This window comes from Streptomyces sp. NPDC028289 (assembly GCF_055565975.1).
This window is the reverse complement of record NZ_JBVHTI010000005.1, coordinates 271,580-385,602: the sequence shown is the minus strand read 5'-3', so window position 1 is coordinate 385,602 and position 114,023 is coordinate 271,580. Positions and strand designations below refer to the sequence as shown.

General features: G+C 70.9%; 100 protein-coding genes, 2 tRNA genes and 4 pseudogenes (1 of these 106 cut by a window edge). 50 read left to right on the top strand and 56 right to left on the bottom strand.

All coding sequences use genetic code 11. From position 1 onward, the window contains the following. The 3 genes from ACZ4UV_RS26530 to ACZ4UV_RS26520 all read left to right on the top strand — a co-directional run. On the top strand, positions 1–281 hold the 3' portion of the coding sequence (locus ACZ4UV_RS26530; RefSeq protein WP_451022683.1) for a hypothetical protein. The gene continues 160 nt to the left of window position 1, outside the view; 281 of the gene's 441 nt are visible here — the last part of the coding sequence; the start codon falls outside the window, past its left edge; its stop codon occupies positions 279–281. A gap of 374 nt (positions 282–655) precedes the next feature. Beyond that, a complete protein-coding gene (locus tag ACZ4UV_RS26525) occupies positions 656–1,567 on the top strand; it encodes a hypothetical protein (protein ID WP_451022682.1) in 912 nt (303 codons plus the stop codon). A gap of 114 nt (positions 1,568–1,681) precedes the next feature. Further along, positions 1,682–2,278: an HAD family acid phosphatase gene (locus tag ACZ4UV_RS26520; RefSeq protein ID WP_467841144.1), complete on the top strand. Its 597-nt coding sequence runs from the start codon at positions 1,682–1,684 to the stop codon at positions 2,276–2,278. Here the strand turns inward: ACZ4UV_RS26520 and ACZ4UV_RS26515 are convergent. Beyond that, a complete protein-coding gene (locus tag ACZ4UV_RS26515) occupies positions 2,257–3,624 on the bottom strand; it encodes an aminotransferase-like domain-containing protein (protein WP_467841141.1) in 1,368 nt (455 codons plus the stop codon). The genes ACZ4UV_RS26520 and ACZ4UV_RS26515 overlap by 22 nt on opposite strands. Before the next feature lie 76 nt (positions 3,625–3,700). On the opposite strand from ACZ4UV_RS26515, the gene ACZ4UV_RS26510 reads away from it, so the two are divergent. From ACZ4UV_RS26510 to ACZ4UV_RS26500, 3 genes are all read left to right on the top strand, one after another. Then, positions 3,701–4,513 carry an alpha/beta fold hydrolase gene (locus ACZ4UV_RS26510; protein WP_467841138.1) on the top strand — a complete coding sequence of 271 codons (813 nt, stop codon included), beginning with the start codon at positions 3,701–3,703 and terminating at the stop codon, positions 4,511–4,513. A gap of 120 nt (positions 4,514–4,633) precedes the next feature. Next, positions 4,634–4,810, top strand: a complete 177-nt coding sequence (locus ACZ4UV_RS26505) for a hypothetical protein (protein WP_467841135.1) — start codon at positions 4,634–4,636, stop codon at positions 4,808–4,810. 10 nt (positions 4,811–4,820) lie between these two features. Next, positions 4,821–6,809 carry an FUSC family protein gene (locus tag ACZ4UV_RS26500; protein ID WP_467841132.1) on the top strand — a complete coding sequence of 663 codons (1,989 nt, stop codon included), beginning with the start codon at positions 4,821–4,823 and terminating at the stop codon, positions 6,807–6,809. A 10-nt stretch (positions 6,810–6,819) separates the two neighbouring features. Here the strand turns inward: ACZ4UV_RS26500 and ACZ4UV_RS26495 are convergent, their stop codons facing one another. After that, positions 6,820–7,056 carry a hypothetical protein gene (locus tag ACZ4UV_RS26495; protein ID WP_451023053.1) on the bottom strand — a complete coding sequence of 79 codons (237 nt, stop codon included), beginning with the start codon at positions 7,054–7,056 and terminating at the stop codon, positions 6,820–6,822. Between the two features lie 242 nt (positions 7,057–7,298). Here ACZ4UV_RS26495 and ACZ4UV_RS26490 point away from each other — a divergent pair, with 242 nt between their 5' ends. From ACZ4UV_RS26490 to ACZ4UV_RS26470, 5 genes are all read left to right on the top strand, one after another. Next, positions 7,299–8,891, top strand: a complete 1,593-nt coding sequence (locus ACZ4UV_RS26490) for a VWA domain-containing protein (protein WP_451023052.1) — start codon at positions 7,299–7,301, stop codon at positions 8,889–8,891. 106 nt (positions 8,892–8,997) lie between these two features. Next, positions 8,998–10,614 (top strand): methionine--tRNA ligase, encoded by a 1,617-nt coding sequence (gene metG / locus ACZ4UV_RS26485; protein WP_451017755.1) that lies wholly within the window; start codon positions 8,998–9,000, stop codon positions 10,612–10,614. 158 nt (positions 10,615–10,772) lie between these two features. Continuing rightward, entirely contained in the window at positions 10,773–12,074 is a 1,302-nt protein-coding gene (locus tag ACZ4UV_RS26480; protein WP_467841129.1) for an RNA-guided endonuclease InsQ/TnpB family protein, read from the top strand. Positions 12,075–12,084: 10 nt separating this feature from the next. Continuing rightward, complete coding sequence (locus ACZ4UV_RS26475) at positions 12,085–12,228, top strand: hypothetical protein (protein WP_451017776.1); 144 nt, start codon at positions 12,085–12,087, stop codon at positions 12,226–12,228. Between the two features lie 161 nt (positions 12,229–12,389). After that, complete coding sequence (locus ACZ4UV_RS26470; RefSeq protein WP_467841126.1) at positions 12,390–13,880, top strand: polysaccharide pyruvyl transferase family protein; 1,491 nt, start codon at positions 12,390–12,392, stop codon at positions 13,878–13,880. A gap of 73 nt (positions 13,881–13,953) precedes the next feature. On the opposite strand, the gene ACZ4UV_RS26465 is transcribed toward ACZ4UV_RS26470, so the two are convergent. Beyond that, a complete protein-coding gene (locus ACZ4UV_RS26465; protein ID WP_467841123.1) occupies positions 13,954–15,306 on the bottom strand; it encodes a pectate lyase family protein in 1,353 nt (450 codons plus the stop codon). 189 nt (positions 15,307–15,495) lie between these two features. On the opposite strand from ACZ4UV_RS26465, the gene ACZ4UV_RS26460 reads away from it, so the two are divergent. Continuing rightward, positions 15,496–15,972, top strand: coding sequence for a hypothetical protein (locus ACZ4UV_RS26460; protein WP_451017759.1), 477 nt, complete (start codon positions 15,496–15,498; stop codon positions 15,970–15,972). Between the two features lie 129 nt (positions 15,973–16,101). Beyond that, positions 16,102–17,511, top strand: a complete 1,410-nt coding sequence (locus ACZ4UV_RS26455) for a VCBS repeat-containing protein (RefSeq protein ID WP_451017760.1) — start codon at positions 16,102–16,104, stop codon at positions 17,509–17,511. A gap of 67 nt (positions 17,512–17,578) precedes the next feature. Here the strand turns inward: ACZ4UV_RS26455 and ACZ4UV_RS26450 are convergent, their stop codons facing one another. Beyond that, a complete protein-coding gene (locus tag ACZ4UV_RS26450) occupies positions 17,579–18,496 on the bottom strand; it encodes an intradiol ring-cleavage dioxygenase (RefSeq protein WP_467841118.1) in 918 nt (305 codons plus the stop codon). A 141-nt stretch (positions 18,497–18,637) separates the two neighbouring features. Then, positions 18,638–20,401 carry an aspartate--tRNA ligase gene (gene aspS / locus ACZ4UV_RS26445; RefSeq protein WP_451017762.1) on the bottom strand — a complete coding sequence of 588 codons (1,764 nt, stop codon included), beginning with the start codon at positions 20,399–20,401 and terminating at the stop codon, positions 18,638–18,640. A gap of 170 nt (positions 20,402–20,571) precedes the next feature. Here aspS and ACZ4UV_RS26440 point away from each other — a divergent pair, with 170 nt between their 5' ends. Then, entirely contained in the window at positions 20,572–22,695 is a 2,124-nt protein-coding gene (locus ACZ4UV_RS26440; protein WP_451017763.1) for a SpoIIE family protein phosphatase, read from the top strand. Here ACZ4UV_RS26440 and ACZ4UV_RS26435 read toward each other — a convergent pair. The 4 genes from ACZ4UV_RS26435 to ACZ4UV_RS26420 form a co-directional block, all read right to left on the bottom strand. Then, positions 22,692–23,723, bottom strand: coding sequence for an AI-2E family transporter (locus ACZ4UV_RS26435; RefSeq protein ID WP_467841114.1), 1,032 nt, complete (start codon positions 23,721–23,723; stop codon positions 22,692–22,694). The genes ACZ4UV_RS26440 and ACZ4UV_RS26435 overlap by 4 nt on opposite strands. A gap of 465 nt (positions 23,724–24,188) precedes the next feature. Continuing rightward, on the bottom strand, positions 24,189–25,166 hold the full coding sequence (locus ACZ4UV_RS26430; RefSeq protein WP_390045623.1) for a pirin family protein: 978 nt from the start codon (positions 25,164–25,166) through the stop codon (positions 24,189–24,191). Positions 25,167–25,279: 113 nt separating this feature from the next. Beyond that, positions 25,280–27,235 carry an NHL repeat-containing protein gene (locus ACZ4UV_RS26425; protein ID WP_451017765.1) on the bottom strand — a complete coding sequence of 652 codons (1,956 nt, stop codon included), beginning with the start codon at positions 27,233–27,235 and terminating at the stop codon, positions 25,280–25,282. 290 nt (positions 27,236–27,525) lie between these two features. After that, positions 27,526–28,008 carry an SseB family protein gene (locus tag ACZ4UV_RS26420; RefSeq protein WP_351486434.1) on the bottom strand — a complete coding sequence of 161 codons (483 nt, stop codon included), beginning with the start codon at positions 28,006–28,008 and terminating at the stop codon, positions 27,526–27,528. Positions 28,009–28,184: 176 nt separating this feature from the next. Here ACZ4UV_RS26420 and ACZ4UV_RS26415 point away from each other — a divergent pair, with 176 nt between their 5' ends. From ACZ4UV_RS26415 to ACZ4UV_RS26395, 5 genes are all read left to right on the top strand, one after another. After that, the gene (locus tag ACZ4UV_RS26415; protein ID WP_451017766.1) at positions 28,185–30,011 is read left to right on the top strand and encodes an acyl-CoA dehydrogenase; all 1,827 of its coding nucleotides are present in this window, start codon (positions 28,185–28,187) and stop codon (positions 30,009–30,011) included. 82 nt (positions 30,012–30,093) lie between these two features. Next, positions 30,094–31,392 carry a M18 family aminopeptidase gene (locus tag ACZ4UV_RS26410; protein WP_467841108.1) on the top strand — a complete coding sequence of 433 codons (1,299 nt, stop codon included), beginning with the start codon at positions 30,094–30,096 and terminating at the stop codon, positions 31,390–31,392. 74 nt (positions 31,393–31,466) lie between these two features. After that, positions 31,467–31,718 carry a DUF6458 family protein gene (locus ACZ4UV_RS26405; protein ID WP_294008175.1) on the top strand — a complete coding sequence of 84 codons (252 nt, stop codon included), beginning with the start codon at positions 31,467–31,469 and terminating at the stop codon, positions 31,716–31,718. 166 nt (positions 31,719–31,884) lie between these two features. Then, on the top strand, positions 31,885–32,991 hold the full coding sequence (locus ACZ4UV_RS26400; protein ID WP_451017769.1) for a glycosyltransferase family 2 protein: 1,107 nt from the start codon (positions 31,885–31,887) through the stop codon (positions 32,989–32,991). A gap of 30 nt (positions 32,992–33,021) precedes the next feature. Further along, on the top strand, positions 33,022–33,180 hold the full coding sequence (locus ACZ4UV_RS26395; protein WP_294008171.1) for a hypothetical protein: 159 nt from the start codon (positions 33,022–33,024) through the stop codon (positions 33,178–33,180). A gap of 97 nt (positions 33,181–33,277) precedes the next feature. On the opposite strand, the gene ACZ4UV_RS26390 is transcribed toward ACZ4UV_RS26395, so the two are convergent. The 3 genes from ACZ4UV_RS26390 to ACZ4UV_RS26380 all read right to left on the bottom strand — a co-directional run bounded on the left by ACZ4UV_RS26390 (position 33,278) and on the right by ACZ4UV_RS26380 (position 37,216). Then, the gene (locus ACZ4UV_RS26390; protein WP_467841104.1) at positions 33,278–35,086 is read right to left on the bottom strand and encodes an NHL domain-containing thioredoxin family protein; all 1,809 of its coding nucleotides are present in this window, start codon (positions 35,084–35,086) and stop codon (positions 33,278–33,280) included. A 731-nt stretch (positions 35,087–35,817) separates the two neighbouring features. Continuing rightward, positions 35,818–36,678 (bottom strand): calcium-binding protein, encoded by an 861-nt coding sequence (locus tag ACZ4UV_RS26385; RefSeq protein ID WP_451017772.1) that lies wholly within the window; start codon positions 36,676–36,678, stop codon positions 35,818–35,820. A gap of 145 nt (positions 36,679–36,823) precedes the next feature. Beyond that, positions 36,824–37,216 (bottom strand): cupin domain-containing protein, encoded by a 393-nt coding sequence (locus ACZ4UV_RS26380; RefSeq protein ID WP_451017773.1) that lies wholly within the window; start codon positions 37,214–37,216, stop codon positions 36,824–36,826. A 53-nt stretch (positions 37,217–37,269) separates the two neighbouring features. Here ACZ4UV_RS26380 and ACZ4UV_RS26375 point away from each other — a divergent pair, with 53 nt between their 5' ends. Both ACZ4UV_RS26375 and ACZ4UV_RS26370 read left to right on the top strand, forming a co-directional pair. After that, positions 37,270–38,277, top strand: coding sequence for a GlxA family transcriptional regulator (locus ACZ4UV_RS26375; protein WP_467841101.1), 1,008 nt, complete (start codon positions 37,270–37,272; stop codon positions 38,275–38,277). Next, entirely contained in the window at positions 38,274–38,768 is a 495-nt protein-coding gene (locus ACZ4UV_RS26370; RefSeq protein WP_351486425.1) for an LURP-one-related/scramblase family protein, read from the top strand. The genes ACZ4UV_RS26375 and ACZ4UV_RS26370 overlap by 4 nt, the downstream gene beginning before the upstream one ends. A gap of 6 nt (positions 38,769–38,774) precedes the next feature. On the opposite strand, the gene ACZ4UV_RS26365 is transcribed toward ACZ4UV_RS26370, so the two are convergent. Further along, complete coding sequence (locus tag ACZ4UV_RS26365) at positions 38,775–39,572, bottom strand: carbon-nitrogen family hydrolase (RefSeq protein WP_451017775.1); 798 nt, start codon at positions 39,570–39,572, stop codon at positions 38,775–38,777. Between the two features lie 182 nt (positions 39,573–39,754). On the opposite strand from ACZ4UV_RS26365, the gene ACZ4UV_RS26360 reads away from it, so the two are divergent. Next, a complete protein-coding gene (locus ACZ4UV_RS26360) occupies positions 39,755–40,579 on the top strand; it encodes a maleylpyruvate isomerase family mycothiol-dependent enzyme (RefSeq protein WP_390045606.1) in 825 nt (274 codons plus the stop codon). Positions 40,580–40,658: 79 nt separating this feature from the next. After that, positions 40,659–41,423, top strand: coding sequence for an SAM-dependent methyltransferase (locus tag ACZ4UV_RS26355; RefSeq protein ID WP_451022911.1), 765 nt, complete (start codon positions 40,659–40,661; stop codon positions 41,421–41,423). Positions 41,424–41,451: 28 nt separating this feature from the next. On the opposite strand, the gene ACZ4UV_RS26350 is transcribed toward ACZ4UV_RS26355, so the two are convergent. Beyond that, on the bottom strand, positions 41,452–42,753 hold the full coding sequence (locus tag ACZ4UV_RS26350) for an MFS transporter (protein WP_451022912.1): 1,302 nt from the start codon (positions 42,751–42,753) through the stop codon (positions 41,452–41,454). Continuing rightward, positions 42,750–43,400, bottom strand: a complete 651-nt coding sequence (locus ACZ4UV_RS26345; RefSeq protein ID WP_451022913.1) for a GntR family transcriptional regulator — start codon at positions 43,398–43,400, stop codon at positions 42,750–42,752. Before ACZ4UV_RS26345 ends, ACZ4UV_RS26350 begins: the two co-directional genes overlap by 4 nt. 197 nt (positions 43,401–43,597) lie before the next feature. Here ACZ4UV_RS26345 and ACZ4UV_RS26340 point away from each other — a divergent pair, with 197 nt between their 5' ends. Further along, positions 43,598–44,497 carry a D-alanyl-D-alanine carboxypeptidase family protein gene (locus ACZ4UV_RS26340; protein ID WP_451022914.1) on the top strand — a complete coding sequence of 300 codons (900 nt, stop codon included), beginning with the start codon at positions 43,598–43,600 and terminating at the stop codon, positions 44,495–44,497. Positions 44,498–44,628: 131 nt separating this feature from the next. Next, positions 44,629–44,730 (top strand): annotated as a pseudogene (locus ACZ4UV_RS26335) (DNA-binding protein); the annotation flags it as partial. Between the two features lie 49 nt (positions 44,731–44,779). Here the strand turns inward: ACZ4UV_RS26335 and ACZ4UV_RS26330 are convergent. Genes ACZ4UV_RS26330 through pdhA (ACZ4UV_RS26320) form a run of 3 tightly spaced genes read right to left on the bottom strand, consistent with a single transcriptional unit; the run spans position 44,780 to position 48,403 of the window. Then, entirely contained in the window at positions 44,780–46,207 is a 1,428-nt protein-coding gene (locus ACZ4UV_RS26330) for a dihydrolipoamide acetyltransferase family protein (RefSeq protein ID WP_467841094.1), read from the bottom strand. Between the two features lie 10 nt (positions 46,208–46,217). After that, the gene (locus ACZ4UV_RS26325; protein ID WP_351486408.1) at positions 46,218–47,198 is read right to left on the bottom strand and encodes an alpha-ketoacid dehydrogenase subunit beta; all 981 of its coding nucleotides are present in this window, start codon (positions 47,196–47,198) and stop codon (positions 46,218–46,220) included. A 2-nt stretch (positions 47,199–47,200) separates the two neighbouring features. Further along, the gene (pdhA, locus tag ACZ4UV_RS26320; protein ID WP_390045589.1) at positions 47,201–48,403 is read right to left on the bottom strand and encodes a pyruvate dehydrogenase (acetyl-transferring) E1 component subunit alpha; all 1,203 of its coding nucleotides are present in this window, start codon (positions 48,401–48,403) and stop codon (positions 47,201–47,203) included. A 529-nt stretch (positions 48,404–48,932) separates the two neighbouring features. On the opposite strand from pdhA (ACZ4UV_RS26320), the gene ACZ4UV_RS26315 reads away from it, so the two are divergent. Continuing rightward, positions 48,933–49,976, top strand: a complete 1,044-nt coding sequence (locus tag ACZ4UV_RS26315) for a phosphotransferase (RefSeq protein ID WP_467841089.1) — start codon at positions 48,933–48,935, stop codon at positions 49,974–49,976. A gap of 45 nt (positions 49,977–50,021) precedes the next feature. Here ACZ4UV_RS26315 and ACZ4UV_RS26310 read toward each other — a convergent pair whose 3' ends face one another. Further along, positions 50,022–51,611, bottom strand: coding sequence for a protein kinase domain-containing protein (locus ACZ4UV_RS26310; RefSeq protein ID WP_351486403.1), 1,590 nt, complete (start codon positions 51,609–51,611; stop codon positions 50,022–50,024). Positions 51,612–51,929: 318 nt separating this feature from the next. Here ACZ4UV_RS26310 and ACZ4UV_RS26305 point away from each other — a divergent pair, with 318 nt between their 5' ends. After that, positions 51,930–53,576 (top strand): protein kinase domain-containing protein, encoded by a 1,647-nt coding sequence (locus ACZ4UV_RS26305; RefSeq protein ID WP_451021170.1) that lies wholly within the window; start codon positions 51,930–51,932, stop codon positions 53,574–53,576. 124 nt (positions 53,577–53,700) lie between these two features. Here ACZ4UV_RS26305 and ACZ4UV_RS26300 read toward each other — a convergent pair whose 3' ends face one another. Continuing rightward, positions 53,701–54,240 carry a bacterial proteasome activator family protein gene (locus ACZ4UV_RS26300; RefSeq protein ID WP_351486401.1) on the bottom strand — a complete coding sequence of 180 codons (540 nt, stop codon included), beginning with the start codon at positions 54,238–54,240 and terminating at the stop codon, positions 53,701–53,703. 188 nt (positions 54,241–54,428) lie between these two features. Here ACZ4UV_RS26300 and ACZ4UV_RS26295 point away from each other — a divergent pair, with 188 nt between their 5' ends. Further along, positions 54,429–55,043 (top strand): hypothetical protein, encoded by a 615-nt coding sequence (locus tag ACZ4UV_RS26295; protein WP_467841084.1) that lies wholly within the window; start codon positions 54,429–54,431, stop codon positions 55,041–55,043. Positions 55,044–55,127: 84 nt separating this feature from the next. Here ACZ4UV_RS26295 and ACZ4UV_RS26290 read toward each other — a convergent pair whose 3' ends face one another. Together ACZ4UV_RS26290 and ACZ4UV_RS26285 are read right to left on the bottom strand one after the other, a co-directional pair. Then, on the bottom strand, positions 55,128–56,108 hold the full coding sequence (locus ACZ4UV_RS26290) for an NAD(P)H-quinone oxidoreductase (RefSeq protein ID WP_390045580.1): 981 nt from the start codon (positions 56,106–56,108) through the stop codon (positions 55,128–55,130). A 63-nt stretch (positions 56,109–56,171) separates the two neighbouring features. Beyond that, positions 56,172–56,867: pseudogene (locus ACZ4UV_RS26285) on the bottom strand (potassium channel family protein); the annotation flags it as partial. A 406-nt stretch (positions 56,868–57,273) separates the two neighbouring features. On the opposite strand from ACZ4UV_RS26285, the gene ACZ4UV_RS26280 reads away from it, so the two are divergent. Beyond that, the gene (locus ACZ4UV_RS26280) at positions 57,274–57,663 is read left to right on the top strand and encodes a recombinase family protein (RefSeq protein WP_467841082.1); all 390 of its coding nucleotides are present in this window, start codon (positions 57,274–57,276) and stop codon (positions 57,661–57,663) included. Between the two features lie 680 nt (positions 57,664–58,343). Beyond that, positions 58,344–59,435 carry a hypothetical protein gene (locus ACZ4UV_RS26275; protein ID WP_467841079.1) on the top strand — a complete coding sequence of 364 codons (1,092 nt, stop codon included), beginning with the start codon at positions 58,344–58,346 and terminating at the stop codon, positions 59,433–59,435. Positions 59,436–59,499: 64 nt separating this feature from the next. Here ACZ4UV_RS26275 and ACZ4UV_RS26270 read toward each other — a convergent pair. The 7 genes and pseudogenes from ACZ4UV_RS26270 to pdhA (ACZ4UV_RS26240) form a co-directional block, all read right to left on the bottom strand. Continuing rightward, a pseudogene (locus ACZ4UV_RS26270) lies at positions 59,500–59,641 on the bottom strand (IS630 family transposase); the annotation flags it as partial. A gap of 26 nt (positions 59,642–59,667) precedes the next feature. Beyond that, a pseudogene (locus ACZ4UV_RS26265) lies at positions 59,668–60,092 on the bottom strand (potassium channel family protein); the annotation flags it as partial. Then, a complete protein-coding gene (locus tag ACZ4UV_RS26260; RefSeq protein WP_451023004.1) occupies positions 60,089–61,477 on the bottom strand; it encodes a molybdopterin molybdotransferase MoeA in 1,389 nt (462 codons plus the stop codon). The gene ACZ4UV_RS26260 and the pseudogene ACZ4UV_RS26265, both read right to left, overlap by 4 nt. Next, positions 61,474–62,403, bottom strand: a complete 930-nt coding sequence (locus tag ACZ4UV_RS26255; RefSeq protein WP_451023003.1) for an NTP transferase domain-containing protein — start codon at positions 62,401–62,403, stop codon at positions 61,474–61,476. Before ACZ4UV_RS26255 ends, ACZ4UV_RS26260 begins: the two co-directional genes overlap by 4 nt. Before the next feature lie 193 nt (positions 62,404–62,596). Continuing rightward, a complete protein-coding gene (locus ACZ4UV_RS26250; protein ID WP_467841076.1) occupies positions 62,597–63,943 on the bottom strand; it encodes a dihydrolipoamide acetyltransferase family protein in 1,347 nt (448 codons plus the stop codon). Beyond that, on the bottom strand, positions 63,943–64,947 hold the full coding sequence (locus tag ACZ4UV_RS26245; RefSeq protein ID WP_294004403.1) for an alpha-ketoacid dehydrogenase subunit beta: 1,005 nt from the start codon (positions 64,945–64,947) through the stop codon (positions 63,943–63,945). Before ACZ4UV_RS26245 ends, ACZ4UV_RS26250 begins: the two co-directional genes overlap by 1 nt. After that, positions 64,944–66,089, bottom strand: a complete 1,146-nt coding sequence (gene pdhA / locus ACZ4UV_RS26240; RefSeq protein ID WP_390045571.1) for a pyruvate dehydrogenase (acetyl-transferring) E1 component subunit alpha — start codon at positions 66,087–66,089, stop codon at positions 64,944–64,946. Before pdhA (ACZ4UV_RS26240) ends, ACZ4UV_RS26245 begins: the two co-directional genes overlap by 4 nt. Before the next feature lie 175 nt (positions 66,090–66,264). Here pdhA (ACZ4UV_RS26240) and ACZ4UV_RS26235 point away from each other — a divergent pair, with 175 nt between their 5' ends. After that, positions 66,265–66,768, top strand: coding sequence for an Lrp/AsnC family transcriptional regulator (locus tag ACZ4UV_RS26235; protein WP_390045569.1), 504 nt, complete (start codon positions 66,265–66,267; stop codon positions 66,766–66,768). Between the two features lie 12 nt (positions 66,769–66,780). On the opposite strand, the gene ACZ4UV_RS26230 is transcribed toward ACZ4UV_RS26235, so the two are convergent. Both ACZ4UV_RS26230 and ACZ4UV_RS26225 read right to left on the bottom strand, forming a co-directional pair. Then, positions 66,781–67,368, bottom strand: a complete 588-nt coding sequence (locus ACZ4UV_RS26230) for a TetR/AcrR family transcriptional regulator (RefSeq protein ID WP_390045567.1) — start codon at positions 67,366–67,368, stop codon at positions 66,781–66,783. Then, positions 67,365–68,879: a 3-hydroxyacyl-CoA dehydrogenase gene (locus ACZ4UV_RS26225; RefSeq protein WP_390045565.1), complete on the bottom strand. Its 1,515-nt coding sequence runs from the start codon at positions 68,877–68,879 to the stop codon at positions 67,365–67,367. Before ACZ4UV_RS26225 ends, ACZ4UV_RS26230 begins: the two co-directional genes overlap by 4 nt. Before the next feature lie 149 nt (positions 68,880–69,028). On the opposite strand from ACZ4UV_RS26225, the gene paaN reads away from it, so the two are divergent. Further along, entirely contained in the window at positions 69,029–70,720 is a 1,692-nt protein-coding gene (gene paaN / locus ACZ4UV_RS26220; RefSeq protein WP_467841070.1) for a phenylacetic acid degradation protein PaaN, read from the top strand. 276 nt (positions 70,721–70,996) lie between these two features. Here the strand turns inward: paaN and ACZ4UV_RS26215 are convergent, their stop codons facing one another. From ACZ4UV_RS26215 to pepN, 4 genes are all read right to left on the bottom strand, one after another. Continuing rightward, positions 70,997–71,731: a TrmH family RNA methyltransferase gene (locus tag ACZ4UV_RS26215; RefSeq protein WP_451019211.1), complete on the bottom strand. Its 735-nt coding sequence runs from the start codon at positions 71,729–71,731 to the stop codon at positions 70,997–70,999. After that, positions 71,728–72,939 (bottom strand): HTTM domain-containing protein, encoded by a 1,212-nt coding sequence (locus ACZ4UV_RS26210; RefSeq protein WP_467841067.1) that lies wholly within the window; start codon positions 72,937–72,939, stop codon positions 71,728–71,730. The genes ACZ4UV_RS26215 and ACZ4UV_RS26210 overlap by 4 nt, the downstream gene beginning before the upstream one ends. After that, the gene (locus tag ACZ4UV_RS26205) at positions 72,936–73,745 is read right to left on the bottom strand and encodes a DUF5819 family protein (RefSeq protein WP_467841065.1); all 810 of its coding nucleotides are present in this window, start codon (positions 73,743–73,745) and stop codon (positions 72,936–72,938) included. Before ACZ4UV_RS26205 ends, ACZ4UV_RS26210 begins: the two co-directional genes overlap by 4 nt. A gap of 391 nt (positions 73,746–74,136) precedes the next feature. Next, positions 74,137–76,572, bottom strand: a complete 2,436-nt coding sequence (gene pepN / locus ACZ4UV_RS26200) for an aminopeptidase N (RefSeq protein ID WP_451019213.1) — start codon at positions 76,570–76,572, stop codon at positions 74,137–74,139. A gap of 161 nt (positions 76,573–76,733) precedes the next feature. On the opposite strand from pepN, the gene ACZ4UV_RS26195 reads away from it, so the two are divergent. Continuing rightward, positions 76,734–77,891 (top strand): acyl-CoA dehydrogenase family protein, encoded by a 1,158-nt coding sequence (locus tag ACZ4UV_RS26195; protein WP_467841061.1) that lies wholly within the window; start codon positions 76,734–76,736, stop codon positions 77,889–77,891. A 130-nt stretch (positions 77,892–78,021) separates the two neighbouring features. Here ACZ4UV_RS26195 and ACZ4UV_RS26190 read toward each other — a convergent pair whose 3' ends face one another. The 6 genes from ACZ4UV_RS26190 to ACZ4UV_RS26165 form a co-directional block, all read right to left on the bottom strand. Continuing rightward, a complete protein-coding gene (locus ACZ4UV_RS26190) occupies positions 78,022–78,351 on the bottom strand; it encodes a rhodanese-like domain-containing protein (protein WP_390045930.1) in 330 nt (109 codons plus the stop codon). Between the two features lie 49 nt (positions 78,352–78,400). Beyond that, positions 78,401–79,213 (bottom strand): hypothetical protein, encoded by an 813-nt coding sequence (locus ACZ4UV_RS26185; protein WP_390045551.1) that lies wholly within the window; start codon positions 79,211–79,213, stop codon positions 78,401–78,403. A gap of 9 nt (positions 79,214–79,222) precedes the next feature. After that, positions 79,223–79,702, bottom strand: coding sequence for a hypothetical protein (locus tag ACZ4UV_RS26180; RefSeq protein ID WP_451023133.1), 480 nt, complete (start codon positions 79,700–79,702; stop codon positions 79,223–79,225). A gap of 70 nt (positions 79,703–79,772) precedes the next feature. Next, the gene (locus ACZ4UV_RS26175) at positions 79,773–81,191 is read right to left on the bottom strand and encodes a DUF2252 domain-containing protein (RefSeq protein ID WP_451023134.1); all 1,419 of its coding nucleotides are present in this window, start codon (positions 81,189–81,191) and stop codon (positions 79,773–79,775) included. A 293-nt stretch (positions 81,192–81,484) separates the two neighbouring features. Continuing rightward, a complete protein-coding gene (locus tag ACZ4UV_RS26170) occupies positions 81,485–82,144 on the bottom strand; it encodes a response regulator transcription factor (RefSeq protein WP_390045545.1) in 660 nt (219 codons plus the stop codon). After that, entirely contained in the window at positions 82,117–83,412 is a 1,296-nt protein-coding gene (locus ACZ4UV_RS26165; protein WP_451023046.1) for a sensor histidine kinase, read from the bottom strand. The genes ACZ4UV_RS26170 and ACZ4UV_RS26165 overlap by 28 nt, the downstream gene beginning before the upstream one ends. Positions 83,413–83,577: 165 nt before the next feature. Between ACZ4UV_RS26165 and ACZ4UV_RS26160 the strand changes: the two genes are divergently transcribed. Together ACZ4UV_RS26160 and ACZ4UV_RS26155 are read left to right on the top strand one after the other, a co-directional pair. After that, complete coding sequence (locus ACZ4UV_RS26160) at positions 83,578–84,435, top strand: ABC transporter ATP-binding protein (protein WP_467841055.1); 858 nt, start codon at positions 83,578–83,580, stop codon at positions 84,433–84,435. After that, positions 84,429–86,873, top strand: coding sequence for an ABC transporter permease (locus ACZ4UV_RS26155; protein WP_467841052.1), 2,445 nt, complete (start codon positions 84,429–84,431; stop codon positions 86,871–86,873). The genes ACZ4UV_RS26160 and ACZ4UV_RS26155 overlap by 7 nt, the downstream gene beginning before the upstream one ends. Before the next feature lie 152 nt (positions 86,874–87,025). Here ACZ4UV_RS26155 and ACZ4UV_RS26150 read toward each other — a convergent pair. Continuing rightward, a tRNA-Leu gene (locus ACZ4UV_RS26150) sits at positions 87,026–87,109 on the bottom strand. A 409-nt stretch (positions 87,110–87,518) separates the two neighbouring features. Here ACZ4UV_RS26150 and ACZ4UV_RS26145 point away from each other — a divergent pair. The 8 genes from ACZ4UV_RS26145 to ACZ4UV_RS26110 all read left to right on the top strand — a co-directional run bounded on the left by ACZ4UV_RS26145 (position 87,519) and on the right by ACZ4UV_RS26110 (position 96,991). Continuing rightward, the gene (locus ACZ4UV_RS26145; protein ID WP_451022469.1) at positions 87,519–88,388 is read left to right on the top strand and encodes an FhaA domain-containing protein; all 870 of its coding nucleotides are present in this window, start codon (positions 87,519–87,521) and stop codon (positions 88,386–88,388) included. 10 nt (positions 88,389–88,398) lie between these two features. Beyond that, on the top strand, positions 88,399–88,923 hold the full coding sequence (locus ACZ4UV_RS26140) for an FHA domain-containing protein FhaB/FipA (protein ID WP_351498541.1): 525 nt from the start codon (positions 88,399–88,401) through the stop codon (positions 88,921–88,923). A 98-nt stretch (positions 88,924–89,021) separates the two neighbouring features. After that, positions 89,022–90,581 carry a Stp1/IreP family PP2C-type Ser/Thr phosphatase gene (locus tag ACZ4UV_RS26135; RefSeq protein WP_351498592.1) on the top strand — a complete coding sequence of 520 codons (1,560 nt, stop codon included), beginning with the start codon at positions 89,022–89,024 and terminating at the stop codon, positions 90,579–90,581. Positions 90,582–90,608: 27 nt separating this feature from the next. Further along, a complete protein-coding gene (locus tag ACZ4UV_RS26130) occupies positions 90,609–92,048 on the top strand; it encodes an FtsW/RodA/SpoVE family cell cycle protein (protein ID WP_351498543.1) in 1,440 nt (479 codons plus the stop codon). Beyond that, positions 92,045–93,529 (top strand): peptidoglycan D,D-transpeptidase FtsI family protein, encoded by a 1,485-nt coding sequence (locus tag ACZ4UV_RS26125; protein ID WP_467841047.1) that lies wholly within the window; start codon positions 92,045–92,047, stop codon positions 93,527–93,529. Before ACZ4UV_RS26130 ends, ACZ4UV_RS26125 begins: the two co-directional genes overlap by 4 nt. A gap of 169 nt (positions 93,530–93,698) precedes the next feature. After that, positions 93,699–95,687 (top strand): Stk1 family PASTA domain-containing Ser/Thr kinase, encoded by a 1,989-nt coding sequence (pknB, locus tag ACZ4UV_RS26120; protein WP_467841044.1) that lies wholly within the window; start codon positions 93,699–93,701, stop codon positions 95,685–95,687. Between the two features lie 259 nt (positions 95,688–95,946). Beyond that, complete coding sequence (locus ACZ4UV_RS26115) at positions 95,947–96,180, top strand: hypothetical protein (RefSeq protein ID WP_467841041.1); 234 nt, start codon at positions 95,947–95,949, stop codon at positions 96,178–96,180. A 25-nt stretch (positions 96,181–96,205) separates the two neighbouring features. Continuing rightward, positions 96,206–96,991 carry a restriction endonuclease gene (locus ACZ4UV_RS26110; protein ID WP_467841038.1) on the top strand — a complete coding sequence of 262 codons (786 nt, stop codon included), beginning with the start codon at positions 96,206–96,208 and terminating at the stop codon, positions 96,989–96,991. 96 nt (positions 96,992–97,087) lie between these two features. On the opposite strand, the gene ACZ4UV_RS26105 is transcribed toward ACZ4UV_RS26110, so the two are convergent. The 6 genes from ACZ4UV_RS26105 to ACZ4UV_RS26080 are packed head-to-tail and all read right to left on the bottom strand — an operon-like array spanning position 97,088 to position 101,275. Then, the gene (locus ACZ4UV_RS26105) at positions 97,088–97,837 is read right to left on the bottom strand and encodes a class E sortase (protein ID WP_451019251.1); all 750 of its coding nucleotides are present in this window, start codon (positions 97,835–97,837) and stop codon (positions 97,088–97,090) included. Positions 97,838–97,850: 13 nt separating this feature from the next. Then, the gene (locus tag ACZ4UV_RS26100; protein WP_451019250.1) at positions 97,851–98,894 is read right to left on the bottom strand and encodes a class E sortase; all 1,044 of its coding nucleotides are present in this window, start codon (positions 98,892–98,894) and stop codon (positions 97,851–97,853) included. Further along, positions 98,891–99,529, bottom strand: a complete 639-nt coding sequence (locus tag ACZ4UV_RS26095; RefSeq protein ID WP_361285337.1) for an aminodeoxychorismate/anthranilate synthase component II — start codon at positions 99,527–99,529, stop codon at positions 98,891–98,893. Before ACZ4UV_RS26095 ends, ACZ4UV_RS26100 begins: the two co-directional genes overlap by 4 nt. Then, positions 99,526–99,687: a hypothetical protein gene (locus ACZ4UV_RS26090; RefSeq protein ID WP_099930115.1), complete on the bottom strand. Its 162-nt coding sequence runs from the start codon at positions 99,685–99,687 to the stop codon at positions 99,526–99,528. The genes ACZ4UV_RS26095 and ACZ4UV_RS26090 overlap by 4 nt, the downstream gene beginning before the upstream one ends. A 52-nt stretch (positions 99,688–99,739) precedes the next feature. Beyond that, entirely contained in the window at positions 99,740–100,423 is a 684-nt protein-coding gene (locus ACZ4UV_RS26085; protein ID WP_451019249.1) for a class E sortase, read from the bottom strand. A gap of 27 nt (positions 100,424–100,450) precedes the next feature. Then, the gene (locus tag ACZ4UV_RS26080; protein WP_451019248.1) at positions 100,451–101,275 is read right to left on the bottom strand and encodes a DUF881 domain-containing protein; all 825 of its coding nucleotides are present in this window, start codon (positions 101,273–101,275) and stop codon (positions 100,451–100,453) included. A 152-nt stretch (positions 101,276–101,427) separates the two neighbouring features. Between ACZ4UV_RS26080 and crgA the strand changes: the two genes are divergently transcribed. Beyond that, complete coding sequence (gene crgA / locus ACZ4UV_RS26075) at positions 101,428–101,682, top strand: cell division protein CrgA (protein WP_046727637.1); 255 nt, start codon at positions 101,428–101,430, stop codon at positions 101,680–101,682. A 280-nt stretch (positions 101,683–101,962) separates the two neighbouring features. Here the strand turns inward: crgA and ACZ4UV_RS26070 are convergent, their stop codons facing one another. Both ACZ4UV_RS26070 and ACZ4UV_RS26065 read right to left on the bottom strand, forming a co-directional pair. Beyond that, complete coding sequence (locus ACZ4UV_RS26070) at positions 101,963–102,859, bottom strand: rhomboid family intramembrane serine protease (protein ID WP_451019247.1); 897 nt, start codon at positions 102,857–102,859, stop codon at positions 101,963–101,965. A gap of 122 nt (positions 102,860–102,981) precedes the next feature. Further along, positions 102,982–103,515 (bottom strand): peptidylprolyl isomerase, encoded by a 534-nt coding sequence (locus ACZ4UV_RS26065; protein WP_351498562.1) that lies wholly within the window; start codon positions 103,513–103,515, stop codon positions 102,982–102,984. Positions 103,516–103,804: 289 nt separating this feature from the next. Here ACZ4UV_RS26065 and ACZ4UV_RS26060 point away from each other — a divergent pair, with 289 nt between their 5' ends. Beyond that, a complete protein-coding gene (locus ACZ4UV_RS26060) occupies positions 103,805–104,506 on the top strand; it encodes a DUF5324 family protein (protein WP_451019246.1) in 702 nt (233 codons plus the stop codon). Between the two features lie 127 nt (positions 104,507–104,633). Here the strand turns inward: ACZ4UV_RS26060 and ACZ4UV_RS26055 are convergent. Then, positions 104,634–104,706: transfer RNA gene (locus ACZ4UV_RS26055), tRNA-Ala, on the bottom strand. A 185-nt stretch (positions 104,707–104,891) separates the two neighbouring features. Between ACZ4UV_RS26055 and ACZ4UV_RS26050 the strand changes: the two genes are divergently transcribed. Then, entirely contained in the window at positions 104,892–105,440 is a 549-nt protein-coding gene (locus ACZ4UV_RS26050) for a helix-turn-helix domain-containing protein (protein ID WP_093500792.1), read from the top strand. 164 nt (positions 105,441–105,604) lie between these two features. Beyond that, positions 105,605–107,278: a serine/threonine-protein kinase gene (locus tag ACZ4UV_RS26045; protein WP_467841030.1), complete on the top strand. Its 1,674-nt coding sequence runs from the start codon at positions 105,605–105,607 to the stop codon at positions 107,276–107,278. Here the strand turns inward: ACZ4UV_RS26045 and ACZ4UV_RS26040 are convergent. Both ACZ4UV_RS26040 and ACZ4UV_RS26035 read right to left on the bottom strand, forming a co-directional pair. After that, positions 107,242–108,498, bottom strand: coding sequence for a hypothetical protein (locus ACZ4UV_RS26040; RefSeq protein ID WP_467841027.1), 1,257 nt, complete (start codon positions 108,496–108,498; stop codon positions 107,242–107,244). The genes ACZ4UV_RS26045 and ACZ4UV_RS26040 overlap by 37 nt on opposite strands. Before the next feature lie 298 nt (positions 108,499–108,796). Further along, complete coding sequence (locus tag ACZ4UV_RS26035) at positions 108,797–108,925, bottom strand: DLW-39 family protein (protein WP_003999697.1); 129 nt, start codon at positions 108,923–108,925, stop codon at positions 108,797–108,799. 351 nt (positions 108,926–109,276) lie between these two features. On the opposite strand from ACZ4UV_RS26035, the gene ACZ4UV_RS26030 reads away from it, so the two are divergent. From ACZ4UV_RS26030 to ACZ4UV_RS26020, 3 genes are all read left to right on the top strand, one after another. Then, positions 109,277–109,618 carry a DUF6344 domain-containing protein gene (locus ACZ4UV_RS26030; RefSeq protein WP_390043943.1) on the top strand — a complete coding sequence of 114 codons (342 nt, stop codon included), beginning with the start codon at positions 109,277–109,279 and terminating at the stop codon, positions 109,616–109,618. A gap of 261 nt (positions 109,619–109,879) precedes the next feature. Further along, a complete protein-coding gene (locus ACZ4UV_RS26025) occupies positions 109,880–110,668 on the top strand; it encodes a GntR family transcriptional regulator (RefSeq protein WP_451019243.1) in 789 nt (262 codons plus the stop codon). Beyond that, complete coding sequence (locus tag ACZ4UV_RS26020; protein WP_451019242.1) at positions 110,665–111,426, top strand: glycosyltransferase family 2 protein; 762 nt, start codon at positions 110,665–110,667, stop codon at positions 111,424–111,426. The genes ACZ4UV_RS26025 and ACZ4UV_RS26020 overlap by 4 nt, the downstream gene beginning before the upstream one ends. 43 nt (positions 111,427–111,469) lie before the next feature. Here the strand turns inward: ACZ4UV_RS26020 and ACZ4UV_RS26015 are convergent, their stop codons facing one another. Genes ACZ4UV_RS26015 through ACZ4UV_RS26005 form a run of 3 tightly spaced genes read right to left on the bottom strand, consistent with a single transcriptional unit; the run spans position 111,470 to position 113,856 of the window. Next, on the bottom strand, positions 111,470–112,396 hold the full coding sequence (locus ACZ4UV_RS26015) for an FkbM family methyltransferase (RefSeq protein WP_451019241.1): 927 nt from the start codon (positions 112,394–112,396) through the stop codon (positions 111,470–111,472). 3 nt (positions 112,397–112,399) lie between these two features. After that, entirely contained in the window at positions 112,400–112,606 is a 207-nt protein-coding gene (locus tag ACZ4UV_RS26010) for a ferredoxin (RefSeq protein WP_451019240.1), read from the bottom strand. Positions 112,607–112,644: 38 nt separating this feature from the next. After that, the gene (locus ACZ4UV_RS26005; RefSeq protein ID WP_390043935.1) at positions 112,645–113,856 is read right to left on the bottom strand and encodes an amidohydrolase family protein; all 1,212 of its coding nucleotides are present in this window, start codon (positions 113,854–113,856) and stop codon (positions 112,645–112,647) included. Positions 113,857–114,023 lie beyond the last annotated feature (167 nt).

Sequence of the window (114,023 nt, the reverse complement as noted above, 5' to 3'; positions counted from 1 at the left end):
CCATCACCGGCGGGAACCTGCTGTTCGGCTTCCTGACCGCGCTCGTCTTCGCGGTGGTGCTGTTCGGCGTGCTGACCATTGCCCCACGGCTGCGGCGGGAGCTGCACGCGGTGGTGTGGACGGCGTTCATGGGCGTCGCCTTCGGCTTCCTGTACAGCCAGAGCGGCGACTCGATCCTCCGGTGCATCGCCATGGCGCTCGCGGTCGCGGCGGTGACGTTCATCGTGATGTTCTACCGGTTCTACACGCACGAGGACGCGGCCGGACACCGCATCCGGTAGCCGGCATCCGCTGGCCGCGTACCCGGTGACAGCGCGTCACCGGCCCGCGCGTGGGCCCCGGCCCCCACGGCCGGGGCCCACGTGTTTCCCCTTTTTCCCCTCACCAGTCGCCGGGACGCCGCGGGCGCTCGGCGACGCCTCCAAACCAGGAAACACCCGTTCGGGTCAACCCTCCACCGGAGCGCGGCGCCCCAAGGGTTTCCGGGCGCCGGCACCGCCGTACCGCCCGTTCGGACCGGCCCGAGCCCCGCGATCCCCCGAATGCAGTCACCCCGCTCGCCTGACCGGCCCTCAGGGGCTTGCCTGGAAGCGTGCCCTCCGTGCCCCCGGGGTCCCCCTGGCCCACGCCGCCCTCAGCAGGTCTCCGGCGTGCCGTGTCGGCCCTGCTGATCGTGCTGGGCTGCCTGCTGCTGCCGTTCGGCGCGCTCGCGGCCTGGGCGGCGTACGGGCTGGCGGACACCGGACAGTACGTCAGCACGATGGCACCGCTGGCCGACGACCCGGATGTCCGGGACGCCGTGGCGGACACCGTCGGCGACGGCATCATGCGCGAGGTGGACGTCGGCCGGCCGATGCGGGGCACGGTCGCGCCGTTCGTACGCGAGGCGGTCCGTTCCTTCACCCAGACCCGGGCGTTCCGGCTGGCCTGGGACGCCGGCAACCGGGCCACCCACGACGCGGTGCTGCGCGCGCTCCAGGACGAGCGCGAGGAGCCCGTGACCGTCGACCTCGCGCCGGTCACCGCCCAGGTCAAGGACCAGCTCACCCAGGACCATGTGCCGCTCGCGGCCCGTATCCCGGTCCAGCACACGGCCGTCGCGGTACTCCCGGCGGCCGAACTGGACCGGCTCCGGAAGGGGTTCCACGTGCTCGAGGTCGCCGGCTTCTGGCTGCCCGTCGCGGCCGTCGTCTTCGCGGTCGGCGGCATCGCGCTCGCCGTCCGCCGCCGCCGCGCCGTCACGGCCACCGCGCTGGGCACGGCCCTGGGCGGCGCCCTGCTCGGCCTCGCCCTCGTCATCGGCCGTCGGCTCACCCTGGCCGACCTGCCGCCGGATGTCTCGCACCCGGCCGCGGCGGCCGTCTACGACGCCCTGACCGCCACCCTCCGCACGGTCTCCTGGCTGCTCCTGGCCCTCGGCCTGACGGTGGCCGCGCTGGCCTGGGTCGGCGGACACCTGCGCCGGTCCAGGACGCGGGAGAGGCGGCAACCGGCCGCCGGCCCAGCCGATTCCGCGTCCCTCAGCGCCGATTCACAGGCTCCTGACCAGAACATGCCAGTCATGTAACCGGTTGCTCCTCCCGGAGTCACCCGGCGGGCGCACCGGCCGACCACCGTGGCGCAACGACGGCCACCGGTACGGAACACCGGCGGCCGACGTGAGCTGAGGAGCCCCCACCCGATGAACCGTCTCACCGCGCGCCGCGCCGCTGTTGCCGTGACGGCCGGCCTCGCCCTGCCGTTCGCCGCCGCCCTGCCCGCGCAGGCCGCCGACTCGACCGTCACCGAGGCCCAGTGGCTGTCCGACGTCGCCGCCGTCACCGGCCCCGCGCAGAGCTACATCGACGGCCGCGTCGCCGCCGACACCTCCGGCGCCAAGCCGGCGATCGTCCTCGACATCGACAACACGTCGCTGGAGACCTACTTCGAGGGCGCCGGCACCAGCACCCCCGCCACCCCGCCGGTGCTCGCTCTCGCCCAGGACGCGCACGCCAAGGGGGTGAGCGTGTTCTTCGTCAGCGCCCGCAGCAACCTGTTCAACGCGGTGACCAGGTCCAACCTGACGTCGGTCGGTTACCCGGTCGACGGCCTCTACGCGCGGACCGTCGCCCAGCTGCTGACCGAGTCCGTCGCGGACTTCAAGACCTCGCAGCGCAAGGCGATCGAGGCGAACGGCTACGACGTCATCGCCGACATCGGCAACAACACGACGGACCTGACCGGCGGTTACGCCGACACCACCTACAAGCTGCCGGACTACGACGGCCTGCTGGACTGATCGTCCGCCGGGGGGTGCCGCGGACCGCGCGCCGCGAGGGCGGCCAGCGTCCGCAGCGCCCCCGCCAGCTCCGGCTCCGCGGCCGACGCGAGCCCGAGCCGTACCGCGTCCGGCGTCCGCTTCGGGTCGACGCGGAAGGCGGTACCGGGCGTGACGGCGATCCCGCGGGCGGCCGCGGCCGCCGTGAAACCGTCCGCCCGCCACGGCTCGGGCAGCTCCCACCAGGCGAAGTACCCGTGCGGATCGGCCCGTACGGCGAACCCGGCCAGCGCCTCGCGGACGAGCCGCTGCCGCCGTGCGGCCTGCTCCCGCTTGGCCGCCACGAGCCGCGCCACGGTCCCGTCCCCGATCCACCGCACAGCCGCCTCCAGTGCGAACGCCCCCGCGCTCCATCCGCCGGACCGCACGGCCGCCGCCACCGCGTCCACCCGGCCCTCCGGCACGACGGCGAACCCGGCGGTGAGACCGGGCGCGACCCGCTTGGAGAGTCCGTCGACGAGATGGACGAGCCGCGGCGCGAGGGCGGCGAGCGGCAGCGGCTCGGGGTCGCGGTGCAGGAACGACCAGATGCGGTCCTCCACGACCGGAAGCCCCAGGTCGTCCACCGCCCGCGCCAGTCGGAGCCGGCGCTCGGCCGGGACGGTCACCGACGTCGGGTTGTGCAGGGTCGGCTGGAGGTAGAGCGCGGACAGCGGCGCGGACCGGTGCACGGCGAGCACGGACTCGACGAGGGGCCCGTCCTCGTCGGCCCGCACCGGGACGAGCGTGACGCCGAGCCGCCCGGCGACCTCCTTGACCAGCGGATACGTCAACGGCTCCACCCCTACCCGGGCGCCCGGCCGTACCAGGGACCCCAGGGTGGCGGCGATCGCCTGCCGGGCGTTGCCGGTGAAGACGATGCGGCCGGGGTCGGGCCGCCAGTCGCCGGTGGCGAGCAGCCCGGCAGCGGCCTCCCGGGCGTGCGGGGTGCCGTCGGCGGCGGCCGGCCGCAGGGCGTCGGTGAGTGCGTCGGGCCGCAGCAGCGGAGCGAGGGCCGGGGCCAGCAGTTCCGACTGCCCCGGTACGGAGGGGTAGTTGAGCTCCAGGTTGACGCGGGCGGCACCGTCCTCGACCAGCGCCCGTCCCTGCGGCACGGCCTGCGCGGCCCGCACGAACGTCCCCCGCCCGACCTCGCCCACCACCAGCCCGCGCCGCACGAGTTCGGCGTACACGCGCCCGGCGGTCGAGGCGGCGATCCCGTGCCGCCGCGCGAACGCCCGCTGCGGAGGCAGCCGTTGCCCGGCCCGCAGCCGCCCCCGCGCGATGTCCAGCGCGATCCGGTCGGCGATCCCCCGGAAGTCGTCCACGGTCCCCCCTCTCCCATTGCACCGAGAGCAAAGATTTTATTGCACCGAGGAGTTGTGGATCCCTAGGGTCGTGCACATGCCCCCCTTCCTCGCATACGACGACAGCGGCCTGCAAAATCCGCAAAACTCGCACACCCCTCTCCTCCTCATCCACGGTCACCCCTTCGACCGCACGATGTGGCACCCCCAGGTGGCCGCCCTCGCCCCGGCCCGCCGGGTCGTCGCCCCCGACCTGCGCGGCTACGGCGCCTCCCCGGTCACCCCCGGCAGCACCCCGCTCTCCCGCTTCGCGGCGGACATCGAGGAACTCCTCGACACACTGGGCGTGCGGAGCTGCGTGCTCGCCGGCCTGTCGATGGGCGGCCAGATCGCGATGGAGTGCTACGGCCGCCTAGGCCCCGCACGCGTCCGGGGCCTGGTCCTGGCCGACACCTTCCCCGACCCGGAGACCCCGGAGGGCAGAGAGGCCCGGAACGCCATGGCCGACCGCCTCCTGAGGGAGGGCATGCGCGACTACGCCGACGAGGTCCTGGAGAAGATGGTCGCCCCGGACGCCCACCCCGACGTGAAGACCCACGTCCACCGCATGATGACGGCCACGAACCCCGAGGGCGCCGCGGCAGCCCTGCGCGGCCGCGCCGAACGCCCCGACTACCGCCCCCTGCTCTCCAGGGCGACGGTCCCCGCCCTGATCGTGGTCGGCGCGGACGACGAGTACACCCCCGTCTCCGACGCCGAGGCCATGCACGCCCTCCTCCCCGACGCCACACTCCGCGTCATCGACAAGGCGTCCCACATGCCCAACCTGGAACAGCCGGAGGACTTCAACCGGGCGTTGGGAGAGTTCCTGGCACGGGTCGACGAACAGTTCGCCATCCCGGACGAGTGACGCAGCGCCTCTGTCAGCCCGCCCGGCACCCGAACCCGAAAACCGGACAGCACCCCCCTCAGCCCGTCCGACACCCAAACCCGAAAACCGGACAGCACCCCCCCTCAGCCCGTCCGGCGTTTGAGGACGAGGCCGTTCAGGCCGAAGCGGGGGCCCGGGGGCGGCAGCCCCCGAAACGGCGACCGGCGACCGGCGACCGACGCCCGCACCCGCACCCGCACCCGCCCCCTGCGCCTGGCCGATACCGACCACCGCGCCCTCGTCGAGGACCTCACCCTCCACCGGCACAAGCACTGATAATGGGCGCATGTCCCGCGAGTTCCCCATCGGCCTGACCCCTCCCGACTGGCTGGTAAGGAACCTCCGGCCCCAGCAGGCCGCCCCCCTCAACTGGGCCGCCCTCGCCCGCGCCGCGCTCGCCATGAGCCTCCCGCTCGCCGCCGGGCTCGCGGTCGGACAGCCCGCGTACGGGGCGCTCGCCTCGATGGGCGCCCTGTCCGGGGTCATCGGCGACACCGCCGACGCCTACCGGATGCGGATCCTCAACATCGCGGTCCCGCAGCTCTTCGGCGCCGTCGGCGTCACCGTCGGCTCGCTGGTCTACGGCCAGGGCTGGCTCACGGTCGCCGTCGTCACCGGCATCGCGCTGCTCTCCGGGATGATCTCGACGATCGGCGCGGTCTCCTCCGTCTCCGGCCTCCTGCTCCTGCTCAACTCCGTCATCGGCGCGGGCCTGCCGCTGCCCGGCGCCTGGTGGCTCACCCCGGTGCTGATGACCGGCGGCGGCCTGCTCGTCCTCCTCCTCGCCCTGCTGGCCTGGCCGCTGCGCTCGGGCGTACCGGAACGCGCGGCGGTCGCCGCCGCCTACCGCACCGTCGCCGACCTGCTGTCCGTCAGCGACGGCGACGACGAGGCGTACGACCACGCCCGGCACACCGTCACCCAGTCGCTGAACCAGGCGTACGACCTGATCCTGGCCCGGCGCGCCCGGTACCACGGCCGCAGCCGCGAACTCACCCGCATGCTCGCCCAGTTGAACGCGATCACCCCGGTGGTGGAGGCCGCCCCGGCCGTCCGGCTCGCCCTCCGCGCCGGCAAGCCGCTGCCGCCCGAGGTCCCGGCGGCGGTCCTGCACATCGCCGACGCCGTCGAGACGGGCTACACCGGCCCGATAGGGCTGCGCCTGCCCGAGCCCGGCAACGAGACCGGCCGCGCCGTCGACCACGCCCTGCGGCACGTGGCCGAGGTCGCCACCAGCCCCGCGTCGACCCTCCCCCACTCTCGGCTCCGCTCGAGCGGGAGGGACCCCCAGGCCATCGACGACCGCCTGGGCCGCCCCGCCGCCCTCGGCATCCGCACCGCCCGCGCCGCCCGCAACGTCGTCCTCTCCGCCAACTCCTGGCGCTACGGCATCCGACTCGCCCTGTGCATCGGCATCGCGCAGGCCCTGGTCTCCCTCGTCCCGGTCCCGCGCTCCTACTGGGTCGCCCTCACCATCACCTTCGTCCTCAAGCCCGACTTCGGCTCGGTCTTCTCCCGGGCGCTGCTGCGCGCGCTCGGCACGGTGGCGGGCCTGGTGGTGGCGGCGACGGTGCTCACCGTCGTACCGCGCGGCTGGTGGGACGTGCCGGTGATGATGGTCCTGGCGCCTCTGGTCCCGGCCCTGACCCCCCGGGGCTACGGCTTCCAGACCGCCGCCATCACCCCGGTCATCCTGCTCCTCTCCGACAACCTGAACCACCAGGGCACGGCACTGCTCCTGCCCCGTCTCCTGGACTCCCTGATGGGGTGCGCGATCGCGCTGATCGCCGGGTACCTGCTGTGGCCGGAGAGCTGGCGCACCCGGGTCGGCGACCGGCTGGCCGACGCGGTGGCGGACACGGCGGCCTACGTCGAGCTGGCCTTCAAGGCGGACGCGGAGCCCGCCGCCCGCGCCCGGCTGCGGCGCCGCCTCTACCGCGACCTTTCCGTCGTCCGCACCGAGTTCCAGCGCGCCCTGACCGAGCCGCCGCCCACCGGCCGCCGGGCGGCCGCCTGGTGGCCCCTCGTCGTCGCGGTGGAACGCATCGTCGACGCGACGACGGCGGCCCGGGTCCGGGTACGGCACGGGGCGCCGCCCCCGGACCGGGCCGAGGTCGACCAGGTGACCCTGCAACTGCGCGAGCTGGCGGAGGGCGTCCGCCGCTCGGAGACCCTGGTCGCGGTCCGCACGGACCTCACGGGCCCGCCGGACAGCGTCCTGGAACCGCTGCGCCAGGAGGTGGCGGCGGCCAGGGCGATCGCCTCCCCCCACTGACGTCCCCGTCTCACACGCCGATGTCGCACCCGTCCTTGCACCACACGGCGACGACGGCGGGCCGCACGATCTTCCCGGGCCCGTCGGGCCGGCCGCTCGCGGGGTTCTCCACACTCGCGCCCTTGATCTCACCGGGATGCTGCACGGCGACCAGCAACAACCGATCGCGCTTGGCGGGAATCGGACCGACCGGCGTGAGGACCTTCACATCCGCCGCAGTCAGATCCTTCAGTCGGTCTGCAGGCAACACTCCGACAATTGCCTTAACTCACCCCATAGAGTGACATACCGCTCAATCATCATCAAAATCTGAACCCGATATGAACCTAAAGGAAATGAGAGGGAGTTGAGAACAGACTGGGACTCGACCGCCGTACGCCCGACAGGAGTCACCGACCCTCCCCAAGATCGCAACCTGGGGCCGCTAACCTTACGTGTCCGTCCTGGCCAGCGGTTGACGGGTATCAACTCACGCGAAGGGTTGCGCACATGGGCATTCTCACTCTCCTGCGGAACGCATTCGGCAGGTCGCGAAAGCCGCGCCCTGCCGAGGCAGAGGGTGCGGACCAGCTCCCTTCGCAGTCCGCGCCGACTCCGGCGGCCCCGCAGAGGACCCCGGAACCGGAAACCCCGGCCGCGGTCCCGGAGCCCCGTCCGGCAACGACCGACGAACACGATCTGGTCTCAGCGGCGTTCGACAACGTAACGGTCCCGAAGCAGGCAACCCGCCTGATCGAGCCAGAGGTGGAAGTGCAGCCGGAGCCCGGCCCGTCGACGGAGGCCACGGCCGAGCCGGCGGCAGCCGAGACCGAGGCTGAGCCGGCTGAGGTCGAGACGCCGGAGCCGGTTGCCGAGGTGGCACCGACAGGGGAGTCGGCGATCAAGATCGAGGCCGAGGCCCCGGCGGAGCCGGTGGCGGAAGCCAAGGCTGAGGCTGAGGCGGCTGTCGAGCCGGAGCCGACAGCGGAGGTGACCGAGGAGACGGCGCCGGAGTCGGCCGCAGAGCCCGAGCCTGTGGCTGAAGCGGCCCCGGGGCCGGTGACCGAGTCCGCCCCGGTCGCGAAGTCCGTCACCGAGCCGGAGCCGGAGCCGGTCGCCGAAGCGGCAGCCGAGCCCACGCCCGAACCTGCGGCCGAGACCGAGCCCGAGCCCGAGCTGACGTCGGAGCCGGTGGCCGAGGCCGAGCTGACGTCGGAGCCGGTGGCCGAAGCGACTGCCGAGCCGGAGGCCCAAGCGGCCGCGACGCCCGAGCCCGAGCCGGTAGCCGAGACCGCCCCGGAACCCACCCCCGAACCGGCCCCCGAAGCAGTCGAGGCGCCAGCCGAGACCGCCGCCCCGGAACCCGCCGCGGCCGCCGACGGCGAACCCGCCCCCCAGGGGCCACCCGCACCCGACGACGAAACCGTCACGGGTGGTGCGGGCGGGAACACGAAGGCCGAAGGCGAAGCCGAGGCCACGGCCCCCGGCGACGCCGCAACCACCGCCCTCGCCAAGGCCAACCTCACCGGCACCCGCGCCGCCACCTACCTCGTTCTCGACCGCTCCGCGAGCATGCGCGCGTACTACAAGGACGGCTCCGCCGCGGCCCTCGCCGACCAGACCCTCGCCCTCGCCACCCGCCTCACCCCGGACGGCGAGACCCCCTCCGTCCACGTCGTCTTCTTCTCCACCGAGGTCGACGGCACCACCGACCTCACCCCCGCCTCCCCCGAGAACGCGATCGACGACGCGCACGCCGGCCTCGGCCGCATGGGCCGTACCAGCTACCACGCGGCCGTGGAAGCCGTCCTCGCGCACTACGACGCGAACGCCACCCCCGGCTCCCCCGCCCTCGTCGTCTTCCAGACCGACGGCGCCCCGGACGCGAAGACCCCGGCCACCCAGTCCCTCACGGACGCCGCAAAGTCCCACCCCTCCGTCTTCTTCTCCTTCGTCGCGTTCGGCGAGCACGAGAACAAGGCCTTCGACTACCTCCGCAAGCTGAAGACCGACAACACGGCCTTCTTCCACGCGGGCCCGACCCCCCTGGAGCTCACGGACGCGGAGCTCTACGACGGCCTCCTGATCGACTGGCGCCCGTAAGGGCCGCAGCGGCACGCAATGCCCCGGGGGGTGGACCGGAAGCTGCCGGCCCACCCCCCGAAACGCGTGTGAGTCGATCTTCTCGGGCCAAGTAGGATTTCGACTTATGGCGGCCACTGGATCCGAGAAGCAGGGTGGAAAGGCGTACTACGTCACCACCCCCATTTATTACGTCAACGACGCTCCTCACCTGGGCCACGCCTACACGACCGTCGCAGGCGACGTGCTCTCCCGCTGGCACCGTCAGCGCGGCGAGAAGGTGTGGTTCCTCACCGGCACGGACGAGCACGGTCAGAAGATCATGCGCACGGCCGAGACCAACGGGGTCACCCCGCAGGCCTGGGCCGACAAGCTCGTCACGGAGGCCTGGAAGCCCCTGTGGGAGCACCTGGAGATCGCGAACGACGATTTCATCCGCACCACGCAGAAGCGGCACACCGACCGTGTCCAGGAATTCGTGCAGGACCTGTACGACAAGGACGAGATCTACAAGGGCGGCTACGAAGGGCCGTACTGCGTCGGCTGCGAGGAGTACAAGCTCCCCGGCGAGCTTCTCGACGGCGAAGGTGACTTCGCAGGTCAGAAGCTGTGTCCGATCCACAAGACGCCTGTAGAGATCCTCAGCGAGGAGAACTACTTCTTTAAGCTGAGCGAGTACGGCGAGAAGCTCCTTGCCCACTACGAGGCGAACCCGGACTTCATCCAGCCCGAGTCCGCGCGCAACGAGGTCGTCAACTTCGTCCGCCAGGGCCTGCAGGACCTCTCCATCTCCCGCTCAACGTTCGACTGGGGCATCCCGATCCCCTGGGACGACAAGCACGTGATCTACGTGTGGGTCGACGCGCTGCTGAACTACGCCACGGCGGTCGGTTACAACGAGAACCAGACGAAGTTCGAGGACACCTTCCCAGCCGATGTGCACCTCGTCGGCAAGGACATCCTCCGCTTCCACGCGGTGATCTGGCCCGCCATGCTGATGGCCCAGGGCCTCCCGCTGCCCGGCAGGATCGCCGCGAACGGCTGGCTGATGGTGGGCGGCGAGAAGATGTCGAAGTCGAACCTGACCGGCATCAAGCCGCAGGACCTGACCTCGCACTTCGGCGTGGACGCATACCGCTGGTACTTCCTGCGCGCGATCGCATTCGGCCAGGACGGCTCGTTCTCCTGGGAGGATTTCTCCGCCCGCTACACCAGCGAGCTGGCGAACGACTACGGCAACCTCGCCTCCCGGGTGGCGGCCATGGTCGGCAAGTACTTCGGCGGCGAACTTCCGGCAGCCACGGCCGACGGCGAGGCAGAGAAGGCCGTCCACGACGGTCTGGCAAAGGCCGTCACCGAAGCGGATCGCCGTATCGGAGACGAGCTGAACTTCCAGGGCGGCATCCTGGCCATCTTCGACTTCGTCAAGCAGGTCAACGGCTACCTCACGGAGCAGGAGCCGTGGAAGGTGGCCAAGGACGACTCCGCCGAGGGCCGGGCCCGTCTCGCGACGATCCTCTACACCGCCGCGGAATCCCTGCGCTCGGTCGCGGTGCTTCTGAACCCGATCATGCCGGACACCTCGCAGAAGCTCTGGGACTCCCTCGGCGCGGAGTCGGCCCTCGGCGCTCTTGCGGACCAGCGGGTCCAGGAGGCCGGTACCTGGGGCAAGCTGCCGTCCGGTTCGTTCGTCACCAAGGGAGCAGTTCTCTTCCCGCGCCTGGAAGAGAAGCCGACCGCCTAGTTTTCAGGGCCCGGGTGAACCGTTGAGTAGGGCAGGGAATGCCGGATCGCCATCAGGGCGATCCGGCATTGTCGTCCTGGTGAGGTGCGGCCACTCGTACAGGTGATGGTGATCGATGGTGCGCGCGGTCGGGGAACGTGTCGTCTAGGTTCACAGGCATGGCGCGTTTTCGGATGTATCCGACGGGCGAGCAGAAGCGGCAGATGCTGCTGCACTGCGCGCACGCGAGATATGTCTGGAACCTCGCGGTCGAGCAGCAAGCGCATTGGAAGCCCGGCCGCAAGCCCGCGCCCGGGTTCGCCGAGCAGTGCCGCCAGCTCACCGAGGCTCGACGGGAGAACGAGTGGCTGGCCGCCGGGAACGCTGATGTGCAGCAGCAGGCGCTCAAGGACTTCGCCACGGCCAGGGTCGCACGGTTCACCTCGGGGTTCGGCGAGCCGAACTGGCGCAAGAAATATCGGCACGAGGGCTTCCGCGTCATCGGCACCGAACGAGTGCCCGAATACCACGAGAACGGCTCGGCGAAGCTGAATGCGAAGACCGGCAGGCAGGTCTTGGGCCGGTCGGTGGTGCTGCAACGGCTGAACCGGCGGTGGGCGCAGGTGAAGGTGCCCGGTTGCGGCTGGGTTCGTTTCCGGCTCAGCGCCAGCGGCAAGGGCGCCCGGCTCCCCACGGCGAAGACGTTCCGGGTCACCTACCGCAACAACCAGTGGCACATCGCGTTCGCCGTTGTTCCCGAGCCGATCTCCGCGCCAGGCACAGCGGAGATCATCGGCATCGACCGGGGTGTGATCATCACTGCCGCCCTCTCCGACGGCCGGAAACTGAACTGCCCCCAGCTCACCACCAGGGAACGCGCCCAGATCCGCAGACACCAGCGGCGAGCAGCCCGGGCCCCCAGGGACAGCGAGCGCAAAGCGACCGAGTACGCCAAGGCCGCCCGGCTCAAAGCTCGCGAGGCGAACCGGCGCAAGGACTGGTGTGAGAAAACCTCTACGATGCTCGCCCGCACCTACGACCTAGTGCGGTTCGAGAAGCTGAACATCAAGAACATGACCCGTTCGGCCAAGGGGACGGCCGAGCGGCCCGGCACGAGGGTCCGGCAGAAGGCCGGGCTGAACCGGTCGATCCTCGCCCAGGGCTGGGGCCTGCTGCGCCGACGGACCGAGGACAAGGCGCCCGGCCGGGTCGAGGACGTCCCGGCTCCTTTTACGTCTCTGCGGTGCAGCGCCTGCGGATGGATCGACAAGAACTCGCGCAAGAGCCAAGCCGAGTTCGTCTGCTCCTTCTGCGGCTTCACCTGCAACGCCGACGAGAACGCAGCGAACAACGTCGCGGCAGGACAGGGCGGGATCCCCCGCCCCCGGCGATCAGCCGGTGCCGGAGGGGTGACAGCGGCCACCAGCCGTTCGAACACCCGTGAACCTCAACCCGCACGGGTTGGAATCTCCCTCTTTTGAGAGGGAGAGGATGTCAACTCTACGCGGTGGTCTCGGAACTGACCGCCGTGCCGACCGGCACCCCCTTCACCGTGCCCCGGTCCTGTTCGCGAAGCTCACGGACGAGGACCTGGAGACGTACAAGACCCGCTTCGGCGGCGAGACCGCCGCGTAGGCACGCCGCACGCACCACCCGCGACCCACCACCGAAGGGCCGGCAGGAGGACCCCCTCCCGCCGGCCCTTCGGTATACGTGAGGTAAATCCCAGACAAGAGACCGATCAGTCTCTTACTTCTCCTTCACTATGCATTTACCTCCGGGATAGTGTGCCGTTCGTGAAACGAATCCTGATCCGCTCCGGGAAGAGCCCGTTCCGTGTCGCCACTCCGGCGGAGTTCATCCACCAGGACCTGATCGGGACCAACACCGGGAACCTGATCTTCAGCGACTCGGCGCACAAGATGCTGACCACCCCGGACACCGAGGTGACGTCCAACGGCATCCGCACCGACCCCTCCGCCCGCCGCGCCGCGGAGATCAACGAGCAGTACGACGTGTTCGTCGTCCCGCTCGCCAACGCCTTCCGCCCCACCTTCCAGGCCTCCCTGGACCGGCTGACCACGCTGATCGAGCAGCTCACCATCCCGGTCGTGGTGTTCGGTGTCGGCGCCCAGGCCCCCGCGGACTACGACACCGCGTGGCTGAACCCGATGGCGGACTCGGTCCGCCGCTTCGCCCGCGCGGTCCTGGACCGCTCCGCCTCCATCGGCGTACGCGGCGAGCTGACCTCGGACTACCTCAAGGGCCTCGGCTTCCACGACGTCGACATCATCGGCTGCCCGTCGATGTTCCTGTACGGCGACACCTTCCCGGAGATCCGGGCCACGGAGCTGACCGCCGGCTCACGCATCGCCCTGAACCTCTCCCCGGACGCGATACCCGTCGGCGACATATCGGGCATCGCCCGGCACGCCTGGGAGCGCTACCCCCACCTCACCTACTACGCGCAGAACACCGTCGACGCGGAACTGCTGCTGTGGGGCGACACCTCCCCGGAGTCCGGGCACACCGACCCCTTCCCGCTCCAGCTCAGCCACGCCCTGCTCCAGGAGAACAAGGTCCGCATGCCGCTGGACCCGGCCACCTGGATCGACGAACTGCGCGGCTACGACTTCGCGTACGGCACCCGGATCCACGGCAACGTCGCCGCCCTGCTGGCCGGAACCCCGAGCGTCGTCCTCACCCACGACTCGCGCACCCTCGAACTGTGCCGCTACTTCGACATCCCGCACCGTTCGCTCACCGAACTGGACGCCGGCACCGACCCTCGTGACCTGTACGAGGACGCCGACTTCTCCGCCATGATCAAGGGACACGGTGAGCGCTTCGAGCGCATCATCGCCTTCCTCGACCGCAACGACCTGCAGAACACCTACACCCACGGCGACGGCGGCGCCGCCTTCGACGCCCGGCTGGCCGCCCTCGACCTGCCCGCGTCGATGCCGGTCTGGGACGGCGGCGACGACGGCCAGATGCGCTACCGGTTCAGCCGGCTCCGCGAGCGGATCACCGCGGCGGACGCCAAGGCCGCCCGGCACGCCAAGGAGAACAAGGAGCTGCGCACCCGGCTGACCACCGCCGAGAAGCGCGCCACCGAGACGACCCGCCAGCTCGACGCCCTCCGCAAGGAACTCAAGGCCGCCACCAAACAGCTGTCCGTGGTGGAGCGCCGCGTCACCGGCATCGACAAACGCCTCCTGGTCCGCCTGGGCCCGGCCCTGCGCCGCCGCGTCCGCCGCTCGAAGCCCGCGACCCCGCAGAGCTGAGCCCCGGCACCAGCTCCCACCGGGGCCACGGTGATCGTGGCCCCGGTGCAGCAGACGGCGGCCGGTGCGGGGGTCAGCTCGCGGTCAGCACCCCCGCCCCCGCCGTCTTCGCCAGCTCGGCCGGCAGGTTCTTCGCGCTGCTCTCCAGGCCCGCCGTCAGGGTCGGCGTCCAGTTCACCGTCGTCTTGATCTTCTTGGAGTTCGCGGCGTTGTAGGCGGCGACGAGGTCGGTCGTCGTGCCGTTGACGAGGTTGCCGCTGCCGGCGACCGAGCCGGTGCCGTCGCCGCTGAGCAGCTTGGAGACCTTGACGGAGCCGGGCACGGTCCAGAAGTTGTTCTGGGCCACGACCTGGGCCCTGGCGCGCGAGTTGATGCTGTACTGCAGGGTGTAGCCGTTGAGCGGCGTGACGGCGTAGACGTTGTTGTAGAGGTGCACCTGGCCGACGCGGGTCAGCGGGGCGCGCTGGACGACGCCCTTCCAGACGTTGTGGTGGAGGGTGACGCGCAGCTTGCCGCTCGGCTCGCTGTCGCTGCTGCCGATCAGCATCGTCTTGTCGTGGCTGGTGAACTGGTTGTGCTCGACGGTCACCAGGTCCGAGCTCTTGGTGATGTCGAGTTCGCCGTCGTGGACCTGGTACTCACGGCCGTAGTACTTCGGGTTGAGGCTGTCGAAGTGGCCCGCGTCGGTGAACGTGTTGTGGTCCGCCCACACGTGCGTGGCCCCGCGCAGCGTCACCGCGTCGTACTCGGAGTTCCAGTTGCCGCTGTCGCCGTCGGTCGGGTCCCACTGCGGGAAGCAGTCCTCGGTGTCGGAGAACGTCAGGTTGCGGACGATGACGTTGTCGACCTTCTGGATCTGGAGCATGCCGCCGGTGATGCCGGCCTTGGTGCCGGGGACGCCGACGATCGTGGTGTTGGCGGGCACCTTGAAGACGATGTTCGCTGCCTGCTTCTTCTGTGCGGCGGCGCGGGCCGACTCCTGGGCGCCGGAGGGCAGCTTGGAGCGGCCGTAGGTCGACGGGTCGAACGCCTTCAGATAGGCGCTCAGCGAGTACCCTGTGCCCGCCGCGTAGCCGGCGCAGGTCAGCTTCTTGCCGGAGTCGTCGGTGTTGGCGTCGATGGTGCCCTTGATCTTGACGATGCGGGGCGTGGTGTCGCTCGCCGAACCGAGCGCCTTCACCAGCTGGGCGCGGGTGGAGACGGTGAAGGTGTGCGCGGAGTCGGCCTTCGCCCCACCGGTCGTACCGGAACCGGACGACGCCCAGCCGTCCTTGGCGGCGAGCGTCTGGTGGTACAGGTCCACGGCCGACGTGGCGTTCGCGCTCAGCACGAGCGCACCGGCACCGACCCCGGCGGCCACGACGGCTGCGGAGACGACCAGGGCACGGCGCTTACGGAGAGACCGACGGTGAGAGGCAGAGGCCACGGGGGAGTCCTTACGTACGTCCGAAGTGCTGGGGAGGGCCCGCCGGGGGGCGGGCTTCACTCCTCTGTGGTCACGGAGATCGAAAAAGTTGCCGTCACCTTCTGCCGGACCGGGCGGAAAGACGTGAATTTTTTGGAGGAGCGGCGGCCCCGTACCTGCATGCTCACAACACATCCGTATGGTTTCGCCATGGCAATCCCCGAGCTCATCCCGATCGCCTACGAGCCCCACGGCCGTACCGAGGCCATCGGTCACTACACCGGCGGCCAGTTCCTGGCGTCGGTCACCTACGCGTTCCCCGAGGGCTTCCGGCTCGACGAGGGCTGGGAGGAGCAGAAACGGCTCTACGCGGTGCTGCATCTCTTCGACGCCGAGGGCAACTACCGCGACTCGCAGATCTGGTGCGCGGGCAGCTGGGCCGAGCAGCAACTCGATCCGGACGGCACCGGTTCGGTGCTGGCGCGGGCCCGCGCACACCTGGCCGGCATGCTGCGCAGCCTCCCGCGGCGGACCTACAAGGACATCGCGATACGCCCGTTCCAACTCAGGGTGGACGGCGTGTTCTTCGGGCTGGTGGCGAAGGACGACGAGGACGGCGGGTGGGCCGAGCTCTACCCGGACCACCTGGGCTTCGGCGACCCCTGGGACGGCCGGTACGACACCTGACCGGTATGGCCACGCCCAACTGCTGGTAAAGTCCGTGCACTTGCGCCAGGGCGGGGGGAGCGAGCGGGGTGGGATGCGCGTGCGCCCCCTGCCGATGGGGCAGTCGGTGAATCCACAGGGGGGTCACTCATGCGCAGATGGGGTGCGGCCGCGTTCGTGGCCGCCGCTCTGGTCGGCGGCGTCCTGCTGCCGGCCGTCCCGGCCGCCGCCGTACACGGCGCCGTGCCCGGCGACTTCAACGGCGACGGCTACCGCGACGCGGTCCTGCCCGCGCCGGGCGCGAACGTGTCCGGCAAGGAGGGCGCGGGCGCGGTCGTCGTGCTGTACGGCTCCGCCTCCGGGCTGTCGACGAGCCGCCGTAAGACCATCACCCAGAACACCGCCGGCGTGCCGGGCGTCAGCGAGGCCGGCGACGGCTTCGGGTCCGCCACCGCCACCGCCGACCTGAACCGGGACGGCTACGCCGACCTGGTGGTCGGAACGCCGTACGAGGACACCTCCAAGGGCACCGAATCCGGCGCGGTGACCGTGCTCTGGGGCAGCAGGAGCGGCCTGACGAGCGGCACGGACCTGCCGTCGCCGTACTCCTCCCCGTCGCACTACGGCGAGGACGTCGCCGCGCTCGGCCTCGGTGCCGGGTCGAAGACGCGGGTGGCGGCTGCCGGAGGGGACGGGACCGTGACCTTCGGCGGACCGTTCAGCCGGACGGGAACGTTCGGCTCCGCCGTCCACAACGACGACACGGCGTCCCCTCTCTCCGTCGCGCTCGGCGATTTCAACGGCGACGGCGTGCCCGACCCGGCCTCGTCCACCGACCGGCTCAGCGGCCTGAGCGGCGGCGAGATCTACACGACCGCCGCCTACGGCGACGCGCTCAAGGGCAACGGCCTGATCACGGCCTCCGGCGACATCAACGGCGACGGATACGCCGACCTCGTGGCCGGCGACCCGGACGAGCCGGAAAGGGCGGGCGTGGACGGGGCGACGGGCGGCCGCGTCCTCGTCTGGTACGGCTCCGCCACGGGTGTCTCGCCGGCCACGACGCCCGTGCAGATCACGCAGAACACGGCCGGCGTGCCCGGCGCGAGCGAGAAGGACGACACCTTCGGCGCGTCGCTGGCGGTGGCCGACCTCAACCGGGACGGCCTCGCGGACATCGTGATCGGATCGCCGTTCGAGAGCCTGGCCAGGAGCCGGGCGGGTCAGGTGACCGTGGTCCCCGGCCGCCGCAGCGGCGCCCTCGGTACCGGCTCCTACTCCTTCTCCCAGGACACCGCGGGCGTCCCCGGTGCCTCCGAGACCGACGATTTCTTCGGTACGACGGTCTCGGTCGGGGACATCGACAAGGACGGCAGGCCGGAGCTGTTCGTCGGCGCGGCGGGCGAGAACAACTCCACCGGGGCCGTCTGGGTCTTCCCCGGCGGCTCCACCCGGCCGACGGCCTCCGGCAGCCGCGTCATCACCGCACCCGCGGTCGGCCTCACGCAGACATCGTTCCCCACCCTGCTGGGCGGCGACGGACTGCTCCCGGTGATCTGAACGCACCGCACCCACCGAAGCGCCCGGGGCTTCGCACCTGAGCCCCGGGCGCCCGCGTAACGGATTGTCAGCCGTTGTTCGTCTCGTCCGGTTCGACGCCCAGCGTCAGATGGCCGCGGACACCCCGGGCGATATGGTGGCGGTCGTACTTGAGGTACAGCAGGCCGCCCTCGTGCCCGTTGTCCGGGTAGATGGTGTCCTCGTCGAGGGTGGTGCGGGTGGTGGTGTTGCTCGCGTACGGCTCCACCGCGTCCGACAGGAGCACCGACTTCTCGTCGAAGAACAGCTGGCCCGTGTGGCAGGTGTGGCCGCCCTCGTACCCGGCGTCCGTCCACTCGCCGTCCACATGCACCTTGACGTGGATGTGGACGCACCTGCCCTGGTACCAGCCGGGGAAGACGGTCTTGAAGGTGACCTGCCCGTGCCGGTCGGTGTGCCAGGTGCCCCGCAGGTAGCGGGTGTCGTCGGTCGGCTCCTGGTGGCCGCCGCCACCGCCGGGCGGGGGCCCGGTGGGGGTGCCGGTGGGCGCGTCGGTCGGTGCGTCGGTCGGCGGGGTGCCGCCACCGCCGCCACCGCTGCCCATCTCCTCGTACCCCGAGTAGATGCCCGACGCGTTGCAGTGCCAGATGTCCACGGCCGCGTTCCGCAGCGGTTTGCAGGTCTCCGCGTCGATCACCCTGAGGGTGAGGTGCAGGGGGATGCCCTCCTGGTCCTCGGTGACGTCCTGGCGGAGCTTGTCGGCGTCGATGTAGTACGGGCCCTCGACGAGTTCCGAGGTCAGCGTGTAGCAGGCGCCCTCCGAGGCAGAGGCGGAGGCCGCGGCTCCGGTGCCGGTGTCCGCGGCGGTGCCGTCGGTCGCCGCGAAGGCACTGCCGACGCCCACCGCGGTCACTGCCGCACTGCCCGCCGCCAGGACCGTACGGCGGGCCAACTTCCTTCTTTCTTCGGGGGATTGATCGTCCGTGGGGGTGTGGGTGTCTGTCATGGTCAGGGACCGTAGACAAGGCTGACCGGGCGCGAACATCGGAGAGAGCTGTGAATGCGTGGTGCACAGGCGAAAGGCTCGAAACCGACGCCGGCTTCGAGCCTTTCCTTCCGCTGTGCTGGTTCTGCGTGCCTGTGTGCCTTACTTCGGCTGCGGCTTCCGGATGGAGATGTTCAGCTCGCGCAGGCGGGTCTCCTCCAGCTCCGTCGGGGCGCCCATCATCAGGTCCTGGGCGTTGCCGTTGAGCGGGAAGGCGATGGTCTCGCGGATGTTGGGCTCGTCGGCGAGGAGCATGACGATGCGGTCCACGCCCGGGGCGATGCCGCCGTGCGGCGGGGCGCCGAAGCGGAAGGCCCGGAGCATGCCGGCGAACTCGCGCTCGACGGTCTCCTCGTCGTAGCCCGCGATGCCGAAGGCCTTGAGCATGATGTCGGGCTCGTGGTTCCGGATGGCGCCGGAGGACAGCTCGACACCGTTGCAGACGATGTCGTACTGCCAGGCGAGGATGTCCAGCGGGTCCTGGTTCTCCAGGGCCTCCATCCCGCCCTGGGGCATGGAGAACGGGTTGTGCGAGAAGTCGATCTTCCCGGTCTCCTCGTCCTTCTCGAACATCGGGAAGTCGACGATCCAGCAGAACCGGAAGACGTCCTCCTCGAAGTGCCCGGCGCGCCGGGCGGCCTCGACCCGGACCGCGCCCATGATCTTGGAGACCTCGTCGAACTCGCCCGCGCCGAAGAAGACGGCGTGCCCGGCGGCCAGCTGGAGCCGCTTGGTGAGCTCGGCGACGTTGTCCTCGGTGAGGAACTTGGCGATCGGGCCGGTCAGCGAGCCGTCCTCGCCGACGCGCACCCAGGCCAGGCCCTTGGCGCCCTGCGAGACGGCGTAGTCGCCGAGCTGGTCGAAGAACTTGCGGGGCTGGTCCTGGACCGCCGGGACCGGCAGCGCGCGCACGTGCTTGCCGGCGAAGGCCTTGAACTCCGAGCCCTCGAAGATGTCGGTGATGTCGACGAGCTCCAGCTGGGCGCGGAGGTCCGGCTTGTCGGAGCCGTACTTCAGCATCGCCTCGCGGAACGGGATCCGCGGGAACGGCGAGGTGACGTGGCGGCCGTTGCCGAACTCCTCGAAGAGCTCCGTCATCAGCTGCTCGATCGGGCGGAAGACGTCCTCCTGCTCGACGAAGCTCATCTCGACGTCGAGCTGGTAGAACTCGCCCGGCGAGCGGTCGGCGCGGGCGTCCTCGTCGCGGAAGCAGGGCGCGATCTGGAAGTAGCGGTCGAAGCCGGAGATCATCAGCAGCTGCTTGAACTGCTGCGGGGCCTGCGGCAGGGCGTAGAACTTGCCCGGGTTCAGGCGGGAGGGCACCACGAAGTCACGCGCGCCCTCGGGGGAGGTCGCGGTGAGGATCGGGGTGGCCATCTCGTTGAAGCCGAGGGCGACCATCTTGTGGCGGATGGCGGAGATCACGGCCGTGCGCAGCATGATGTTGCGGTGCATGCGCTCGCGGCGCAGGTCCAGGAAGCGGTACTCCAGGCGCCGCTCCTCGTTGACCCCGTCCTCGGTGTTGATCGTGAACGGCAGCGGGGCGGCCGCGCCGAGCAGCTCGACCTCGCCGACCTCGACCTCGACCTCGCCGGTGGGCAGGTCGGCGTTGATGTTCTCGGTTCCACGTGAAACAACGCGGCCGTCGACGCGGACCGTGGACTCCTTGGAGAGCTTGTCCAGGGCCTCGTACGCGGCGGTGCCAGGACGGGCGACGAGCTGCGTGATGCCGTAGTGGTCGCGCAGATCGATGAAGAGGATGCCGCCCAGGTCGCGCCGATTGTGCAGCCAGCCGCTCAGCCGGACGTCGGTGCCGACGTCAGAGGCGCGGAGCTGGCCGCAGGTGTGGGACCTGTACCGATGCATCGTCGGATGTTCCTCTTCTTCGTGGTCTGCCGAGGTGCTCTCCTCGACCGGCACCGGGCCATGGTGCCCGGACCCATCAAGGGTACCGGGCACCCCAAGATCGCCTCCCCACCATTAATGCGGTCCAGAAACAGTGGCACTCTGCGATCTCATCTTCTTAAAGTGGGGCAATGCGAACTGGCGAGCCCCTGCCCGCCGTGGAGGACGTCCTCGCCGCCCTCGCGACCGGGCTGTGGCACTGGGACACCGCCACCGGGCTGGTCACCGCGGACGCGGAGGCGGCCCGGCTGATCGGGCTGCCGGCCGAACCGTCCGTCCTGTCGGAGGCCCTGGTCCGGTCCCGTTTCCACCCCGTGGACTGGAACGAGAACACGAGCATCACCCGGCTGGCCGCGGTCGAGGGCACCCTCGGGGAGGTCCGGCTGCGGGTCATGGACGAGCGGGGCCGGCTGATCCGGACCGTGCGCAGCCGTTTTCGACCGGTGTACGACTCCGAGGAGCGCGTGTACCGGGTGACCGGCACCATCCAGGAGGTCTCCGAACCGTCCCCCGGCACCGCGGTGCAGCATCCGGTGACCGGCGACTGGCGGCGCTCCCGGGAGGCGTTCCTGCTGGACGCGGGCCGGGCGCTGGCCGAGGCGCGGTCCACGGAGGAGGTGCTGCGGGTCGCCGCGGGCCTGTCGATGCCCGGCTTCTCCCCGGACGGGCTGGTCCTCTTCGGGGTCAAGGGCGACCGGCTGATGATGATCGGCCACCACGGCCAGGACATCGACGAGGACAGCCCCTTCAGCAACATGCCGCTGGACACGGACTACCCGGCCGCCGAGGTGGTACGGACCGGCCGGGCCGTCTACCTCTCCTCCGCCGAGCAGTACAGGTCCCGCTACCCGGTGACCTGGCCGCTGGCCGAGCGCTTCGGGCGGCAGTCCTGGGCCTTCCTGCCGCTGACGGTGGCCGGGCGGACCATGGGCGCCTGGATGGCGGGCTTCACCCACCCGGTGTCGTTCACCCCCGACGAGCGGTCCGTGCTCACCACGGTGGCCCGGATGCTGGCGCAGGCCCTGTCCCGGGCCGGGATCGCCGACTCGGAGCGGGAGCTGACCGACGGCCTGCAGCGCTCCATGCTCCCGACGCTCGGCCCCGAGATACCCGGCCTGGACACCGCCGCCCGCTACATACCGACCGGCGGCGGGCTCCAGGTGGGCGGCGACTGGTACGACATGATCCCGCTGCCGTCCGGCCGGCACGCCCTGGTCATCGGCGACGTCCAGGGCCATGACGTGCGCGCCGCGGGCCTGATGGGCCAGCTGCGGATCGCGCTGCGCGCCTACGCCTCCGAGGGCCACCGCCCGGACGCGGTGCTCTCCCGGGCCTCCCGTTTCCTGCACGGGATCACCTACGCCGAGGACGACGCCGACCTCCGCTTCGCGACCTGCCTGTACGTCGAGGCGGATCCGGCGACCGGGGTGCTGGAGATCGCCCGTGCGGGCCATCTCGACCCGACGATCCGGATGGCCGACGGCACGGTGCTGCGGCGGCCGACGGCGGGCGGGCTGCCGCTCGGCATCGACCCGGACGCCGACTACCCGACGACGCGGTTCGCCCTCGAACCCGGCGAGACCATGATGATCTGCACCGACGGTCTGATCGAGACCGGCGGCCACGACATGGAGAGCGGCTGGCAGCGGATCCGGACGATCATGGAGGAGCACGGCGACGGCGACCTGGAGAAACTGGCCGACGGCCTGGTCCAGGCCGTGCACGGGCCCTCCTCGCACCACACCACCGGGCCGCTGGCCGACCGCCGCGAGGACGACATCGCGGTCCTGCTGCTGTCCCGGCCTGGCACCGGCCGCGGCGAGGAGCCCCTGGCGGTACGGCCGCGGATCCGCCGCACCCTGCTGTCGGTGGCCCAGGACGAGCCCGAGCGGGTCGCCGAGGCCCGCCAGCACGTGCGCGAGCTGCTGCACGACTGGGGTTCGCCGGACCAGGTCGACTCGGCGGTGCTGCTGGTCTCCGAGATGCTCACGAACGTCCTCGTGCACACCGACGCGGACGCGCTGCTGCTCGCCGAGGTCTCCGGCCGGGCCCCCGAACGGCGGCTGCGGGTCGAGGTCACGGACGTGGGCGACGACCTCCCGCACAAGCGGCGCCCCGGCGAACTGGCCTCGTCCGGCCGCGGCCTGGTCCTGATCGAGATCCTGGCGGACGCCTGGGGCGTCGACCCGCGCGGGCAGGGCAAGAGCATCTGGTTCGAGCTGTACGAGTCCGGCAAGGAGGCCGGCGGGTCCTAGCGGGTGGCGTACCGGGCGTGCAGTTCGTGTACGACCCCGAAGACGGCCGCCGTGAGCGGTACGGCCAGCAGCATGCCCAGGATCCCGGCGACGGAGGCTCCGGCCGTGATGGTCAGCATCACCACCGCCGGATGCATCTGCACGGTCCGGCTCTGGATCATGGGCTGCAGCACGTGCCCCTCCAGCACCTGCACGGCGAGTACGACGCCCAGCGCCCACAGCGCGATGACGAAGCCGCGGTCGGCGAGGGCGACCAGGACGGCGACGGCGCCGGAGATGAAGGCGCCGAGGTAGGGGATGTAGGCGCCGACGAGGACGAGCGCGCCGAGCCCGACGGCCCCCGGTACGCGCAGGACCAGCAGGCCGACGGTGATGCAGACGGCGTCGATGAACGCGATGACGGTGGTGCCGCGCATGAACCCCTCGATGCCCTCGAAGGCCCTGCGGGCCATGGCCTCGACCATGTCGGCGCTGGAGCCGGGTGCGACGGCCCGGATGGTGGCGACGACCCGGTCCGAGTCGCGCAGGAAGAAGAAGACGAGCAGCAGCGCGAGGACGGCCATGGCGATGCCCTCGCCGACCACGCTGACACCGCTGATGACGTTGGAGGCGGCGGTCCCGCCGAACTTGGCGAGCAGGTCCCTGGCGCTGCCGGCCAGGTCGCCGATCGAGGTCCCGGCGGCTCCGAAGTGCTGGGCCAGGGACTTCGCGGCCTGTTTGAGGGAGGCGACGATCTGGTCGCCGGTGTCGACGAGGGCCGCGACGACGATGTAGACGGCACCGCCGGCGACGGCGACGACCGCGACGCAGGTGAGTCCGGCGGCGAGGGAGCGGTGTACGCCGACCCGTACGAGCCGCCGGTGCAGCGGGCCGAGCAGCGCGGTGCCGAGCAGGGCGAGCAGGACCGGGGTCACCGCGGTGCGGAACTCGGCGCAGAGCCGGATGCCGACGTAGCCGACCCCGGCGGCCAGCAGCAGCACGGCACACCACGCGGCGAAACGGCGCACGGGCTCGGGCAACAGGTGCACGAGTCCTAGCGGACCATACGAGGCCGGCGGATGCCCCGCCGTACACCCCCTGCCGAGTGAACCGGCCCCGCGCTTCCCGTACCAGGGGGCTCCGCCCCCTGGACCCCCGAAACCTTCGCCCACCCACCACCCGACTCGGCCGACGAAAAGGCGAGGCCGAAGGCGGGAAGGCGACTCGGTCGATGAAAAGGCGAGGTCGGAGGCGGGAAGGCGACTCGGCCGATGAAAAGGCGAGGCCGAAGGCGGGAAGGCGACTCGGCCGATGGAGAGGCGAGGTCGGAGGCGGGAAGGCGACTCGGCCGATGGAGAGGCGAGGTCGGAGGCGGGAAGGCGACTCGGTCGATGGAGAGGCGAGGTCGGAGGCGGGAAGGCGACTCGGTCGATGGAGAGGCGAGGTCGAGTCGGTGGTGGACGCCGAGAGGCCCGGCGCGGGATGGCGCCGGGCCTCTCTGGGGGCTGTGTCGGTTATGCCTGCGGGCCGGTCTCCGTCATGCCGTGCACGGCCGGGATCGTGCCCAGGCGGCCCTTCTGGAAGTCCTCGAAGGCCTGCATGAGCTCGTCCTTGGTGTTCATGACGAAGGGGCCGTAGTGGGCCATCGGCTCACGGATCGGCTCTCCGCCGAGCAGGACGACCTCGAGGTCCGGCGTGTGCGAGTCCTGCTTCTCGTCCGCGCGGACGGTGAGGGAGGAGCCCGCGCCGAAGACGGCCGTCTGGCCCAGGTGGATCGGACGGCGCTCCGCGCCCACCGAACCCTTGCCGGCCAGCACGTACGCCAGCCCGTTGAAGTCCTCGCGCCAGGGCAGCGTGACCTCGGCGCCCGGGGCGACGGTCGCGTGGATCATCGTGATCGGGGTGTGGGTGATGCCGGGGCCGGCGTGGCCGTCCAGCTCACCCGCGATGACGCGCAGCAGCGCACCGCCGTCGGGAGTCGTCAGCAGCTGCACCTGGCCGCCGCGGATGTCCTGGTACCTCGGCGCCATCATCTTGTCCTTGGCCGGGAGGTTCACCCACAGCTGGAGGCCGTGGAAGAGACCGCCCGAGACGACGAGGGACTCCGGCGGGGCCTCGATGTGGAGGAGGCCGGAGCCGGCCGTCATCCACTGGGTGTCGCCGTTGGTGATGGTGCCGCCGCCGCCCTGGCTGTCCTGGTGGTCGAAGATGCCGTCGATGATGTAGGTGACGGTCTCGAAGCCGCGGTGCGGGTGCCAGGGGGTGCCCTTGGGCTCGCCCGGCGCGTACTCCACCTCACCCATCTGGTCCATCATGATGAACGGGTCGAGGTGGCGGTAGTTGATCCCCGCGAACGCCCGGCGCACCGGGAAACCCTCGCCCTCGAAACCGCTCGGCGCGGTCGTGACGGTGAGCACGGGACGGGCCACGGCGTCGGCCGGTGCGGCCACCCGAGGCAGGGTGAGCGGGTTCTCGACGGTCACTGCAGGCATGTTGGCTCCTCCTTGTGCGCCCAGTTTAGTTGAGCGTTGAACTTTCTGCCACCCCTAACGACGAAGGCCCGGAGGGCATTCCCTCCGGGCCCGGTCGTCCCCCGTTCGGTGGATCAGTTGCTGAAGTAGAGGTAGTTCCACGCGCCGTAGGTCGTGGAGTTCACGGTGTCGCCGGACGAGCCGTTGACGTACACCGACCGCATCCGCGCCCGGATGCCGGACTCACCGGGAGCGTCGAGCTGCACGGACGTCTTGCCGTTCGTGCCGAGCCCGAAGTACTCGGAGTCCGTCGCGTACCACTTGCCCTGGTAGTAGACCTCCAGGTCCAGGCGGTGCTCACGGCCCGGGTAGTAGGTCATGGTCGTGTTGAACACCGGGCTGGTGTTCTTGTGGAACCAGCGGTACGACGTCGAACCGATCTTCGCCGTCTTGTAGTACCTCGACAGCGAGGTGGAGATCTTGACCCGCGCGTACGCCGTGACCTTCGCGGTCTTCGGCGCGTAGCGGGCGTCCCCGTCGAAGACCGCGGAGACGGCCGTGTCGCGGGTCATGTCCACCCAGGCGGCGATGTTCCCGTGGGAGTCCACCTTGCCGGTCTTGATCAGCTTCTTGCCCTTGTCACTGCCGAAGGGGTCCGCGTAGATCTTGACCGAGCGGTTCTTGTACGTCGTCCCGAGGTGCGCGGTGAACTTCACGTCGGCGCCGTAGTTGTACAGCTTGCCGTTGTTGTTCAGGCTCAGGCTCGTGCCCGCACGGGAGACCGAGACCTTGTCGGAGGCGGTGGCCGCGGTGTGGTCGGCGTCGCCCGCGTAGGTCACCTTGTAGGTGACCGTGCCGCCGGCCGGCGGGGTGTCGGCGAAGGAGTAGGTACCGTCCGACTTCACCGTGACGGCCGGCAGCGCCTTCCCGCTGGGGCTCTCGAGGTCGGTGCGGGTGACGGAGAGCTTGGCGCCGGCGGGCAGCGCGACCGTCGCCGAGAGCTTGCCGGTGACGGTGAGCTTCTTGGCGCGGGGCGCCGAGCTCGGGGCGTTGACCGTGAGCGTCGGCACGTTGAGCGTCGGCTGGGTCAGGACCTTGAGCGTGAAGGTGCCGCCGTTCGACGCCAGCGCGAAGATCCGCGAGGAGTCCGGCGCCCAGCGCAGGTTGCCGGTGGCGTAGTCGGTCGAGGTGCCGAGGCTGTAGGTGCGCAGCGGCTTGGTGGCGTCGGGCCGGTACACGGCGACCTTGCCGGCGTTGAACTGGGCGACCAGCCCGTTCGGCGCGATGTCGGCACCCCACGCTCCGGGGTAGGAGCCGGCCTTGCTGAACTTGCCGTCCGCCCACGCGTCCCGGTCGGTGCCGTTGACCAGCACCTGGTCGGCGCCGGGGACGAGGTCGATGTCCCCGATGCCGTCGTTCAGGGTGTAGTCGCCGAAGTACCAGGCGGTGGCCTTGGGGGCGCCGTCCGAGACGTCGAGGACGGCCATGGAGTCGGTGGAGATGCCGGTCTGGCCGACGGCCAGCACGCCCGGCCGGTTCGGGTCGGTGTCCAGCAGCGCCTGGCCCCAGAGGCCCACCGAGGTGCCCTCGGTCGGGAACTGCGCCATCGCCACCGGGTCGGCCCCGCCCGCCGGGTCCACCGACGGGTCGATGGAGCCGATGTCGCCGTCCCACTGGTCGCCGTACGAGAACCACGCCTTGCCACCGGTGAAGGCCAGGTGGCGGGGGCCGGTGTCGGTCGGGATGCTGTACGTCGTCTTCACGTCCAGCGTGGCCGGGTCGAGGGCGAGGATCTGGTGGGTGTTGGGCAGGGCCGCGTACAGGGTGCTGCCGTCGTCCGACAGGGCCAGGTCGCTGACGCTGCCGAGGCCGGCGTCCGAGTCGACGAGGGTGCCGTTGTAGTCGGAGGCGAGGATCCGGCCGTTCGCCGCGTCGCCGACGAACACCCGCTGGAGCGGGCCGTCCACGACGAAGCCGCCGATGTTGGTGACGGTGGTGCCGGCAGCCGAGGCGGTCCCCGCCGCCACGACGCTCAGCGCCGCCGAGCTGAAGACGACCGCGAGCGCCGTCGCGACCGAAGTGCTGCGCATGCGCACAGTGATGAAACCCCCAGTGAGAACCCGGGTTCGCCGGGTGGATGAGAGCGCCGCGCGGCACCCGGACACGACCGCAGAAGAGCGGTTGCGTGCGGGGCGCGGCTGCCAGGGGAAGCCTATGGCATGGCTGTGACAACCGGGGGTGAGTTTTCAGCGGGCAGCGCCCCAAAGGGGCGCTGGGGGTACCCCCGGCCGAAGGCTGGGGGAGGAACTGCGCGACCAACCACGACGGCGCCGCAGACGGCAATCGGCAGACCGCAGATCGCGGCACTCCCAGCGAAGCGCTACCCGTACATCCGCCGCATCGCGAACTCCACCATCTGCTCGACCGCCTTCGCGTCGAAGACCATCCGGTGTTCGCCCTCCATGTCCAGGACGAAGCCGTAGCCGGTCGGGAGGAGGTCGATGACCTCCGCGCCGGTGATCACGAAGTACTTGGACTCCTTGCCCGCGTACCGGCGCAGCTCCTTCAGCGAGGTGAACATCGGGATCACCGGCTGCTGGGTGTTGTGCAGGGCCAGGAACCCGGGGTTGTCGCCGCGCGGGCAGTACACCTTGGACGTGGCGAAGACCTGCTGGAAGTCCTCGGCGGTCAGCTGACCGGTGGTGAAGGCGCGCACCGCGTCCGCGAGCGAGGGCGGGGACGGCTCGGGGTAGAGCGGCGGCTGCTGGCCGTACCCCCCGAGGCCGCCTGCCATCTGCTGCTGCGACGAGGCGTACTGCTGCTGAGCGGCCCCACCGTCCATGGGCTGGCCGTATCCATACATGCGCGCAAGCCTACCGAGACACGCGGTGTCCGCGAGAAGGTAGACCCTTCTCACACTTAACCCGAGGGGGGTTGCGTCTTATTACCGACGGGTAGCATCATCGGAGCTACTCGTTGGTATGTGAAAGCTTGCGCGAGGATTCAGTGCCTCGCCGATCCGGATACGGAGCAGTCACCATGGGGCACTACAAGTCCAACCTCCGCGACATCGAATTCAACCTGTTCGAAGTGCTCGGGCGCGACAAGCTGTACGGCACCGGCCCGTTCGCCGAGATGGACACCGACACCGCGAAGAGCGTCCTGGAGGAGCTGACCCGGCTCGCCGAGAACGAGCTGGCGGAGTCCTTCGCCGACGCCGACCGCAACCCCCCGGTCTTCGACCCGGAGACCAACACCGCGCCGGTCCCGGCGTCCTTCAAGAAGAGCTACAAGGCCTTCATGGACTCGGAGTACTGGCGCCTGGGCCTGCCCGAGGAGATCGGCGGTACGACCGCCCCCCCGTCGCTGATCTGGTCCTACGCGGAGCTGGTCCTCGGCGCCAACCCGGCCGTGTGGATGTACTCCTCCGGCCCGGCGTTCGCCCGCATCCTCTTCGAGGAGGGCACCGAGGAGCAGAAGAAGTGGGCGCAGATCGCCGTGGACCGGACCTGGGGTTCGACCATGGTGCTCACCGAGCCCGACGCGGGTTCGGACGTCGGCGCCGGCCGTACCAAGGCGGTCCAGCAGGAGGACGGCTCCTGGCACATCGAGGGCGTGAAGCGCTTCATCACCTCCGGTGAGCACGACATGGAGGAGAACATCCTCCACTACGTCCTCGCCCGCCCCGAGGGCGCCGGCCCCGGCACCAAGGGCCTGTCCCTCTTCCTCGTCCCGAAGTACCTCTTCGACTTCGAGACCGGCGAGCTGGGCGAGCGCAACGGCGTCTACGCGACGAACGTCGAGCACAAGATGGGCCTGAAGGCCTCCAACACCTGCGAGATGACCTTCGGCGACCGCCACCCGGCCAAGGGCTGGCTGATCGGCGACAAGCACGAGGGCATCCGCCAGATGTTCCGGATCATCGAGTTCGCCCGGATGATGGTCGGCACGAAGGCCATCTCGACGCTGTCCACCGGCTACCTGAACGCCCTGGAGTACGCCAAGGAGCGCGTCCAGGGTCCGGACCTCGCGAACTTCATGGACAAGACCGCGCCCAAGGTCACCATCACCCACCACCCCGACGTCCGCCGCTCGCTGATCACGCAGAAGGCGTACGCCGAGGGCATGCGCGCGCTCGTCCTCTACACCGCCTCGATCCAGGACGCGATCGCCGTCAAGGAGGCGAACGGCGAGGACCCGAAGGCCGAGCACGCGCTCAACGACCTGCTCCTGCCGATCGTCAAGGGCTACGGCTCCGAGAAGGGCTACGAGCAGCTCGCCCAGTCGCTGCAGACCTTCGGCGGCTCCGGCTTCCTGCAGGAGTACCCGATCGAGCAGTACATCCGCGACGCCAAGATCGACACCCTGTACGAGGGCACCACGGCGATCCAGGGCCAGGACTTCTTCTTCCGGAAGATCGTCCGCAACCAGGGCGCGGCCCTGAACTCCCTCGCCGAGGACATCAAGAAGTTCCTGGCGCTGGGGACGGGCGGCGAGGAGCTGGCGGGCGCCCGCGAGCACCTCGCGAAGGCGGCCGTCGAGCTGGAGGCGATCGTCGGCCTGATGCTGACCGACCTCGCGGCCACCGAGCAGGACGTCAAGAACATCTACAAGGTGGGCCTCAACACCTCCCGCCTGCTGCTCGCCTCGGGTGACGTGATCGTCGGCTACCTGCTGCTCAAGGGCGCCGCGGTCGCCGCCGAGAAGCTGGAGACGGCGTCGAACAAGGACAAGGCGTTCTACACCGGCAAGATCGCGGCAGCGAAGTTCTTCGCGGCCAACGTGCTGCCGGGCGTCACGCTGGCCCGCAAGGTCGCGGCCGGCGTCGACCTCGACCTGATGGAGCTGGACGAAGCCGCATTCTGACCGTTCTGTCCGACCGAGTCCGCCGCGGTGGCCCGCTCCTTCACAGGGGAGCGGGCCACCGTACGTCGTTAAGGTGAAGCACATGAGCGAACCCTCCCGCTTCGATCGCGGTCACACCGACGACCTGATGTCCTTCCTCGCAGCCGGTCCCACGCCGTACCACGCCGTGGCGAACGCCGGCGCACGACTGGAGAAGGCCGGTTTCCGGCAGGTCGCCGAGACGGACACCTGGGACGGCACCGCCGGTGGCAGGTACGTGCTGCGCGGCGGCGCGATCATCGCCTGGTACGTCCCGGAGGGCGCCGCGCCGCACACGCCGTTCCGGATCGTCGGCGCCCACACCGACTCCCCGAACCTGCGGGTCAAGCCCCGTCCGGACACCGGGGCGCACGGCTTCCGCCAGGTCGCCGTGGAGATCTACGGCGGACCGCTCATGAACTCCTGGCTCGACCGGGACCTGGGCCTGGCCGGCCGGCTCAGCCTGCGCGACGGCTCCACCCGCCTCGTCGACGTGGACCGGCCGCTGCTGCGGGTGCCCCAACTCGCCATCCACCTGGACCGTTCGGTCGGCAGCGAGGGCCTCAAGCTCGACAAGCAGCGCCACCTCCAGCCCATCTGGGGCCTCGGCGACGACGTCCGCGACGGCGACCTGATCGCCTTCCTGGAGCAGGAGTCGGGCCTGCCGGCCGGCTCGGTCACCGGCTGGGACCTGATGACCTACACCGTCGAACCACCCGCCTACCTGGGCCGCGACCAGGAGCTGATGGCCGGTCCCCGGCTGGACAACCTGCTCTCCGTGCACGCGGGTACCGCGGCGCTGGCGGCCGTGGCGGCGGCCGGCGCCGAACTGCCCTGCATCCCCGTCCTCGCCGCCTTCGACCACGAGGAGACCGGCTCCCAGTCCGACACCGGCGCGGACGGCCCGCTGCTCGGCAGCGTGCTGGAGCGCTCGGTGCTGGCGCGCGGCGGCTCGTACGAGGACCGGGCGAGAGCTCTGGCGGCCACCGTCTGTCTCTCCTCCGACATGGGCCACGCCGTCCACCCCAACTACGCCGAGCGCCACGACCCGACGCACCACCCCCGGGCCAACGGCGGCCCCATCCTCAAGGTCAACGTCAACAACCGCTACGCCACGGACGGTTCGGGCCGCGCGGTCTTCGCCGCCGCCTGCGAGAAGGCCGGGGTCCCCTTCCAGACCTTCGTCTCCAACAACTCGATGCCCTGCGGCACCACGATCGGCCCGATCACCGCGGCCCGGCACGGTATCCAGACCGTCGACATCGGCTCGGCGATCCTCTCCATGCACAGCGCCCGCGAACTGTGCGGCGCCGACGACCCGTTCCTGCTGGCGAACGCGCTGGTGGCGTTCCTGGAGGGGTAGTTGCACATGGCCCGCCCGCCCCTGGGTACCCGGTGTGAACCGGAACCACCGAACCTGAAGGGGAGGCAACACTCATGGGGCTCGGCGGGTGCATCATCCTCATCGCCGTGGGGGCCATCCTCACGTTCGCGACCGACTGGCACATGAACGGCGTCAACCTCGACGTCGTCGGCCTGATCCTGATGGCCGTCGGCATCATCGGCGTCGCCACGTTCAGCAGCATCGCCAGCCGCCGGCGGGTCATGGTGCCGCCGACGACGACGGTGGTCGAGGAGGAACGGCATCATCACCACCGTGACGGATACGGAGACGGATACGGCGTGTAACGGACAGAGCCACACCCACAGGGTCATCACAGGCAACCGTGAGCAATCCGTTACAGCTTTCAACTACCGAAGTTGTACGGATTTCGTGAAGACTTTCGATCACTGACGGGTCCGGAGCATCGGCTTCCGGATCCACCGAGGTCTTCACGACAGGGGGTACCGAGCCGTGCGCCGTCACGCCACGCGCCGTGCCCACGCCGCGCCCGAGGAGCCGGGCGACAGACCAAGACTCGCCGTCCTGATCCCGGCGCACAACGAGCAGAAACGTATCGCCGACGCGGTCGACGGCCTCTGGGAGCAGACCCGGCGCCCCGACCTGGTCGTCGTCGTCACCGACAACTGCACCGACGACACGGCCGGCGTCGCCACCGCCCACGGCGCCCAGGTCTTCCCCACCCAGGGCAACACCCACAAGAAGGCCGGTGCCCTCAACCAGGCCATCGCGTGGGTGCTGCCGCACCTGGACGACCGGGACCTGCTGCTCGTCCAGGACGCCGACACCGTCCTCAACCCCTGGTTCGTCGAGACCGCGCTGGCCACCTTCAACCGCAAGGTCGGCGCGGTCGGCGGCGTGTTCTACGGCGAGGACGGCGGCGGCCTCCTCGGCCTGCTGCAGCGCATGGAGTTCCACCGCTACGCCTGGGAACTGGAGCGCACCGGCGGCAAGGCCCAGGTCCTCACCGGCACCGGCACGATGTTCCGCGCCCGCGTGCTGCGCGAGGTCCGCGCGGCCCGCCGCGCCGGCGAGCTCGGCGGCGGCACCGGCTACTACAGCCTCGCCTCGCTCACCGAGGACGACGAGATGACCAAGGCCGTCAAGACCCTCGGCTACCGGGCCATGTCCCCGGCGGGCTGCGCGGTCACCACCGAGGTCATGCCGACGCTCCCCAAACTCTGGCACCAGCGGCTTCGCTGGCAGCGCGGCGCGCTGGAGAACCTCCGCGACTACGGCTGGACCCGGGTCACCGCCCGCTACTTCATGCAGCAGTTCCTGATGGGCTTCGGCGCGCTCTCCTTCCTGGTCTACCTGGCCTACATGGCCGCGTACACCTCGCTGTACGGCTGGCCGGGCCTGTCGCCGTTCTGGACGGCGATCGGCCTGATCTTCGTCGTCGAGAAGACCGTCTCGGTACGGCGAGCGGGGCCGAAGGCGGTCCTGGTCGCCGCGCTGATGGTCCCGGAGATGCTCTACGACCTCTTCCAGCACGCCGTCTACTTCACCTCGCTGTGGGGGCTGGTGCGCCGCAGCGAGGAGAAGTGGGTGGCGACGTGAGATTCCCTCAACCCTCTTAGGAGAAAAGCGATGTACGGCAGAGTGATCGGCGCGGGCACGGCCGGTGCGGGCGGGGCGACCCTGGCCGCCACCGGGCTCTGGATCAACAGCATGGCGATGGTGGTGGCGGCCACGACGCTGGTGGCGGCCGGGGTGGCGGTGTTCAAGCTGGTTCCGCGGAGGCGCTAGCCGGTTGTGTGCCCCCCGCTGCGGGTGCGTGGGGGCTGGTCGCGCAGTTCCTCCCCAGCCTCCGGCCGGGGGTACCCCCAGCGCCCCTTCCGGTCGGCTACTGCTGATCCATTCCTGCAAGGACCAAGGGCAGACGGTCGACCCCACCCTCCGCGATCCGCACCGGCACCCCCCAGTCCTGCTGGTGCACATGGCAGGCCGGGTACTGGTTGGCCTCGTCGTCGTCGCAGGACGCGGCCATCGCCGAGACGTGCAGGACGCCCTCCTCGATTGCCGGGTTCAGGTCCAGCTCCCTCGACAGCTCGGTGTCGGCGCCCTCGCCCTTGAGCAGCAGCTCGGGCGGGGTCGACGACACGAGCAGGCGGGTCGACGGGCCGTACCTCGTGTCGAGTTTCTGGCCCGCCGGGGCCTGGAAGACCACGTCGAGCCGGAGCCTGCCCGGAGCGACCTCGGTCGCCGCGCGCTGGGTGCGGTGGGCGACCGACTCCACCCGGACCGCCTCCTCGGGCAGCCGCAGCCGGGTCAGCCGGTGCCGGGCCGACTCGACCACCACGATCTCGTCGCCGGCCAGCACCGCGTCGCTGGGCTCCCGCAGGTCCGTCGCCAGCGTGGTGACCTCGCCGGTCGCCGGGTCGTAGCGGCGCAGCGCGTGGTTGTAGGTGTCGGAGACCGCGACCGAGCCGTCGGGCAGGGCCGTGACGCCCAGCGGGTGCTGGAGGAGGGCCTGCCCGGCGGCGCCGTCCCGGTGGCCGAAGTCGAAGAGGCCGGTGCCGACGGCCGTGTGGACGCGCCCCTCCGGGTCGACCCAGCGCAGGGCGCTCGTCTCGGAGTCGGCGAGCCAGAGACGGTCGGCGGTGGCCGCGAGGCCGGACGGCTGCGCGAACCAGGCCTCGGCCGCCGGCCCGTCGACCAGTCCCTCGTTGGTGGTGCCGGCGGCCACGGCGACCGTCCGGCTCTCCGGGTCGTAGGTCCACAGCTGGTGCACGCCCGCCATGGCGATCCAGACCCGGCCGCCGAAGACGGCCACGTCCCAGGGGGAGGACAGGTCGATCTCGCGGGCCGGCCCGGAGGTCGGGGAGCCCTGCCACCACTGCCGGCCGGTGCCGGCGAGGGTGGTCACCGCACCGGTGGCCAGGTCGAGGCGGCGCAGGGCGTGGTTGACGGTGTCGGCGACGACCACCGAGCCGTCTTCGAGGAGCGCGAGGCCCTGAGGCTCGTTGAAGGCGGCGGTGTCCGCCGTGCCGTCGGTGAAACCGCGCGTACCGGAGCCGATCCGCCGTACGACCGTCTCCGCGTCCTCGGCCAGCTCCACCAGCTGGTGCCGGGTGGTGTCGCTGACCAGGAAGTTCCCCGAGGACAGCAGCAGGGCCTTGCCGGGGAAGCGCAGGGCGGTCGGCTCGGGCTCCGGCGGCACGTACGGCCCGTCGCCGCGCCGCAGGGTGCCCTTCGCCTCGTGCTCCGCCTCCAGCTCCTCGACCAGCCGCGCGATGGCATGCGCGTGGCCCTCGCCGGCGTGCTGGGCGACGACGTACCCCTCCGGGTCGATCACGACCAGCGTCGGCCAGGCCCGCACCGCGTACTGCTTCCAGGTGGCGAGCTCCGGGTCGTCCAGCACCGGGTGCTCGACGCCGTACCGCTCCACCGCGTCGACGACCGCACGGTGCTCCGCCTCGTGCACGAACTTCGGCGAGTGCACCCCGATGATCACTACCGTGTCCCGGTGCTGCTCCTCCAGCTCACGCAGCTCGTCCAGGACGTGCAGGCAGTTCACGCAACAAAATGTCCAAAAATCAACAATTACGATCCGCCCGCGTAGCTCGGCGAGGCTGAGCTGCTTGTCACCCGTGTTGATCCAGCCGCCCTTGCCGATCAGCTCGGGGGCGCGGACGCGTACGCGTTTTGCCATGGTTCAAGCCAACCACACGCGCGCGTGGCGCTATTCCTCACCGATGTCGACCGCCCAGACGATCCGGAGCCGCTTTGCGGGATCGAACCGACGCCCTCGGCCAGGAGCCCTGGTAACCCAGACTCGCTCCACGGCCGCATACAGGAGGGCCCGTCTTTGCCTGATGTCGCTCCTCTGCCAACGGACCGCCAGGGCTGGATTCCGGTCCAGGAAGGCGGAGACCACAGCCTCCGACACCGCAGCGGAGCAGCCCGGTCAGCAGGTGAGCTGGATCACGGACGGGCCGTTTGGTGCCGTCGCCTCGAAGCCGGGTCCTGGACTCCAGTTCCGCGATGATCAGTCGCTGCTCTTCCACAGTGACGATCCCCTCTCCGACAACCACGGAGCTTCCCGTCTCCGGGTCCAGGTACGGATGAACGACACCGGTGTACTTGTGACGGCCCCGTTCCTCGTCCCAGACGACTTCCGTCTCCGGAAGGAGTCCTGCGAAAGCTGGGGTCTTGAGCAATTGCGACAGCGAGCCGACCTGCCACAAGCCACCTCTGGGCGCAGGGATCTCCTGCTCGTTGAGCAGCCTGGCGATTCTCACCAGAGGGCCTGGCCATCCCCTCGCCGCAAGTCCCCTCCCGGAGTTGCTCACTCCGTGAACGAACAGCAGGATCAGAGGTAAGAACCTCAGGACCTTCCTGGGGTCCGGGGCCCGGCTTCGGGCCCCGGACCCGTCGGTCCACTCAATCCTGGTGCACCACGTTCCGGCCGGGACCGCCGGAGAGCCTGTCGTTGCCGGGACCGCCGTACAGCCTGTCGTTGCCGCTGTTGCCGTACAGGACGTCGTTGCCCTTGCCGCCGTACAGGGTGTCCGCGCCGGTTCCGCCGTACAGGGTGTCCGCGCCGGTTCCGCCGGTGATGGTGTCCTCGCCGTCGTCGCCGGACAGGTACTGGGCCCCGCTGCCGCCGTGCAGCACGTCGTTGCCCTTGCCTCCCTGCACGATGTTGTCGCCGCCGCTCGCGTTGATCGTGTCGTTGCCGTCGTCGCCCCAGGCGAGACCCTCCTTGCCCACGGTGATGGTGTCGTTGCCCGTGCCGCCGGAGACGTAGGCGCCGTCGAGGCGACCGGAGTCGGTGGCCTTGTCGTTGCCCGTGCCGAGTGCGATCTGGGCGTAGAAGTAGATCTGGTCGGTGGCGTTCCTGTAGGCGAGCATGTCGTCCCGGTCGCCCAGGCTCACGATCAGCGCGGCGTACGGGTCCTGACTGTCCACGAGAGTGACCCTGCAGGAAACCTTGGTGTGGTCCGCGCTGTCGGGGTAGGTGCAGTCATGGCCCGCGCTGATCGGGACAACGTCGTCGATCACATAGACGATGCCCGTGCGGTCCGCGGTGAGCGATGCGGTGACAGCGGCTTTGTTGGCCTGACCGGCGGCGGCCTTGTAGGTGAGCTGCCAGTCGTACTGGTTGACCACGGCGGTGGCCGGTGCCGTCGCGGCGTCGACGGTACCGGCCGTGGTGAGTGCCGCGGCCATGGCCGCACCGAGAGCCAGCGTCATCGCCGGGACGGCGCGTACGACCCGGCGGCGGATGGGACGAGCATGCATGGAGACCTCCGAGAGGACCGTGCGCAATTGCGCGAACTACGCACTGTCGGACTCGGGGCCCACCCCGTTGGTTGGGCAGCTTCTGCACAGGCACGGGGACTTCAACTCCCGGACATCCATTGGACCGGGGGAATCCGCGGCCCGGTCAGGTGAGGACGTGTCCGGTCGTCGCGTCCACGTGCCCGGGAACCTCGTCGTGCCGATCGCCCACCGTGAGGGTTCCGGTGGGCTCGAGGAGCAGGATCTCGGTGGGCACACGCGCGTGCGGCTTGTGCTCGGTACCCCGGGGGACCGTGAAGACCGAGCCCTTGGGGAGGACGACCGTGCGCTCGCCGGCCGGCTCCCGCAGGGCGATGTGCAGTTCGCCCTCCAGGACCAGGAAGAACTCGTCGGTGCGGTCGTGCACGTGCCAGAGGTGCTCGCCCTCGACCTTGGCGACGCGGACGTCGTAGTCGTTGACGGCGGTGACGACGCGGGGGCTCCACAGCTCGTCGAAGGAGGCGAGGGCGTGGGCGAGGGAGACGGGTTCGCTGGTCATGGCGATCATCCTGAGGCGTCGACGAGCGTCAGCGTGAGTGCTAGAAATCGCATATGGCGCAAGGATCCTCTCAGTCGACACGGTCGACTCACCGGGTGGCCGTGATCGTCGACGCGGGCACCAATCCGTTCGAGGTCGGGGTCGCCACCGAGTTGTTCGGGCTGCCGCGGCCCGAACTGGGGATGCCCGTCCCGCCGTACGAGGTGACGCTCTGCGCCCCCACGCCCGAGGTGCGCATGAACCACGGCTTCTTCACGCTCAGCGGGGTGGCGGGGCTGGCGGCCGTGGACGAGGCGGACACGGTCGTCGTACCGGGACGGCCCGACAACGTCGTACCGCGCGGTGCCGACGTTCTCGACACCGTCCGGCGCGCACACGCGCGTGGGGTGCGGATCGTGAGTTTCTGCACCGGGACCTTCGCGCTCGCCGAGGCCGGGCTGCTGGACGGACGGCCGGCCACGACACACTGGCGCTGGGCGGACGCCTTCCGGGAACTGCATCCCCGGGTGCTGCTCCGGCCGGACGTGCTCTTCGTCGACGACGGTGACCTGCTCACCGCCTCGGGCAGCGCGGCCGCGCTCGACCTGGGGCTGCACGTCTGGCGGCAGGACCACGGCGCCGAGATCGCCAACGCGGTGTCCCGGCGGCTGGTGTTCGCCTCGCACCGGGACGGCGGCCAGCGGCAGTTCGTGGAACGGCCGGTGCCCGAGGTGCCGGACGAATCGCTCGGCCCGCTGCTGGCCTGGGCGCAGGAGCGGCTCGGACAGCCGCTGACCGTGGCGGACCTGGCCGCGCGGGCCGCCGTCTCCCCCGCCACCCTGCACCGCCGGTTCCGCGCCCAGCTGGGCACCACCCCGCTGGCCTGGCTGACGGGGGAGCGGGTGGCCCTCGCCTGCCGTCTGATCGAGCGCGGGGAGGAACGGCTGGACGTGGTGGCGGCGCGCAGCGGGCTCGGCACCGCGGCCAACCTGCGGGCGCGGTTGCGGCGCGAGACGGGACTCAGCCCGTCGGACTACCGGCGGCGTTTCGGGCCGGTGGGGCGGGAAGGGGTACAGGTATGAGATTCCTGGTACGCGACCGGCTCCTCGGCTTCGGTGAGGACTACTGGATCGAGGACGAGCGCGGCGACAAGGTCTTCCTCGTCGACGGCAAGGCCATGCGGGTACGCGACACGTTCGAGCTGAAGGACCGGCACGGGCGGGTGCTCGTCGACTTCCACCAGAAGATGTTCGCCCTGCGCGACACCATGGTGATCGAACGCGAGGGCGAACCGCTGGCCACCATCAGGCGCAAGCGGCTCTCGCTGCTGCGCAACCACTACCGGGTCCGGCTGGCCGAGGGCACCGAACTGGACGTCAGCGGCAAGATCCTCGACCGGGAGTTCGCCGTCGAGTACGACGGTGAGCTGCTGGCCGTGGTCTCCCGGCGCTGGCTGCACGTACGGGAGACCTACGGCGTCGACGTCGTACGGGACGACGCGGACCCGGCGCTGCTGATCGCGGTGGCGGTGTGCGTGATCCACCTGGCCGACAAGGAGCGGGACGGGGACTAGGAGCTGCTAACGGTGGCGCGGGGGGTCCAGGCCGAGGAGTCGGTCCTTGAGGGCCGGGAACTGTTCGCGGGTCGCCGCGACCTTGGCCGGGTCGAGGTCGACGGTGAGGATCTCCTCGCCGGCACCCGCCTCGGCCAGCACCTCGCCCCACGGATCGACCACGATCGAGTGACCGGCCTGCGGAACTCCGGCGTGCGTCCCGGCCGTTCCACACGCGAGCACGAACGCCTGGTTCTCGACCGCCCGCGCCTGGGCCAGCAGCGTCCAGTGCGCGCGCCGGCGCTCGGGCCAGCCCGCCGAGACCACCAGCGTCTCGGCCCCGGCGTCGACGAGTCCGCGGAAGAGTTCGGGGAAACGGAGGTCGTAGCAGGTGGCCACGCCGACTGTGGTCCCGGGCAGCCGGACCGTCACCAGCTCCTGTCCCGCGCCCATCAGCACCGCCTCGCCCTTGTCGAAGCCGAAGCGGTGGATCTTACGGTAGGCCGCGGCCAGCTCACCGGAGGGGGAGAAGACGAGAGCCGTGTTGTAGAGGGGGCCGTCAGGATCCCGCTCGGGGATCGAGCCGGCGTGCAGCCAGACGCCCGCGTCGCTCGCCGCCTTCGCCATCGCCTCGTACGTCGGGCCTTCGAGCGGCTCGGCCTCCGTGGCGAACTCCTCGTAGGCGAACGCGCCCGTCGTCCACAGCTCGGGCAGTACGACGAGATCGGCGTCCGTCTGCTCGCGCACCAGTGCGGTCACGCGCTGCCGACGAGATTCGACCGATTCACCCTCGTTTACGTCGATCTGGATGAGCGAGGCGCGCACACTACCACCGTCCTGGCATTCGAGCCGTCCACACGGGCCTACGATCGTCACACGAAAGCACTGCCGGGGTGCCTCACAGCAGCGTAACTTAGCGTTTCAAGACACCCGCCGACAGCAGCCACCTCCCGCTGGCAGCGCCGCCACCACCTGCCCGAGTACCGACCGCCGAGGGGTCCCGTTCCGTGAGTCTGCATCCCACCCTCCAGCCCTACGCCGACGCTTGGACCCACTCCATCGAAGCGATATCCGAGCTGGTGACGCCGCTTGTCGAGGGCGAGTGGAACCGGCGGACCCCGTGCCCGGGCTGGTCGGTGCGGGACGTGGTCTCCCACGTCATCGGCCTGGACTGCGAGATGCTCGGCGACCCGCGCCCCATCCACACCCTGCCGCGCGACCTCTTCCACGTCACCAACGACCAGCAGCGCTACATGGAGATGCAGGTCGACGTCCGCCGCCACCACACGGCGCCGGAGATGACCTCCGAGCTGGAGTACGTGATCATCCGCCGCAACCGCCAGCTGCGGAACGAGTCGCGGGACCCGGGCGCCAAGGTGCGCGCCCCGCTCGGCACCGAGCTCACCCTCGAAGAGTCCATGCGCGGCCACGCCTTCAACGTGTGGGTGCACGAGCAGGATCTGCGGGCCGCCCTCGGGCGCCCCGGCAACCTCGACTCCCCCGGCGCGCACATCGCCCGTGACGTGCTGCTCGGCGAGCTGCCGGCCGTCGTCGCCGAGAAGGCGAACGCACCGCGCAGTTCGGCCATCGTCTTCGACGTGCACGGCCCCATCGAGTTCCTGCGCACCATCCGCGTCGACATCCAGGGCCGCGGCACCCTCGAAACGGCCCCCGCCCTCGGTCCCGCCGCCACCTTCACCCTCGACTGGGAGACCTTCGTCCGCCTGGCCTGCGGCCGCACCACGCCGGACGCGGTCGCGGACCGGGTGAAGGCGGAGGGCGAACCGGAGCTGACGGCGGCGATCCTGCGCAACTTCGCGGTCACGCAGTAAGAATCGGGAAAGAGGCGGGCGCGGGGTGCGCCGGTAATTCGGTGCCCTGCGGCGGCCGTCCCGACCTATCTTTCCCGGCATGACCTCTGCGACCGCGCCACAGGACGACCTCCCGCCCCGCCTCACCCGGCTCACCTTCCACGGCCCGCTCTCCGAGGCCCGTGCGACAGCGATGGTCCGGCGCCTCGCGGGCTCGCAGCCCGGCAGCGTGCTGGACATCGGCTGCGGCTGGGGCGAGTTGATGCTCCGGCTGCTGGCGGCCGTACCGCAGGCCCACGGCGTCGGAGTGGACGTGAACGCGGCGGACCTGGAGCGGGGGCGGCGGGCCGCCGGGGCGCGAGGGCTGGCCGGGCGGGTGGAGTTCGCCGAGGAGTCCGCGGTGGGCACCGGCCGGGGCCCCGCCGACGTGGTGCTGTGCCTCGGGGCGAGCCAGGCGCTGGGCGACGATCTCGTGCCGGCCCTGCGGGAGCTGCGGCGGCTGGTGTCCGACGGCGGGCGTGTCCTGCTCGGCGAGGGGTTCTGGCAGCGCACGCCGACCGAGGCGGAGCTGGCCGGAATGTGGCCGGGCGCCTCGGCCACCGACCACCACGGCCTGGCCGCCCTGACCGACCTGGCGGTGGCCGCCGGCTTCCGCCCGGAGTGGATCGAGACGGCGAGCATGGAGGAGTGGGAGGAGTTCGAGTCGGCGTACCAGGCGGACACGGAGGTCTGGCTGGCGGCCAACCCCGGCCACCCCTTGGCGACGGAGACCCGAGCCCGCCTGGACAGCCACCGCTCGGCCTGGCTGACGTACCGGGGTGTGCTGGGTCTGGCCTACCTGACCCTCGTCCCGACGGCGGCTTGATCCGACCCACGGAACGGGCGGGAGGGGATCACGCAGGCACGTGCACCGTCTCCACCCGGCTGGCCACCAACCGTTCCCGCTCCCGCCGGACCGCCCGCCCCCGCAACCGCAGAATCTGGCTCACCCCCAGCGCCTGCAGGACGAACACGCACGAGAACGCCACCGAGTAGTTGTCGCCGGTGGCGTCCAGCAGCACACCCACCGCGAACAACGTCGTCATCGAGGCCGTGAAACCACCCATGTTGGTGATCCCGGACGCGGTGCCCTGCCGCTCGGGCGGGTTGGCGGGCCGCGCGAAGTCGAAGCCGATCATCGACGCCGGCCCGCACGCGCCCAGCACCGCGCAGAGCACCACCAGCAGCCACATCGGCGCGTGGTCGGCCGGATACACGAGCGTCGCCGCCCACACCACCGCCGTCGCCCCGACCGTGCCCAGCGCCAGCGGCAGCCGCGCCGTGTGGTGGCGGGCGATGATCTGGCCGTATACCAGGCCGATCACCATGTTGGAGAGGACGACCAGGGTCAGCAGTTCACCGGCCGTGGCGCGGGACAGCCCCTGCGCCTGGACCAGGAACGGCAGCCCCCACAGCAGCAGGAACACCATCGCCGGGAACTGGGTGGTGAAGTGCACCCACAGGCCCAGCCGGGTCCCCGGCTCCCGCCAGGACGCGGCGATCTGCTTCCGTACGTACCCGGCCCCTTGATGCGGGAAGGGCGCCGGCTCGTACCCCTCGGGGTGGTCCTTCAGGAAGAACAGGACGAGGACCAGCACGACCACACCGGCGAGCGCGCTGCCCGCGAACGCCGGGGTCCAGCCGATGCCGTGCAGCAGCCGGGCCAGGACCAGCGTGGAGACGAGGTTGCCCGCCATGCCGACGAGACCGGCGAGCTGGGCGACGAGCGGGCCGCGCCGGGCCGGGAACCAGCGGGTGCCGAGCCGCAGCACGCTGATGAACGTCATCGCGTCACCGCAGCCGAGCAGCGCGCGCGAGGCGAGCGCGGTGCCGTACGAGGGGGAGAAGGCGAAGCCCAGCTGCCCGGCGGTGAACAGCACGGCGCCGATGGACAGGACCTTCTTCGTGCCGAGTCGGTCGACCAGCAGGCCGACGGGTATCTGCATGCCGGCGTAGACCAGCAGCTGGAGTATGGAGAACGTGGACAGCGCCGAGGCGCCCACGTGGAAGCGGTCGGCCGCGTCGAGGCCGGCGACCCCGAGGGACGTCCGGAAGATGACGGCGACGAAGTAGACCGAGACGCCTATGCCCCAGACCACCACGGCCCGGCGGCCGCCCGGCGGATCACCGGGCAGGGACGCACCGCCGCGGCTCATCGGACCTCACCCCTCGCCAGGTGCGCGAACCAGTCGACGTGCCGGTGCACAAGGCCGACCGCGCGATCGGCATCCCCCGCGCGCAGCGCGTCCAGGATCTCCTCGTGCTCGGTCAGCGACTTGGCGATGCGGTCGGGGTGCGCGTGCATGATCGCGACCCCCATCCGCAGCTGGCGGTCGCGCAGCTGGTCGTAGAGGCGGGAGAGGATCTCGTTGCCGCCGTCGCGAACGATCGCGGCGTGGAAGCAGCGGTCGGTGACGGCCGCGGCGGCCAGGTCACCTGCGGCGGCCTCGGCCTTCTGCCGGTCGAGCAGTTCCTGGAGCCGGGCCACCAGCCCCGCCGACGCCGGTACGGCCTTGCGCACCGCGTGCTCCTCCACCAGCATCCGGGTCTCCACCACGTCCGCGATCTCCTGCGCGGAGACCGGCAGCACCATGGCGCCCTTCTTCGGGTAGAGCTTGATCAGGCCCTCGACCTCGAGACGCAGCAGCGCCTCCCGTACCGGGGTGCGGGAGACTCCCACGGCCTCGGCCAGCTCGCCCTCGGTGAGGAGGGTGCCGCCTTCGTAGTGGCGGTCCAGGACGCCCTGCTTGACGTGGGAGTAGACGCGGTCGGCGGCGGGGGGCTGCTTGACGGCCAGGCTCATGCCCACAGCTTAGATACAACACGTACGCAAGCGGCACGGGAGTCCATCATCCGGACGTGATGTAAATCGCTCTCAGCAGCCGCACAACCATCTGTGCTACTTACGTGTCACACACGTGCGGCCCCACTCGCTTCGGCACCCCCAACTCGGCCGCACGCCAGGGGCATTACGACTCGACTCGACTCGGGGTATTTCAGTTGATTACCGGTATTAAGGGCACCCGCCTCCGCAAGGCCGTCGCCATCGCCGTCACGTCCGGCGCGATGCTCGCGACCGGAGCCCTCACCGCGGCGCCCGCGCAGGCCGTCACCGCGCCCACGATCGTGGCCAAGGGCGGCTACATCATGAACAACGCGAACGCGAAGACGCTGTACACGAAGAAGGCGGACACCGAGCTGTCCACCGGCTCCACCACGAAGATCATGACCGCCAAGGTCGTGCTCGCCCAGTCGAACCTGAACCTCGACAAGAAGGTCACGATCCAGAAGGCGTACAGCGACTACGTCGTCGCCAACAACGCCTCCCAGGCACACCTCATCGTCGGCGACAAGGTCACCGTCCGTCAGCTGCTCTACGGGTTGATGCTGCCCTCGGGCTGCGACGCCGCCTACGCACTCGCCGACACGTACGGCTCGGGCACCACGCGCGCCAAGCGCGTCGCCAACTTCATCTCCAAGATGAACACCGCCGCGAAGAACCTGGGCCTGACCCACACCCACTTCGACTCCTTCGACGGCATCGGCAACGGCAACAACTACTCGACGCCGCGCGACCTGACGAAAATCGCCAGCAGCGCGATGAAGAACTCCACGTTCCGCACGGTCGTCAAGACGAAGAAGTACACGGCGAAGACGATCACCAAGACCGGCTCCACCCGCACCATGGGCGCCTGGACCAACACCAACACGCTGCTCAGCAGCTACAGCGGCGCCATCGGCATCAAGACCGGCTCCGGCCCCGAGGCCAAGTACTGCCTGGTCTTCGCCGCCACCCGCAACGGCAAGACGGTCATCGGCACCGTCCTCGCCTCCTCCTCGATCACCCAGCGCGCGACGGACGCCACGAAGCTCCTGAACTACGGCTTCTCGACGATCTGACCCACCTCGCACTGAGCCGACGAAGGCCCGCCGCAACCCGTGCGGCGGGCCTTTGGCATACCAGGACGGTTCGCCGCAGCAGATGTGGTTCACATGAACGAACCCAACAAGCAAGCGAAGCCCGCCGGCCGAAGGCTCTCTCCGACCATGTCCCAGAAGACCATCGAGAGATTCTCGAGACCCTGACTGGAGGTTACGGTCTCAGCATTCCCGCAGGTCGAAGAAGGGCGAGACCGTGACTGGAAGTCACGGTCTCGCCCTTCTCCCACTTCTCCCGGGGTCTCACCCCCAGGTGATCAACCGCTTCGGCTGCTCCAGGATCGCGGCGATGTCCGCAAGGACCTTCGAGCCCAGCTCTCCGTCCACCAACCGGTGGTCGAAGCTCAGCGCCAGCGTGGTGACCTGACGCGGCTTCACCTTGCCCTTGTGGACCCACGGCTGGAGCTTGATCGCGCCGACGGCGAGGATCGCCGCCTCACCCGGGTTGAGGATCGGCGTGCCCGTGTCGATGCCGAAGACGCCGACGTTGGTGATGGTCACCGTGCCGCCCTGCATCGCGGCGGGTGACGTCTTGCCGTCCCTGGCCGTGCCGACCAGCTCGCCGAGCGCCTCCGCGAGTTGCGGGAGCGTCTTCGCGTGGGCGTCCTTGATGTTCGGCACGATCAGGCCGCGCGGGGTGGCCGCGGCGATGCCCAGGTTGACGTAGTGCTTGAGCACGATCTCCTGGTTCGCCTCGTCCCAGGACGCGTTGATGTCCGGGTTGCGCTTGATGGCGACCAGCAACGCCTTGGCGATGAGGAGGAGCGGGTTGACCCGGAGGCCCTGCAGGTCCTTGTCCTGCTTCAGCTCCTCCACCAGCTTCATGGTGCGGGTCACGTCCACCGTCACGAACTCCGTGACGTGCGGGGCCGTGAACGCCGAGCCCACCATCGCCGCCGCCGTCGCCTTGCGGACGCCCTTGATGGGGATACGGGTCTCGCGGGCGGTGTCGGGAGAGGCGGCGGCCGGGGTCACGGCGGTCTCCGGGACCGTCGGCTGCGGCGCGGTCGTCGGTACGGTCACCGCCGGCACCGCCGCGTGCACGTCCTCGCGCGTGATGATGCCGTCCGGGCCGGACGGGGTCACCGTGGCCAGGTCGACGCCCAGGTCCTTCGCCAGCTTGCGCACCGGCGGCTTCGCCAGCGGGCGGGGCCGCTCCTCCTCCACGGCCGGGGCAGCGGCCGGGGCAGGGGCGGGGACCGGAGCGGGGCCGTGGCCGTTGAGCTCCTGCTGGACCGCTGCCTGGACGGCCGCCTCGGCGACCGTGACCTCCGGGCCCTTGCGCGGGCGGCGCTTGGTGGAGGAGGCCGCCACGCCGTAGCCGACGAGGACCGGCTGGCGGCCCTCCGGCTTCTTCTCCGGCTCCGGGGAGGGGGCCGGGGCCGCGGCGGGCTCCCCGGCCGGCGCCCCGCCCGTCACGTCCACCGCGATGATCGCCGTGCCCACGTCCACCGTGGTGCCCTCGGCGAAGCGCAGCTCGCGGACCACGCCGTCGTAGGGGATGGGCAGTTCGACGGCCGCCTTCGCCGTCTCGACCTCGCACACCACCTGGCCGTCGGTGACCGTGTCGCCGGGCTGGACGTACCACTTGAGGATCTCGGCCTCGGTGAGCCCCTCGCCCACGTCCGGCATCTTGAACTCGCGTACGGACGCTTCCGTCATCGTCGTCACGACCCTCTCCTCAGTACGCCAGGGCACGGTCGACGGCGTCGAGCACCCGGTCCAGGCCCGGAAGGTACTCCTCCTCCAGGCGGGCCGGCGGGTAGGGGGCGTGGTAGCCGCCGACCCTGAGAACCGGGGCCTCCAGGTGGTAGAAGCAGCGCTCGGTGATGCGGGCGGCGATCTCCGCGCCCGAACCGAAGAACACCGGGGCCTCGTGGACCACGACCAGGCGGCGGGTCTTCTCGACCGAGGCCTGGATCGAGTCGAAGTCCATCGGGGAGACGGACCGCAGGTCCAGGACCTCCAGCGACTTGCCCTCCTCGGCGGCCGCGTCGGCGGCCTCCTGGCAGAGCTTCACCATCGGGCCGTAGGCGGCGAGGGTCAGGTCGGTGCCCTCGCGGACCACGCGGGCCTTGTGCAGCGGACCGGGGATGGCTTCGGTGTTGACCTCGCCCTTGTCCCAGTAGCGGCGCTTGGGCTCGAAGTAGATCACCGGGTCGTCGCTCTGGATGGCCTGCTGCATCATCCAGTAGGCGTCCGAGGAGTTGGACGGAGAGACGATCTTGAGTCCGGCCACGTGCGCGAAGAGCGCCTCGGGGGACTCGGAGTGGTGCTCGACCGCGCCGATGCCGCCGCCGTAGGGGATGCGGACGACGACCGGCATCTTGACCTTGCCGAGCGAGCGGGCGTGCATCTTCGCGAGCTGGGTGACGATCTGGTCGTACGCCGGGAAGACGAAGCCGTCGAACTGGATCTCCACCACCGGGCGGTAGCCGCGCAGGGCGAGGCCGATCGCGGTGCCGACGATGCCGGACTCGGCGAGGGGGGTGTCGATGACGCGGCTGTCGCCGAAGTCCTTCTGCAGCCCGTCGGTGACCCGGAAGACACCGCCGAGCTTGCCGACGTCCTCGCCCATGACGAGGACCTTGGGGTCCGACTCCAGGGCGCGGCGCAGCGACTCGTTGATCGCCTTGGCCAGAGCCATCTTTTCCGCTGCCATGGTCAGGCCCCCTCTACGTCCGCGAACGACGCCTGGTAGGCGGCGAACTGGGCTCGCTCCTCGTCGACGAGCGCATGCCCGTCGGCGTACACGTTCTCGAAGATGGCGAAGTTGTCCGGGTCCGGCATGGCCCGTACCGCTTCGCGCACTCGCCTGCCCAACGCCTCGGACTCGGCTTCGAGTTCCGCGAAAAATCCGTCGTCCGTGTGGTTTGAGGCCTCCAGGTACCGGCGCAGGCGCAGGATCGGGTCCTTGGCCTCCCAGGCCAGCCGCTCGTCGTCGCCCCGGTAGCGGGTGGGGTCGTCGGAGGTGGTGTGGGCGCCCATCCGGTACGTGTACGCCTCGACCAGCGTCGGGCCCTCGCCGCTGCGGGCGCGCTCCAGCGCCCACTTCGTGACCGCGAGACAGGCCAGCACGTCGTTGCCGTCGACCCGGACGCCGGGGAAGCCGAAGCCCTGGGCGCGCTGGTAGAGCGGGACGCGGGTCTGCTTCTCGGTCGGTTCGGAGATCGCCCACTGGTTGTTCTGGCAGAAGAACACCACCGGGGCGTTGTAGACCGCGGCGAAGGTGAACGATTCGGCGACGTCGCCCTGGCTGGAGGCGCCGTCGCCGAAGTAGGCGATGACCGCCGAGTCCGCGCCGTCCTTGGCGACGCCCATCGCGTAGCCGGTGGCGTGCAGCGTCTGCGAGCCGATGACGATCGTGTAGAGGTGGAAGTTGTTGCTGTTGGGGTCCCAGCCGCCGTGGTTGACGCCGCGGAACATGCCCAGCAGGTTGGTCGGGTCGACCCCGCGGCACCAGGCGACGCCGTGCTCGCGGTAGGTCGGGAAGACGTAGTCGTCCTCGCGGGTGGCCCGCCCGGAGCCGATCTGGGCGGCCTCCTGGCCGAGCAGGGACGCCCACAGGCCCAGTTCGCCCTGCCGCTGCAGGGCGGTGGCCTCGGCGTCGAAGCGGCGGGTGAGCACCATGTCGCGGTACAGGCCGCGCAGCTCGTCGGGGGTGATCCCGGCGACGTACGCGTCGTACTCGGCGTTCTTGACCCGCTTGCCCTCGGGGGTCAGCAGCTGCACGAGCTCGGGATCGGTGCTCTTCTTCGCGGTGGTACGGCTGGTGGTGCGCTTGGTGCCGGTCTTGCTGCCGGTGGTACCGGCCTTGCCTGCGGCGCTGCGTCGCGGTGTGCCCGCGGCACTGCTGTCCACGCTCACGTGTGCTCCTCCGTCGGTCCGGCCCCCGGGGTTGCCGGGTGAACCAGTGCGGCTCACCTGCTTCCGACACCCATGGCACGGGGTGTGTGCCACTCGGCCGGGAACAGGCGTGACAGGTGCCCCGGCGAGCGCCCTGCAACATGCACGTTACCCAGTGCTCCACATTTCTGTGAAACCCCTCCTGACCTGCGTTTTTGCTTGGAAATCCAAGTACTTTTTGCTTGGGATCCCTAGTAGATCGACGCGGGCCGGAAGCTTGCTGGTCAGAGCCTTGCAGGAGGCCGGAGCAACGGCACGTTATCCCGCCGCCCGGGGCCACGGGAAGATGTCGAGGTGTCCGGTCTGCTCCCCGAAGAGCGGGCGCGCGCCGCGCGCGGCGCGCTGACCCTACGCTCCGCGCGCCGTCACGGCGGCGCATCTTTCGCACTTGCATTCGCCATGACCCATCGCGTGACCGAAAGCGACCACCGACGACTGCCTGTGACAACTCGCAGCTCACAGGGTTGGTGCTTGCCCTAGCATCTGCCGCGTGCCGCGCTCATGTTTACCCCCCCTCGTACCCCACGCGCCCCCTCTGGGCGCCCTGCTCCGGCTGTACGCCGCCGGTTCCGCGCTCGCCTGCGAACCGGTCGAACAGGGCCTGCTCAACCGCGGCTACCGCCTCTGCACCACCCGCGGCCGCTACTTCCTGAAACACCACTTCGACCCCGACACCGCCGATCCGGCCGCCATCGAGCGGCGTCATCTGGCCACCCTGCGACTGGCCGCCCTCGGCGTCCCGGTCGCCCCGCCCCTCGCCGACCGCGACGGCCGTACGGTCGCCGTCGTCGGCGGCCACGCCTACGCGCTGCACCCCTGGATCGACGGCCGGCACCGGCACGGCGGCCAGCTCACACGCGGGGAGTGCGCGCGGCTCGGCGCGCTCCTCGGCGCCGTGCACGCCTGCCTGGAGCGCGTGATGCCCCCCAAGGGGCGCACCCGCCCGGCAACCAGCCCCCACCCCGTCGAGAGCGCCGACCCGGCCGACACCTTCGCCCTCATCGACGACCTGCTCGCCCACGTCAGCCGGCACCGCCCCGCCGACGCCTTCGACGAACTCGCCCGCCACCGGCTGCTCGAACGCCGTGCGCTCCTGGAGCAGCACACCGCCCGGCGCCCCCCGCGCGGCGCCTCGGTGGGCTGGGTGCACGGCGACTTCCACCCGTTCAACCTGCTCTACAAGGACGACGCGCCCGCCGCGATCGTCGACTGGGACCGGCTCGGCGTGCAGCCCCGCGCTGAGGAGGCCGTACGCGCCGCCGCGATCTTCTTCGTGCGCCCGGGGGGAGCGCTCGACCTGCGGAAGGTACGGGCGTACGCGCACGCGTACCGGCGCGCGGCCGGGGCCACGCCCTCGGAGCTCGCGGCGGCCGTGCATCGCGTGTGGTGGGAGCGGCTCAACGACTTCTGGATGCTGCGCTGGCACTACGAGCGCGGCGACACCCGCGCGGACACCCAGTTCCCGGCCGCCTCGGCACTGGCCGTGTGGTGGACCAGGGAGTACGACGCGGTGTGCGACGCGTTCGTGCAGTAGCGGCTGATCGGCGGCGGCCGGTCAGCCGAAGGGTGTCGGTGTCCTTCAACCGCCGCCGACACCGGTGCCGGCGATCGAGCCGGCGTCGGTGCCGCCGTCGTCGCCCGCGCCTGTCGTGTCGGAGGGCTGCGTGTCCGGCGAGCTCTCGGAGTCGGTGGGCTGCGAGGCGCTCGCCGTGTCGCTCGGCTCGTCGGTCGGCTCGCTGCTCTGCTGCTGGGACTGGCTGTAGGTCGGGGTCGGCGACGGCGTGTAGCCGGAGTTGTCGTTGTTGTTGCCCGAGCCGCTGTCGTCGGTCTCCGTGTCCGTGGCCGTGTCGCTGGACTCGTCCGACGGGCTGGAACTCGGCGTCTCGTCCTTGGTGGTCTGCGAGGTGGTCGGCGACTGCGACGTACCGGTGCCGCCGTCGCCGCCGCCCCCGCCCTTGTTCAGCGCCAGCGCGACGCCCGCCGCGATGGCGATCACCGCGAGGACGGCCAGGATCCACAGCTTGCCGCGGCCGCTGCCTCTGTTGCCGTGCCCCTCGAAACCGCCGTCGTCGCCGCCCCCGTAGCCGCCCGGCAGGATCGGCTGCGGGATCTGCGTGGTCCCGGCGCCGGTCGTCGGGTGCGGCATCACGGTCGTACCGGCGAAACCGGCCGCCGGTGTGTGCCGGCCGTCGTGCACGGTGACCGGGCCGGTGTTCCAGGTGCCGGTGTGGCCGCCCTGGTCGTACAGCATCTGCAGGCCGTACTGGACCAGGCCGCGCATCTCCTCGGCGGTCTGGAAGCGGTCGTCGGGCTCCTTGGCGAGCGAGCGCATGACCAGGCCGTCCAGCTCCGGCGGGGCCGCGCCCTCGGAGGTCTGGGAGGGCGGCACCGGAATGTCCTGGACGTGCTGGTAGACCACCGCCAGCGGGGTCTCGCCGATGAACGGGGGCCTCAGGGCCAGGAGTTCGTACAGCAGGCAGCCGGTGGCGTACAGGTCGGAGCGGTGGTCGACGGCCTTGCCGAGCGCCTGCTCCGGGGAGAGGTACTGGGGCGTGCCCATGACCATGCCGGTCTGCGTCATCGTCGTGGAGGCACCGTGCAGGGCGCGGGCGATACCGAAGTCCATCACCTTGACGGCGCCGTTGTGCGTGATGATCACGTTGGCGGGCTTGATGTCGCGGTGCACGATGCCGTGCTGGTGCGAGTAGGCCAGTGCCTCGAGGACGCCGGAGACGATGATCAGGGCCTGCTCGGGCCCCGGCGCCTCGGCGTTGATCAGCAGGTCGCGGATGGTGCGGCCCTCGACCAGCTCCATCACGATGTACGGCACGGACTGGCCGCCCACCACGTCCTCGCCGGAGTCGTACACCGCCACGATCGCGTGGTGGTTGAGCCCGGCGACCGACTGTGCCTCGCGCGTGAAGCGGGCCTTGGAGACCGGATCCTCGGCGAGGTCGGCCCGGAGCAGCTTCACGGCCACGGTGCGGCCGAGCCGTACGTCCTCGGCCGCGAACACCTCGGCCATGCCGCCCCGCCCGAGCCGGTGGGTGAGCCGGTACCGGCCGTCGCCGACCAGGCCCTGGTTGCCCCACATCTCCGGCGCGTCTGACATGCCGCCGCCAGTCGCCTCGGGGTCGGACGGGCCCTGGGCGCTGTGCGTCTGTGCCATCGGTCCTCGCCGTCGTTTCTGCCCGCGGTGCGCGCGGTGTTGTCACGGTCTCCGTCGGCCACGCTACAGCCTCCGCGCAACCCGTCGGTCCGGGATCCGGCCCGTGGACGGACCGGCCATCAAACCCGTACCACTCGCCGCCGTGCAAATTCTGTGTACCGGACGTACGGCCCCTGTAACTCTTCCGCGGCTGTTGTTTCGCGTACGGTCACGGAACGGGCACCGCGCTTGACGTGTCACTGCCCTCCGGCAGACTTGGCCGGGAATGAGACATTCGATCAACAAGGGTGCCTGAGTGCCGGGCGGGGGACGGGGAAAATGAGCCAGGACGGCACATACGGCCGTTACGCGGGGCGGGCTCTGGCCGGTGGCCGCTACCAGCTGCGCGACCTGCTCGGCGAGGGCGGCATGGCCTCCGTGCACCTGGCGTACGACGCGGTCCTGGACCGGCAGGTCGCGATCAAGACCCTGCACACCGAACTCGGCCGGGAACAGGCCTTCCGCGAACGCTTCCGCCGCGAGGCCCAGGCAGTGGCCAAGCTCACGCACACCAACATCGTCTCCGTCTTCGACACCGGCGAGGACGCGCTCGACGGCTCGACCATGCCGTACATCGTCATGGAGTACGTCGAGGGCCGCCCGCTCGGCTCGGTCCTGGACGAGGACGTACGGCAGTACGGCGCGATGCCCGCCGACAAGGCGCTGAAGATCACCGCGGACGTGCTGGCCGCGCTGGAGATCAGCCACGAGATGGGGCTGGTCCACCGCGACATCAAGCCCGGCAACGTGATGATGACCAAGCGCGGTGTCGTCAAGGTGATGGACTTCGGCATCGCCCGCGCCATGCAGTCCGGGGTCACCTCGATGACCCAGACCGGCATGGTCGTCGGCACCCCGCAGTACCTCTCCCCGGAGCAGGCGCTCGGCCGGGGCGTGGACGCGCGGTCCGACCTCTACTCGGTCGGCATCATGCTGTTCCAGCTGGTCACCGGGCGGCTGCCGTTCGACGCGGACTCGCCGCTGGCGATCGCCTACGCGCACGTCCAGGAGGAGCCGGTCGCTCCCTCCTCGGTCAACCGTGCCCTTCCGCCGGCGGTGGACGCACTGGTCGCCCGCGCGCTGAAGAAGAACCCGAACGAGCGTTTCCCGACCGCCGAGTCCATGCGCGACGAGTGCCTGCGGGTCGCCGCCTCGCTCCAGCCGGCCGCACCCAGCATCATCCCGGGCATCCCGCCGACGCAGAGCGGCGCCGGGGTCGGCTCCGCGGTGTTCCCGCCGGTCGGCCAGGGCACGCCGACGCCTCCCGGGCCGGTGCAGACGCCGTACCAGCCGGCACCGGCCCCCAATCCCTACGGGGCCACGGGGCCCTCACCCGCCTACGGCTATCCGCAGCAGGCGGGCTACCAGACCCCGGCCGGATACGCCCAGCCGGCGCCGTCGACCCCGCCGCCGTACAACATCACCCCCCAGGCGCCGTCCGCCGGTGGCGGCGGTGGTGGGAAGAGCAACCGGCCGGTGGTCATCGGGTCGATCGCGGTGTCGCTCGTCGCGGTGGTCGGCCTGATCGTCGCACTGGCGCTGAACACCGGCGGCGGCGATGACGACACCGGCGGCAGCGGGGGCGGCGGGGGCAGCAGCGCGAGCACCGCGGCCTCGCACGCCTCGGGCTACCGCGGTCCGGACACCTCGAAGACCGTCGAGAAGACCGAGTGCACCGAACCGCAGGAGTCCTACGACGACCCGGACAAGATCCAGGTCCCGGACTTCAAGTTCAAGTACATCAAGTCGGTCAAGGAGTGCTTCCAGGCCGCCGGCTGGCAGATGAAGATCGTCTCCGTGGACGAGAACACCTACGGCGACGGCACGATCATGGAGCAGTTCCCCTCCGCCGGCACCGACGTCGACCCGCAGGACATGCCGACCGTCGAGCTCAAGGTGTCGACGGGCAACCCGCCGACCGGCTGACGCGAGACGCGGCGGGAGTGGCGGGTGCGGCGAGGGGAAGCGGGAGCGGCGGGAGAAGGGGAGTAGGAAGGGCCCGGCGGTGGTTCGCCAGGCCCTTCGCCGTCTCGGGAGTGTCCGGGAGTCTCTAGAGGTACGGCCCGCCGGAGCGGCCGGCCGGGCCGTGCTCCTCGCCCTCGTGGCCGACGCCCGGCGGCAGCGCACGCCGCATCGACTCCAGCTGGGCGCGGGCCGCCATCTGCTGGGCGAACAGGGTGGTCTGGATCCCGTGGAACAGCCCCTCCAGCCAGCCCACCAACTGGGCCTGCGCGATGCGCAGCTCCGCGTCGGAGGGGGTCGCGTTCTCGTTGAACGGCAGCGAGAGGCGCTCCAGCTCCTCCACCAGCTCCGGGGCAAGACCGTCCTCCAGCTCCTTCACGGAGCTGGCGTGGATCTCCTTGAGCCGGGCCCGGCTGGCCTCGTCGAGGGGAGCCGCGCGCACCTCCTCCAGGAGCTGCTTGATCATGCTGCCGATCCGCATGACCTTGGCGGGCTGTTCCACCATCTCCGTCACCGGGATCTCGCGGGAGTCCTCGTCCCCGTTGCCGCCACCGAGTGCCATCCCGTCCTGGCCCACGACCAGGATCTGCGGATTCTCGGGCGACCGTTCGTTCCTCGGCATCTCCATGCCGCCATTCTCTCGCACCCCTGCACCTCACCACCGTGGTGCCCCCCTTGAGGGCTGATCCACCCCTCAAAACCGCCCCGGACCGGCCGTAGCCCCTTCGGCCGCATCAGAAATGCCGGGTTTGCCGTCACATGTGAGGCTGGTGATCGTCGGCCCTGACGACGACTGTGCTCCAGGAGGTCACCGACGTGACTCCAAGGCTGCGACTCCCCCGCGCCGGCAACCGGCCCCTCGGTCAGGTACGGCTCGCGCCCGCCCGCCCGCTGCTCGTCCGGCTGCTGCTCGTCCTCGCGGCGGTCCTGCTCCCGTGCGGCACGGCTGTCGCGTACGGCCCCGAGCCGGCGCCCTCGGACTCCGCCAGCGCCTCGGCCACCCCCGAGCCGTCGCTGGCCGGCACCTTGGCCGGCGAGGGCCGGACACGACCGGGGCGGCCCCAGGGACCGGCGACGAAGGTCGAGGACCAGGACCCCGACGACCCGGACGACCCCAGCACCCCGGACCACTCGGACCACTCGGACCACTCGGACCACTCGGAGGACGATGGCGGTCTCGGTGCGGGGACGGCGACGGAGTCTGCCGGGAGCGGCACCGAGAGCCCGGCGGCCGCCTCCGCACAGCCGCCCCGGGAGGCCGTCCTGACTTCCGTCTCGCCCCAGCCGCACCCGGCGGGCCAGGCGATCGGCCCCGGCCAGGACGACGACACCGAGCCCGTGCTGCACATCCTTCCGCTCGGCAGCGGCCTGGTCATGATCGGCCTCGGGCTCGGCCTCGCCTTCGTCGGCCTGCGGGTACGGCGGGGCTGAGGCGCTACGGCGCTACGGCGCTACGTGGCTACGTGGCTACGTGGCTACGTGGCTACGTGGCTACGGGGCTACGGGGCTACGGGGCTACGGGGCGATCAGCAGAACCTTGCCGATGTGCTCGCTCGCCTCGACCACCCGATGGGCCTGCGCAGCGTCCGCCATCGGCAGCTCCCGGTCGACGACCGGACGGACATGGCCCTGGGCGATCAAGGGCCACACGTGCTCCCGGACCGCCGCGGTGATGGTCGCCTTCTCGGCGAGCGGACGGGCGCGCAGCGAGGTCGCGCTGATCGCGGCCCGCTTCCCGAGCAGCGCGCCGATGTTCAGCTCGCCCTTCACACCGCCCTGCATGCCGATGATCGCGAGCCGCCCGTTGACCGCGAGCGCCTGCACGTTCCGGTCCAGGTACTTGGCGCCCATGTTGTCCAGGATGACGTCGGCCCCCGCGCCGCCGGTGGCCTGCTTCACCTCGGCGACGAAGTCCTGCTCGCGGTAGTTGACGAGAATGTCCGCGCCGAGCTCGGCACAGAAGTCCAGCTTCTCCTTCGTGCCCGCGGTGACCGCGACCTTGGCACCGACCGCCTTGCCCAGCTGGATCGCCATGGTGCCGATGCCGCTGGAGCCGCCGTGCACGAGAAGGGTCTCGCCGGGGCGCAGGTGGGCGATCATGAAGACGTTCGACCAGACCGTGCAGGCCACCTCGGGCAGGGCTGCGGCCTGCTTCAGGTCCAGGCCCCCGGGCACCGGCAGCAGCTGTCCGGCCGGCACGGCGACCTTCTCGGCGTAGCCGCCGCCCGCGAGCAGCGCGCACACCTCGTCGCCGACCGACCAGCCGGAGACACCGGGTCCGAGCGCGGTGATCCGCCCGGAGCACTCAAGACCGGGGTACGGGGAGGCGCCCGGCGGCGGGTCGTAGTAGCCCTGCCGTTGCATGATGTCGGCGCGGTTGACGGCACCGGCCACCACCTCGACCAGCACTTCGCCGTCCCCGGGCACGGGATCGGGAACCTCGTCCCACACCAGCGCCTCGGGCCCACCAGGTTCGGGAATCGTGATCGCATACATGCGGCCGACGCTACTCCCCGCCCGTCCGGGCCCCGCTGGTGACGTCACCGGCGGCTCGCCCGGTCAGGCGCGGGGTATCGGTCGTACGTCGGGGGCGACCTGGCTGCCCGGCGAGGCCCGCACGATCGTGATCAGCCGGTCCGTCGCCTCGATGGTGCCGACGGCCGGATCGTCGTACCCGAGCACCCGGTGGCCGCGTACGACGCTCACCACCAGGTCGGCCGTCTCGCGTGGCGTCCTGCCGACCTCGGCCTTGACCGCGGGGCGCTCCACGAGGTCAAGGCCGCTGCCTTGCTGGATGAGGTCCTCTATGACCATGCCGGCGGCCGGACTGAGCACGGACAGCCCGAGCAGCCGCCCGGCCGCGCTGGCGCTGGTGATCACGGCGTCGGCGCCGGACTGCTTGAGCAGCGGCGCGTTCTCCTCCTCGCGGACCGCCGCCACGATCTTCGCGGCCTTGTTGAGCTGCCGGGCCGTCAGGGTCACCAGCACGGCCGTGTCGTCACACTGGGTCGCGATGATGATCTGCCGCGCCCGCTGCACCTCGGCCCGCTTCAGCACCTCGCTGCGGGTCGCATCGCCCATGACGCCCGCGTATCCGTCGGCGGTGGCCGCCTCGATCACCTTGGAGCTCGGGTCGACCACGACCACCTGCTCCTTCTTCAGCCCGGTCGCACAGACGGTCTGGATCGCCGACCGCCCCTTCGTCCCGAACCCGACGACGACGGTGTGATCGCACAAGGCCGACCTCCAGCGGTTTCCCGAAAGTGCCCTTAGAGCATGGACAACGACCTTGTGCCGCGGGCCCGTTGGGGCGACTTAGCGGGGCAGAACTGGGCCGGACCCGTCCGCCTGTCCTTCGAGGTCGACGAGGGCCCCGATACTGCTGAGAACGACGCTGGCGACACCACGGGTGCCAGGCCCGCGTTCCGGCCCATGACCGGCCGGGACATCAGGAGCCGCGACGAGCAGGAGAAGGACAACAAGCGCTTCGTCGACTCCCGCGGGGGCCGGTACGTCGATACGTACGAGGAGCCGGACACGAGCGCGTGGAAGCGCCAGCGCGTCCGGCTGCCGAACGGCGAGACGGGTACCGCGTCATCCGCCCTGGCTTCGAGGGCGCGTTGGAGGACCTCAAGCGGGGACTGGCCCGAACGGCGAGCGGTTGGACGGCTTGATCGTCTACGACATCGACCGGCTGACGCGCGACAACCGGCACCTAGCGGACGCGATCGAGGTCGTGGAGAACTTCGGGCGCCCGATCATCGACATCGCGGGCACCCTCGATCTCCTCACGGACAACGGCCGTACGGTCGCACGGATCGTGACCGCGACGAACAACAAGCAGTCAGCCGCCACGGCACGACGGGTCGCCCGCAAGCACAGCGCTCTTCAGCAGGCAGGCATCCCCACGGGCGGGACCAGGCCCTTCGGGTGGCAGGACGACAAGCGCACGCTGGACCCTCACGAGGCGGAGTGGCTCCGCCGGATGGTCGAGTGGTTGCTTGCGGGCAAGCCGATCTCGGCCGTCATCAGGAAGCTCGCCTACGGGTGACCAACCCGACGCACGCCGGACACGACCACGACCGTACCTAGACGCACCCTCAGGAGACGAGGGCAGGGAACGCCTGTCGCAAGATCAGGGCGACTCCAGGACTTGCAGCACAGCGATGGTGCGCTACGTGGTCGTAGGGGTGCTATCGCGTCGAGCGCTGGAACCTCTCACTCGATTGGCGCCGTCAGACCACCTGCTCCAATAGCGTCAGATGCTCTGTAAAGGAAATTGGGGAAAGCCCGATGTGCGGCCGATCGATCCTCTCTCACGGAATCACATGCTCGGCGGGTAGCTGCAACCTGGCCTGTGAACAGGTGAGGAGCGCTGCGGTAATGCCCGCGCCTCCAGTGCCTATTGCTCCGACGGTGCCTCCGAGTACGGCTGCGAGTCCAGCATCCATTACCTGCAGTAGCCAGCAGTGGAGGCAGGGCGGCATCATCAAGAGCCCTTTGAGCTGGAAGGTGCGACAAATCACATCTCCGGCTACGGTGGAAAAGCGCACCGGCCAGCATCACGATTCTCGGCTACGACGCGCTCCCTGTTGAGGTCGAGCGCGCTAAGCCTGGCTGGCGCATGGCGCAGAAGGCCCCGGGGTAACGGCTGTGCACGGCCGTGCGTGATCGGGATCTCCGGGGCGAGCCCATCGGCTCAAGGGAGCCACTCCTTCAGGAGGCAGACCCATGGCAGCACCCACACAGCCTGCGTTCGTTGACTGGACGTCCGCCGACCCCCTGCACGATCGTGCCACCGGCTTCCTGGGGGACGTCAGGGTGGAGCTCGAAGGGGAGCTAGGCAATTCCTTCATCAGCAACGAATACAACGGCTACGGATCGGCCGTGTTCACCCCGCCGCTCCCCCTCAGCGACGCGGTGGAGGTGCGAAGCACTCCCGGCAGCGCATTCCGCCTCACATTTGATCCTCCGGTGCAGGACCCCATCCTCGATATCGCCTCGCTCGCTTCCGACATGAAGTTCACTCACCTCCCGCACGGAGCAACGGTGATCAGGAAGAACGGCGACCCCGACTTCGAGGTGGTGACCGGCGACGACACGGTCAAGGGCCAGCATCATGAGGCCAAAACGATTGACGGCGGGATCCTGGCCACCGACTCCAACGGCACGATCCAAATTTCCGCGAACGCCCCCTGCGAGGAGATCAGGTTCACCCTGACTCCGAACTTCACGGCGAGCGTGCCCGATGGCGTCCTGCTCCAGATAGGCGGACCGATTGCCAAGCCTGCGTTCGTTGACTGGACGTCCGCCGACCCCCTGCACGATCGTGCCACCGGCTTCCTGGGGGACGTCAGGGTGGAGCTCGAAGGGGAGCTAGGCAATTCCTTCATCAGCAACGAATACAACGGCTACGGATCGGCCGTGTTCACCCCGCCGCTCCCCTTCAGCGACGCGGTGGAGGTGCGAAGCACTCCCGGCAGCGCATTCCGCCTCACATTTGATCCTCCGGTGCAGGACCCCATCCTCGATATCGCCTCGCTCGCTTCCGACATGAAGTTCACTCACCTCCCGCACGGAGCAACGGTGATCAGGAAGAACGGCGACCCCGACTTCGAGGTGGTGACCGGCGACGACACGGTCAAGGGCCAGCATCATGAGGCCAAAACGATTGACGGCGGGATCCTGGCCACCGACTCCAACGGCACGATCCAAATTTCCGCGAACGCCCCCTGCGAGGAGATCAGGTTCACCCTGACTCCGAACTTCACGGCGAGCGTGCCCGATGGCGTCCTGCTCCAGATAGGCAGGACGCCGCACTGACGAAGAGGCCAGCCAGCAACGGCCTGCCCCCGCTGGCGGTCGGGCATTCACATCACCGCGTCCGTCAGCGGGCCGGATTCAAGCTCAGGCCGGTGCCGGCGAGACAGCCGTCGGCCACATCAGGGCGGTACGCGTTTCACCGCCCGGGTGATCTGGCCGAGATCGGCCGCTGCAAGGTTTGCCGTGGTGACCAGGGCCAAAATCCCCGGCAGCGCAGACTTGTGGCACATCTGCGAAATCGTTGACTCCAGCGGTTCAGGCGCCATTCCTCCCGGGTGCGTTCGGTGAGGACTTCGAGCGTGGTGCCGACCAGGATGATCAGGAACAGCACATGCAGGGGCGTGATGACGAAGATGTTGGTGAGCCGCGCGCTGTCGCTGACGGGGTGATGTCGCCGTAGCCCGTGGTGGAGAGGGTGACGGTCGCGTAGTAGAAGGCGTCGAGGAGGTCGACCGAGCCGTCGGAGTTGTCGGTGTAGCCGTCACGGTCGGCATAGACGATCAACGCGGTGGCGACCAGCACCAGCAGCGCCATGGCGAGCCGTCTGGCGACCTGGCGGATCGGGCGCTCCACCACCTTCGTCGGGAGTTTCACCCGATGGGTCACCAGGTGTTCGTCCGCCTGGCGGGCGATGGCGTCATGGCCGGGAAGTTTCACGTGAAACAGACTCCGATGCCCGCGGCCGCCCACGGCAGGTCAAGGAGTTCCGTCTCCGTACCCTGCTGTGCTCCGCCCGGCGCCACGACCGCGAGCGCATCGGCGGCGGCGATGCCGCGGAGCATGGCCGGGCCGTTGTAGTGCAGCGGGACCGCGGTGTCGCCCCGCAGGACGACCGGGATGAGCCGGGTGTCGTACGGGTGCCCGTGCGTCGCCTCCGCCAGGGGCAGGGTGTACGGCTCGGGGGCCGGGTGGGCGGCGAGGGTGCGCAGCAGGGGTTCGGCGAGGGTGAGCAGGCCGGAGACGGCTGCGAGGGGGTTGCCGGGGAGGCCGACGAGGTGCTGGTTCTCCTTGGTGCGGGCCAGCAGCATGGGGTGGCCGGGGCGCACCTTGACGCCGTCGACGAGGAGTTCGGCACCGATGCGTTCCAGGGTGGGGTGGATGTGGTCGACCGGGCCGGATGCGGTACCGCCCGTGGTGACCACGAGATCGGCCGGCGACGAGGTGATCGCCTTGTACAGGGCCTTGGCGTCGTCGCCGATCCGGCGGACGGCGGTGACCTCGGCGCCGAGCCCGCGCAGCCAGGGCGGCAGCATCGGGCCGAGCGCGTCCCGGATGAGTCCGTCGTGCGGGAGCCCTTCGGTGAGCAACTCGTCGCCCAGGATCAGGACTTCGACGCGAGGGCGGGGAACGACGGTGACGGTGTCGTATCCGGCGGCCGCGGCGAGACCGAGGACGGCCGGGGTGACCAGGGTGCCGACGGGCAGCAACTGGTCGCCGGTGCGGCACTCCTGGCCGCGCGGGCGGATGTCCTGGCCGTGGACCACCTCGCGGGTGGGGTGCAGTCGGCCCTGGGCGTCGAGACGGCCGTGCTCGCTGCGCAGCACCGCGGTGGTGTCCGCCGGGATCCGGGCGCCGGTGGCGATACGGACCGCCTCGCCGTCGGTGAGCGGCTCGGGCTGCGCGTGCCCGGCCAGCACGCCTTGCTCGCGGACGTCCCAGGGGCCGGGGCCGGCGACCGCCCAGCCGTCCATCGCGGAGGTGTCGAAGGAGGGCAGGTCGGTGAGCGCGTCCAGTGAGGCGGCGAGGGTCAGCCCGAGAGCGTCGCCCAGCGGTACGGAGACGGGGGCGCGGCGGGCTCCCGACCTGGCGGCGGACCGGGCGGCGCGGGCGGCGGTCTCGCGGGCCTGGGGCCAGGGGGTGGCGCGGTGGCGGTGCGCCGAGTGACCGCCGTGCGCGTGCTCACCGTGGGGGGTGGGCGCTGCGGTCGCGTCCTGCCGGGGCTCCCTGGGCTCTCTCACGAGGGCGAGCGCCTCCTCGACGTCGAGATCGTCGTCGGTGTCCGCGGTGGCGGGGGTGCCGGACCGGGTGCCGCGGGCGGTCACCGGCCGGGCCCGGGGGCGGGGTTGCCGGGGCCCGGCTGGTCGGAGCCCGGCCCGTCGGTGGCGGGCTTTCCGGTGCCGGCCTCGGCCTCTTCCGCCCAGCGCAGGGCCAGCGCGGCGGCCTTGTGGGCCGCCTCGGCGACCGCCTCGGGGCCGCCCTTGCCCTGTGCGGCCGCGTAGCCGACGAGGAAGGTGGTCAGCGGGGCGGCAGGGCGGTCCACGCCGTGCGCGGCGTCTCTGGCCAGGTCGAGCAGAAGGCGGATGTCGACGTCCAGGTCGATGCCCAGTTCGTCCTTGACTGCGGAGATCCATTCATCCAACACGTGCCCATGCTCCCTGATGCGTGCCCTGGCGTCGGCGATGTCGTCCCAGGTGTCGCAGTCGAAGGCCGCGAGGGGGTCCGGGACGCGGGTGAGGTTCAGTGCGGCGGTCAGGCGCCGCAGGGGGAGGCCGGTGAGGCCGTTGCCGCTGTCCTCGGCGAGGGCCGAGAGGGCGTGGCGGAGTGCGGTGGTGCGGTAGGCCGCGACGAGGGGCTGGTCCCGGCCGTCGGCGTCGGTGAGCAGGGCACCGTCCGCGGCGGACGAGTGCAGGGCCGCCAACAGGCGCTCCACGGTCGCCTCTTCGAGGAACGGGAGGTCTGCGGAGAGTACGACCGCGCGGTCGGCGGTGGTGTGACGCAGGCCGGCGTCGAGGGCGGCGACCGGGCCGCCGCCCGGGGGGTCCTCGCGGGTCCAGTGGACCGGGCGGGAGGTGGGGCGGGGGGCCGCCACGACGACGGTCCGCCGGGCTCCGGCGCAGGCCGTGAGGACGCGGTCGAGGAGGGGGCGGCCGCCTACCCGGACGGAGGGTTTGTCGGTTCCGCCGAGGCGCCTTGCGGCGCCGCCGGCCAGCACGATCGCGTCGTAGGGCGGGGGGTCGGTGGCGGTCACCTTTCGAGTATGGGGGGCGTTCTGATCACGGGGAACCGACGGGAGGCGTGGGATCTGCAGGGTGTGGTTGCGTGCGCCTGGGAGGCCGGGGGAGCGGCCGTACGCGGGCGCGGGTTGTGTGTGGCTGGTCGCGCAGTTCCTCCCCTCAGCCTTCGGCTGGGGGTACCCCCAGCGCCCCTATAGGTAGGGGCGCTCAAAGTGTCCTGAGAAGGACCGTCGGCTGTTCTACGCAGTCGGCCACGTACCTCAGGAAACCACCCGCTGTGCCGCCGTCGCAGACCCTGTGGTCGAAGGTGAGGGACAGCTGGACGACCTGGCGGACCGCCAGCTCGCCTTCGTGGACCCAGGGTTTCGGGACGATGCGGCCCACGCCGAGCATGGCCGCCTCGGGGTGGTTGATGATCGGGGTGGAGCCGTCGACGCCGAAGACGCCGTAGTTGTTCAGGGTGAAGGTGCCGCCGGTGAGGTCCGTGGGGGTGAGGGTGCCGGCGTGGGCCGACTCGGTCAGGCGGGCGAACTCCGCGGTCAGGGACTCGGCGTCGCGGGCATGGGCGTCGCGGACGACGGGGACGACCAGGCCGCGGTCGGTCTGGGCGGCGAAGCCCAGGTGGACGTGGTCGAGTTGGACGATCTCGCGGGCCTCGACGTCGACGTAGGAGTTCAGCTCGGGATGGCGGGCCAGGGCGGCGGTGCAGATCCGGGCGAGGAGCGCGAGGAGGGAGATCCTCGGGCCCGCCGCCGCGTTCATCGCCGTGCGCGCGCGCATCAGCTCGGTCGCGTCGGCGTCCACCCAGCAGGTCGCATCGGGGATCTCCCGGCGGCTGCGGGAGAGCTTGTCGGCGACCGCGCCCCGGATGCCCTTGAGGGGGGTGCGGATGCCGGAGGGCGCGTTCAGAGGGGTGGGCGGGGTCTTGGGGGCGGCGGCGCGGGCCGCGCTGACCCGCAGGGCGTCCTCGACGTCCGCGCGCAGGATCAGGCCGTCGGGGCCCGAGCCGGACAGCCTGCGCAGGTCCAGGTCGTTGTCCCGGGCGAGGCGGCGGACCAGGGGGGAGATCACCGGGACAGGGCCCTCGGTGAGCGGAGTGGGTGGTGCGGGCATCTGGGCGTGGGGGGCCGCTGCCGCTTCCGCGAGGGCGGCATGCGGCGCCGGTTCCCGGGCGGTGTCCCGGTCGGCCGTGCCGTTGGCCCGCTCCGGGACGGCGTTGCGGACCCTGCGGCGGCGCGCCGGAGGCGTTCCCGTGCCGTATCCCACCAGGACGTTGCCGGAGCCCTCCGGCTCGGGGACGGTGGTCGCCTCGCCGACGGCGACCGTCAGGAGCGGGGCGCCGACGGGCAACTCGGTGCCCTCCTCGCCGAAGCGGGCGGTGACCACACCGCCGTAGGGGCAGGGGACCTCGACCATCGCCTTGGCCGTCTCGACCTCGACGACCGGCTGGTCGATCGCGACGACCTCGCCGACCTGGACCAGCCAGGTCACGATCACCGCCTCGGTGAGCCCCTCCCCGAGGTCGGGCAGTTTGAACTCCAGCACCTGTGCCATCAGCCCTCGGCCTCCCATTGCAGACGCGCCACCGCGTCCAGGATGCGGTCCACGCCGGGCAGGTGGTGGCGCTCCAGCATCGGCGGCGGGTAGGGAATGTCGAACCCGGCCACGCGCAGCACCGGCGCCTCCAGATGGTGGAAGCAGCGCTCGGTCACGCGGGCCGCGATCTCCCCGCCCGGGCCGCCGAACCCGCCCGACTCGTGTACGACGACCGCGCGCCCGGTGCGCCGTACGGAGGCGCAGACCGTCTCGTCGTCGAACGGCACCAGGGAGCGCAGGTCGACGACTTCCAGGTCCCAGCCCTCCGCCTGGGCGGCCTCGGCGGCTTCGAGGCAGACCGGTACGGACGGGCCGTAGGTGATGAGCGTGGCGCTGCGCCCTGTTCGGCGCACCACCGCGCGGCCGATGGGTTCAACGTCCGTCGGGTGCTCGGGGTTCCAGGTGTCCTTGGACCAGTACAGGCGCTTGGGTTCGAGGAAGACGACCGGGTCGTCGGAGGCGATGGACCGGCGCAGCAGCCCGTAGGCGTCGGCGACGGTGGCGGGGGTGACGACGTGCAGGCCCGGAGTGGCCATGTAGTAGGCCTCGGAGGAGTCGCTGTGGTGCTCGACGCCGCCGATGCCGCCGCCGTAGGGGATGCGGACGGTGATCGGGAGGGGCATCCGGCCGCGGGTGCGGTTGCGCATCCGGGAGACGTGGCTGATGAGCTGTTCGAAGGCGGGGTAGGCGAAGGCGTCGAACTGCATCTCCACGACCGGGCGCAGCCCGTACATGGCCATGCCGACGGCGGTGCCGAGGATGCCGGCCTCCGCGAGGGGGGTGTCGGTGCAGCGGGTCTCGCCGAACTCCTTGGCGAGGCCGTCGGTGACCCGGAAGACCCCGCCGAGGGTGCCGACGTCCTCGCCCATGACGTGCACGGCGGGGTCGGCGGCCATGGCGTCCCGCAGCGCGCGGGTGAGGGCCTGCGCCATGGTGGCGGGCTTGACGGCGACGGTCGTCATCGCGGGCCGCCTTCCTGGTCCTGCTGCTCGGCCTCCAGTTCGGCGCGGAGCAGGGCGCGCTGTTCGCGCAGCTGTGTGGTGGTTTCGGCGTACACCTGGTCGAAGAGGTGCATGGGGTCGAGTTCGGGGTCGCGGTTCATGCGCTCGCGGAGGTCGGCGGCCATGGTCTCGGCGTCCTCGCGGGCGCGCCGTACGGTGTCCTCGTCGAGGAGTCCGCGGTCGGTCAGCTCGCGTTCGAGCAGCAGGATCGGGTCGTGGTCGCGCCAGGCGTCGACCTCGGTGTCACCGCGGTAGCGGGTGGCGTCGTCGGCGTTGGTGTGGGCGTCGATCCGGTAGGTGACCGCCTCGACCAGCGTCGGGCCGCCGCCCTCGCGCGCGTGCCGTACGGCGTCGGCGAGGACCTCGTGCACGGCGGCCGCGTCGTTGCCGTCGACCAGGCGGCCCGGCATGCCGTATCCGACGGCCTTGTGGGCCAGTGAGGGCGCCGCGGTCTGCTTGGCGAGCGGGACGGAGATGGCGAAGCCGTTGTTCTGGACCAGGAAGACGACCGGGGCCTGCCAGACGGCGGCGAAGTTCAGGGCCTCGTGGAAGTCGCCCTCGCTGGTGCCGCCGTCGCCGACCATGGCGAGCGCGACCACGTCGTCGCCCTTGAGGCGGGCCGCGTGGGCGAGGCCGACGGCGTGCGGGAGCTGGGTGGCGAGGGGGGTGGAGAGGGGGGCCACGCGGTGGGCGTAGGGGTCGTAACCGGTGTGCCAGTCGCCGCGCAGCAGGGTGAGCGCCTCGACGGGGTCCACGCCGCGGGCGATCACCGCGAGGGTGTCGCGGTAGCTGGGGAAGAGCCAGTCGCGCTCCTCGAGGGCGAGCGCGGCGGCGACCTCGCAGGCCTCCTGGCCCGTGCTGGAGGGGTAGACCGCGAGGCGGCCCTGTTTGGTGAGGGCGGTGGCCTGGGCGTTGTACCTGCGGCCGCGGACGAGCTGGGTGTACAGCCGGCGCAGCAGTTCCGGGTCGGCCTTGGCGGCCGAGTCCGTCCCGAGGACGCGGTACGGGCGCTCGTCGGGCAGCAGCGGTGCGGGGTCCGTCCGGGGCTGCCAGGCGGGCGGCGGCGACGGGCGGTATGCGCCGCGCTGCTCCATGACCGTCATGACGGCACCTCCTTGTGGGGGTGGCTACGGGAGACGGGTCGCCTGTGACCCGTCCCACCTACCGATTGTTCGGTCGTCGGCACATTTTGGCTACAGGCGGCTCCAGGCTGTGGACAAACGGTTCTCCACAACCTGGAATGAACGCAGTACGTCCATGGTAGGGAGGTGGGGGGACATGGCACCTGAACAAATGGCCGAGGGCCCGCAGGACCGCGCGGCACTGCCGCCCGCGCGCCCGCTGGACGCCATTGATCAGGACATCCTGCAGATCCTGCAGGCGGACGGCCGGGCGTCGATACGGTCGGTCGCCGAACGCGTCCATGTCTCCCGCGCCAACGCCTACGCGCGTATCAACCGGCTCGTCGAGGACGGGGTGATCCGCGGTTTCGGCGCCCGTGTGGACCATGAGCGGGCCGGTCAGGGCACCTCGGCGTACATCACGCTGAAGATCGTCCAGAACAGCTGGCGGACCGTGCGCGAGCAGTTGCGGCAGCTGCCCGGCGCCTCCCACATCGCCCTGGTGGGCGGGGACTTCGACGTCCTGCTCCTGGTGCACACGCCCGACAACCGGGCGCTGCGCGAGCTGGTGCTGACCCGCCTCCAGGCCATCCCCGAGGTGCTCAGCACCCGCACCCTGCTGGTGTTCGAGGAGGAGGACCTGGAGCCGGAGGACGGCTGAGCACGGCTGAGGTCAGTGCGCGCGCAGGCCGGAGAAGACCAGCCGGACGACCGCTTCGGAGACCTCGCGCTCGCTCGCGCCGCGGCCGTCGGGGCGGTACCACTCCACGATCGAGTTGACCATGCCGAAGACCAGCCGGGTGGCGAGGCGCACCTCGACGTCACCGCGTATGTCGCCCTCGGCGGCGGCCGCCTTCAGCAGGTCGGCCACCCGGTGGTCGAAGTCCCGGCGCCGCTCCAGCGCCCACCGCTCGGTGCCGGTGTTGCCGCGCACCCGCAGCAGCAGTGTCACGTACGGCAGTTCGGTGATCAGCACCTCGACCATGCGCCGTACGACGTGTTCCAGGCGGTCGGCGGCGGGGCCCACGCGCGCGTGCTCCTCGTCGAGGATCGCGAACAGGCCGTCCAGGGCCCGGCTGACCGCGCGGCGCAGCAGCTCTTCCTTGCCGGCGACGTGGTGGTAGATCGACGACTTGGAGATGCCGGCCGCCTTGGAGAGGTGCTCCATGGAGGTGCCGTCGTAGCCGCGCTCGTTGAAGACCTGGACGGCCACCGAGAGCAGGGTCTCGGGGGTGTAGGTGTCGCGCTTGGCGGTGGTCATGAGGCGCCCTCCCGCTTCTCGGTGGCGTAGGCGTGCCGGTAGAGCGCGAGGGAGGGGGCGTAGCGGCCGCTCGGATCGCGCAGGTGCAGGTCGTCGAGGAGGTCGTAGGCGAAGTCCCGGCCGAGGCGGCGGCTCCACTCGAAGGGGCCGAGCGGGTAGTTGACGCCCAGGCGCATCGCGGTGTCGATGTCCTCCTCGGTGGCGACGCCCTTGGCGACGGCGTCGTGCGCCAGGTCGACGATCCGGGCTACCGTGCGCGCGACGATCATGCCGGGGACGTCGCCGATGACACTGACCTGCTTGCCGAGCGCCTGGAAGAGGCCGATCGCCTCGCCGAGGGTCTGGGGCAGGGTGTCGTGGCCCGCGGACAGGGCGATGCGGGTGGCTCGGCGGTAGTCGAGGGCGAGGTCGAAGTAGACGACGTCCCGGAACTCCACCGAGGTCTGGCCGTCGGCGAGGACCAGCTGGCCACCGCTGGGCAGGACGAGTCGGGTGCCGTGGTCCTCGCCCTCCTCGCGGACCTGGATGCCGGCCTCGCGGATCATCGCGAGCAGTTCGGCCGCGGGGCCCAGGCTGCCCTCGGCGACGACGTAGGCGGGCCGGTCGGCGGGCTCGGCGGTGTGCGGCTCCGCGGGCTCGGCGTCGTCCGCGTAGTCGTACCAGCCGTGCCCGGTCTTGCGGCCGAGCCGGCCGGACTCGACCAGCCGGCGCTGGGCCAGGGAGGGCGCGAAGCGGACGTCCTGGAAGAACGCCTGCCACACCGAGTGCGTGACGGACTCGTTGACGTCCTGGCCGATCAGGTCGGTCAGTTCGAAGGCGCCCATCTTGAAGCCGCCGCACTCGCGCAGCACCGCGTCGATGGTGGCCGGGTCGGCGGCCTGCGCCTCGTAGACCGCGAACGCCTCGGCGTAGAAGGGCCGCGCGATGCGGTTGACGATGAAGCCCGGGGTGTCCGCGCAGGCGACCGGCGTCTTGCCCCACGAGCGGGCGGTCTCGTACGCGCGCGTGGCCGACGTGACGTCGGTGGCGAACCCGGAGACGACCTCCACCAGCGGCAGCAGCGGGGCCGGGTTGAAGAAGTGCAGGCCGACCAGGCGGGAGGCGTTGCGCAGGGCGCCGCCGATGGCCGTCACCGACAGGGAGGAGGTGTTGGTGGCGAGCAGACAGTCCTCACCGACGATGTCCTCCAGGGCCCGGAACAGCTCCTGCTTGGCCTCCAGCCGCTCCAGGACGGCTTCCAGGACCAGCGTGCAGTCGGCGAACTCGGTGAGCTCGCCGGCGGGCAGCAGCCGGGCGCGGGCGGCGTCCCGGGCGGCGGCCGTCATCCGGTCCTTCTCGACGAGCCGGTCGAGGCGGGCGACGATCGCCGCGGCCGCCTCCCCGGCCCGCCCGGGGACGGTGTCGTACAGCCGGACGGGATGGCCCGCGACGAGTGCGACCTGGGCGATGCCCTGGCCCATGGTGCCGGTGCCGACGACTCCCACGGTGCTGCTGAGGTCGAGTGCTGTCATGTGCGCGATCCTCCCGCACGGGGTTTTCCACAGATGCGGCAGGCCCCCTTGTCCCGACCGATCGTTCGGTTACTCTAACTCTGTCCGGCCGTTTCCGCCCAGGTCATGAGCTTCAAGGGGAAGCTCATCAGACGAGGAGTTGGTCCCGCATGACCGCCGAACTCACCGCGCACGAGCTGATCGTCAAGCACCGGCCCACGCTTGACCAGGCGCTGGAGGCGATCCGCACGCGCGCGTACTGGTCCCCCCACCCCGAGCACCCCAAGGCCTACGGCGAGCACGGCAGCCTGGACGCGGCGGCGGGCAAGGCCGCCTTCGACGCCCTCCTCGGCAACCGCATCGACCTCGGCCAGCCCGGCACCGACGACTGGACCGGCGGCGAGGTCTCCCCGTACGGCATCGAGCTGGGCGTGACCTACCCGCATGCCGACGTCGACACACTGCTGCCGGCCATGCGGGCCGGGCAGCGCGCGTGGCGTGACGCGGGCGCGGAGGCGCGTGCGGTGGTGTGTCTGGAGATCCTCAAGCGGATCAGCGACCGGACGCACGAGTTCGCGCACGCGGTCATGCACACCAGCGGCCAGGCCTTCATGATGGCGTTCCAGGCGGGCGGCCCGCACGCCCAGGACCGCGGCCTGGAAGCGGTGGCCTACGCCTACGCGGAGCAGGTCCGCACCCCCGACACGGCCGAGTGGACCAAGCCGCAGGGCAAGCGCGACCCGCTCGCGCTGACGAAGACGTTCAAGCCGGTCCCGCGCGGCATCGCGCTGGTCATCGGCTGCAACACGTTCCCGACGTGGAACGGCTACCCGGGCCTGTTCGCCTCCCTCGCCACCGGCAACGCGGTCCTGGTGAAGCCGCACCCGCGCGCGGTGCTCCCGCTGGCCCTCACCGTCCAGGTCGCCCGCCAGGTCCTCGCCGAGGCCGGCTTCGACCCGAACCTGGTGGCACTGGCGACGGAACACCCCGGCGAGGGCATCGCCAAGACGCTCGCGACCCGTCCCGAAATCAAGATCATCGACTACACCGGCTCGACCGCCTTCGGCGACTGGCTGGAGGCCAACGCCCGGCAGGCCCAGGTGTACACCGAGAAGGCCGGTGTCAACACGGTCCTGGTCGAGTCGACCGACAACTACAAGGGGATGCTCTCCAACCTGGCCTTCTCGCTCTCCCTCTACAGCGGCCAGATGTGCACCACCCCGCAGAACCTGCTGATCCCCCGCGACGGCATCCGCACCGACGAAGGCCCGCGGACGTACGACGAGGTGGTCGCCGACATCGCCCGCGCGGTCGACGGCCTGCTCGGCGACGACGCCCGGGCCAACGCGCTGCTCGGCGCCATCGTCAACCCCGACGTCAAGGCCCGTCTTGAGGCCGCCGCCGGGCTCGGCGAGGTCGCCCTCGCCTCCCGCGAGATCGCCAACCCGGAGTTCCCGGGCGCGGTCGTGCGCACGCCGGTGATCGTGAAGCTGGACGGCGCCAAGCCGGACGACGAGGCCGCCTACACGAGCGAGTGCTTCGGCCCGGTGTCCTTCGCCGTCGCCGTCGACTCGGCCGCCGACGCCGTGGAGCTGCTGCGGCGGACGGTCCGCGACAAGGGCGCGATGACGGTCGGCGCGTACACGGTCGACGCCGACGTGGAGCGCGCGGTGGAGGAGGTCTGCCTGGAGGAGGCGGCCCAGCTGTCGCTGAACCTGGTGGGCGGGGTGTACGTCAACCAGACCGCCGCCTTCTCCGACTTCCACGGCTCGGGCGGCAACCCGGCGGCGAACGCGGCGCTGTGCGACGGGGCGTTCGTGGCGAACCGGTTCCGGGTGATCGAGGTGCGCAGGGAGGCGTAGCGCGCGGGGCGCGCGAGCGGCCGACGTTTCCGGTGGGCATCGGTTCCTGTCCAGGCCGTCACCAGTTCGTCGGTCTCCGCCGTCTCTTCGGCCGCCGCAACGGCGCTCCGCCACGACGGCGTTGACCGGCGGTGCCGAACCGGGCGGCACCCGCCGTTGCGGCGGACGGTCGTTGGGCGGGTGCGGCACCGTTGTGGCTGGTCGCGCAGTTCCTCCTCCAGCCCTTCGGCCGGGGGTACCCCCAGCGCCCCTTTCGGGGCGCTCCGGTCCCGCCTCCTACAAAGCACTCCAGTGGTACAAGGTCATCGCCACGCTCGTCGCCAGGTTGTAGCTGCTCACCTGGGGGCGCATCGGCAAGCGTAGGAGATGGTCGGCACGTGTGCGTAGCTCCCCCGACAACCCGGTCCGCTCGGAGCCGAAGGCGAGGATCGCGTCGTCGGGGAGTTTCACCGCTCTGATGTCCTCGCCCTCCGGGTCGAGCGCGTACAGCGGGCCCTTCGGCAGTTCGGCCACCGTCAGCCGTTCCACCGCCGTGGCGAAGTGGAGGCCCGCGCCGCCGCGGACCACCGTCGGGTGCCAGGGGTCGAGGGTGCCGGTCGTGATGACGCCGGTCACCCCGAAGCCCGCCGCGAGGCGGATCACCGCGCCCGCGTTGCCCAGGTTGCGCGGCTCGTCGAGGACCACGATCGGGGCCGTGCGCGGGACGCAGGCCAGCTCGCGCAGGTTCGCCTCGCGGGGCGGCCGTACGGCCAGGGCGGCCACGGCCGTGGGGTGCGGGCGCGGGACCAGGGACGCGTACGTCTGCGCGGGCACCTCCGTCAGCAACGCGGCCAGCGCCTCCCGCACGTCCGGTGCCAGCTCCTCGGCCAGGGCCAGCGCCGCCGCCCGGTCCGCCGTGACCGCCACCGGCACCTCCGCGCCGAAGCGCAGCGCGTGCTTGAGGGCGTGGAAGCCGTCGAGGAGGACGGCCGAGCCGGCCAGCCGCGCCCAGTGGTCGAGGGGGTCCGTCATGCCCCGAAGCCTACGCGGGGCTGTTCGTCGGGCTCCGGCGAGCGCTGCGCGGGCAGCTCCGGGGCGGTCCGGTGGGAAACCCGGTCGCGCGCTCGTGCCGCCCAGCCGCCGACCCGGTGCAGGAAGGGGGCCGGCAGGAAGACGGAGTCCGCCGCGATCATGGCCAGCGAGAAGAAGGGCAGCCCGAGGACCACCGCGATCACCGCGTGCTCGGTCATCATCACGGCCAGCAGCACGTTCTTGACCCGCCGGTTGAACAGCGTGAACGGGAAGGCGACCTGCACGATGACCGTCCCGTAGGTCACCAGCATCACCATCGTGCCGTTGGCGGACAGCAGGTCGGCGAGGGCCGGCCAGGGCGAGAAGTAGTCCAGGTGGAGCGGGTAGTAGACGGCGGTGCCGTCCTGCCAGCGGGAGCCCTGGATCTTGTACCAGCCGGCGGTGGCATAGATCAGGCAGGCCTCGGCCATGATCACGAACAGGGCGCCGTTGTGCAGGATGTTCGCGACGACGTCGAGCAGGATCCGGGGCTCGGACGTGCGCCCGCGACGGCCGGCCGCCCACCACAGGGCGGTGCCCGCCCAGGTCGCCCACAGCACGGCCGGGACCAGCCAGCCACCGCCGGTGCGGCCGGTGAGGGCCGCCGCGAGCAGGACCAGACCCGACGCCGCCCACAGGGCGGGACCCGCCAGGTCGGGGGCCACGCGCAGGCCCCGCGCGCGTGCGGCGCTCGCGCGGGCCGCCCGGCGGGCGTCCAGGGACCACACCTGGCCGCAGCGCGTGAACACCAGGTAGAAGGACATCAGGTGCAGCACGTTGTCGCCGCCGTCGCCCACGAAGACGCTGCGGTTCTGCAGGGACAGCACACCGATCATGAAGAACAGCGAGGTGGCCCGGGTCCGCCAGCCCACCAGCAGCAGCGCGCTGGAGACGACGGCGAGGAAGTAGAAGACCTCGAAGAAGACCTGGCTGTCGGAGGCCAGCAGCGCCGTGAAGGCGTGGTTGTCGGCGGTCAGCTGCTGTGCGAGGTCGAAGCTCCAGGTGGCATGGGGGCCGTACAGCTCCTGGCGGTGCGGGTACTCACGCAGCAGGAACAGCAACCAGGTGGTGGCGAAGCCGATGCGGACGACGGCCGTCTGGTACGGGCCGAGCGCCGCCTCGGTGACCCGGGCGATGGCACGGGACAGGCACAGGGCGAGACGGTTCACCGCACACCGCCGATCGCTTCGTCCTTCGTGACCGTCCACCAGGGCAGCACCCGGTAGACGGGTGTGTCGGAGACCTTCTCGCCGCTCCAGTCCGGCGGGGGCACGTTGGTGGTACTGGAGCGCACTTGCACGCGTTCGATGGTGCCCTTCCGGCTCGTGGCGTCCCCCTTGTACATGCGCATCACGACGATCCGCCGCAGGTACTGCTCGGACAGGGAGCCGCGCAGGCCGATCGGCCGGTTGTCGGTGCCGTGCGTGGAGGTGAAGAAGTCCCAGGCCCGGCGCAGCTCGTTCTGCACGGTGTGGCTGGGCACCAGGCTGCCGTCGATGGCCCTGCCGTCCTGTGCGGACAGGTCGTTCCAGCCGGTGGTGCTCGTGGTGCCGTCCGGCATCAGCACATCGGCGCGCACCTGCACGGCGACGTTCTGCTGCAGCGGGTTCGGCGCGAAGAGCTTCCAGTTCTGTTCGAACTCCGGGTACACCCAGTCCTCGATCGCCTTGCCGTGCTGCTTGGTCACCGTGTTCGCCGGTGCCACGCTCAGGAACACCATCCCGAGGTGCACGCACGCGGCGACCGCGACCAGGGCGAGGGCGAGGGCCGCACCGACCTGGTAGCGGGGGGAGAGGGCGGCGACGCCGGTACGGGGGAGGGTGGGGGACTCCGCCGGTGCGGCCGGTGGGCCGGGTGGCGGCTGTTCCGGAGGGGCCGGACGGGCCGGTGAGGCGGGCTCCGGCTCCGCACGCGTCCCGCTCGGGGCGTCCGGCCCGTGCCGGGCGTCCACGCCCTCGTCGTACGCGTCGTCCATGCCGCCCCGTTCCCCGATTCCGCCGCGTCGTCCGGGCGGCCGCCGATCCGGCACCGCCCGGTGTGCCGCTGCCCGGCACTCGCACGGAACGGTACTCAGCACCGGCCACCGGGCGCAGCCCCGGGGACGAGGCCGCCGGCGTGGCCATCACCACTCCGGGCAGGGCCGTCGGCCCTTCCGGTCCGGGGCGCCAGAGCCCGACGTCCGAGATCGCCGCAGGTCATACGGCGTACGAGCGCGTCCACCGACCGCACTTCCGCGAGTTTTCCACAGGTCGCGGCCGAGGTTTTCCACAGGGGTTGATCGTCGGTACGAGCACGGCGACCATGGGATTGGCCGGAACCGAACGATCGGGCGGGGCACGGCCCGGCCGGGCTGTGCCCCGCCGGGGTCAGGCGTTCGCGATCCTGGCGTCGAGCATGCGGCGGACGGCGTCCGAGCGTTCCAGAAGGGTTTTGCGGACCACGGGAACCGCTTCCCGGGCCGCCTGACGGACCTTCTCGATGTATTCGGCATCGACGGCGTACGACGGGAAGAGGTGGGAGGTGTAGGTCATCGCCGGGATCATGCCGCCCTGGTGCAGTTCGGGGATCAGGTCCAGGTAGCGCTCGGCGTAGGGGGCGAGCTGGGTGTCCTGGCCGGGGCGCCAGAAGGCGGCCGCGACCGCGGAGACCGACGCGACGGGCACCTCGCGGTCCACGGTCAGCCGCTGCCAGACCTCGGCCTTCGCGGCCGGATCGGGGAGGGCGGCGCGGACGGTGAGGGCGCGGACCCAGGCGTCGGGGTCGGCGTCGCGTTCGAGCAGCGCGGCGGACTCGGCGGTGACGTCGCCGCCGAGTTCGGCCTCGCGGACGAGGGCGCGCCAGCGCAGGTCGACGTCGTCGCCGACCTGCTCGCGGAGCCAGGCCAGGTCTTCGGCGCCGGTCGCGGTGCGGGCGAGGCCGCGCAGGGCGACCTGGCGGCGGCCCGGGTCGGCGGCGAGCCGCCGGCACACCGCGGCCACGGCCTCGGTCAGCGCGGGGCGTTCGGCGGGCGGGGCCCAGAGCTCGGCGATGTTGGTCACGAGCGTGAGGTAGGGCTCGATCACGGCGTCGGACGTCTCTGCCGCGAGAACCGCGGTGAGGCAGTGGCCGGCCTCGGCCGCCGTGGCCTCGCCGGCCGTGAGCATGTCCCAGACGGTGGCGGCGGCCACGCCCCGCGAGATCGCCGTGGGCAGCTGGGCCGCGGCGCGGAAGAGGGTGTCCCGGGCGGTGGGGTCCGGGCGCGTGGTGGCGAAGGTGAGGTCATCGTCGTTGACCAGGAGGAGGTCGGACGTGGCGGGAAGGCCGGTGACCGGGGTGCGGGCCTCGGTGACCTCGACGCGGACCAGCGCGGTGCGTTCCAGGGCGTCGCCGGCGCGGTCGTACGCGCCGACCGCGAGGACCTGGGGGCGCGGGTTGCCGTCGGCGAGCAGAGCGAGGGTGTCGCCGTCGTGCTCCAGGGTGAAGCGGTCGGTGCCGGCGGTCTCCAGCCAGGCCTTGCGCCAGCCGGTCAGGTCGCGGCCGCCGGCCTCGGCGAGGGCGTCGATCAGGTCCTGGAGGGTGGTGGTGCCCCAGGCGTGGCGGGCGAAGTAGGCGGCCATGCCGGTGCGGAAGCGGTCCTCGCCGACGTAGGTCATCAGCTGGTGCAGGACGGAGGCGCCCTTGGGGTAGGTGATGTTGTCGAAGATCGACGCGGCCTGGGCGACGTCGTGGATGGGCTGGTGGATCGGGTGCGAGACCGGGCCCTGGTCGGAGAGGTACGCCCTGACCTTGCCGCTGAGGAGATGGCCGGCCCAGGCGTCGGTGTAGCGGGTGGCGCCCTCAGCGGCCCAGTGGCAGGCGAACTCGGCGAAGGCCTCGTTCAGCCAGAGGTCGTCCCACCAGCGCATGGTGACGATGTTGCCGAACCACATGTGCGCCATCTCGTGCAGCAGCACCACCGCGAGCAGCTCGCGCTCGGCGGGCGTCGGCTCGGCCCGCCGCAGGAAGGCGTCAGACCACGTCACACAGCCGTAGTTCTCCATCGCGCCGCCGAACTCGGGCATGAAGACCTGGTCGTACGTGCGCTGCGGGAAGGGCATCGCGAAGGCCTCGGCGTAGAAGGCGAGGCCCTGCCGGGTGAGGGTGAAGATTTCGTCGGCGTCGCGTTCCAGGACCTCGGCGAGCGAACGGCGCGCGTAGATGCCGAGGTCGTGGCCGTCGGCCTCGCGGCGGATCCCGTGGAAGGGGCCGGCGTTGACGACGGTGTTGTACACGGACAGCGGCGGGGTGTCCGGGAAGCTCCAGCGGCGGGCCGCGCCCTGCTCCTCGATCCGCGGGTCACCGGAGTTGCTGAGGACGGTCCAGGCGGCCGGGGCCGTGACGGTGAAGGCGTGCGGGGCCTTGAGATCGGGCTGGTCGAAGCAGGCCCAGACGAACCGGGCCTCGTCGGGTTCGAAGCTCGTCCAGACGTACACCTCGCCGTCGGCGGGGTCGGTGGCCTTGTGCACGCCCTCCCCGGCCGCGGTGTCGGCCTGGACGCTCTCGACGCGCAGCACGTTGTGCGCGGCCAGACCGGGCAGCGGGATCCGGCCGTCGCCGGAGGGGGTGAGGGGGGTGCCGTTCAGGGTGGCGGCGCGGACCTCGGCCGCGCAGTCGACGAAGGTCTCCGCGCCCGGCTCGGAGCAGGTGAAGGTGACCGTGGAGACGCAGCGGACCTCCGGCCCGCCGGGCAGGGCGGTGAGGTCGATGTCTATGTCGTACCGCTCGACCGTGACCAGTGCGGCCCGGTGCTCGGCCTCGGTGCGGGTCAGGCTTCGGATCCCCATGTGTCCTCCCTCGTGTGTCCGGCCCCCGTCGGCGGACAGCGGCCGTCAGCCTATGACGGGAGGAGCTGGTGATCGCAGGGGTTTTGGGTTCCCTTCTTCTAGAACCTGTTCTATCTTGACGGACCGTCAGATCAGCGGGGACCCGCCGGGAGGACAGGACCGTGGACTTCACCTTCACCGAGGAGCAGTTGGCGGCGGCCGAAGCGGCGCGCGGGGTGTTCGCCGGGGTGGCGCCGGACGCGGTGCCGAGCCCGGCGCTGACCACCGGCGCCGTGGCCGAGGGCTTCGACCGGGAGCTGTGGGACAGGCTGGCGGGCGCGGATCTGCTGAGCCTGCTGCTGGGCGAGGAGTACGGCGGCGCCGGTCTGGACGCCATCGCGCTCTGCCTGGTGCTTCGGGAGTCGGCGAAGGTGCTGGCCCGGGTGCCGCTGCTGGAGCACGGCGCGGCCCTGGCGGCCCTACAGACGTATGGAACGGCGGAGCTCCTGGACCGGCTGGCGGCGCGGGCGGGGCGGGGCGAGCTGGTGCTGACCGTCGCCGCGAGCGGGCGCACCGGGCACGACCCGGCCGAGCTGGCGGTGACCGCGCGGCGGGACGGTGACACCTGGGTGCTCGACGGGGTGCAGACGGCGGTGCCGTGGGCGTACGACGCCGATCTCGTCGTCGTACCGGCGCGCACCGAGACGGACCGGAGCGTGCTGGCGCTGGTGGCGCCGGACGGCGAGGGGGGCGCGTCCGGCGTCTCCGCCGGGGTCACGGTCGCCGAGCAGGTGTCGACCAGCGGCGAACGGCTCGGGGAGCTGCGCCTGGAGTCGGCTCGGGTCGCGGACCGGGACGTGGTGGTGGCGGAGGGGGCCTGGGAGTGGCTGCGGGAACTGCTGGTGACCGGGACGTGTGCGCTGGCGCTCGGGATGGGTGAGCGGGTGCTGCGGATGACCGGCGAGTACGCCGGGAAGCGGGAGCAGTTCGGGCATCCCATCGCCACGTTCCAGGCGGTGGCCGTACAGGCCGCCGACCGGTACATCGACCTGCGGGCCATGGAGGCGACGCTCTGGCAGGCGGCGTGGCGGATCGCGTCGGGGGCGGCCGGGGCGCTGCCGGCGGCCGGAGACGTGGCGGTGGCGAAGATCTGGGCGGCCGAGGGGGTGCGGCGGGTGGTGCAGACCGCGCAGCATCTGCACGGGGGGTTCGGGGCCGACACGGAGTATGTGCTGCACCGGTACCACGCGTGGGCGAAGCAGATCGAGCTGGCGCTCGGGGGGGCCGGGGCGCATGAGGAGGCGTTGGGGGATTTGCTGGCTGCGCATCCACTGGGGTAGGGGATGGGAAGGGGGGCGCTCGGTCGTATGTGATCCGCGGGCCGGATGGGGGCTGGCCGCGCAGTTCCTCCCCCAGCCTTCGGCCGGGGTACCCCCAGCGCCCCTGAAGGGGCGCTTCAGCGCGGCCTTCTCAGATGACGAAGCCCGGTTCTCCCCCGTCCGTGACGACCTCGCGGCCCGCTGCCTGCCACACCTGCATGCCGCCGTCGACGTTCACGGCGTCGATGCCCTGCTGGACCAGGTACATCGTGACCTGGGCCGAGCGGCCGCCGGAGCGGCAGATGACGTGGACGCGGGCGTCCTGGGGGGCCGCCTCGGTGAGTTCGCCGTAGCGGGCCACGAACTCGCTGATCGGGATGTGCAGGGCACCGGCGGCGTGGCCCGCCTGCCACTCGTCGTCCTCGCGGACGTCCAGCAGGAAGTCGCCGTCCTTGAGGTCCGCGACCTCGACCGTGGGCACACGCGCTGCGAAGTTCATGTCCCCGACGCTACCCGACCCGAGCGGAGGGCTACTCCTGGGTCAGCAGGGCCGCCAGTTCCGCCTCGCGTTCGGTCACGTCCTTCCGGAGCCGCTCCGCGATCTCGTCGAGGAGGCCGTCGGGGTCGTCCGGGGCCAGCCGGAGCAGGCCGGCGATGGGGCCGTTCTCCAGCTCCTTGGCGACCAGGCCGAGCAGTTCCTTGCGCTCGGAGAGCCATTCCAGGCGGGCGTACAGCTCCTCGGCCCGGCTCGGCCTGCGCTCCGGCGGGACCGGGCCGGCCGCCCACTCCTCGGCCAGCTCGCGCAGCAGGGCCTCGTCTCCGCGGGCGTAGGCCGCGTTGACCCGGCTGAGGAACTCCTCGCGCCGCTCCTGCTCGGCCTCGTCCTGCACCAGGTCGGGATGGGCCTTGCGGGCCAGCTCGCGGTAGAGCCGGCGGGCCTCCTCGCTGGGGCGGACCCGCTGCGGCGGCCGCACCTCCTGCTCGGTGAGCATCGCGACGGCCTCCGGGAACAGGCCGTCGCCGTCCATCCAGCCGTGCAGCAGCTCCTCGACGCCGGGGATGGGCAGGACCCGGGCCCGGGCCTCCTCGGCGGCGCGGATGTCCTCGGGGTCGCCGGTGCGGGCGGCCTTCGCCTCGGCGATCCGCGCGTCCAGCTCCTCGATGCGGAGGTAGAGGGGGCCGAGCTTCTGTTCGTGCAGCCGGGAGAAGTTCTCCACCTCGACGCGGAAGGTCTCGACCGCGATCTCGTACTCGATCAACGCCTGCTCGGCGGCCCGCACGGCCTGCTCCAGCCGTTCCTCGGGCCGCGGTGCCTGGGACTGCTCAGCTTCCGGGGTCGTCACCCGACCAGCCTAGGGCCTGTCGTCACCGGCGGTGGCCGGGACCCACTCGGCGACCAGATCGGTGCAGGCCACGACGAGGGTGCCGGGGCGGCAGGCCAGCTCGTGGGTGCAGCCGCCGGGGTGCGGGAGGATCTCGTCGAGGATCACCTCGCCGAGCGAGGTGAGGTCGCAGGCGCCCAGGATGTCCGTCTGGAAGCGGGAGACGCCCGTGTAGCGGACGATCAGGTCCTCGTCGTGCCGGTAGCAGTTGCGGCGGAAGCGGATCTCGATGTCGGCGGGGGCCGTGCGGCGCATGTCCAGCGGGTGCAGGTCCTTCACGCAGCGGCGGCCGCCGAACTCGTAGTGGCGCGGGTCGGTGGCGAAGGCACGGGCGCCGGGCGGCAGGCCGTCGGCGAGTTCCGGCAGCCGCGCCAGGTAGGGGCCGGGGTCGACGGAGACCGCGGCCACGCCCTCGTCCGTCGCGCCGTCGCCTATTTCGACGTACTTCACTTCAGCACCTCTCGGGAGACCGGAGGCCGGAAGCCGGAAGCCGGGGACGGGAAGCCGGAGAGCACGCGGATCACACCCCGAGCTCCGCCGCTATCCGTCCCGCCCGCACCGCGGTCACCAGCTCCTCGTGGTCCGCCTCCGTACGGTCGGCGTAGGTCACGGCGAACGCGGCGATCGCCTCGTCCAGCTCCTCGTTCTTGCCGCAGTAGCCGGCGATCAGGCGCGGGTCGGCGCTGTGCGAGTGCGCGCGGGCCAGCAGGGCGCCGGTCATCCGGCCGTAGTCGTCGATCTGGTCGGGGGACAGGGCGGCCGGGTCGACGCTGCCCTTGCGGTTGCGGAACTGGCGGACCTGGAACGGGCGGCCGTCCACCGTGGTCCAGCCGAGCAGGATGTCGCTGACCACCTGCATCCGCTTCTGGCCGAGGACCACCCGGCGGCCCTCGTGGTCGACGGCCGGCGCCTCGAAGCCGGCCGTGGCGAGATGGGGGACGAGTGCGGACGGGCGGGCCTCCTTGACTTGGAGGATCAGCGGCTCGCCGCGGTGGTCGAGGAGGAGGACGACGTAGGAGCGGGTGCCGACGCTGCCGGTGCCGACGATCCGGAAGGCGACGTCGTGCGGGGTGTGCCGGGCGAGCAGCGGGTGGCGGTCCTCGGAGAGCGTGGTCACGTAGTGCTCCAGGGCGGCGGTGACCGCCTCCGCCTCCGCGTCCGGGACCCGGCGCAGCACCGGCACGGCGTCCACGAAGCGGCGGCCGCCGTCCTCGGTGGGCGCGGTGGAGCGGGCCGCGAACCGGCCGCTGGTGTTGGCGCGGGCCTTCTCCGAGACCCGGCGCAGGGTGCCGACCATGTCGTGGGCGTCGGAGTGGGAGACCAGCTCCTCGTCCGCGATCGCGTTCCACGCGTCCAGCACCGGGAGCTTGGCCAGCAGGCGCATGGTGCGGCGGTAGGCACCGGCCGCGTCACCCGCGGCCTTGCGGCACATGTCCTCGTCGGCGCCCGCCTCCCGGCCGGCCAGCACCAGGGAGGCCGCGAGCCGCTTGAGGTCCCACTCCCAGGGGCCGAGCACCGTCTCGTCGAAGTCGTTCAGGTCGATGACGAGGTCGCCGCGCGGGTCGCCGTACAGGCCGAAGTTGGCCGCGTGGGCGTCGCCGCAGATCTGGGTGGCGATCCTGGTCATCGGGGTGCGGGCCAGGTCGTGCGCCATCAGGCCGGCCGAGCCGCGCAGGAACGCGAAGGGGCCGGCCGCCATTCTCCCGACCCGTATGGGGACCAGCTCGGGGATGCGGTCCCGGTTGGACTCCTCCACCGCGCTCACCGCGTCGGGACGGGAGCCGTCCAGGTCCAGGGCGTCGTGGCTGCGGCGCGGGACCGCCGAACGCAGCGCCTTGCCCTCCTCCTTGGGGGAGCCCTTCGGGGGCCACTGCGCAAAGCCCTTCGGCGCGGGCAGCTTGCGCCCGCCGACCGTCGTCAGCTCTTCCGCTCCGGTCACGTCGACCGCCTCCCCCGTACTCCACGCACACACGCACGAACATCAACTCGTGGAGACGGTACAGGTGGGGGCCGAAAGCCGTCAGACCCTGTGGACAACTTCGGGGTGGTTCGGGGAGGGCGGGTCACCGTCGTCGTATATCCACCGGCCGGTGGGGGTTGTTCGCGCAGTTCCCCGCGCCCCCAAGAAGGGTGGGGCCACTGGTCCCACCTCAAAGGGGCCCGGGGAACTGCGCGAACAACCACGACGCACCCGCAGCCGAAAACATCCCGGAAGGCCCCCGAACAAAGAAGTCACGCCCTCAGATACGCCAGCACAGCCAGCACCCGCCGGTGCGAATCCTCCGCCGGCGGCAGGTCCAGCTTCGTCAGGATCCCCCCGATGTGCTTCCCCACCGCCGCCTCGGAGACCACCAGCTCTCTCGCGATCGCCCCGTTCGACTTCCCCTCGGCGACCAGCGCGAGCACCTCCCGCTCGCGCGGGGACAGCCGCTCCAGCGGATCCCGGCGCCGGCGCAGCAGTTGCCGTACCACCTCGGGGTCGACCACCGTCCCCCCGCCGGCCACCTCCCCCAGCGCCGCGACGAACTCCGCCACCTGCCCCACCCGGTCCTTGAGCAGGTAGCCGATGCCCGACCCGTCCCCGGAGTCGAGGAGTTCGGCGACGTAACTGCGCTGCACGTACTGGCTGAGGACCAGGATCGGCAACGTCGGCCTGGCCGCACGCAGCCGCACCGCCGCCTGCAGGCCCTCGTCCTGGAAGCCCGGCGGCATCCGCACGTCCGTCACGACGACGTCGGGCGCGTGCTCCCCGACCGCCGCGACCAGCGCCTCCGCGTCCCCGACCGCGGCGACCACCTCGTGACCGAACCGGCCCAGCAGCCCCGCGATACCCTCCCGCAGCAGCACGCCGTCCTCGGCCAGGACTACGCGCAGAGGTCGATCGGCTCGCACGGCAACTCCACACGCAGCAGGGTCGGTCCTCCCGGCGGGCTGGACAGGGAGAGTCTGCCATCGAGGACGGACACCCGGTCCGCCAGTCCGGTGAGGCCGCTGCCCGCCCCGGCCGCCGCGCCGCCGCGGCCGTCGTCGCGCACCTCCAGGTGCAGCCGGCCGTCCCGGTGCCCGCCGGTCACCTCGCAACGGCCCGCACCACTGTGCCGGTCGACGTTGGCGAGCGCCTCCCGCACCACGAAGTACGCGGCCGCCTCGACCGCCTCCGGCAGCCGCCCGGGCAACCGGAGACCGACGTCCACGGGAACGGCCGTCCGATCCGCCGCATCCGCCACCGCCGCCTCCAGGCCATGGTCGGCCAGCACCTTCGGGTGGATGCCGTGCACGATCTCCCGCAGCTCGGCGAGCGCCTCGCCCGCCTCCCGCTGGGCCTTGGCGAGCTGGTCGGCGAGCGGACCCGGCGGGGCGTCCAGACGGGCCAGGCCCAGGGTCATCGAGAGGGCGACCAGGCGTTGCTGGGCCCCGTCGTGCAGATCGCGCTCGATGCGCCGCCGTTCCGCCTCGAAGGCGTCCACCAACCGCGCCCGGGACCGCGCCAGTTCGACGACCCGGTCCCCCAACTCGGCCTCGCGCGGCGCGATCAGCAGCCGGACGAGTCCGGCCCGCGCACCGGCCGCCACGCCCAGCGCATAGCCGCCGAGGGCCAGCAGCAGCACCCCGGCCAGCGCGATGCCGAAGGCGGCCGGCCAGCCGGTGACCGTCCACGCCTTCAGCACCTTCGTCTCCCGGCCGCCGCCGACCGTGGCCAGCAGCAGCGGGGCGGCGGCCATCGACAGCGGGCAGAGCAGCGCGAGCGTCACGGCGAGCGCGTCCACCGGCCACAACAGGCCCGCGAACAGCAGCGCATGGCCGAGCTCGCGCCAGGTCGCCCGCTCCCGCAGCCGGGTCGCGAGCCACGCCCGCAGTCCCGGGGCGGACGGCCGGACATGGGGGTCGTACACCCGCTCCCGGTCGACCAGCCGCAGCCGGCACCGTTCGAGCCAGGCCACCGGAAGGCCCGCGAGCGCCGCGAGGAGCAGCAGCGGCAGCCCGACGAGTACCACGGCGAGCACCCCGCCGGCCGTGACCGCGACCACCAGCCCCACGAGGAGTACGGCTCCGGTCACCGCGCCGGTCAGCAGGTAACCGGCGGCCCGCCAGGGCCAGGAGGAGATCAGGAAGCCGGGCCCGGCCATGGCCTGCCAGACGCTGCGGGGACGGGGCTGCATGCGGTCACCGTAGGCGGCGGGCGGACGGCGCGGCCATCCGTCCAGCCGCCGGAGCGGGGGTATGCCTGGCCCTACCCCGGGTCTCGGTCCTGCCGCAGTGCGCCGCCCCGCCCCCGAACGGTTTCGTGGCCGTACCGCCGCCGTCGAACCGACATGTGAGGACCCATGGACGCCATCAACCTGCGCTCCGTCAGCAGACGTCACGGCTCAGGCGACCGCGCCGTCACCGCGCTCGACGAGGTCTCCCTGGACTTTCCGAGGAGGACGTTCACCGCCGTCATGGGGCCGTCCGGCTCCGGCAAGTCGACCCTGCTGCAGTGCGCGGCGGGCCTCGACCGGCCGACTTCCGGGTCGGTGACCCTGGGCGGGACCGAGCTGACCGGGCTGAGCGAGACGAAGCTGACCCTGCTGCGCCGGGAGCGCGTCGGCTTCGTCTTCCAGGCGTTCAACCTGCTGCCCTCGCTCACCGCCGAGCAGAACGTGGCGCTGCCGCTGCGGCTGGCGGGCCGCCGTCCCCCGAGGGCCCGGGTCCGCGAGGTCCTCGGCCGGGTGGGACTCGCCGACCGCGCCCGGCACCGGCCGGGCGAGCTGTCCGGCGGGCAGCAGCAGCGCGTCGCGCTGGCCCGCGCCCTGATCACCCGCCCCGACGTCCTGTTCGGCGACGAGCCGACCGGCGCCCTGGACTCACGGGCCGGCCACACGGTGCTGACGCTGCTGCGCGCGATGGTGGACGACGAGGGCCGGACGACGGTCATGGTCACCCACGACCCGGTCGCCGCCTCCTACGCCGACCGCGTCGTCTTCCTCGTCGACGGCCGTGTCGTAGGCGAACTGACCGGCGCGTCGGCCGCCGACATCGGCACGCGCCTGACCGGACTGGAGGCGCAGCCGTCCGGGCCGCAGACTCTGCCCACTTTTCCGCAGACCCCGCCCTCCGAACCGCAGACCCCGCCCTCCGAACCGCAGACCCCGCCCTCCGAACCCCAGACCCAGCCGTCCAGGCCGGAGGCCCAACCATGCTGAGCGTCGCCCTGCACACCCTGCGCGCCCGACGGGTCACCTTCGTCGGCAGCTTCGTCGCCCTCGCGCTGGGCGTGGCCCTGCTCACCGTGATGGGCCTGGCACTCGCCTCCTCGCTGGACGCGCCACGGCGGGCCCCGGAGCGGTTCGCCGCCGCCCCGGTCGTCGTCAAGGGCGCCGACACCCTGCGGGTCGCCACCCCGATCGGCACCCGCACCCAGCGGCTCGCACAGCCGGGGGCCGTACCACCCGCCGCCGTCTCCGGACTGAACAGACTCGGCAAGGTCACCCTCGACCGCACCTTCGCCGTGCGCGCGGAGAACGGGCCCGGCGACCTCGTCGGGCACCCCTGGCCGGTCGCCGCCTTCGCGCCGTACGAGCTCACCTCGGGACGCGCACCGCGCACCGCCCGCGAGGTCGCCGTCACCGGGACCTGGACGACGCCCGGCCGCACCCTCCGCACGGATCACGGCAGCGTCACCGTCGTCGGCACGGTCGCCGACCGCGGCTTCGAGCACGCCGTCTTCTACACCGACGCGCGGGCGGCGCGACTGGCGCCCCGCAGCACCCAGCTGGTCGTGGCCGCGCGACCGGCGGCCGTACGGAACGCGGTGCGGGGCATCCCGGGCCTACAGGTCCTCACCGGCGACGGCCGGCGTCTCGCCGACCCGGACCCGAACCGCGACCGCGAGGCGCTGACCGCGCTGAACGCCCTGTTCGGCACCGCAGGCGGGGTCACCGGCTTCGTGTCGGTCTTCGTGGTGGCGTCCACCTTCGCCTTCGCGGTCGCCCAGCGCCGCCGCGAGTTCGGCCTGCTGCGCATCGCCGGGGCGACACCCGGGCAGCTCCGCAGGACAGTGCTGGCCGAGGCCCTGCTGGTCGGAGCGCCCGCCTCGGCGGTGGGCTGCGTGCTCGGCGGGTACGGCGCACCCCGCCTCGCCCGCTGGACCGCCGACGGCGGACTCGCCCCGGGCTGGTTCCGGATCGGCGGCCACACCTGGCCGTACGGCGCGGCCTTCGCGGCCGGTCTGCTCGTCGCCCTGCTGGGCGCGGCCACCGCGTCCCGGCGGGCGGGCCGGACCCGGCCGACGGAGGCGCTGCGCGAGGCGGACGTGGACGGCAGGCCGATGACCCGCGGGCGTTGGCTGTGCGGTGCGGGCCTGTTGCTGACCGCGGCCGTACTGCTGCTCCTCGACGCCCCCGGCGACCTGCTGCACCGCAAGACCTACGTGAGCCGGCCGATGGTGCTGATCACGGCGGCCGCGCTGCTCGCGCCCGTCCTGGTCCGTCCGCTGGTCCGGCTGCTCACCTGGGCCCCGGCCCGGCTCCCCGGCGCCACCGGCCTGCTGGTGCGCGAGCACGCGGCCGCCGGGGTGCCTCGTACGGCGGCCGTCGCGGCACCCGTGCTGGTGACCGTCGCCCTCGCCGGCTCGCTGCTCGGCGCCACCGCGAACCTGAACGCGGCCCGGGCCGCCGAGACCCGCGACCGGACCACCGCGGCCTTCGTCGTCACGCCCCCGGACGGCGCCGGGTTCGACGGGGCGACGCTCCGGGCGATGCGCGCGGTGCCGGGCGCCGAGGTGTCGGCGACCTCGGCGAGCGCGGTGTACGTGCTGGAGGACGGGGTCGCCCTGATCAGGTCCGAGGCGCGGGCCGCCGATCCGGCCGCGCTGGCGGCCACCGCCCGCCTCCCGCTCGCCTCCGGCCGGGTCGGCGGGCTGGACGACGGCTCGATCATCGTGAACGAGGAGTGGGAGCGGCACACCGTCGGGCAGCGGGTCCGGGTGTGGCTGGGCGACGGCACCCGGAAGACGTTGCGGATCGCCGCCGTGCTGCGGACGGGCACCGGCGACAACGGCGTGTACGTCACCCCTGCCAACGCCCGGGGCGCGGCCGTCGACCGGGTCGACGTGGGCCTGCGGGTCGGCGCGGACGCGGACGCGGTGGCCGCCGGGCTGCGGGAGGCGGTCCGGGCGAGCGGTGGGCGGGTGCTCACGGCGGACCGGTGGGTGGCGGCGACCTACCCGCAGACCGACCGGACCACCCGGCTCGGCCTTCTCCTGGTCCTCGGCATCGCGCTGGTCTACACCGGGATCTCCCTGGTCAACACCATGGTGATGGCCACCGCCGACCGAGTGCGCGAGCTGGCCGCGCTGCGACTGGCCGGGGCCACCCGGGGGCAGCTGCTGCGGCTGGTCGGCGCCGAGGCGCTGACGGTGGTCGCGGTCGGGGCGCTGCTGGGACTGCTGGTCGCGGCGCTCCAACTGGCGGGAATGTGGCGGGCCTTGCACCTGCTGTCGGCGCCGGCCGCGATCCGGCTGCCGTGGACGGCGATGGGCGCGGCAGCCGGAGCCTGCGCGCTCCTCGCCACGACCGCCGCCGTCGCCACCGCGTGGCCCGCCCTGCGCCCCCGGGGAGACAAGGCCACGCCCGTGAGATAGCTCACGGGCCGGCGCCCTCCGGGCCTCCGCCTGCCTGGCAGCGCCGTGCGATGCCTCACAGCCGCACACCGCCGCCGGCAACGAGAAACGGGCCCCAACCGTGACTTCCGTCACTGGTGGAGACCCGTTTCATCGGTATCTCTTGCTTCTTGTGCGCGAGGGGGGAGTTGAACCCCCACGCCCTTGCGGGCACTGGAACCTGAATCCAGCGCGTCTGCCTATTCCGCCACCCGCGCATTGGGTGTGTCTTCCGGCTTCAGACCCGTTGTTTCCTTCGGGCTGGCCCCTTCCGACATCGAGAACACTAGCACGTGGGACAGGGTGGGTTCACATCCCTTGTCCCGGGGCAGCGCTCACCTGGTGATCACGTACCGAGCAGTCCGCGGTCACGTATCAACCTCGTACCGGTCGAGCCCATCTGTCCAGGAGACGGATCGGGTCCACAGTCAGGTGCGGGACACTGGTCGTGGGCCACCTCTACGATCCTGGGAAGAAGTAGCGCCGATCCTTGACAGGAGAAGCGAGCCGATCGGTTCGAAGGGGGGCCGCTCGGGGAACCGGCTGATTGCCGGGCGCGTAGATACGATCAGTGAGCGGTAACGGCAACGGCAGGCAGTACGGGCAAGGCGACAGAGGAGGTGCCCTGTGGGAGTCCTGAAGAAGTTCGAGCAGCGTCTCGAAGGTCTGGTCAACGGCACCTTCGCGAAGGTGTTCAAGTCCGAGGTCCAGCCCGTGGAGATCGCCGGCGCGCTGCAGCGCGAGTGCGACAACAACGCGACCATCTGGAACCGCGACCGGACCGTCGTACCCAATGACTTCATCGTGGAGCTGAGCGCGCCCGACTTCGAGCGGCTCAGCCCCTACTCCGGGCAGCTCGGCGACGAGCTCGCCGGGATGGTCCGCGACTACGCCAAGCAGCAGCGTTACACCTTCATGGGGCCGATCAAGGTCAACCTGGAGAAGGCCGACGACCTCGACACCGGCCTGTACCGGGTGCGCAGCCGTACGCTCGCCTCCTCCAGCAACCAGCAGGCCCCCGAGCGCGCCCCCGCGGGCGGTGCCCCGCAGCGTCCGGGCGGCTACGGCTACCCGCAGCAGAGCGCCGCCGCCCCGCCGATGCCGAGCGCCCCGCCGCCCGGCTCCCGCCCCGGCGGCTACGGCTACCCGCAGCCGACCCAGCCGGCCGCCCAGCGGCCGCCCTCGGGTCCCGTCGGCGCCCAGGCGCCCGGCGCCCGCACCCGCTACTGGATCGAGATCAACGGCACCCGCCATCAGATCTCCCGCCCGACGCTCGTGCTGGGCCGCAGCACCGAGGCCGACGTGCGGATCGACGACCCCGGCGTCTCCCGTCGGCACTGCGAGATCCGGACCGGTTCGCCCTCGACGATCCAGGATCTCGGGTCCACCAACGGCATCGTGGTGGACGGGCAGCACACCACCCGCGCTACGCTCCGCGACGGCTCGCGGATCGTCGTGGGCAGCACCACCATCATTTACCGGCAAGCCGAAGGGTGAAGCGGGGGCAATGTCAGAGCTGACCCTCACGGTCATGCGGCTGGGTTTCCTGGCCGTACTGTGGCTGTTCGTGATCGTGGCCGTGCAGGTCATCCGCAGCGACCTGTTCGGTACGCGCGTCACCCAGCGCGGATCGCGTAGGGAAGAAGGACGCCGGCAGCAGCCCGCCGCCCGGCAGCAGGCCGCGCCCCCGCAGCAGCGCGGCCAGCAGCCCGCGGCCGGCGGCCGCGGACGCCGTAACGCCCCCACCAAGCTGGTCGTCTCCGAGGGCACCCTCACCGGTACGACGGTCGCGCTCCAGGGACAGACCATCACCCTCGGCCGCGCCCACGACTCGACGATCGTGCTGGACGACGACTACGCCTCCAGCCGCCATGCCAGGATCTACCCGGACCGCGACGGCCAGTGGATCGTCGAGGACCTCGGCTCGACCAACGGCACCTACCTGGACCGGTCCCGGCTGACGACTCCCACGCCGGTCCCGCTGGGCGCACCGATCCGCATCGGCAAAACCGTCATCGAGCTGCGGAAGTAGTGCTACATCATGGATAGGCGCGAGCGGAGCGAGCACGCAGCGGCGGACCGGACGCCGGTCCCCGGCGCGCTCCCGACCGGAGGGTGGGCACCGTGCGGATGTACCCGGAGCCGACAGGCGAGGTGCGCATGAGTCTGTCACTGCGCTTCGCCGCCGGATCGCACAAAGGCATGATCCGCGAGGGCAACGAGGACTCCGGTTACGCCGGTCCCCGCCTGCTCGCCATCGCCGACGGCATGGGCGGCCAGGCCGCGGGCGAGGTCGCCTCCTCCGAGGTGATCTCCACCCTGGTCACGCTCGACGACGACGTGCCCGGCTCCGACATCCTCACCTCCCTCGGCCACGCCGTGCAGCGCGCCAACGACCAGCTGCGCGCCATGGTGGAGGAGGACCCCCAGCTCGAAGGCATGGGGACCACCCTCACCGCCCTGCTGTGGACCGGCCAGCGGCTCGGCCTCGTGCACGTCGGCGACTCCCGCGCGTACCTGCTCCGTGACGGCGTGCTCACGCAGATCACCCAGGACCACACCTGGGTCCAGCGGCTCGTCGACGAGGGCCGGATCACCGAGGAAGAGGCCACCACCCACCCGCAGCGCTCGCTGCTGATGCGCGCGCTCGGCAGCGGCGACCACGTCGAGCCGGACCTGTCGATCCGCGAGGTGCGCGCGGGTGACCGGTATCTCATCTGCTCCGACGGGCTCTCCGGGGTCGTCTCCCACCAGACCCTGGAGGAGACCCTCGCCAGCTACCAGGGACCGCAGGAGACCGTGCAGGAGCTGATCCAGCTCGCGCTGCGCGGCGGCGGCCCCGACAACATCACGGTGATCATCGCGGACGTCCTCGACCTGGACACCGGCGACACCCTCGCGGGCCAGCTCTCCGACACCCCGGTCGTGGTCGGAGCGGTCGCCGAGAACCAGCACCACCTGCACGACAACGGCTATATGCAGACCCCGGCCGGCCGCGCCGCCAACCTCGGCCGGCAGGGCCACGGCGGCGGCGGAGAGTTCGGCCCGCCCGGCTCCGGCGACACCACCGGCTACGTCCCCACCGACAGCTTCGGCGACTACACCGACGACGACTTCGTCAAGCCCCGCAGGGGCCGCAAGTGGCTGAAGAGATCCTTCTACAGCGTGCTCGCCCTCGCCGTGATCGGCGGGGGCCTGTACGGCGGCTACCGCTGGACGCAGACGCAGTACTACGTCGGCGCCAACGGCGAGCACGTCGCGCTGTACCAGGGCATCAGCCAGGACCTGGCCTGGGTGTCACTGTCGAAGGTGGAGACGGACCACCCCGAGATCGAACTCAAGTACCTGCCGCCGTACCAGCAGAAGCAGGTCAAGGCGACCATCGCCGAGGGCGGTCTCCAGGACGCCCGGTCGAAGGTGCAGGAGCTGGCCGTGCAGGCCTCCGCCTGCAAGAAGGAGTCGGAGCGCACCGCCGCCGAGTCCAAGACCAACTCCAAGACCGGCCAGGGCGAGGCCGGCGGCACCACGGGAACCACCAAGACCTCTCTCACGTCCAAGGCCTCGCCAAGCCCTTCGAACTCGGCGTCCTCCACGGCGTCACCGTCCCCGTCCCCCTCAGCGACCCCCAGCCCCGGCCCCACCCTCTCGGAGGATGAGCAGAAGGTCGTCTCGCTGTGCGGTAAGCAGTAGGCAAGCCGTGAGAGGCCCTGTCACACGATGAGCAGTACTACCAACACGTCGACGAACCACACGTCCACGATCGGCTCCATCGGCACGCCGAGCCGGCGCAACACCGAGCTCGCGCTCCTGGTGTTCGCCGTCGCCATCCCGGTGTTCGCCTACGCCAACGTGGGCCTGGCCATCAACGACAAGGTCCCCGCCGGACTGCTGAGCTACGGCCTCGGCCTCGGCCTCCTCGCCGCCGTCGCGCACCTCGTCGTCCGCAAGTTCGCCCCCTACGCGGACCCGCTGCTGCTGCCGCTGGCCACCCTGCTCAACGGCCTCGGCCTGGTCGTCATCTGGAGACTCGACCAGTCCAAGCTGCTCCAGTCGATCCACGTCTCGGGCGGCAAGGCCACCAACCAGCTGCTGTACACCGCGATGGGCATCGCGCTGTTCATCGTCGTCCTGATCTTCCTCAAGGACCACAGAGCACTCCAGCGCTATACCTACATCTCCATGGTGGCCGCGCTCTTCCTGCTCCTGCTCCCGCTGGTCCCCGGCCTCGGCCTGAACGTCTACGGCGCCAAGATCTGGATCTCCATCGGCGGCTTCACCATCCAGCCCGGTGAGTTCGCGAAGATCGTCCTCGCGGTGTTCTTCGCCGGCTACCTGATGGTCAAGCGGGACGCCCTCGCGCTCGCCAGCCGCCGCTTCATGGGGCTGTACCTGCCGCGCGGCCGCGACCTGGGACCGATCCTGGTCGTCTGGTTCATCTCGATCCTCATCCTGGTGTTCGAGACCGACCTCGGTACCTCGCTGCTGTTCTTCGGAATGTTCATCATCATGCTGTACGTCGCCACCGAGCGGACCAGCTGGATCGTCTTCGGTCTGCTGATGTCGGCGGCCGGCGCGGTCGGCGTGGCCAGCTTCGAACCGCACGTCCAGCAGCGTGTCCAGGCCTGGCTCGACCCGATGAAGGAGTACACGCTCTCCCGGCAGGGCGTCGCCGGCCACTCCGAGCAGGCGATGCAGGCCCTGTGGGCGTTCGGCTCCGGCGGCACCCTCGGCACCGGCCTCGGCCAGGGCCACTCCGACCTGATCCGGTTCGCCGCCAACTCCGACTTCATCCTCGCCACCTTCGGCGAGGAGCTGGGCCTCGCCGGCATCATGGCGATCCTGCTCATCTACGGCCTGATCGTGGAGCGCGGTGTGCGCACCTCGCTCGCCGCCCGCGACCCGTTCGGCAAGCTGCTCGCCGTCGGCCTCTCCGGCGCCTTCGCCCTCCAGGTCTTCGTCGTCGCCGGCGGCGTGATGGGCCTCATCCCGCTGACCGGTATGACGATGCCGTTCCTCGCGTACGGCGGTTCCTCCGTGATCGCCAACTGGGCCCTCATCGGCGTGCTGATCCGCATCAGCGACACCGCCCGCCGCCCGGCCCCGGCCCCCGCCGCCAACCCCGACGCCGAGATGACCCAGGTGGTCCGCCCCTCATGAACAAGCCCCTGCGCCGGATCGCGATCTTCTGCGGCCTCCTGGTCCTCACCCTGCTGCTGCGCGACAACTGGCTCCAGTACGTCAAGGCCGACACCCTCCGCGAGGACCCGTCCAACCGCCGCGTCACCATCGCCCGCTACTCCACCCCGCGCGGCGACATCATCGTCGACGGCAACCCGATCACCGGGTCCACGGCGTCCGGCTCCTCCGGCCTCAACGACCTGAAGTACAAGCGCACGTACAAGAACGGCCCCATGTGGTCGCCGGTCACCGGCTACGCCTCCCAGGCCTTCGGCGCCAACCAGCTGGAGAGCCTCGAGGACGGCATCCTCACCGGCAACGACGACCGGCTCTTCTTCCGCAACACCCTCGACATGATCACGGGCAAGCAGAAGCAGGGCGGCAACGTCGTCACCACCCTCAGCGCGGCCGCGCAGAAGGCCGCGTACAACGGTCTGAAGGCACAGGGCGGCAAGGGCGCGGTCGTGGCCCTGGAGCCCTCCACGGGCAAGATCCTGGCGCTGGCCTCCTACCCGTCGTACGACCCCTCCGCCTTCGCCGGCACCTCGGACACCGACGCCGAGGCCTGGAAGAAGCTGCAGAAGAAATACAACCCGAACGACCCGATGCTGAACCGGGCGCTGCGCGAGACCTACCCGCCGGGCTCCACCTTCAAGGTGGTCACCGCCGCGGCCGCGCTCCAGAACGGGCTGTACACCTCCGCCGACCAGGCCACGAACTCACCGCTGCCCTACGTCATGCCCGGCACCACCACCGAGCTGAAGAACGAGGGCAGCATCCCCTGCAAGAACGCGACCATGCGGATCGCGCTGCGCTACTCCTGCAACACCGTCTTCGGCAAGATCGGCGCCGACCTCGGCAACGACAAGATGCTCGCCGAGGCGAAGAAGTTCGGATTCGACTCCGAGCAGTTCACCCCGGTCCGCTCCAGCGCCTCGGTCTTCTCCGACAACATGAACCAGTCGCAGACCGCGCTGTCCTCGATCGGCCAGTACAACACCGCCGCGACCCCGCTCCAGATGGCCATGGTCGCCTCCGCGGTCGCCAACGACGGCAAGCTGATGAAGCCTTACATGATCGACAAGCTGCAGTCGTCGAACCTGGACACCATCTCCCAGACCGACCCCGAGGAGATGAGCCAGCCGCTGAGCTCCTCGAACGCCCAGGTCCTGCAGTCCATGATGGAGACGGTCGTCAAGGACGGCACCGGCAAGAACGCGCAGATCAACGGCATCACCGTAGGCGGCAAGACCGGTACCGCCCAGCACGGCGTGGAGAACAGCGAGAATCCCTACGCCTGGTTCATCTCGTACGCCAAGCTCCCCGACGGCAGCAAGCCGGTCGCGGTCGCCGTGGTGATCGAGGACGACCAGGCCAACCGTGACGACATCTCCGGCGGCGGCCTCGCGGCCCCGATCGCGAAGAGCGTGATGGAGGCGGTCATCAACTCCAAGAAGTGACCCCGCTCACGTCCCCTTCACATCGGTGCACGTTGACATACCGGTCCTGTATCGGGTTACGGGCTTGGCCAGGTCACACAAACACAGCCGGGTACGGTAGGCCCGGACGGCAGCCTCCGACCGCACACCCGTGCCGGTCGGGACCGACGGAGAGGGCTGGTAGGGAACTATGGAAGAGCCGCGTCGCCTCGGCGGCCGGTACGAGCTGGGCCACGTGCTCGGCCGTGGTGGCATGGCGGAGGTCTACCTCGCCCATGACACGCGGCTCGGCCGCACGGTGGCGGTGAAGACGCTGCGCGCGGACCTCGCGCGCGACCCGTCCTTCCAGGCCCGGTTCCGCCGGGAGGCCCAGTCGGCCGCCTCGCTCAACCATCCCGCGATCGTCGCGGTCTACGACACGGGCGAGGACTACATCGACGGGGTCTCGATCCCGTACATCGTCATGGAGTACGTGGACGGCTCGACGCTGCGTGAGCTGCTGCACTCCGGCCGCAAGCTGCTGCCCGAGCGCGCGATGGAGATGACCATCGGCATCCTCCAGGGCCTGGAGTACGCGCACCGCAGCGGCATCGTCCACCGTGACATCAAGCCGGCGAACGTCATGCTGACGCGCAATGGCCAGGTCAAGGTCATGGACTTCGGCATCGCCCGCGCCATGGGCGACGCCGGCATGACCATGACCCAGACGGCGGCCGTCATCGGCACCGCCCAGTACCTCTCCCCGGAGCAGGCGAAGGGCGAGCAGGTCGACGCCCGCTCGGACCTCTACTCGACGGGTTGCCTCCTCTACGAGCTGCTGACGGTACGGCCGCCCTTCGTGGGCGACAGCCCGGTCGCGGTCGCCTACCAGCACGTCCGTGAGGAACCCCAGCCCCCGTCGGTCTTCGACCCCGAGATCACCCCGGAGATGGACGCGATCGTCCTGCGGGCCCTGGTCAAGGACCCGAACTACCGGTACCAGTCGGCCGACGAGATGCGCGCCGACATCGAGGCGTGCCTGGACGGCCAGCCGGTCGCGGCCACCGCGGCCATGGGCTCCGTCGGCTACGGCGGCTACCCGGACGACATGCCGACCACGGCCCTGCGCTCCGACGCCGGCGCCACCACCATGCTCCCCCCGATGAACCCGGACGACGGCGGCTACGGCTACGACGAACGCCCGGACCGCCGCCGCCAGCAGAAAAAGAAGAACAACACGTCCACGATCCTGCTCGTGGTCGCCGGCATCCTGGTGCTGGTCGGCTCGATCCTGATCGGGAAATGGGTGGTCAGCGGGGGCGGGTCGGACAAACCCTTCGCCGCCCCGAACTTCGTCGGCCAGACCTACGCGGACGCACAGAAGATGGCCGACAACTCCGGCCTGAAGCTGGGCACGCCGACACGCAAGACCTGCAACAACGCGCCCAAGGGCAGCGTCTGCTCCCAGGACCCGACGGCCGGTTCGGACGTCAACAAGGGCGACACGATCAACCTGGTGGTCTCGACGGGCGCGCCGAAGGTGGTCGTACCCAGCGTCGTCGGCCAGAACATCGACGACGCCAGGACGACGCTCGAGGGCGACAAGTACAAGTTCGTCGTCAAGACGAAGCAGCAGACGTCGGGTGAGGACCCGGGCACCGTCCTGGACCAGGATCCGGCCCTCGGCGCGGAAGTCCAGAAGGGCTCCACGATCACCCTCACCATCGCCAAGGCCCAGGAGAAGTCCACGGTCCCCGACGTCAGCGGCAAGACCTGTGACGAGGCCAAGGCGCAGATGCAGGCGAACAACCTCACCGGCAACTGCACCGAGGTCGACACCGCCGACCCCAACCTGGTCGGCAAGGTCGTCTCGACCGACCCGGCGGCCAACACGCAGGTCGACAAGAACTCCACGGTGAACATCCAGATCGGCAAGGCCCAGCAGCAGACGGCCGTGCCGAGCGTCCTGGGCCAGACCGTGAAGCAGGCCAAGCAGACCCTGCAGGCGGCCGGCTTCTCCAACATCCAGTTCAACGGCGACTCCAGCGACAACGCCCTCGTCACCAACCAGGACCCGCAGGCCAACACCGGCGTCAATGATCCCGGCAGCACGCAGATCACCCTGACCACGGTGAGCACCGGCAACAACGGCGGGAACAACAACGGCGGTACCAACTTCTTCGGCGGTACCTTCGGCTGACGTTCCACGCACAGCGACGAAAGAGCCTGCCAGGGCGGACGCTCCTGGTCAGCCCACGGCAGGCACTTCTCGGCCCCGCCGAGCTTCGGCTCGGCGGGGCCGAGTGCTTTCATCCACCCGCGCAGGAGACACACCACCCCTGAACATCTGATCGTGTACCGATCGTGCCTTCCCCTTCGACAAGTCGTTGATCAGATCGGGTGGGGACTCGCAGCTCTGCCCTGGCCGTACGGCCACACCACGAACGAAAGGGCAGAGCGTGATCAACGAATCGGCGCTGCTGGAATCGCAGAGCCTGCGCAACAGCGTGCTGGACCGCACCGACGTGCTCGACAAGGTGAAGGCGCTGTCACTGCTGCCGGACGGAATGCATGTGACGACGGCGATGGTGGCGGCGTACTTCGGAGTCGCCGAAACAGTGATCAACAACCCTGCTCGGCTGCCACAGGCAGGAGCTCGAGTCGAACGGCCTTCGCGTGCTCCGCGGTCCTGAACTGCGCGAATTTAAGGAACTCAACTTGAGTTCCTATGGCGGCCCGCAGCCCCGCTCCGGCCTGGCCATCTGGTCCCGCCGAGCCGTCCTCAACGTCGCCATGCTCCTCCGCGACAGCGAAGTCGCACGTCAGGTGCGTGTGTATCTCCTGGACATGGAGTACCTGGCCCGCACACAGCCTGTGGAAAACCCGGCCCCGACAGACCTCGGGGACCTCGACGACCGCATCGACCAACGCATCACCCACATCCTCGGCAAGACCGTCGTCCCGATGTTCAACGCCCTGATCGAAACATCGGGGGAACACCGCGCGGAGCTGATCGCCCTACGGACCGGCGTCCAGCGCATCGAGCGGCGGCTCCACCAGCACCACACACGGCTGAAGCGGCTCGAAGGAATCCGGGACGACCGCCCCGCCGTCGGAGTCATGGCCGCGATGGACGCCATGAACGGCCGTACCTTCGAGCGCCACATCGCCAAACTGCTGATCCGCGACGGTTGCACCAACGTCGTCGTGCAGGGCGGTCATGGCGACCGGGGCGTCGACATCATCGGACTCACAGCCGACGGACGGCGCTTCGTCGTCCAGTGCAAGAGGTTCGCGCCCTACCTCAACATCACCAGCCCCGAGGTCCAGAGGTTCATCGGGGCCGCCAAGGTTCTGTACGGCGCGGACGTGGCTCTCTACGTGGCAACGTGCCCCTTCACTCCAGAAGCCCTGAGTATCGCTGGTGAGGCCGGTATCACCGCAGTACACCGCGGGGCGCTGGAAGAGTGGAGCGCCGGGGAGCCGCTCTCGATCCTGGAGTAAGTACGGCCTGACGTGAAAGGGCCCGAAGTCGCAAGAGCTAGTTGCGGCTTCGGGCCTCCGTCATGCTAGGCGACAGACCTCCTGCCAGGAGGTCTGTCAGCGCAGTTCCTTCGGCGGAGTCCGCTCGCTGTCCACCTTCTGCACCCGCACCAGCTCCCCCCACACCACGTACCGATACCGGCTCGTGTACACCGGCGTGCAGGTCGTCAGGGTGATGTAGTGGCCCGGCCTGGTCTTGCCGGACTCCTTGGGGACCTGGGAGAGGACCTTGACGTTGTACTTCGAGGTCTCGGGGAGGATGTCGTAGACCTTGTAGACGTACCAGTTGTCACGGGTCTCGAAGACGACCGGGTCGCCGACCTTCACCTTGTCGATGTTGTGGAACTTGGCGCCGTGGCCGTCACGGTGGGCGGCGAGGGTGAAGTTGCCGGTCTTGCCGGTGGTGGGGAGCGCGGCCTTGGCCGGGTCGGTGTAGTAGCCGGCCACGCCGTTGTTCAGGACGTCCGTCGACGTGCCCTTCTCGACGAGGACCTCGCCGTTCTTCATCGACGGCACGTGCAGGAAGCCGATGCCGTTCTTCGTGTCCAGCGCGCCGGGACCGGTGTCCGGCTGGGCCCAGCTCTCCCGGACCCGGTCACCCGCCCGGTCGGCCTTGCGGTCCGCTATCACGTTCGTCCACCACAGCGAGTAGACGACGAACAGGCCGAGCACCAGGCCCGCCGTGATGAGGAGTTCGCCGAAGACGCTGACCGCCATGGCGATCCGGCCGGTCGGCCGACGGCCCGCGGGGGGCGCCGAGTCCGGCGCGTCGGTCTGCTCTTCGGTGTCGTCGGCGGTCGCTGCCACTGTTCCTCTGCCCCTACTCGACGAGCGCGTCTGGCTTGCCCTTGCTGCGCGGGCGTTCCTCGACCATCTTGCCCCACACGATCAACCGGTACTTGCTCGTGAACTCCGGCGTGCAGGTGGTGAGAGTGATGTAGCGGCCCGGTGCGGTGAAACCCGAACCCTTCGGGATCGGGTCCAGCACGCTCACGTTGCTCGGCGCGGTCACCGGCAGCATCGACGTCACCTTGTACACGTAGTACTCGTCCTGCGTCTCGACGACGACCGCGTCACCGGCCACGAGCTTGTTGATGTACCGGAACGGCTCACCGTGCGTGTTGCGGTGCGCGGCCAGACCGAAGTTGCCGGTCTTGTCCTGCGGCATCGCGGTCTTCAGCGCGCCCTCGCCGTAGTGCCCGACCATGCCCTTGTCGAGGACCTTCTTGTTGCTGACGCCCTCGGCGATCGGCGCCACCACGTCCAGCTTGGGGATGTGCAGGATGGCGAAGCCCTGCCCGGGCGCGAAGACACCCGGCGCACGCTTGCCGCTCGCCCAGTCCTGCTGGAGGCTGCTGGCCTCCTTGCCGGCCTCCGCGTGGGCACGGACGTTCGTCCACCACAGCTGGTACGTGACGAACAGCAGCATCAGCACGCCGGTGGTGATGAACACCTCGCCTATCGCCCGGCTCGCCATGACGGCCGGGCTGGGCTTGCGCAACCGCTGCTGCCGACGGGCCTCGACCCGGGAGAGCGGCCGGCCCGGCGCGGCGCCCGGCGCGATGCCCGGCGCGGTGTTCTCCGGCAGCGCGGTCTCCGGTGCGCCGCCGTGCCGCCCGCCACGCCGCTTGGCGGCCTTTCTGCGGGCCGCTCGGCCGCCTCCTGGGGTTCCGGTGCCCGAAGGGACTGCTGTGCCCGCAGAAGCCGATATGGGCGGCGGATCTGGGATCCGCAGCGCGACGGTCTCCTCGTCGATCGGCGGAAGGGGCGGGAGAAACGCCGTCTCCCCGAGCGCACCTGACCCCTCGTACGGCTGCTCCCCGTACGAGGCACCGGTCTCGCGCTCGGGGCGCAGCGCGGTCACGCCGTGGCCCTGCCCACCACCGGGGCGAGCCCCACCGACCTCGCCACGGCCCCCTGGTCACCGCACTCCACCAGCCAGTTGGCCAGCATCCGGTGCCCGTGCTCGGTCAGCACCGACTCGGGGTGGAACTGCACGCCCTCCACCGGGAGTTCACGGTGCCTGAGGCCCATGATGATCCCGTCGTGGGTGCGGGCGGTCACCTCCAGCTCGGCCGGGACCGTCGCCGGCTCCGCGGCCAGCGAGTGGTACCGGGTCGCAGTGAAGGGCGTCGGCAGGCCCGCGAAGACGCCCTTGCCGCCGTGCTCGACCAACGAGGTCTTGCCGTGCAGCAGCTCCGGCGCCCGGTCCACCACACCGCCGTACGCCACCTGCATCGACTGCATGCCGAGGCAGACGCCGAAGACCGGGACACCGGTCGCGGCGCAGTGCCGGACCATGTCCACGCAGACGCCCGCCTCCTCCGGCGTACCCGGACCGGGCGAGAGCAGCACCCCGTCGAAACCGTCCTGGGCGTGCGCGGTCGACACCTCGTCGTTGCGCAGCACCTCGCACTCGGCGCCCAGCTGGTACAGGTACTGGACCAGGTTGAAGACGAAGCTGTCGTAGTTGTCGACGACGAGAATCCGCGCGCTCACTGGTTGTCCACCGTCACATCGTTGAAGGGCAGCAGCGGTTCGGCCCAGGGGAAGACGTACTGGAAGAGGACGTAGACCACGGCCAGGACCAGCAGGAGTGAGATCAGCGCCTTCACCCACGCGTTGCCCGGCAGATGCCGCCAGATCCAGCCGTACATGCCGTCCCTTCCGTTCCACCACGGCACCAGAATCCCGCCGTACTGCACCAGACTAACGGCGCAGCGCCTGAGGTCTGCCTGACTCCACAGGCTGTGTGGAGTCCAAGTGCGCCCAGACGATCAGCCGATGGCTGTGCCCCCATTCCGGATCGCACGTGGTCAGCGTGAGATAGCGGCCCGGACGCGTATACCCCGACTTACGTGGCACAGGGTCGATCACTTCAACGTCCGTCGGAACTGTTTTGTAAGGGCCTTTGTCGATCCGATACGTGAACCAGGTCGTCCCGTCCGTCAGCACGATCGCGTCGCCCTCGCGCAGCTTCGGGAAGTCGAGGAACGGGTCGCCGTAGGTGCGCCGATGGCCGGCGACCGCGAAGTTGCCCACCTGGCCCACCTGGGCGGTCCGGGCGTAGTGGGCGAGGCCCTTCTTCAGCACATCGGTGCCGGTGCCCTCCAGGACCGGCTTGTTCCACGTGAAACCGAACCGGGGGATGTACATGATCGCGAAGGCCTTGCCGTAGTGGTACGCGGCGGGTTTCGCGGGTGCGGCGGTCGCCTTCGCCGTGGGGTGCACCGTGGCCTTCGCCGACCACTGCCGCTGTAACTGGTCGATCTGGTCGTGCATCACGCTGTCGGCCTTCACACCGGTCCAGAACAGCACGTACGCGACGAAGAGCACGATGAGCGTGCCGACGGTGATGCAGAGCTCGCTGACGGTCCTGACGATCACGCGCACCGGCGGCTCCAGAAAGTGACGAGCTGCTTACTCCACGGGCTTCGCGTAGTGCAGATCCACTGTGCCCGAGTAGCCCGGAAGAGTCACCGTCCCGTCCTCGGTCACTTTCCAGCCGAGGCCGTACACGTTCACGTACACCATGTAGTTCTGGATCGCCTCGGAGTCCGCGAGCGACTTCTGCATCTTCGCCGGGTCACCGATCGCCTGGATCTTGTACGGCGGTGAGTACACCCGGCCCTGGAGAATCAGGGTGTTGCCGACGCAGCGCACGGCGCTGGTGGAGATCAGCCGCTGGTCCATGACCTTGATGCCCTGGGCCCCGCCCTGCCACAGGGCGTTCACCACGGCCTGCAGGTCCTGCTGGTGGATGACCAGGTAGTCGGGCTGCGGCTCGGGGTAGCCCGGGAGCTTGGCGGTGGCGTTCGGCGGGGCGTCGTTGAGCGTGACGGTGATGGCCTTGCCGGTGAGCTTCTGGGTGCCCGCGTCCTTCTCCAGGCCGGTGAGCTGGTCGTCCTGGGCCTCGGTGGAGCCGTCGTCACGCTTGGCGAGCTTCTCGTTCTGGTCGCGCGTGCTCGCGTTGGACTCGTCCAGCTCCTTGTTCTTGCGGCTGTGCTCCTGGATCAGGTCGGAGAGCTTGAGCAGGTTGTCGTCCGAGCGGATGTCGGTGCCCTTGGCCGTGTTGAAGCTGGTGAAGAAGAGCAGACCGGCCAGGGCGAAGACGCCCACGGTGAGAATCCGCACCGGACGGAAGCCGGGTCGGAGGCGCGGGCGGAGGCCGGGCCGGAAACCGCCCTTGCCGGCCGGGCCGGAACCCGTTGATCCGGTCGCGTTGGAGTCGGCAGAATTGCTCAACGTACCCTTATCTCCTTCAGCGCCACGGAAGCACTACGCTAACGGACGCCCGGGGGAGCGCTCAGTCTGCCCTTACTGTCCCCTTGTACGCTGCCCCGAGCCCGACCCAGTTACCTGCGCGGCCACGCAGCGCATCGACAGGAGAGACCCTCGTGCCGAAGTCACGTATCCGCAAGAAGGCCGACTACACGCCGCCCCCGGCGAAGCAGGCGACCGCCATCAAGCTCAACAGTCGCGCCTGGGTCGCGCCGGTGATGCTGGCCATGTTCCTCATCGGGCTGGCCTGGATCGTCGTCTTCTACGTGACCGACGGTTCGCTGCCGATCGACAGCCTCGACAACTGGAACATCGTCGTGGGCTTCGGCTTCATCGCGGCCGGCTTCGGCGTCTCCACGCAGTGGAAGTGACCCGGCCGACAGCTCTGCCCAGGGCTGTTCGCTGAGTTATCCACAGGCCTGACCTGCTGTCCACACCCTCCTGGGGAAAAGACGACGATCTGTGGATAACCCGTCGAGCGTTGACGCCGGTACGACTACCACAACACCCTTCGTCTGACTGCTCGCCCCCTGCCTGACCTGCGGTAACGCAAGCGAGGGACAGGGGGCACAGTTGTGCGCGCACGTTGTGCACAAGATCCGCGACCGACTGTGGACAACGGTTCGGTATCGGTGCGGTGAGCCGCCGTGATCAGGTGAGCTGACCGGTTCTGACGAGGGTCAGGGCGACCGCCACCACCAGCACCAGGGCGCATGTGCCGTACTGGATCAGGTTCCGCCGCTCACGCGGTGCGTGCACCATCGCGTAGCCGGTGATGACACCCGCGACCAGGCCGCCGATGTGGGCCTGCCAGGCGATGTTGGCCCAGCTGAACGTGAAGATGAGGTTGATCACCAGCAGGGCGATGATCGGCCGCATGTCGTAGTTGAGCCGGCGGATGAGCACCGCGGTGGCGCCGAAGAGGCCGAAGATCGCGCCGGAGGCGCCGAGCGAGGGCTGGTTGGCGTCGGCCAGCAGATAGGTGAGGGTGCTGCCGGCCAGGCCGGAGACGACGTAGAGCGCGAGATACCGGGCGCGGCCGAGCGCGGCCTCCAGCGGGCCACCGATCCACCACAGGCTGAGCATGTTGAACAGGATGTGGATGTAGCTGCCATGCAGGAACATCGCGGTCAGCATCCGGTAGTACTGGCCCTGGGCAACGCCCTCGACATCGCCATACTGCGGGAACCAGGCCTGGCCGATCAGGTCGAAGCGGTTGGTGAAGCTGTCTCCGACAGACAGCTGGACCAGGAAGACGGCGATGTTGATGCCGATCAGGATCTTGGTGAGCAGTCGCGGGTCGGCGGTCATCGTGCCGCCGGCGAGGGTGCGGGGCCGGGAGGCGGCGGGGGGTGGGCCGCTGTGGCCTTCGGTGGTGCCGCGGACGCAGTCGGGGCACTGGAAGCCCACGGAGGCGCTGACCATGCACTCGGGGCAGATGGGGCGCTCGCAGCGGGTGCAGCGCACGCCGGTCTCCCGGTCCGGGTGCCGGTAGCACTTGGGCAGGCTGTGGGCGTCGCGCGCGCTGCCTGCCGCCTGGTCCTCCATGGGGTCCCCTCGCTCGTCGTGGGCAGTGTTCCGCCCCGCCCATCCTTACGGACGAGCGGGGCGTTTGGTTCCCTTCGGGTGCTTCCCTTTCGTACCCGGTCAGCCCGCGCGTGCGTACCCGGTCAGCCCGCGCGCTTCGCGACCACGACCGTCTCGATGACGACGTCGTTCACCGGCCGCTTGTTGGGTCCGCTGACGGGGACGGCGGCGATGCTGTCCACGATCTTCTGGCCGGCCGGGTCGACGACCTCGCCGAAGATGGTGTGCTTGCGGTTGAGGTGGGGAGCGGGGTTGACCGTGATGAAGAACTGGGAGCCGTTGGTGCGGGGGCCGGCGTTGGCCATGGCGAGCAGGTAGGGGCGGTCGAAGCGCAGGTCGGGGTGGAACTCGTCCTCGAACTTGTAGCCGGGGCCGCCGATGCCGGTGCCGAGCGGGTCGCCGCCCTGGATCATGAAGCCGCTGATCACCCGGTGGAAGACGGTGCCGTCGTAGAGCGGGTCGGTGGAGACGGCGCCGGTGGCAGGGTGGGTCCACTCACGCTCGCCCTGCGCCAGTTCGACGAAGTTCCTCACCGTCTTGGGCGCGTGGTTCGGGAAGAGCCGGACCTCGATGTCGCCGAGGCTGGTCTTCAGGGTGGCGTAGAGCTGCTCGGCCACGATCCGCCTTCCGTTGTGCTCGCTTCAGTGTCCCGATCCTCGCACGGTACGGCGGGTCCGACGCCCGCCCGGTGGTTCCGGGCCCGGATCCTCACGAATCACTTGCGGAACCCCTCCTGCCATGCGGGGGCGCACGGCACCGATCCGTGGCATTGTCGTCGACAAGCCCCTCTTAGTTCTGGTTGCACCCGTATGCCCGTCCTCGCGCGCCGCTCGGCCCGCGGACAGGCATGATCCGTAAAAGGGTGGAAAGTCGAAATACCGTACGCCACCGAGGAGGAGGAAACCCGTGACCCGCAAAGACAGCGTGCGCGCCGCGACCAGTTCGGCGAAAGACAGCGTGCGGCACGCCGCGGAAGCGGTGGCGCCCTACGCCGACACGGCCAAGGAGCGTGCCGCGTACTACGCACAGGAGGCACGTGTACGGCTCGCGCCCGTGGTGTCGCAGGCCGCCGAGCAGGCCCGCGTCCAGTACGACGCCCGTCTCGTGCCGCGTCTGGAGCAGGCCCGCGCCCATGTGCCGCCGAGGATGGACCAGGCCGCGCACGACGCCGCCGACCTGACGCGCAAGGCGGCCCGGCAGGCCGCCGACTACTCGCGTCCGAGGATCGAGCAGGCGGTGGCGGTGGCCGGTCCGGTCCGTGAGGAGGCGACCGCGCGGGGTGCCGCCGCGCTGGCCGCGCTGCGCGGCAACGTGTCGGCCGAGGAGATCGAGAAACTGGCCCGCCGGAACCGGCGGCGCTCGGCCTACGGCCGAGCGTTCAAGGCGTTCGCGGTGTTCGGCGCGGTGGCCGGTGCGGCCTTCGCGGCCTGGAAGTGGTGGGACAAGCAGGCCAACCCCGACTGGTTGGTCGAGCCCCCGGCCCCCACGGAGGTCCCGGAGGCGGGGCGTCTCGGCTCGGTGGACGGCAGTTCTCCCCTAGACCCGGAGGTCCAGGCGAAGGAGGCGGAGGAGCACGGTTCCCGGCCCCGGGACGACAAGAACCGCTGAGTCCGGCAGGTCGCGCATCTGTCACGCCCCGCCTCACGATGCCGTTTCACGTGAAACCAAATGCCTGACCGCGAGGGCGGACAAAAACCCCTCTGACCGCGTTTACGCAGGTCAGAGGGGTTTGTTGTGGAGCCTAGGGGAGTCGAACCCCTGACATCCGCCATGCAAAGACGGCGCTCTACCAACTGAGCTAAGGCCCCGTACGGGAAGCGCCCGGCCAAGCGGAAGGTCCGCAGGGTCGGTGCCGCAGACCAGAGTACCGGGTCACCCCCCGTACCTCGCAAAAAGATTGGGGGTCCCCGCAGATGACCACTCTCCGTAAGATGCTCGACGGGGTTCGCTGTAGCGAACCGTGGTTTTTTTGGGGAAGCGATGGGGAGACGCAATGGACGCCGCACAGCAGGAAGCCACCGCCAGAGCGCGGGAGCTGCAGCGGAACTGGTACGGAGAGCCGTTGGGGGCGCTCTTCCGTAAGCTCATCGACGACCTGGGGCTCAACCAGGCACGTCTCGCGGCGGTCCTCGGACTGTCCGCGCCCATGCTGTCGCAGCTGATGAGCGGACAGCGGGCGAAGATCGGCAACCCGGCCGTGGTCCAGCGGGTGCAGCTGCTCCAGGACCTCTCGGCACAGGTCGCGGACGGCAGCGTGAGTGCGGCCGAGGCGACCGAGCGCATGGACGAGATCAAGAAGTCCCAGGGGGGCTCGGTGCTCAGCAACACCACGCAGACGACCAGCGGTTCGGGGGCGCCGACGGTCAAGCGGGTGGTCCGCGAGATCCAGTCGCTGCTGCGCTCTGTGGCCGCCGCCGGTGACATCATCGACGCGGCCGACACTCTCGCTCCGTCCCACCCGGAGCTGGCGGAGTTCCTCCGGGTCTACGGTGCGGGCCGCACGTCGGACGCGGTCACGCACTACCAGTCGCACCAGAGCTGAGCCACGGCCCGGCGCACCGGAGGGGGTCCGGTGAACCGGGCGGGGCCAGGCCCTGGCAGAGGGGGTCATGCGAGAGGGGTCGTATCGCTCATCCGGGGGAAGCAAGGGGGGTAACAGGCAAGGGGGGTGGCAGGGGAACCCGAGGGGGAGGGGCACGGGCAGTCATGGGTGAGGTCTTCGCGGGCCGGTACGAACTGGCCGACCCGATCGGTCATGGCGGAGTGGGCGCCGTCTGGCGCGCCTGGGACCACCGGCGCAAGCGCTATGTGGCGGCCAAGGTGCTCCAGCAGAGCGACGCCCACGCACTCCTGCGCTTCGTGCGGGAGCAGGCGCTGCGCATCGACCACCCCCATGTCCTGGCCCCGGCCAGCTGGGCCGCCGACGACGACAAGGTCCTGTTCACGATGGACCTGGTCGCCGGCGGCTCGCTGGTCCACCTCGTCGGGGACTACGGTCCCCTGCCCCCGCTGTTCGTCTGCACCCTCCTCGACCAGCTCCTCGCCGGCCTCGCCGCGGTGCACGCCGAGGGAGTGGTCCACCGGGACATCAAACCCGCGAACATCCTGCTGGAAGCGACCGGCACGGCCCGTCCCCGGCTGCGCCTGTCCGACTTCGGCATCGCCATGCGGTTCGGCGAGGCCCGGCTGACCGAGACCAATCTCGTGGTCGGTACGCCGGGTTACATCGCCCCCGAGCAACTCCTGGGCGCCGAGCCCGACTTCACGGCCGACCTGTTCGCCGTCGGCCTCGTCGCCCTGTATCTCATGGAAGGCGCCAAGCCCGACGCCAAGGCGCTCGTCCAGTACTTCGCCGAACACGGCACCCCAGGAGCGCCCAAGAGCATCCCCGACCCGCTCTGGCAGGTCGTCGCCAGCCTCCTCCAGCCCGATCCCCGCGCCCGCTTCCGCACGGCCACGGGAGCCCGCAGGGCGCTCGCCGAGGCCCGGGAACTCCTCCCGGAGACGGACGCCGACGACGAGTCGATCGAGATCTTCGACCAACTGGGGCCGTTGCCGCCGGGGTTCGGGCCGGCGGGTCCGGTACGGGTGGCTTCGGGAATCGACACGGCGCAGGGGGCGCCGGGGACTGCGGCGGGGCCTGGCGCGGCGGGATCGGGGACCGGGATGGCACGGGGAGCGGCGACGCACGGTGCGGCGGCGGGTGCGGACACGGCGACCGCGCCGGGGGTGCGGGCAGCCGGCGCCGCCACGGGACTGGAGACGGCCGGGGAATCGGCCGCGGCGGCAGATACGGGTGCGGGCACGGTCCCGGGTGCGGGTGCGGGTGCGGGTGCGGGTACGAAGTCGAGTGCGGGCCCGGATCCCAGGTCAGGTGCGGGTTCGGGGGCGGCGCCGGCTGCGGCGACACCCGGGGCCGAGGACGGAGCGGCGGCGAGGAGCGCCGCCGGGTCGCCCCCGGCGGACGGTACCGGCAGCGGCGGAACCACCTCGGCCCCGGCCTCCATGTCCGACACCGGAAGCTTCCGGCTCCCCCCGCCCCGGACGCCGGTCACCCCGCCCCCCGCTGCCGTACGGCCCGGGCCGACACCGCCGTACGTGCCGTACGCCGAGCCGGCGGCCGCCCCGGCCGCGCAGCCCCACACGCCCTGGCCCCCCGCGCAGCCGCTCCCCCCGGTCCAGCCACACGCCGACACCCCCACCCCGACGGCCACGTACACCGCGCGGGACCCGCAGACCCCACCGCCGTCGATCCGCACCCATGGCCGGCGTCGGCGGCGGGCGCCCAGGCCCGGCCCGCCCGCGAGGGCGGCCGTGCCCATCCTTCTCCTCGCGCTGGCCTGCTACGCCGTCGGTTTCTGGGCGCTGGCCCGGCTCTGAGCACGCCGGGCGACCAGGGTCCACAGGCCCAGGACGAGCAGCAGAGCCGTGCCCGTGCCGATGCCGCCCGCCGCGAGCGCCCGCATCGCCGTGTCGTCGTCGGCCGGGGTCAAGAGTCCCCCGCGGTCCCAGGCCACGCCGAAGATGCCCTTCGGGACCGGTGAACCGGCGTATTCGGGGCCGGAGTTCGGGGTGCCGTCGATACGGACCCGGAGCGTGACGCCGTACGGCCCCTTGCCGAAGGTGTCCGCGGTCTGCCCGGTGAGGTGGACGACGAGGTAGTAGGCGCCGGCGAAGCGGACGGCGCTCTCCGCTCCGGAGGCGGCGTACCGGTTGGCGTAGGCGACAGGCGGCAGGGGATCCAGGGAGGACGACTTCTGGGTGCCGTCGTAGCCGAGGGAGACGTCGTCGACGTAGCCGCGGACGGGGTTGTAGAGGGAGAGGTTGAGAGCGGCGCTGACATAGCCGTGGGCGTCGCCGCCGGTGCTGCCGAGGTCGACGGTGGCGTGCAGCTGCTGGCCCCAGTCGACCGGGACGGCGTAGTAGAGCGTCTGGCCGGGCGTGATGTCGGTCTGCCAGACACCCTGGTCCAGGGTGCGGGCCGTGGTGAAACCGGCGCCCGCGGTGCGGTGGCGGGGGTCCGAGGTGAGCGGCTCGGGGGACGCGGAGTTCCAGGCCTCGGGGGCGGTGGTGGCGCCGGCCTTGGCCAGGGCCGGTTCGGTGACGGGGGCGATCTCCAGGTCCCAGCTGCCCGGGGAGGTGGTGCGCGAGCCGGACACGACCCGCGCGACGACCACGTAGTAGGTGCCGGCGTCCCGGCACAGCGCCTTGCCCGCGTCCCGCCGCCCCACCGCCGTGACCGGCCGCGGGCTGAGCCCGGCGCCGAAGCGGGCGCTGTCGTAGTCGCAGGCGGTGCCGTTGGCGTCCTCGATCGAGACCTCGATGCCGTCGCTGGCGGAGACGGTGGCCGAGGAGGGCGGCACGGCGGTGACGGGGACGTAGGCCGTGGTGCCGGCGGTGAGTTCGAGGCGGAAGTACAGCTCGCCCTTGTCGGGGAGGGTGCTGCGGTAGGCCGTACCGGGCTCCAGCGTTACGGCGTCCGTGGTGCTCGCCGCTCCGGCGACGGTGCGGGCGTCGGGGGCGAAGGAGTATCCGCTGCCGCCGTCGGCAGCGGCGGCAGCGGACGGGAGCAGTGCCGTCAGTCCGAGGGCGGCCGTCACGCAGATGCCCCGCCATGCCGCCGTACGCCACCGCCGTATCACGCACGCCCCCAGTCGTCATCCGCCGACCGCCGAGGTCACGGTCCGGCCGGGCCCCATACTGCCCCGCGCGCCCCCGCGCCACCCGGCGATCCGCACGACCGTCCGAAACGCCCCACCCGGAACCCCCGTATCGCACCGCCCGGCCGTCCCGGCGACGCAGGCTTCGGCAACGCAAGTCCCGGCAACGCAGGCCCCGGCAACGCAAAACCCCGACCGCGCCGGCGGCCGGGGTCTCAGTGTCGTCTGTTGTCGGTACTCACGAACCCGTGGGCACGGAGTCAGTCGCCTCCGTCCACAGATCCTGCTCGGCGCGATCCGCCTGGATCTGGCGGTACACGAGGAGCCCGCCGATGGCGGCCAGTGCGACCAGGAGAAGCTTCTTCACCGCGCGACCTCGTCTCTTCCTTGACGTAGGGGACCTCTGGCGCCCGACTATACACACCGACCGATATCGATCGGTGACCTGGCATCCGGCCCCCAACTCCGGTCCGCCGCAAGGTGTTGCACGAGGTCGGACCGCTCCGATCGGAGGGTGATCACACCTCCACGGACGGTTACTTTGCTCCCCCTCGACCGCCTTCATGCGCCTTTCTTGGGATTTTTCCCATGCCATGCACCCATCCGTGTGGTGTTCATCAGAACATCGACGCGCCACAGGCCGACGTCCCCCACTTCGCGAGCCCCATACACATCATGAGGAAAGTACGCAAATCGCCCAACCCGAAAGTGAGGGGCCATGGCCCGGAACTCCAAGGTCATGAAGCTGTGGACCGCCATCGTCACCGCATTCCTCGCGCTGTGCACGGCGCTCGGATTCGTCTCCGCCACCACCGCCGCCGCAGTACCGCAGACCGAGACCCCACGCAACAGCACCGGCGAGGACCACGGCCCGGCCCGGGTGACGATCCCGGCACAGACCCACTGGCTCTGGTCCCAGGCAAGGTCCCTCCCACCCACGATGAAGCAGCGGATCCGGGCCGAGGCCCACGGCAAGACCCCCAGCTGCCGCCACCGCCCCCTGGACACCACCGAGTCGGAGACCTCGGCAGAACCCCCCGCGGCTCCGCTCGACTGCTGACCCCCTCAGGTAACAGACGGCTCGGACGCAACGGCGCAAGGGCGACTTGCGTACGTACCAGCGCCTACTGCGACACAGACCCGCGACGGGATCGCCCCGGTCGCGGGTCTCCGCACGCCCGGAATCCCCACATCCCTGCATTTCTGCACCCTGCATGCCTGCATGCCTGCATCCCTGCATTTCTGCCTCTGTGTCTCCGTGCCTCCATGGACGGAACGGCTCGGCTCATCAACTCCTCTTGAGGAGTCGTAGGCTGATCATGTGCCCAAGGCATACGAGGAGATCGCAGACGACCTCCGCCGCTCCATCAGGGAGGGCGAGCGCGAGCCCGGCGCCCGGCTGCCCTCCGAGGCGGAGCTGGCCCGGTCCTACGGGCGGAGCGTCCCGACGATCCAGAACGCGCTGCGGTTGCTGAGCGCGGAGGGCCTGATCGACAAGCGGCACGGCAGCGGCACCTTCGTGCGCCGCCCGCGCACCCGCGCGGTCCGCGACAACGAACGGCACCAGTGGGAGAAGAACCGCGCCCTGATGCCGGAGGCCACCCGGGCCGAGACCGGCGCGACCGAGCGCGAGACCGGCCTGGTCATCGACGACCTGGTCTTCTTCGCCCGCTACCGCGAGCTCACCGCGCCCGGCGACCTCGCCGACGCGTTCGGGGTGCCGGAGGGCACCGCGCTCCTGGAGCGCACCTACCGGACCAGGCACTCCGCCGAGACCGCTCCCTTCAGCCTGGTGACCTCCTACCTCGTGCGCGACCTGATCGCGGCCAATCCGGCCCTCCTGGACGAGGCCAACGAACCCTGGCCGGGCGGCACCCAGAACCAGCTGCACACCGTCGGCATCGAGGTCGGCCGCGTCGAGGAGCGCTTCACCGCCCGGCCGCCGACGCCGGAGGAGGCCCGGGAGCTGGACCTGCCGGCCGGCACCTCGGTGATCCTGCTGCGCAAGACGTCGTACGACATCCACGACCGCATCGTGGACATCACCGCCGTCACGCTCCCCGGCGACCGTACCGAGCTGCTCTTCACCACACACCTGGAAAGGTGGTGAGCGCTGCCGTGACCCGGCGCATCACCGTCGTCACCGCGGTCCACGCGCCGTCGGCCCCATTCCTGCCCGAGGCCCACAAGTCGCTGTGCGAGCAGCGGCTGCCAGACGGGTGGGAGTGGGAGTGGCTGATCCAGGAGGACGGTCACGGCGAAGAGGTCCAGGCCTACGTCCCCGACGACGCGCGGGTGTCCTTCCGGCAGGGCCGTACCGGGGGTCCCGGGGTCGCGCGCACCATGGCGCTGGCCCGGGCGCAGGGGTCGTACGTCAAGGTCCTCGACGCCGACGACCAGCTGCCGCCCGGTGCACTGGGCCGTGACCTGGCCGCGCTGGAGGCCCGCCCGGACCTCGGCTGGGCCACCTCACAGGCTCTGGACCTGCTGCCGGACGGCTCCACGGCCGGTTTTCCGGGCGATCCGGAGGAGGGCCCGATGGAGCGCGGGACGGTGCTCGGCCACTGGGCGGCGAACGGCTTCCGTGCCCAGGTCCACCCGGCCACCCTCTTCGTCCGCCGCGAGCTGCTGCTGGCCCTCGGCGGCTGGATGGCGCTGCCCGCCTCCGAGGACACCGGGCTGCTGCTCGCCCTCGACGCCGTCAGTGCGGGCTGGTTCTCGGCGGAGGTCGGGCTGCTCTACCGCAAGTGGGAGGGCCAGGCCACCGGCCGCCCCGCGCACACCGACCCGGTGGAACGGGAGGCCCGCATGACGGTCGTGGCGGCACGGGCCCGGGCGCTGGCGGAGCTCGGCTGGCGCTACGGGTGACGTGCGGCGGTACGGCGGCGGTACGACCGTCCTGCCGGGGCGCTCACAGGGCCGCCGCGTCCACGCGGGAGAACACCAGGTCGCTCTCCTCGGTCACCGGGCGGTCCCAGCGGACCGGGACCACCGGTTCGCCGTACAGGGCGCGGGGGTAGCTGTCGGCCGCGTAGCTGTTGGCGAGCCGGTAGACGTGGTAGCCGGCGTCGGTCATGGTGCGCAGCAGGTCGTCGGCGGAGTCGCCCAGCTGGGCCATCCGGTCGGGGGTGACCTCGACGGTGATCTCGGCGTCGGGGCGGAGTTTCTCCAGCAGCGGGGCGAGCCCGCGCACCACCGCTCCCTCGGCGCCCTCCACGTCGATCTTGACGACCCGCGCGGTCTCGATCTCCTCCGGCCGGAGCAGCTCCGGCAGCGGTACGGCCTCGATGTCGAAGCTGGACTCGGCCGGGCCGTCCCACGGGACGATGCTGTTGGCGCCCATGTTGCGGGAGCTGGCGAGCACGAAGGTCAGGGTGCGGTGGGCGTCGGAGACGGCGGCGTTGACCGCGCGGATGTTCCGGCAGCCGTTGAGCGCGCTCTGCTGTTCGAGGCGGCGGTGGAAGGCGGGGGAGGCCTCCACGGCCACCACCCTGCCCTGCTCCCCGACCAGCCGGGAGGCCAGGACGCTGAAGACCCCGATGTTGGCGCCGACGTCGACGAAGCAGTCCCCCGGCGCCAGCCGGCCGCGCAGCCAACGGGTCATGTGGGGTTCCCACACCCCGAAGAGGTAGAGGTAGCGCTGGATGAGGTCCTGGGTGTCGACCGCGAACCGGTCGCCCGAGAGCGTCTCGACGACGCGCCGCCGGGGGTGGTCGCGCAGGTACGGGTTGAGCGCGCGGGCCGCGAGGGACTTGCCCCAGGGGCCCGGGACGTCGCGGACGTAGCGGCGGCCGAGGGTGGCCAGGAGTTCGGTGAGTTCCGTGCCGGTGCTGCGCATCCGCTAGTCAGTGACCTTCTTGCCGTCGATCCGGATCGCCTGCGACGGGCAGCGCTCGACGATGTCCCGGATCAGTTCGTCCTCGTCCCCGGGCTCCTCGCGTCCGGGCAGGACGAAACCGTACCCGTCCTCGAAACCGAACACACCGGGTGCCCGGAAGGCACACTCGCCCGACCCGTAACAGACGTCGGCATCGACGGAGACCTTCATGGAAGGTCCCCTGCCCAGCAGGGGACCCGCTGAACCCGCTACTTGAACGGCAGCTCCAGCATCCGGATCGCGTTCCCACGCAGCAGTTTGTAGGCGACCTCCGGGTCCAGGCCGCCCACGTGTTCCTGGGCCACCCGCTTGGTCTCCGGCCAGGTCGAGTCGACGTGCGGGTAGTCCGTCTCGAAGGTCGCGTTGTCGACGCCGACCGTCTCGATCGCCTCGATGCCGTGCCGGTCCCGGAAGAAGCAGCAGAAGATCTGCCGGTAGTAGTACGTCGAAGGCGGTTCGGGGATCAGGTCCTTCACCCCGCCCCAGGCACGGTGCTCCTCCCAGACGTCGTCGGCGCGCTCCAGGGCGTACGGGATCCAGCCCATCTGGCCCTCGCTGTACGCGAGTTTCAGCCGCGGGAACTTCACCAGGACCCCGGAGAAGAGGAAGTCCATCATCGAGGCCATGGCGTTGTTGAAGCTGAGCGAGGCCTGGACGGCGGGCGGGGCGTCCGGGGAGGCGGCCGGCATCTGGGAGCTCGACCCGATGTGCATGTTGACCACCGTCCCGGTCTCCTCGCAGGCCGCGAAGAACGGGTCCCAGTAGCCGGAGTGGATGGACGGCAGGCCCAGGTAGGTGGGGATCTCGCTGAAGGTGACCGCCCGGACGCCCCGTTCGGCGTTGCGCCGGATCTCGGCGACGGCCAGGTCGACGTCCCACAGCGGGATCAGGCACAGCGGGATCAGCCTGCCGCCGCTGTCCCCGCACCACTCCTCGACCATCCAGTCGTTGTAGGCGCGGACGCAGGCCAGCGCGACCTCCTTGTCGTCGGCCTCGGCGAAGGTCTGCCCGCAGAAGCGGGGGAAGGTGGGGAAGCAGAGGGAGGCCTCGACATGGTTGATGTCCATGTCCTTGAGCCGTTCCTTCGGGTCCCAGCAGCCGGGCCGCATCTGCTCCCGGGTGATGCCGTCGAGCGTCATCTCGTCCCGGGAGAAGCCGACGGCCGCGATGATGCGCTTGTACGGGAAGAGCAGGCCCTCGTACTCCCACCAGTCGGTGGTCTGGCCCGCGGGGTCCGTGGTGAACCGGTACTTGCCGCCGACGTAGGCGAGTTCACCGATGCCGGCGGTGAAGGGCTTGGGTCCCTTGTCGCGGTACCTGCCCGGCAGCCACTTCTCGAAGAGGTGCGCGGGCTCGATCACGTGGTCGTCCACGCTGATCACCCTGGGCAGATCCTGGGTGCCGGTCGCGTTCTCTGCCATGCCTACCCCCTGCTGCCTGCGGAGTTCCCACATTATCTGACGGTCCATCAGATAAGCCGTCGGCATTCAGGCTAGGCCCAGGAGCCCGCACCAGCAAGGCCCGCCGCACCCCGCCCGCCGCCCGCCTCCCGGAGTTCGTCTCGCCCGCCCTCTTGCGACGCGTGCCG

Bases quoted from the DNA above. Each gene is read 5' to 3' on its own strand.
- ACZ4UV_RS26520 (WP_467841144.1), top strand. From the start codon at position 1,682: ATGAACCGTCTCACCGCGCGCCGCGCCGCTGTTGCCGTGACGGCCGGC.
- ACZ4UV_RS26510 (WP_467841138.1), top strand. From the start codon at position 3,701: ATGCCCCCCTTCCTCGCATACGACGACAGCGGCCTGCAAAATCCGCAA.
- ACZ4UV_RS26500 (WP_467841132.1), top strand. From the start codon at position 4,821: ATGTCCCGCGAGTTCCCCATCGGCCTGACCCCTCCCGACTGGCTGGTA.
- ACZ4UV_RS26490 (WP_451023052.1), top strand. From the start codon at position 7,299: ATGGGCATTCTCACTCTCCTGCGGAACGCATTCGGCAGGTCGCGAAAG.
- metG (WP_451017755.1), top strand. From the start codon at position 8,998: ATGGCGGCCACTGGATCCGAGAAGCAGGGTGGAAAGGCGTACTACGTC.
- ACZ4UV_RS26480 (WP_467841129.1), top strand. From the start codon at position 10,773: ATGGCGCGTTTTCGGATGTATCCGACGGGCGAGCAGAAGCGGCAGATG.
- ACZ4UV_RS26475 (WP_451017776.1), top strand. From the start codon at position 12,085: ATGTCAACTCTACGCGGTGGTCTCGGAACTGACCGCCGTGCCGACCGG.
- ACZ4UV_RS26460 (WP_451017759.1), top strand. From the start codon at position 15,496: ATGGCAATCCCCGAGCTCATCCCGATCGCCTACGAGCCCCACGGCCGT.
- ACZ4UV_RS26455 (WP_451017760.1), top strand. From the start codon at position 16,102: ATGCGCAGATGGGGTGCGGCCGCGTTCGTGGCCGCCGCTCTGGTCGGC.
- ACZ4UV_RS26450 (WP_467841118.1), bottom strand. From the start codon at position 18,496: ATGACAGACACCCACACCCCCACGGACGATCAATCCCCCGAAGAAAGA.
- aspS (WP_451017762.1), bottom strand. From the start codon at position 20,401: ATGCATCGGTACAGGTCCCACACCTGCGGCCAGCTCCGCGCCTCTGAC.
- ACZ4UV_RS26440 (WP_451017763.1), top strand. From the start codon at position 20,572: ATGCGAACTGGCGAGCCCCTGCCCGCCGTGGAGGACGTCCTCGCCGCC.
- ACZ4UV_RS26430 (WP_390045623.1), bottom strand. From the start codon at position 25,166: ATGCCTGCAGTGACCGTCGAGAACCCGCTCACCCTGCCTCGGGTGGCC.
- ACZ4UV_RS26425 (WP_451017765.1), bottom strand. From the start codon at position 27,235: ATGCGCAGCACTTCGGTCGCGACGGCGCTCGCGGTCGTCTTCAGCTCG.
- ACZ4UV_RS26420 (WP_351486434.1), bottom strand. From the start codon at position 28,008: ATGTATGGATACGGCCAGCCCATGGACGGTGGGGCCGCTCAGCAGCAG.
- ACZ4UV_RS26415 (WP_451017766.1), top strand. From the start codon at position 28,185: ATGGGGCACTACAAGTCCAACCTCCGCGACATCGAATTCAACCTGTTC.
- ACZ4UV_RS26410 (WP_467841108.1), top strand. From the start codon at position 30,094: ATGAGCGAACCCTCCCGCTTCGATCGCGGTCACACCGACGACCTGATG.
- ACZ4UV_RS26405 (WP_294008175.1), top strand. From the start codon at position 31,467: ATGGGGCTCGGCGGGTGCATCATCCTCATCGCCGTGGGGGCCATCCTC.
- ACZ4UV_RS26395 (WP_294008171.1), top strand. From the start codon at position 33,022: ATGTACGGCAGAGTGATCGGCGCGGGCACGGCCGGTGCGGGCGGGGCG.
- ACZ4UV_RS26390 (WP_467841104.1), bottom strand. From the start codon at position 35,086: ATGGCAAAACGCGTACGCGTCCGCGCCCCCGAGCTGATCGGCAAGGGC.
- ACZ4UV_RS26385 (WP_451017772.1), bottom strand. From the start codon at position 36,678: ATGCATGCTCGTCCCATCCGCCGCCGGGTCGTACGCGCCGTCCCGGCG.
- ACZ4UV_RS26380 (WP_451017773.1), bottom strand. From the start codon at position 37,216: ATGACCAGCGAACCCGTCTCCCTCGCCCACGCCCTCGCCTCCTTCGAC.
- ACZ4UV_RS26375 (WP_467841101.1), top strand. From the start codon at position 37,270: ATGGCGCAAGGATCCTCTCAGTCGACACGGTCGACTCACCGGGTGGCC.
- ACZ4UV_RS26370 (WP_351486425.1), top strand. From the start codon at position 38,274: ATGAGATTCCTGGTACGCGACCGGCTCCTCGGCTTCGGTGAGGACTAC.
- ACZ4UV_RS26355 (WP_451022911.1), top strand. From the start codon at position 40,659: ATGACCTCTGCGACCGCGCCACAGGACGACCTCCCGCCCCGCCTCACC.
- ACZ4UV_RS26350 (WP_451022912.1), bottom strand. From the start codon at position 42,753: ATGAGCCGCGGCGGTGCGTCCCTGCCCGGTGATCCGCCGGGCGGCCGC.
- ACZ4UV_RS26345 (WP_451022913.1), bottom strand. From the start codon at position 43,400: ATGAGCCTGGCCGTCAAGCAGCCCCCCGCCGCCGACCGCGTCTACTCC.
- ACZ4UV_RS26325 (WP_351486408.1), bottom strand. From the start codon at position 47,198: ATGGCAGCGGAAAAGATGGCTCTGGCCAAGGCGATCAACGAGTCGCTG.
- ACZ4UV_RS26310 (WP_351486403.1), bottom strand. From the start codon at position 51,611: ATGGCACAGACGCACAGCGCCCAGGGCCCGTCCGACCCCGAGGCGACT.
- ACZ4UV_RS26305 (WP_451021170.1), top strand. From the start codon at position 51,930: ATGAGCCAGGACGGCACATACGGCCGTTACGCGGGGCGGGCTCTGGCC.
- ACZ4UV_RS26300 (WP_351486401.1), bottom strand. From the start codon at position 54,240: ATGGAGATGCCGAGGAACGAACGGTCGCCCGAGAATCCGCAGATCCTG.
- ACZ4UV_RS26290 (WP_390045580.1), bottom strand. From the start codon at position 56,108: ATGTATGCGATCACGATTCCCGAACCTGGTGGGCCCGAGGCGCTGGTG.
- ACZ4UV_RS26275 (WP_467841079.1), top strand. From the start codon at position 58,344: ATGGCAGCACCCACACAGCCTGCGTTCGTTGACTGGACGTCCGCCGAC.
- ACZ4UV_RS26250 (WP_467841076.1), bottom strand. From the start codon at position 63,943: ATGGCACAGGTGCTGGAGTTCAAACTGCCCGACCTCGGGGAGGGGCTC.
- ACZ4UV_RS26245 (WP_294004403.1), bottom strand. From the start codon at position 64,947: ATGACGACCGTCGCCGTCAAGCCCGCCACCATGGCGCAGGCCCTCACC.
- pdhA (WP_390045571.1), bottom strand. From the start codon at position 66,089: ATGACGGTCATGGAGCAGCGCGGCGCATACCGCCCGTCGCCGCCGCCC.
- ACZ4UV_RS26235 (WP_390045569.1), top strand. From the start codon at position 66,265: ATGGCACCTGAACAAATGGCCGAGGGCCCGCAGGACCGCGCGGCACTG.
- ACZ4UV_RS26230 (WP_390045567.1), bottom strand. From the start codon at position 67,368: ATGACCACCGCCAAGCGCGACACCTACACCCCCGAGACCCTGCTCTCG.
- ACZ4UV_RS26225 (WP_390045565.1), bottom strand. From the start codon at position 68,879: ATGACAGCACTCGACCTCAGCAGCACCGTGGGAGTCGTCGGCACCGGC.
- paaN (WP_467841070.1), top strand. From the start codon at position 69,029: ATGACCGCCGAACTCACCGCGCACGAGCTGATCGTCAAGCACCGGCCC.
- ACZ4UV_RS26215 (WP_451019211.1), bottom strand. From the start codon at position 71,731: ATGACGGACCCCCTCGACCACTGGGCGCGGCTGGCCGGCTCGGCCGTC.
- ACZ4UV_RS26205 (WP_467841065.1), bottom strand. From the start codon at position 73,745: ATGGACGACGCGTACGACGAGGGCGTGGACGCCCGGCACGGGCCGGAC.
- pepN (WP_451019213.1), bottom strand. From the start codon at position 76,572: ATGGGGATCCGAAGCCTGACCCGCACCGAGGCCGAGCACCGGGCCGCA.
- ACZ4UV_RS26165 (WP_451023046.1), bottom strand. From the start codon at position 83,412: ATGCAGCCCCGTCCCCGCAGCGTCTGGCAGGCCATGGCCGGGCCCGGC.
- ACZ4UV_RS26160 (WP_467841055.1), top strand. From the start codon at position 83,578: ATGGACGCCATCAACCTGCGCTCCGTCAGCAGACGTCACGGCTCAGGC.
- ACZ4UV_RS26155 (WP_467841052.1), top strand. From the start codon at position 84,429: ATGCTGAGCGTCGCCCTGCACACCCTGCGCGCCCGACGGGTCACCTTC.
- ACZ4UV_RS26140 (WP_351498541.1), top strand. From the start codon at position 88,399: ATGTCAGAGCTGACCCTCACGGTCATGCGGCTGGGTTTCCTGGCCGTA.
- ACZ4UV_RS26135 (WP_351498592.1), top strand. From the start codon at position 89,022: ATGTACCCGGAGCCGACAGGCGAGGTGCGCATGAGTCTGTCACTGCGC.
- ACZ4UV_RS26130 (WP_351498543.1), top strand. From the start codon at position 90,609: ATGAGCAGTACTACCAACACGTCGACGAACCACACGTCCACGATCGGC.
- ACZ4UV_RS26125 (WP_467841047.1), top strand. From the start codon at position 92,045: ATGAACAAGCCCCTGCGCCGGATCGCGATCTTCTGCGGCCTCCTGGTC.
- pknB (WP_467841044.1), top strand. From the start codon at position 93,699: ATGGAAGAGCCGCGTCGCCTCGGCGGCCGGTACGAGCTGGGCCACGTG.
- ACZ4UV_RS26090 (WP_099930115.1), bottom strand. From the start codon at position 99,687: ATGTACGGCTGGATCTGGCGGCATCTGCCGGGCAACGCGTGGGTGAAG.
- ACZ4UV_RS26070 (WP_451019247.1), bottom strand. From the start codon at position 102,859: ATGGAGGACCAGGCGGCAGGCAGCGCGCGCGACGCCCACAGCCTGCCC.
- ACZ4UV_RS26050 (WP_093500792.1), top strand. From the start codon at position 104,892: ATGGACGCCGCACAGCAGGAAGCCACCGCCAGAGCGCGGGAGCTGCAG.
- ACZ4UV_RS26045 (WP_467841030.1), top strand. From the start codon at position 105,605: ATGGGTGAGGTCTTCGCGGGCCGGTACGAACTGGCCGACCCGATCGGT.
- ACZ4UV_RS26030 (WP_390043943.1), top strand. From the start codon at position 109,277: ATGGCCCGGAACTCCAAGGTCATGAAGCTGTGGACCGCCATCGTCACC.
- ACZ4UV_RS26015 (WP_451019241.1), bottom strand. From the start codon at position 112,396: ATGCGCAGCACCGGCACGGAACTCACCGAACTCCTGGCCACCCTCGGC.
- ACZ4UV_RS26010 (WP_451019240.1), bottom strand. From the start codon at position 112,606: ATGAAGGTCTCCGTCGATGCCGACGTCTGTTACGGGTCGGGCGAGTGT.
- ACZ4UV_RS26005 (WP_390043935.1), bottom strand. From the start codon at position 113,856: ATGGCAGAGAACGCGACCGGCACCCAGGATCTGCCCAGGGTGATCAGC.